This window comes from Paenibacillus sp. RC67 (assembly GCF_030020805.1).
Lineage (GTDB): Bacteria > Bacillota > Bacilli > Paenibacillales > NBRC-103111 > Paenibacillus_S.
This window is the reverse complement of record NZ_CP125098.1, coordinates 1-115,343: the sequence shown is the minus strand read 5'-3', so window position 1 is coordinate 115,343 and position 115,343 is coordinate 1. Positions and strand designations below refer to the sequence as shown.

Sequence of the window (115,343 nt, the reverse complement as noted above, 5' to 3'; positions counted from 1 at the left end):
CTCACCCATGGCATGTTACTGTTATGGATACACCGGGGTGAACGCCAAACCGGTCGATTCTTCCCAGCCCATCATTAAGTTCAAGTTTTGGACGGCCTGACCGGCTGCCCCTTTAACCACATTATCGATTACCGAAATAATCGTTAAACGGCCTGTGCGTTCATCCAGCGAGAAGCCGATATCGCAATAGTTGGAACCCCATACTTCCTTCGTCGCTGGCCATTTGCCCTTCTGACGAATTCTTACGAAGCGCCGTCCCTCATAGTACTGGCGGTACATCTCAATAATCTCGTCCTCGGAATGGTTCCCATCCAGCTTAACATACATGGTGGACAGAATCCCGCGAGTCATAGGCACCAAATGGGTCGTGAAGGTCACAACCACCTCTTCGCCCGCCACACGGCTAAGCACCTGCTCGATTTCAGGCGTATGCTGATGTTTATTCACTTTATACGCCAAGAAGTTTTCATTAATCTCGGAATAATGCGAGGTTAGACTCAAGCCGCGTCCCGCTCCGGATACACCGGATTTAGCATCAACAATAATGGAGGACAAATCAGCCCATCCCTTTTTGACTAGAGGAACCAAACCAAGCAGCGTTGCCGTTGGAAAACATCCCGGATTAGAAATAAACGTTGCATCGCGAACCTCGTCGTCGAACACTTCAGACAAGCCGTATACCGCTTTTTCCACATAGGCCGGATCAGCTGGTTTATGCTTATACCACTTTTCATATACTTCTCCGGACTTCAACCGGAAATCCCCGGAAATATCGATGACCTTCAATCCCGCGTCCACCAGCTTCGGAGCCAGCTCTGCAGCTACGCCATGCGGCGTCGCCAAGAAAACAACATCCGCCTTTTGCTTCATCTGCTCTACATCGATACCATCCAGGTTGCCTATCATAATTTCATTCAAATGCGGATATCCGTCTGCAATCGGCGTTCCCGCACTGGACGAAGAAATGACCGAGGTGATCTCCACGTTCGGATGCGTCAGAAGCAAGCGAATCACTTCTACACCACCGTATCCTGTTGCCCCGATAATTGCCGCTCTTAATTTATTAGACATAACCGTTCCCTCCACATGAAAAACTATGTATTATTATACATTCTTTAGTATAATAATTCAATGGATTTTTTCCCCCGTTTTGCTGCTTCTCCGATGCTTTTTCACTGCATAATAGTATCCTATATGAGTTGAAAATTTCTTGCTGACTTCCCCATTTTACCTAATCTGTCCCCAAATGCATACAGGCTCTTTTTTATGATGGAATGTGGAACTTAAACCCTTCACCAAGCACCTCGTTCGTATCGCTCAAAATGACAAATGCCCCCGGATCAATGGCCTTTACAAGCTGCTTTAACCGAGTGACCTCCGTCTGTCCCACTACCACCATGAGTACCGTTCGAGCCTCCCCGGTATAGCCCCCAGTTGCATTCAATTGGGTGAGCCCGCGGTCCAAATCATGCAGGATCGCCTCACGAATCGCCGCAGTCTCAGACGAAATGATGAAGGCTACCTTCGAAAAGCTAAGTCCCAGCTGCACAATATTGATAGTCTTACTCGTCACGAATAATCCGATAAGCGCATAGAGCGCTTTCTCGGGAGACAGCACGATGCCTGCCGTCAAAATAACCATCCCATCCAACATCGCAACAGCCAGCCCTAAACTCATCCCCGTATACCTATGTATCATTTGCGCGGCCAAATCCAATCCTCCTGTTGAGCCCCTGCCGCGAAAAACAAGTCCTAGCCCGACTCCTATCAAAATACCGCCGTATATGCTGGCCAGTAAAATGTTATTCGTTAGGGGAGGAAGACTTCGCGTAAGCAGTATAAGAAGTGGCAGCAGGACAGAACCAATTGCCGTTTTCACCCCAAATTGACCTCCGAGAACCCAGGTTCCCAGCAAAAACAAAGGAATATTGAAGGCCCACTGTGTAATAGCCGGTTCAAATCCAAACAGCTGATTCACAATAATGCTAATGCCCGACACCCCGCCTGACGCGACCTGATTCGGGCTTAAAAACATGTTGAAACTAATTGCAATCAACAGAGAGCCTAGCAATAAAAGCACATATTCCATGACACGCTGACCGGGGCTAGGCTGCACAATCGCGGGGTTCCGCGGCCGTTTTTTCATGCTTTGCATAAGCTTCCCTCCGTACTGTTCGATTTGAATTATCGCAAACAACGCAAAAAATCCTACACGGAATCACCGTAATCAACCGATAACAAGGCAAGATAACAGGCGGCCTCGAGCCGCCACTCTCCCAACGTTTCTGTAGACTTGGCTTTAAGTGTAGGATTTACTTCAATGTTTATAATTATAAAACCGCTGAATTACTCAGCAGGTTCCGATTTAATTTGCAGACGCAGGTAGGCATCGATGAACATATCAAGATCTCCATCCATAACGGCCCCAACATTTCCCGTTTCAGCGGAGGTACGGTGATCCTTTACCATGCTGTACGGATGGAATACATACGAACGGATTTGGCTTCCCCAGGCTATATCAGATACTTCACCACGGATTTCAGCCAACTGCTTCATTTGCTCTTCGATCTTTTTCTCGTACAGCTTGGAACGAAGCATTTTCATCGCTGTTTCACGGTTCTTAATCTGTGAGCGCTCTGTTTGGCAGCTTACAACAACGCCGCTCGGTAGATGGGTAATCCGAACCGCCGAGTCCGTCGTATTGATATGCTGTCCACCCGCGCCGCTGGCACGATACGTATCTACCTTCAAATCTTCGGTACGAATCTCGACTTCCACATCGTCATCGATCTCCGGCATCACATCACAAGATACGAATGACGTATGACGTCGACCTGACGCGTCGAATGGGGAAATACGCACCAGTCGGTGAACGCCTTTTTCCGCCTTCAAATAACCATACGCGTTATACCCTTTGATTAGTAGCGTTACGCTTTTCACACCAGCCTCATCGCCGGGCAAGTAATCAAGAACATCCACCTTAAAGTCGCGCTTCTCAGCCCAACGGCGATACATACGAAGCAGCATCTCTGCCCAGTCCTGAGACTCGGTGCCGCCTGCACCTGGATGAAGCTCCAGAATAGCATTAAGCTTGTCATACGGCTGGCTCAACAGCAGCTGCAGTTCGAAGGTTTCGAGTTTGGATACTACGGCCTTAATTCCTTGCTCGATATCCGCCGCCATGCTGTCATCCTGATCTTCTTGCATTAGCTCGACCATCAATTCCAAATCCTCAAACTCGGAAGAAAGCGCCTGAAATTGATCGACACCACCCTTGATCGCGTTCATTTCGGCAATGAGCTTTTGTGCTGCTTCATTGTCATCCCAAAAATCAGGAGCCGCCATCTTCTCCTCATAGTTCGCGATCTGCTCCAGCTTAAGATCTAAGTCAAAGAGACCCCCTAAGCTCAGCTAACCGTTTAGCCGTTTCTCGCAAATCTTGTTTCACTTCTGGATCCAACATATCCGTTCACTCCTCAATTTTCTCATCAAGTTCAAACTAATTTTACCTTTAAAAAAAGGGGGCCGGTTATTACGCCGACGACCCTTTTAACAAATCTCCTGTATATGGACCGACATCCTTCTTACTGAACGCCGTGGCACTGCTTATACTTTTTGCCACTTCCGCAAGGACACAAGTCGTTGCGTCCGACTCTATCCTCATCGTTATTAACGACCGGTTTCTTCGGAGCTGGTTCGCCATTAGAGCTGACTGCATCCGCTTCAACCACCGGCTGACGCTCGAGGTTCGTTTCTACGTGGGCTTTCATAATATACGTAGCAACTTCCTCCTGAATGCTTTGAATCATCTCCTGGAACATTTCAAAACCCTCAAATTGGTATTCACGAAGTGGATCTGTACCACCGTAAGCGCGCAAGTGGATACCTTGACGAAGCTGATCCATCGCATCGATATGATCCATCCATTTGGAATCAACCGCACGAAGCACAATAACCTTCTCAAGCTCACGCATAATGACATCACCAATTGTCTGCTCGCGTTCTTCATAAAGGCGCATTACGAGGTCTTTCATGTACTCAGCAATTTCTTCTTTTTCTTTGCCCCATAGCTCTTCAGCTGTAAGCTGGCCTTCATGCAGGAACGTACCGTTAGCATAGTCAACGATGGCTTGAAGATCCCACTCCTCCGGAACGAGGTCTGCTGGGCAGTGTGTTTCTACAAGACGTTCCACAACCGGTATCAGCATCCCGATGGTAATATCGCGAATGTTTTCGGATTCCAACACCTCGCGGCGCTGTTTGTAAATAATTTCACGCTGTTGGTTCATGACATCGTCATATTGAAGGACGACTTTACGTACATCAAAGTTATTGCCCTCAACGCGTTTTTGGGCCGATTCTACGGCACGGGTTATCAGCTTACTTTCGATAGGCTGATCTTCTTCGAAGCCGAGACGGTCCATCATGCCCATGATGTTCTCCGCACCAAAACGGCGCATCAATTCATCTTCCATCGACAAATAGAACTGAGAGGAACCAGGGTCACCTTGACGTCCGGCACGACCGCGCAGCTGATTATCGATCCGACGGCTCTCATGTCGCTCTGTACCTATAATATGCAGACCTCCAACAGCGTGAACCCCTTCACCCAGCATAATATCGGTACCACGTCCCGCCATGTTGGTAGCAATCGTGACAGATCCGGGTTGACCTGCACGTGATACGATTTCTGCTTCTTCCGCATGGTACTTCGCATTAAGAACCTTATGCTGTACACCTTTCCTCTTCAGCATTTCGGACAAACGCTCAGAGTTCTCAATAGATACCGTACCCACAAGCACTGGCTGGTTCGTCTGATGACGTTTAACAATCTCTTCTACTACAGCCCGGAATTTACTGTTAACCGATTTATACACAATATCCGGCAGATCCTGACGGATCATTGGACGGTTCGTAGGCACAATAATAACCTCTAGACCGTAAATCTTTTTAAACTCTTCTTCCTCCGTCTTAGCCGTACCCGTCATCCCTGACAGCTTACGGTACATACGGAAGTAGTTCTGGAACGTAATGGTGGCCAGAGTCATGGACTCATTTTGCACCTGCAGCTGCTCTTTGGCTTCAATCGCCTGATGCAAGCCTTCGCTATAGCGGCGGCCTGTCATTAAGCGGCCTGTGAATTCGTCTACGATGACGACTTCATCTTCTTGAACCACATAGTCTACATCCCGCTTCATAATGACATGCGCTTTTAACGCTTGAGTAATATGGTGATTGAGAGTTACATTCGCATGGTCGAATAAGTTCTCGATGCCGAACGCTTCCTCTGCCTTCGCCACGCCGCCTTCAGTCAAGGACACGGCGCGCATTTTAATATCAACAATATAATCTTCTTCTTCTTTCAGCTTGCTGACAAAACGGTCTGCCATATAGTACATGTCCGTCGATTTAGCAGCTTGTCCGGAAATAATGAGCGGTGTTCTCGCTTCATCTACCAGAATGGAGTCTACCTCATCAATTACTGCAAAATAAAGCGGACGCTGTACCATCTGTTCTTTGTAAACAACCATGTTATCGCGCAGATAATCGAAGCCGAACTCATTGTTCGTCCCATAAGTAATATCACAAGCATAAGCCGCCTGCTTCTCCCCATGGCTTAAGGAGCTTAAGTTTACGCCAACCGTCAAGCCGAGAAATTCATACACTTTTCCCATCTCGCCGCTATCACGATGAGCCAAGTAATCATTGACTGTTACTACATGCACACCTTTGCCAAGTAGTGCGTTCAAATAAACCGGCAGGGTACCAACCAACGTTTTCCCTTCACCAGTTCTCATTTCCGCGATACGACCTTCGTGAAGTACCATACCGCCTATTAATTGTACATCATAGTGACGTTTGCCAAGGACACGCTTCCCTGCTTCACGTACAACAGCAAATGCTTCTGGAAGGAGGTCATCTAAATCCTCGCCGAGTTCCAGACGATGGCGAAATTCTGAAGTTTTCGTTTTGAGATCATCATCAGACATTCCCTCCATGAATGGCTCCAATTGGTTAATGGCATCGACTGTTTTCCACAGCCGCTTTACTTCGCGCTCATTTGAATCGCCGAATATTTTCTTAACGAGTCCTAGCATGGGCCCATCTCCCTTTTTTAAGAACGGTTTGCCTTAAATTGTAGCAGTTTGTGACACAAGTCGCAAGAATTGCGGAGCTATCCTTTTATTATCTTCTTGCATTAAACTTTTCATGAAATGCGAAAGAGCCTGCCCTGTCAGGCAAGCTCCCAAAATTCGCAGCCATTATCTGGCCGGCTCGATTAAGCCGTATTTGCCATCGTTGCGTTTATACACCACATTCACTTGCTCCGTATTGGAATTTGCAAAAACGAAAAAGCTATGACCGACCATATTCATTTGCAGAATGGCTTCATCGATATCCATCGGTTTCAGCATAAACTGCTTGGTCCTAACCAATTCATATTCGTCCTCATCTTCATACTGGGCAGGGGAATCGACTCTCAATATATCCCTTATACCGCCTTCTTGACGGATTTTACGATTCACTTTAGTTTTGTGTTTGCGAATTTGCCGCTCCAGCTTGTCGATCACCTGATCGATGGAAGCGTACATATCATTGCTTTTGTCCTCGGCCCGCAGCATAACGCCCGTCAGCGGGATGGTCACCTCGACTGCTTGCAATCCTTTGACCACACTCAGTGTGACATGTACTTCAGTTATAGGGGGAGTTTCAAAGTACCTTTCCAGCCTGCTAAGCTTTTTCTCAACATACTCTCTTAGTGCTTCTGTAACCTCTATGCGTTCACCGCGAATGTTGAATTTCATTGTACTTCTCCTCCTTTCATGTACCTATTATACTATATTCTATAGACGTCTTCAAAAATCCTTCATATTTATCGACAATTATTCAAAATATTCTTACAATTTAGTGTCCGTGTGACAAACCCCATAGAATCAAGCTTTTTTGAGTTTGAAAGTTGCTTTCAATGGGTATACTTCCTTACTTTGTTGTTCTTACCAAAAGGTTATTAGTGTCCTAAGACAAAAAAACACCCCGGATCGATTCCAGGGTGTTGTCGCTGCTAATAGTAATCGGAATAACCATCTATACAAGGGCGTTGTGAGCCGGATGATTATAGCTTGATAACGTTAGCTGCTTGTGGTCCGCGAGCGCCTTCCACAATATCGAATTCAACCGCTTGACCTTCTTCCAGCGTTTTGAATCCATCGGTTTGGATAGCTGAGAAATGGACAAATACGTCCCCGCCGTCTTCGCGCTCAATGAAACCGTATCCTTTTTCTGCGTTGAACCATTTTACTTTACCTTGCATGTAAAACATTCCCTTCATTATCAAATAACTGTGGGCATGCCCACAAATCGAATATAGCATCCCCTCTCCACGGATGTCAATTATATCCACGTCTTTTAGCAAAATATTTTGAAAATTCAAGTATTAACATGGCGTTAATAAAGTATTCACAAAGAAAAACCGCACCATTATGCGGTTTTTCGACATTTTCTATAAAGTTATACACAAAGTTATGCACATTATCCACAGGGGGTGTTGAGGAACTGTCATTCACCATACATAAAAGCACTTATGTACTCCATACCTAGACAAATGCCAAATGAAGTGCAAACCATGAAATAACAATCCACCTTTAAATTCCGATAATGGATGCTCAGAAGTTATACTCCAAGATTTAGGACCCTTCCTGCGTTTTTTCCTAAAGAGTCTGTCCTAACTGAAGCCCATTCGCTTTTCCACCCCCCGCCCCGTAAATTTCGGGTTGGATTTATTCACACCAATCCCACGAACGGTTTCACATAAGCTACAATGCCTATTATCAGCTACACAGACAGATAATCACTGTAACAATGCATGTTCGATACAGGAGCCTCATTCGGCCATTTAAGGGCCTCTCAAACTGTTCCACTGTCGTTCTCGTTCCTTAACCTAGAATGCACTGATATATACATAAAGTGACTATTTCTAGAACCTTCTGACTCAAATTCTATTGCCTCTATAAAAGATGTTAGTTTAAAACAAAAAAGTGTACGCCTCTTAATAGAAGCGCACACCCTGTACAAATGGTTACCTTGCTCTTTATACTATTCTCGATTTTAGATAATTGTATTAGCCCTCTGCACTATAACTAATTTCTACAGCTTCACTTTCCTTCTTACCCGTTTCAATCACTATTATATAAATACTACCTGCTGCTGCACCTAAGTTATTTATGCTAATAGTGACTTCATCTTTGCCAGATGCTACGGTAGCTGTACCTAGAATTTTTGCACCGGCGCTTGCTTTGTCATAAACCTTTACAATCTCACCAGCTTTAAGACCCTTTACTAAGACCGTATCTGCTTTGCCAACATTGTTGGTTACTACTACATTTTCTTTAATTACCTTATCTGTTGTTTGTTCTGCTTCGAATGTTTTCTCCACTTTTTCGGATTCTAACTTTCCGCTAGAAGTGACACTAATCTCAACTGAACCGGCTTCCGAACCAATTTGTGCAATGTTTATTGACACTTCAGACTTTCCAGTAACAACAGTCGCCGTACCTAGCACAGTAGTCGTACCTTTTTTATATACTTTAACGACGTCGCTCGAAGCCAGTTTCTCAACTTTTACAGTATCTGCAAGACCTGCATTATTCACAATTGTGATATCACCTACTGCAGGAGCTGTTGACTTAGCTTCCGCTGCGTAACTAACTTCAACAAGATCACTCTCTGCTTGGCCAGCTTCCGTTATCGACACAAATACTTTTCCTGCATCCACACTCAATTGCGAAACCGTCACTGTTGCGCTGGTTTGCCCAGTAGCTACTGTTGCAGTGCCAAGTTGTTTCTTGTCAGATGTGTTTTTGTCGTAAACTTTTACCACTGTACCTGCTGTCAGTTCACTAACTTTAATAGTATCAGACTTACCAGCAAGGTTTGTAATCTCTACTTTATCTGCTTTGGCTCCAGTAGACTTACCTTCAGCAGCATATGCTTTTTCGACTTTTTCGGATTCGCGCTTATCCTTGGATGTCACGGTTACTTCAACGGAACCAGCTTCTGCGCCCAATTGAGCTATGCTGACAGTTACTTCTTCTTTCCCTGTTGCTACTGTTGCTGTGCCTGATGTAGCAGTTGCGCCTTTTTTGTATACTTTCACGATATCTCCGGCTGCAAGTTTCCCTACTTTAACTGTGTCTGCAATTCCTGCATTGTTTACGATTTCGATGTCTTCTGCTTTTGGTGCTGCGGATACCGCTTCTGCTGTGAAGCTCACTTCTACCAAGTCACTCTCTGCTTGGCCTGCTACCGTGGTCGACACATACGCTTTACCTGCATCCACACCCAATTGTGTAACGGATACGGTTGCGCTCGTTTGGTTCGCTGCTACCGTGGCTGTTCCCAATTGTTTTTTGCCGTCGCCGTCTTTATCGTACACTTTGACAATGGTTCCCGCTGTCAAGCCTTCTACCAATACGCTATCTGCTTTGCCCACGTTGTTCGTTGCTGTGATTTTATCGGCAGCTGGTTTCGCTGTTTTGCCTTCAGCAGCAAATGCTTTTTCAACTTTCTCGGATTCCAGCTTTTCTTTGCTGGTTACGCTCACTTCAACGGATCCTGCGTCTGCACCCAGTTGCTTGATGCTTACGACAGCTTCTGCTTTACCTGTTGCTACCGTTGCTGTGCCCAATACGGTCGTTTTCCCTTTTTCATACACTTTCACGATGTCGCCAACTGCTAATTTTGATACGGTTACCGTATCCGCAATGACCGCATTGTTTACGATTTCGATGTCTTCTGCTTTTGGTGCTGCGGATACCGCTTCTGCTGTGAAGCTCACTTCTACCAAGTCACTCTCTGCTTGGCCTGCTACCGTGGTCGACACATACGCTTTACCTGCATCCACACCCAATTGTGTAACGGATACGGTTGCGCTCGTTTGGTTCGCTGCTACCGTGGCTGTTCCCAATTGTTTTTTGCCGTCGCCGTCTTTATCGTACACTTTGACAATGGTTCCCGCTGTCAAGCCTTCTACCAATACGCTATCTGCTTTGCCCACGTTGTTCGTTGCTGTGATTTTATCGGCAGCTGGTTTCGCTGTTTTGCCTTCAGCAGCAAATGCTTTTTCAACTTTCTCGGATTCCAGCTTTTCTTTGCTGGTTACGCTCACTTCAACGGATCCTGCGTCTGCACCCAGTTGCTTGATGCTTACGACAGCTTCTGCTTTACCTGTTGCTACCGTTGCTGTGCCCAATACGGTCGTTTTCCCTTTTTCATACACTTTCACGATGTCGCCAACTGCTAATTTTGATACGGTTACCGTATCCGCAATGACCGCATTGTTTACGATTTCGATGTCTTCTGCTTTTGGTGCTGCGGATACCGCTTCTGCTGTGAAGCTCACTTCTACCAAGTCACTCTCTGCTTGGCCTGCTACCGTGGTCGACACATACGCTTTACCTGCATCCACACCCAATTGTGTAACGGATACGGTTGCGCTCGTTTGGTTCGCTGCTACCGTGGCTGTTCCCAATTGTTTTTTGCCGTCGCCGTCTTTATCGTACACTTTGACAATGGTTCCCGCTGTCAAGCCTTCTACCAATACGCTATCTGCTTTGCCCACGTTGTTCGTTGCTGTAATTTTATCGGCAGCTGGTTTCGCTGTTTTGCCTTCAGCAGCAAATGCTTTTTCAACTTTCTCGGATTCCAGCTTTTCTTTGCTGGTTACGCTCACTTCAACGGATCCTGCGTCTGCACCCAGTTGCTTGATGCTTACGACAGCTTCTGCTTTACCTGTTGCTACCGTTGCTGTGCCCAATACGGTCGTTTTCCCTTTTTCATACACTTTCACGATGTCGCCAACTGCTAATTTTGATACGGTTACCGTATCCGCAATGACCGCATTGTTTACGATTTCGATATCTTCTGCTTTTGGTGCTGCGGATACCGCTTCCGCTGTGAAGCTCACTTCTACCAGGTCACTCTCTGCTTGGCCTGCTACCGTGGTCGACACATACGCTTTACCTGCATCCACACCCAATTGTGTCACGGATACGGTTGCGCTCGTTTGGTTCGCTGCTACCGTGGCTGTTCCCAATTGTTTTTTGCCTTCGCCGTCTTTATCGTACACTTTGACAATGGTTCCCGCTGTCAAGCCTTCTACCAATACGCTATCTGCTTTGCCCACGTTGTTCGTTGCTGTAATTTTATCTGCAGCTGGTTTCGCTGTTTTGCCTTCAGCAGCAAATGCTTTTTCAACTTTCTCGGATTCCAGCTTTTCTTTGCTGGTTACGCTCACTTCAACGGATCCTGCGTCTGCACCCAGTTGCTTGATGCTTACGACAGCTTCTGCTTTACCTGTTGCTACCGTTGCTGTGCCCAATACGGTCGTTTTCCCTTTTTCATACACTTTCACGATGTCGCCGACTGCTAATTTCGATACGGTTACCGTATCCGCGATGACCGCATTGTTTACGATTTCGATGTCTTCTGCTTTTGGTGCTGCGGATACCGCTTCTGCTGTGAAGCTCACTTCTACCAAGTCACTCTCTGCTTGGCCTGCTACCGTGGTCGACACATACGCTTTACCTGCATCCACACCCAATTGTGTAACGGATACGGTTGCGCTCGTTTGGTTCGCTGCTACCGTGGCTGTTCCCAATTGTTTTTTGCCGTCGCCGTCTTTGTCATACACTTTGACAATGGTTCCCGCTGTCAAGCCTTCTACCAATACGCTATCTGCTTTGCCCACGTTGTTCGTTGCTGTGATTTTATCTGCAGCTGGTTTCGCTGTTTTGCCTTCAGCAGCAAATGCTTTTTCGACTTTCTCCGATTCCAGCTTTTCTTTGCTGGTTACACTCACTTCAACGGATCCTGCGTCTGCACCCAGTTGCTTGATGCTTACGACAGCTTCTGCTTTACCTGTTGCTACCGTTGCTGTGCCCAATACGGTCGTTTTCCCTTTTTCATACACTTTCACGATGTCGCCGACTGCTAATTTCGATACGGTTACCGTATCCGCGATGACCGCATTGTTTACGATTTCGATGTCTTCTGCTTTTGGTGCTGCGGATACCGCTTCTGCTGTGAAGCTCACTTCTACCAGGTCACTCTCGGCTTGGCCTGCTACCGTGGTCGACACATACGCTTTACCTGCATCCACACCCAATTGTGTCACGGATACGGTTGCGCTCGTTTGGTTCGCTGCTACCGTGGCTGTTCCCAATTGTTTTTTGCCGTCGCCATCTTTGTCATACACTTTTACGATCGTTCCCGCTGTCAAGCCTTCTACCAATACGCTATCTGCTTTGCCCACGTTGTTTGTTGCTGTGATTTTATCGGCAGCTGGTTTCGCTGTTTTGCCTTCAGCAGCAAATGCTTTTTCGACTTTCTCCGATTCCAGCTTTTCTTTGCTGGTTACACTCACTTCAACGGCTCCTGCGTCTGCACCCAGTTGCTTGATGCTTACGACAGCTTCTGCTTTACCTGTTGCTACCGTTGCTGTGCCCAATACGGTCGTTTTCCCTTTTTCATACACTTTCACGATGTCGCCAACTGCTAATTTTGATACGGTTACCGTATCCGCAATGACCGCATTGTTTACGATTTCGATATCTTCTGCTTTTGGTGCTGCGGATACCGCTTCCGCTGTGAAGCTCACTTCTACCAGGTCACTCTCTGCTTGGCCTGCTACCGTGGTCGACACATACGCTTTACCTGCATCCACACCCAATTGTGTAACGGATACGGTTGCGCTCGTTTGGTTCGCTGCTACCATGGCTGTTCCCAATTGTTTTTTGCCGTCGCCATCTTTGTCATACACTTTTACGATCGTTCCCGCTGTCAAGCCTTCTACCAATAAGCTATCTGCTTTGCCCACGTTGTTTGTTGCTGTGATTTTATCGGCAGCTGGTTTCGCTGTTTTGCCTTCAGCAGCAAATGCTTTTTCGACTTTCTCCGATTCCAGCTTTTCTTTGCTGGTTACACTCACTTCAACGGCTCCTGCGTCTGCACCCAGTTGCTTGATGCTTACGACAGCTTCTGCTTTACCTGTTGCTACCGTTGCTGTGCCCAATACGGTCGTTTTCCCTTTTTCATACACTTTCACGATGTCGCCGACTGCTAATTTCGATACGGTTACCGTATCGGCGATGACCGCATTGTTTACGATTTCGATATCTTCTGCTTTTGGTGCTGCGGATACCGCTTCTGCTGTGAAGCTCACTTCTACCAGGTCACTCTCGGCTTGGCCTGCTACCGTGGTCGACACATACGCTTTACCTGCATCCACACCCAATTGTGTAACGGATACGGTTGCGCTCGTTTGGTTTGCTGCTACCGTGGCTGTTCCCAATTGTTTTTTGCCGTCGCCATCTTTGTCATACACTTTGACAATGGTTCCCGCTGTCAAGCCTTCTACCAATACGCTATCTGCTTTGCCCACGTTGTTCGTTGCGGTAATTTTATCTGCAGCTGGTTTCGCTGTTTTGCCTTCAGCAGCAAATGCTTTTTCAACTTTCTCGGATTCCAGCTTTTCTTTGCTGGTTACGCTCACTTCAACGGAACCTGCATCTGCACCCAGTTGCTTGATGCTTACGATCGCTTCTGCTTTACCTGTTGCTACCGTTGCTGTTCCCAATACGGTGGTTTTCCCTTTTTCATACACTTTCACGATGTCGCCAACTGCTAATTTCGATACGGTTACCGTATCGGCGATGACCGCATTGTTTACGATTTCGATATCTTCTGCTTTTGGTGCTGCGGATACCGCTTCTGCTGTGAAGCTCACTTCGACCAGGTCGCTCTCGGCTTGGCCTGCTACCGTGGTCGACACATACGCTTTACCTGCATCCACACCCAATTGTGTAACAGATACGGTTGCGCTCGTTTGGTTCGCTGCTACCGTGGCTGTTCCCAATTGTTTTTTGCCGTCGCCATCTTTGTCATACACTTTGACAATGGTTCCCGCTGTCAAGCCTTCTACCAATACGCTATCTGCTTTGCCCACGTTGTTCGTTGCTGTAATTTTATCTGCAGCTGGTTTTGTTGTTTTTGCCTCTGCATCGAACTCTTTTTCTATTGCAGCAGTTTCAAGAGTAACAGAAACATAAACTTTTCCACCCGTTGCATCAAGACTAGGGATTGTCACAATAGCTTCAGTCTGACCTTTTTGTACAACAGCCGTACCGATCAGTTTCCCTCCAGTGGCTTTATCATAAACTTTTACAATCGCACCTTCTGGTAATCCCGATACCTTTACAGAATCTGGCTTTCCAACATTATTGGTGATAATTACTTTCTCAGGGTCCCAACCCACTGTTACATCCGCCGCTAACGCGGAGCTAAGTGGTGAAAGTGCAATGGTGGAACCTAATAATACTGTAATGAAAAACTTTCTTCTGCTTCCCTTTTTAAGCATAGTCTTATTACTCCTTTAGAATAGTATATGTATAAAAAATATTGATTGCGCAGCTGCGTATGTATTCATCCACCCCTTTGATCGCAAGCCCCTCAAATAATACACAAAAGTAATAATAGCGAGATAAATTTCATTAATGACCAACAAGCTAAAAACATTCACACATACTATATCGGACTAAAGAACTAAGATGTTTAGAGGAAAAATACCTAATTTATTTCTTATTTCAAAATTATTTTCAATTTCTTACAAGAAATGATAAATACTTTTCTTTTTCTACATCTCTTTTTTACGTTTTTCGCAGCTTACTACTTACCAAATGACTGCAACAAAAAACACCATCATTGTTATCTACTAACAATAAATGGCGTGCGTAAATCGATCCAAGTTTATTATTTTTTTCTATCAAAAAACATACTTTCAGGAGAAAAGCTTGCCTCATACCTATTTTTTTGTTGTTTAGCAGCATTCATTTTATTTAATTGAGAGGAAGCTTCATTCTGAAGTCTTCCTATAAGCTCAGTGATTTTAGAATCATAACTTAGTATATTGCGTAATCTCTCTAGATATAATTCCCTTTCAACTGGATCTTCTTCTAAGACTCTATTAATCTGTCCGACCAGTTCTCCCCTGGACTCGACAAAATCAACAACCTGCTCATATTCTACAGTATCCGATTGATTTATTAAATCTTTTGTAAGTTGCTCTAGTTCATTAATATATTTATCCATGATTCAATACGGCACCCGGATTTTGAGCGAGCTTTGAAGCTTGAATCCAGGTTTCTTTCAGTTCTAATAAATGTCCTAGCACTTCATTTGCTGCATCAATATCTTTCTTTACATTAGCTTCAATCATCTTATGTAAAAAGTAATCGTACAATCTGATAAGTTCGTCCGATACCTCATAGGAACGATCTAAGGATACTACAAGTTCATTAATTATTTCTTGCACACGAATAAAACTATTATTGGCCTCTTCATAATTTTTCCGTTTAACTGCATCTATCCCTTTTTTTGTAAAGCGGATGGCGCCATCGTATAACATAATTAAAAGCTGGGCAGGGGTCATCGTTTGAATGGAAGTTTCCATATACTTGTTGGCTCTTGACTGAATCATTGATGTCACCTCTTAATATTATTATCCACCCATTGAACTGAATAACGATGAAGATTGGGACTGAAATTTGTTCATAGCTTTTTCCATTGCCGTAAACTGTTTATAGTATCTAGTTTCCATATCATCAAAATATCTTGTTTTATCCTTAATATCTTGGTTAAGTTTTATTAACTGCCTTCCTAAAGTGCTCTGATCCTTTAGAGTCGCATCCTTGGACGTAGCTACAAAGGAGGTACCTGCTCTTTCTGTAAAAGAATCTAAGGTTGTTTTAAGATCTTTATATATCCGATTAAATATACCAACCTCCGATTTAGGAGCGTCTGTCCCTGTGCCTCTAGAGGTGAATAATCCTATTACTTTATCTGGATCTTTTTCTATTGCTTCTCTCAGCTTAGCTTCATCCTTAAGAACAAGCTTCCCACCTTCAAACCATTGCCCAGTTGTAATACCAATGGAATCAAGGATTGTTGATGAGCCATTAACATTAACCGGTTCCGTTAAATTCATTCTTAGTTTCGCCACAGCATCTTTTAAAATGCTGTCGTTATAAAGCATTCCGCTTTTAGCCTTCTCTTCCCAGTTTTTAATTTCATCTTCCTTCATCGCTGCTCTCTGATCATCAGTTAATGGAAGATAGTCTCTGTAGCGCTTTTCTTTAACCTTCTCATTTAATGAAGAAATTAAATCATTATAATCATTGATAAAACTTTTTAACTTATCTACGATCGAGTTAGTATCCGTGGAAGTTGTAATTATTGATGGCGAAGCAGAGGATCTAGCGTTCAAAGTAATATCGACACCATTAATGCTGAAGTTGTTTGTTGAACGCGTAGTGGAAAGACCATTTATTTCTAATTGGGCATCCGTACCTGCTGTATAGGAATCCAACTTAAATACATTCTGTAACAAGTTACCCGCTATAGCTATTTCTCCATCACCATTAATTTTACCGGTTGTTTTGGAAACGAGAGAAAACTGTCCTGACGTTTCATCATAAAATGCTGTGACTTTTGCGTCAGCATTTTGATTTATTTTATTGATGACACTACCAATTGTATCTTTCTCCAAATCTATATCAATAACTGAATTATTTATTTCAATACTAGATCCTATAGAAGATGAAATATCAGAAAGCTTCGTACTAGAAGGATAAGGCGCAAGTGGTGAAGAACTCTTAATTGAAGCTGCTGTCGCTAGCTCATTTACTTTAATAGTAATTGTACCACTGACAGAATCGCTCACACCTTTTGCAGTTACAGCTGTTGTATCGCCTGAAACTATCGTCTTCTGACCATTAAAGGATTTTGTTAAAGTATTATCGTACACCTTATTACGAAATTCAACTATTTTGAGATTCACATCTCTAAAATTCTCCCGCTGCCACTGTACCGTTTGTTGTTTTTGCTTCAATTTATCAAGTGGCGCACGCTGCGCTTGCATTATTTTCTTTACCATATCATCAATGTCCATCCCGGACGCAAATCCACTAATACGTTGTACCATGACTCCACCTCCGTTTTTTACCTGCGTTCATCCACTAAAAGTCCCGCTACTTGCATCATGTTAGCAACAAGATCCAATATTTTCTCAGGTGGTACTTCACGAATAATTTTACCCGTGTCCTGATCAAGTACTTTTACCATGATCTGTTTCGTTTGTTCATGGACTGAAACTTCAACAGTTGTATTAGGGCCTTGAATAGCCTTAAATGCACGCTCGATAGCCCGAACTATTTGTTCATCTCCAGTAGTAACTCGTGCCCCTTGCAGTTCAGCCATCTGTAGTTCCTTCGAGTTGGTTGCATGGACTACCCCGGTATCTTGCCGCGTGCTTTTCACCGCAATTGCTTCTTTTATTACCGATTGGACAGAGGTACCTGATCCACTAATCGAAATTTCTGATGCCATAAAAAGAACACCTCCGAAATCACATAGTTTTAATTAATATATCGGTCGGTTGTTTCATTTACATTAGAGGCAAATTGACAATTATAACTGACTTATTAAAAAGTTTGGAACGCTAGTACCGTTGGGGATAATGGAAATTTCTTTTTCATTTCCAATGCAATTCGTTTGGCATTACTTACATCATTTAGGCCCAAATAACATCGATAGAGAGACTCAAAAGCGGAATAATCATCTCTAGATTTTACTAGCTGCTGCAAATAATGAACGGCCTCATCATAATTACTTACATTCATGTAAATACTCCCCAACAAATGGTTCAGTTCAGGGTTTTCCGGATCCTCTTTATACTTATCGAGCATCAATTCAGCAGCCGTATCAATAAATCCGTACTCTAACAGCAATCTTGCTAACTCAAGCTTAGCCGTTAGTGAACATTTCAATATATATGACGATACGAATTCGAATGTTTCAAATTCATTTAGGATAAACAACTGCTCCGAAATTTGTAATAAAACAGTTTCTAGCCAACAGCTTTCCAATGATTCTATAGCGGGTATCCGTTGTACAATGTTTACAAGGAGTTGTAGGTCCTTGTGGTTCACGTTATATGTACCCCTGCATTTATCTAATAATTGAGTGTCTTTAAGGATTAAAGAAAGAGTTAAGACATCAATTGTATTGTCTGATTTTATTTGGGGAAGTTCTAGCCAGTTTCTAAGTGATGCTTCATAGTCTTTGTTATACATCTGTACAGTAGCTCTTATATCCCTATCTAGTTCTGTATGTCCCCCTTCCTTAAAATATAAGGCCATTAAAGGGTGACGCACTTCATAAATTGCCATGAGCAGACCTTTAATATCTTCTTTTCCGTTTCCTGCATATAGTTGATTCAAATGTGAGGCCACTTCTTCATTATTTATATTTGCTTTTAGCATTAATTTAAAATATAACCTAAGAGCGGGTAAATAGGTTCTATTATTAGTTAATGATAAAAAGGCATAGTCGAACGCCTCTCCGATCTTACCTTGTTTACCGTATAAACAAGCCAATCGATAATAAGATAAATATCCACTCACGCCTTCTTTAGCAGTTCTCTCGGGCCATTCATCCCCACTTATGCACTTCTTATACAAAGCCTCAGCATCTTGGATATAACCAGCCTGCTCAAAAAGCCTTCCTTGCTCATAGTAGAAATCAATGTACCGTGGTTGCCTCCTTATAAGGATATTTGCAAGTGATATTCCTTCTTCGAATCGACTAAGGTTTCGATAACATGACAACATATATAGAAATAACTGATACACATATGACATATTGTCAGCTTTTTCGTAAGATTTCTTAAAATAATCCAATGCCTTTTCATACTGATTCTGAGTCATAAAGACTTTCCCCATATTGTATAAATTGTATGGAGACGGGTTGTCCTTAAGCTCCTCTTCCATGATAAGTAGATTCCGCTCAAGTTTCCCTTTTTCTTGAACTATGTCTTTCAAATACCCTGTGTGATTAATATAGGACTTAGTCTTTCCCCCTATTAGCCCACTGTTATTAAGAATGTTTAAGTGCTCATGCAATTTACCTTCATAATAAAGTCCTCTATTTCGTTTAAACAAACGAATAGCCTCATGATAGTGGGCTCCGCCATCCGAGTTATAATTTTTAATCCTCATACTATAATAGTCATTTTCATCCTTTAGGTCCTTTTGCAAATCAATATTTTCATCAAAGTATTCATCTGCATCTAGTTGCAAGATATAATCACAAGAGGCTTGTTGGATTGAGTAGTTTCGTGCTGCCGCAAAATCGTGAGTCCACTCGAAATTGAAAATCTTCGCCTTGTAATGAATAGCAATTTCGAGTGTTCTATCTGTTGACCCCGTATCCACTATAATTAATTCGTCAATCACACCTTTAACACTGTTGAGGCATTTTTCCAAATATTTTTCTTCATTCTTCACTATCATGCACAATGAAATCGTATGCCTTTTCATCCTTATTCCCTCTTAACTATAGCAAATTGGAACTACTTTTTTCCTGTCCTAACCTAGAAAAAAAGACTTCAGAACGAGTTCTGAAGTCTTTAAGTAGCTTAAGATTAACGAAGCAAGGACAATACGCCTTGTGGTTGTTGATTTGCTTGAGCAAGCATAGCTTGGGAAGCTTGAAGAAGAATGTTGTTCTTCGTCAAATTCACCATTTCTTTAGCCATATCGGTATCACGGATACGGGATTCAGCTGCAGTCAGGTTCTCAGTTGTAGTACCCAAGTTGTTGGAAGTATGCTCCAAACGGTTTTGAAGAGCACCCAGTTGAGCGCGTACTTTAGCTACATCATCGATAGAACTTGTAGTTGCATCCAAGTCAGCTGGTGCAATTGCTGAAATATCTGTACCCATTTTGATATCTGTTGTGTCGGTAGATGTATGATTGATTTGAATTTTGATGTCCAATTGACCATCCAGCAATGCAATATCATTAAATTTCGTGTTCTTACCGATATTTGCAATTTCAGATGTCAAAGCTGTCAATTCTTCATCAATGTTAGCTTGATCAGTTGAGTTATATGTACCGTTTGCTCTTTGAGTGTGCAACTCTTTCATACGAACGAGCATATCACTAACTTCAGTCAAAGCGCCTTCAGCTGTTTGAACCAATGAGATACCGTCTTGAGCATTACGTTGAGATTGCTCCATGGAACGGATTTGACCGCGCATTTTTTCGGAGATGGACAAACCAGCTGCATCGTCTGCTGCACGGTTAATGCGAAGACCTGAAGACAATTTTTCCATGTTTTTGCCGGCATTTACGTTGTTAAGACCCATTTGACGATGAGTGTTCAATGCGTTCATATTGTGATTGATAATCATTGTTTTCTTCCTCCTTGAAGTGAGAACCTGCTTCCTTGCAGGTTGAAATTTTGTGCGGTTCTTAGCTCGGCCGATCCTAATGAACCGCTTGATATATATATCGTTGAATTCTTCGCTCGATTGTAGACCTTAAAATGTCCATTTTGGACATTAAATAGACAAAAATCGTTATTAAGAACCAATTTACTCAGTATTACATCTGATTTACTCCCGATTACCCCGTTTTTTAATCATATCACTTAATTTAGCTATATTGATCTCATTTTTAGAAGCTTCTGCATTCGATTGCTGTATTAATTCATATACTTCTTTCCGCAAAACCTCGATATTTCTAGGCGCCTTGATTCCTAATTTAATCGTATCGCCTTCGGCAGCCAGAACTATGATCTCTATTTGATCACCTATCATTAACGATTCGCCTTTTTTTCTCGATAAAACCAGCATAGATATTCACCTCTCTATTCATTGTCTTCCTTATCCATTAGTAACAAATAACCTATGTCTGGTTTTGTAAGAAGTATTTTGTAGAATAACTTGTTTCCCCAACCGTTCTTTCATATTTATAACCAATGGGGCCAACAAGTTATGAGTTGCATTTTGGAAGTCATCCCGAACCGAAACGATACTCCATACCACAATGTCCTGTTCAATGTATGCCTTTAGCTCTTCTCTTGCCAAATCCGGTAAAACGAACTCATAGCTTGGTTCAAATATGAATGGGTCTATAACAATAAAGGAAAGCTCTGGATTTTCTACAGATTGTAAGTAGAACAAAGGTAAATCGGTGTCAGGATTAATGATCACATACTTTTTCAATTCCTCGAATCCCGGGATTCCTGTCGGAAACTGAATGATTTCCTTTTCATCAATAGTAATTTTGCCGAGCCTTGAAGAGTCAAGTATCATTAGGAACATTCCTTTCCATTTTGGCCTTATCTTTTATAAATTATCATTGTTCTTATAAAAAAACAAAAACTATAGATTATAACAATCCATAGTTAGCAATTTTTAAAGTTTCGTATCAATAACTGGTGGTGTGATATCCAATTTGGGATACTGATCCATATAAATATTCAACTTTCCTCGCACATAATTGATGTCCGGCTTATTCACTTGACTCTGAATATTCAACTTTCCTTCTATAAATTGAATTTCCGGTTTATGAGGTATGTATTCTATATCTACATTATCATAGGAAGCTTCCCCCATATACTCAATAGAAGGCTGGGGTTGGAAGGCCTTCTCAAAAGCAATATCAGCTAATGGATTACCAGGAACGTTAAGTGCAGCCATGCGGTTTCCATCCTGCACGATCTTAGCTATCGCCTGCAATAGGATACCGTCCATCTGTGAATATATCCGGTTGGAAAATTCAGATAGTTTACCCCCGTTTAAAGCACTCCATGCCCTGTCTTGATCAACATAGAGCTCGCCTAGAGGTGAACTAACCTCGTATTGGGATGGAGTAGTTTGTATGTCTAAAGTTGCCTTAGACTGATGAATTTCATAATGTCCTAAATCCGCATCGATACCAATTCTACCAAATTGCTGGCGTATGTCGATCTGGGGGAATGGAATCAAACCATTACCTCCTTTTAGCGTAAGAAGTCAACTAAAGTTGGGGAAATTATTTTTGCGCCTACAGACAATGAGGCCTGGTAAATATTTTCGTTTACCTTAGAATCTACCATGAGTTTGCTGTAGTCAGCATCTTCGACTTTGGACTGAAGCCCTTCAATATTAAGGCCAATGTCCTTTAAACGGTTTTCAACAAGCTCCAGCCGATTAACTCTGGCGCCTATCTCAGAGCGAGTCGAGACAATACTGTTCATTCTTGTGCTTATTTTATCGAGCGCGGATGACACACCGGTAGTATTACCTTGTCCCAGATCTAGGCTCAATTGTTTCAAAATTAGGAAAGCATTGTCAGGGTCAGTTGGAGATCCAAAAAAATCATTCCCCGTAAGATTAACCGGTAACTTAATACCCGCTCCGACCTCAAACGCAACCTGATAAGGATCGGTTAATTCTTTTTCCGCATCTTTCTCTGTATACGGCGCTCGGTCTGTGGTTTGGCCGTTAAAAACAAACTTGCCATTCAACTTACTGTTTCCTATGGTGACTAATTGTTTGTATAATTCATCCACTTCGCTTTTGATACTGTTCAAAGCTGCTTGTGAATTGGTTCCATTAGCCCCTTGAGTTGCCAAGTCCGTAGCTCTTAGAAATATTTGATCCACCTGATCTAGCATCGTATCGTTAAAATCAAGCCATGAATTTGATGTATCCACATTTTTGATATATTGATCATTCGCATCCAGCTCACTGCGATACCGTAAGGAATAAGTAATGCCCACAGGATCGTCTGAAGGTCTATTAATTCTGTGGCCTGTTGACATTTGCTCTTGCATACTATCCATACGCATAGTATTGGTATTTAAATTTCTTATAAGCTGCATACTCATCATGCTTTGGGTAACTCTAAGCGCCATGATAACCCCTCCTCATTTGACTACTATCTTCCTACTACACCCATACCATTGATAACTTTATCCAACATTTCATCAAAGGTTGTCATTGACCTAGCGGCTGCATTATAAGCGTGCTGAAACTTGATCATGTTGGCCATTTCTTCATCAAGAGAAACACCGCTGACAGACTGTCTGCGCTCATCTACCTGATCAACAATAGATTTGGAGTTATCGACCTGTCTTTTGGCCTCAGTTGTCTGTACCCCTAACTGTCCCACTGTCGCTCTTAGAAAGTCATTGATGGTACCTGACTGTAGAACAGACCCCGCGGAGCCTGTTGAACTAAAATCAAACTTCGTATCTTTAAGTTGGGAAACTAATACAGCCAATGTATTGTTACCCGTTATGACTTCTTCTTTATTGGTCTTAGTGTTCAAAACGGTTCTCATGGATGTGGCGATATTACTCGGATCTGCCGCAATAGTTGGATTAAGCTGAATATTGGATGCCGTGATGGCTCCGTTATCTTTGGAGGTGAAAAAATCGCCTACTTTTTTGGTCGGATCATCATTAAGATAACCCAGCTTATGAAGACCGTTTAGCCCGTTGACCGTAACAGTAAGATCATCCTTGAGAGTCCGATTCTCTACCGAACCTGTATAAACAATATCGTTTAGGATAGTTCCCTCGGGAAGAACTGACCCCTTGGGGATAGGTACAGAAATTTTTCCATTTGCTATCGTACTAGCCATTGTATCCAGCTGCTTTTGATAATCTGCAACATAGCGGTCTCTGGATTGAATCATCCCATACACTTCTCCGCTATTTAAATTACCTGATGTAGCTGCAATCGTTATTTCTGCTACTGATGTAGGATTTGGGGTGTTTCCATCTACTAAAACTGTGTTCCCCATAGTTACATTGTAACCTGTATCTGTTTCCGTAACTTTGATATTAACGATCTTGGACAGATCATCTACCAACAAATCTCGCTGATCTCTAAGATCATTGGCACTATCGCCCATGCCCTCGATTCTCTTGATCTCTGTATTTAAATCTGAAACCGTTGAGAGAATAGAATTAATTTGGGTTACTTTAACGGAAATATTTTCAGTTAAATCGTTATTTAAATCCGACAACTGTCTGCTTGTCAAATTTAGAGAGTCAACCATAGCCATCGCATTTTCCCGGACAATTTTTCTACCTGTTATATTTTCCGGGTCTTTACTCAAATCAGACCATGAAGCCCAAAATTTATCCACGACGGACCGTAAACCCGAATCGGAAGGTTCATTAATAATAGCTTCTAATTTCTCAAGTGTATCCTGCTGTACAGTCCAACTGCCCAGACTTTTATTTTCATTGTGAAATTGATCATCTAGAAATTTCTCGCGTATTCTTGTGACGGAATCAAATTCAACGCCTTGTCCCATTTGTCCAGGCACATTACTCCTCATTAGTCCAGGAGCCTCGATCGGCTTAGCTGCTACCATATTAACGACCTGACGAGAATATCCAGCCGTATTTGCATTAGCAATATTATGTCCCGTTGTAGAAAGAGCCGCCTGTTGCGTAAATAAAGCTCGTTTAGATATCTCAATACCACCAAAAGTAGATCGCATCTTTTCTTATCCCTCCATACCGCTTGTATGACTATGCTTTCGAATCGAATATGCCAGCTCTCTTTGCGCCATAGGAATTCAGCTGTGGGTTCTTGTAGGTGTATTCGTCCTCTGGAGGACCAGCAATTAGATCGAGAGAATATTCAAGGAAAGCCAATGACTGCATAATCAATTGCTGATTCAACTGATTCATTTCCTTAAGCCTATGAATACTGCCCAATAAATGCTTTTGCACTCCAAGAAGCGCTTTCTTATCTTCCACATTAAAAATAATCTTCGTCAAATCACTTACCGTTACCTTAGGATTGGGCTTATAACCCTTCTCGATCATGAATTGCCCGATGGCTTCCACCCGCTGCTGATCCAATTCACCAATCTGTTTCACAAGCTTATTTTCCTTAGAAACGATCTGCATTAACTGCTCCACATCGTTCTGGATGAGCACCTGCTTCTTCCGTTCTGCCAGCTCAAGTAAGTTTTCGTGTACGTCGTTCAGCGCCGTCATGATCTGTATCAAAGCTTCAAATGCCATGCTCATCCACCCGTGTATTCAGAATAATTATCATTTAATAAAAGGAAAAAGCTTTTCTGCCAACGTTCTGGCATCCACTTTGTATGTGCCTGCAGCTACCGATGATTTCAAAGCTTCGACTTTCTCTCTAGCTTTCTCGGCTGCGGCCGGATTCTGCGTCTCCAATAGTTCCTTCGCCTCGCTGGAAATTTCTACTTTGTCTTTCTTTTTACTGGTCTTGGCTTTCTCTGAGGCTGCATACGCCTCCTGGGATTTCATATATTGATTGACTGCTCCGACCCGATTTGTACCATTTATTTTCATAACTCATCACCTCTTTTTATTCATTAAAATAACCCCACCGAATAAGCGTTATTACTTTTATCGGTGGAGTTAGGAAGAAAGTTTATATTAAATTGAGAATATCGTTAGCTATGCCGGTCTTTCAAACGGTCCTTAATATTAAACGACATACGCTTAGACTGGTCCAACAAGGCTTGCTTCCGTTGCTCGTCCTCATGCATATGGCTCGCATCCTTTGCCAAACGTTGTCTGCACGATTCACAAATCGTATGTTCGCGAATTGGGGTACTGCAGACCTCGCAGTGATAAGACATATTAGGATTGTTCTTGATGGATATACGCCCTTCACGAATAAACTTTGTAATCTGCTTCACCGAAACTTCGGTTGCCTCACTTAATTCATGAATAGAACAAGAACGCTGCTCACGCAAATATTTCAAGCATTTTTCGTACTGTAGATCCATATCTTTAAGACATTGACCGCACAGGCCATAGTTATTTTTAACGTATATTTTTCCGCAACGCTCACAGTTATCGACATTCAGACTCATTCCTGAGCTCCCCCCATAGTTAGACAAGTTGGCAAGTTAGTTCGATTTTTCTGAGTATAATTTAGTCCTAGTGTATCTCAAGTAGTGCGAAGTTGTATACTGAATTTTATCAAATTCCGACATGATATGTCATCTTGCCCAACTTAGCCCGTATATTTCGACGCCTTTCAGTTCAGCGTGAATTGTTCTAGCACATTCATTAAGCGTACTTCCCGTCGTGTACACATCATCTACCATGTACAACTTAATGTTGGACTGAGCTACCAGTTCCTGCATTGCTTCTCTTGCCGCAGGCAGCAGTGCAAAAACCCCCTGCAAATCCCCCAGTCGATCTCCCCGCGTTTTAAAGCTTTGCTTGTCGGTATGCCGAACTCTTTCTAGAATTGGAACGACTGGGATTCCCACTCTTTTCCCTAACTCATTAGCCAGCTGCTGGGCCTGATTAAAGCCTCTCTCCAACTGCCTCTCATGGCTTACAGGAACATAGGTGATGAGCTCCAAACCAGAGACAACCTCTTCCCCTTCACTTCTGCAATGCAAATGGTAGGCATGCAGCAGCATGGTGCCTAGGAGCTCCCTAAGCTTCTCATGCCCTCGATACTTATAAACAGCGAGCCATTCTTTCATAAGAGGGCTGTAACTAACCGCGCTTCGGTTTCGAATAAAATACGGCTCATGTCGACGTTGGCAATCCGTACAGCTTTCCGGACGTCCGCAGCAACTGCATTGCACCTGTAAGATCCAGGGAATTGCTGCCCAGCATGCGTCACATAAAGAGAGCTCTTTCTGATTACTGTACTTATTACCACAGGCGGTGCAAGCCAGCGTCTGTGGTGAGAGCAGTCCTTCTGTTGTTTCCAGCAGATGTGTCAACCACTGGCCTATCCGCCTCACAGACCCTTTATTCGCGTTCACTTGCAATCGCCCCTTTATCGCGCAGATATCCTTTTTTCTTGCCATCGTATTCATGCTTTTAATTTGACGAATGGCCTCCACTTGTGCACGGGTTTTCTCCTTAGCGGCAAAATAAACGTTTCCTGCAGGGTCATCCGCCGATCGTCCTGCTCTCCCTGCCATTTGGACCAAAGCAGCCGAGTCGAAAATAGGCTCGTCCGCATCCAGAATCAGCACATCAGATTTCGGAATCGTTACGCCACGTTCAAGAATCGTCGTTGTTACGAGAATCCGAGTTTGCTTGGTACGGAAATCCATCACTTTTTGCGCACGATGCTCATCCTTGGAAGACGTCCCTTGGGTAACCACCTCCGGAAACGTTTGGTTAAGCAGCTCCGTTAGCGGCTCAACCATGTAAATCTTAGGCACAAACACGAAGAGCTGTGCTCCTCTTTCTATAGATGTCGTAATTTTCTGCGTGATTTTGGAGGAGATTGCCGATTTTTGAATTTGCTGACGCAGCGCCGGCATAGCAATAAGTGTTGGTACAGGGAGCGGATGGCGATGATAGCGGGCTGTAACTTTTACATGAGGTAGTTGACGCCTTGCCGCAGCCTTCTGCAGTTGTGCTGGAGGTGTAGCAGACAATAGGATCGTTGCGCCGTCTATCTTGCATACTTTATCTGCTGCATACTGCAGCATAGGGTTATTATGATAAGGGAAAGCGTCCAACTCATCTATGATAACCAGATCGAATGCGCGTTCGAAACGCAGCAGCTGGTGGGTTGTAGCAATCGTGATTGGTGCAACGTCCCATCGCTGCTCGCTTCCCCCGTATAAAGTTACTACTGGTGTTGGGGCGAACGCTTTTTCAAGCCGGGGCTTCAACTCCAGCACGACATCCCTTCTGGGGGTCGCTACTACTACGCGTCCGCCTCTTGATACGGTGTATTGGATCATAGGAAAAATCATTTCCGTCTTACCCGCTCCAGTCACAGCCCATATGAGAAATTTGGCAGAAGAGATAGGTGATTTGTTCAATAATTTCAATTCATTTCCTTTCAAGAAACGCAATGCTTGTCCCGATGCTTCCGCTTGAATCTCACTTAAACCCCAAGGTGTGAGATACTTTTCTAATGCACCACCCTCTTCATCAAGCGTCAGTGCTTGTCTCTCCGAAGCATTTAATGCAGCAGATAGAGCCGATCGGACGGTAACCGAGCAGAACCGGGATCTCCCCATCGTTAGACATTGTTCGCAATAAGGGCACTTTTGTCCGCAAAACATACAATCTGTAACGATCATATGCTGTTCCCCGCCACCACAGCGGTGACACTGATAGTTTTCCTTGGAACGGAGCCAGCTGTGTCCCTTCTGCATCTTAATGCCTTGATCCAACAGCAAGTAGCCGTACAAATATCCGGCTTGGACATAAGCCAACGGTTCTGAGGAAGCCTCGTCAAAACCATAATGCTCCAACAGCTGTTTCACTTCATCCCATAACAAGCCGCGTCCCTGCATACGTTCTATAAACCGACTAAGTTCCTCAGCTTGAATCTTTACAGCACCACCAGGCACCTGCTGATATGCATACCACTGCTCTATGCCACAATCCATTAAAGCCCACTCTGTTGATTCTGCCGCCGATAATTCCGATATGCCAAGAATAGCAGCCTGCTCCGAGATTTTTCTTCTCCACACTTGAGACATGTCTGGTTTGCTTGAAGGCCTCTTTTCCACATTCAGCCTGTCTCTAAGAACAACAGCTTGTCCAAACGAAATGGCCGGCTCCAGTATACGAATTCTTATCGAATCCGCATACTGGCCGAACCAGAACTCCAAGTCGACACGCATATCTAATGACACATGCCATACAGTGCCTTGATTGCTAATGACTGCATATAGTACTGCTTTCATCTCTCACCTACATCAATTCATCCTCACATCATTTTGTAAGCGGTTACTAAACCATCTTGGTTAGCTAGCCGAACAACAATAACCTGCTTATCTTCATGTCGACGGATCCATTCGTCCCATGACTCCAGTCCTTCAAAAGCAAGGATCTCCAGATTATGTTCCTTACGGAATTGTTCGGCAATAGCCAACGTTTCATCCGTCGAGCCTTCATCGGCTATAGTCAAGTGTACTTCTCTACCTTTGAACCGCGAGAAAAAAAGCAGCGAACGAACATACCACTCGACCTGATTTTGATTATTATGTGTAATGAGCAAAAAATGCGTCACATTCCGACCCGTGTCCCGGTGCCGTCGATAACACCAATGCAACAAGACAATACTTGCAGCATAGCTGCCAAAGATCCACAGTAAACCTAACATCATCGCGGCTCCCTCCCTTAAGACCAGTATATGCCGCAATGAGTTGGTTGGTTCCTGTTTACAGCGTGACCCAGCCGTTTTTAATGGAAATAATGACGGCTTGAGTCCGATCATCTACTTCCATCTTCTGCAAAATGCTGCTCACATGATTTTTTACAGTCTTCTCGCTTATATACAAAAATTCGCCAATCGTTTTATTACTTTTGCCTTCTGCCATAAGTCGAAGTACTTCAGCTTCACGGCGTGTCAATGGGCTGTTATCCGTATGTACATACTTAACTCCCGCATCCTTAGCAATAGTACCGTTCCCTGCCGCGCCTACTTCATCCAAGTAAGTCATTCTGCGCAGTTGATTGATCAGCTTTCCTGTTACCTTAGGATGGATGTAGGCATGACCTGCAACAACAGAACGGATAGCATTAATTAACGACTCCGCCTCCATATCTTTCAGCAAATAACCTGACGCACCCTTACGAAGCGTTTCAAATACATAGCTCTCATCATCATGGATAGATAAAATAATGACCTTAATATCTGGAAAAATCCCTTTAAGCTTCTCTGTTGCCACTACACCGTTCTCGATAGGCATATTAATATCCATCAATACAATGTCTGGAGTCAATGTGTTGCACAACTCAATTACTTGTATGCCGTCTCCACACTCACCAACGACCTCAAGGTCATTTTCCATATTAATAATACGTTTGACCCCTTCGCGAAATAATTGGTGGTCATCCGCCAAAACCAGCTTAATGTTGCGTTTTGCATTTCCCGTGATGTCCATTATTTAGTCCTCCTTCGAATCTAATTTGATGGGTATCAACATGGATACTTTAGTGCCCGCGCCTTTAGTCGATAAAATCTCCATCCTGCCTTCCAGCAGTTCTACACGCTCGCGCATCCCCATAATGCCGTAATGACTTCCCTTTTCGATTTTCTTATCGATACTATCGACATGAAACCCGACTCCGTTGTCCGAAACCATAATTTTCACCATCTGCTGTCGGTAAGTCACTTCGAGTGCAACATGAGAGGCTTGGGCATGCTTCACCACATTAGAGAATGCTTCCTGTACAAGACGGTAAATAGCAACTTCCATACCTGAGGGAAGTCTCGTTTCTTTACCAGAAAATTCAAATTGCGTGTTAATCTTTGATTTTTCTTCAAAATCCTGTACAAATTTCCGCAAAGCAGGAATGAGCCCTAGGTCGTCTAAGGCCATTGGCCTAAGATTGAAAATGATTTTGCGAACCTCTTCAATCCCTCCTCTGACTTGACCCTTCAAGTCCATAAGCTCTTCTTTTACCGAAGCATAAGCCTGCTTGGTCAGCATTCTTTCGGCAATTTCGGTTCGAAGCACAACATTTGCCATCGTTTGAGCCAGGCCATCGTGTATTTCCCGGGCAATCCGTTTGCGCTCTTCTTCTTGGGCCAAAATAATTTTCAAACCAAGGAGCTGCCGGTTTTTAGCCGACTCTAACAGCCGGGTCACTTGATTCAAGTCACCGGACAGGTACTCAAGCACTACGTTAACCTGGGAGACTACAGCTTCTGCTCGCTCCAATTGTTTATCGACATTTTTTATTCGTTTGGCAAGATCATCCCTTCTCGCCTTCAGGTGAAGCTCCTTCTCCCTGTACATAGCGAGCTGGGTCTGCATTTGCGTCGCAAATTCGTAGGCCGTACGAATATCTTCTTCCTTGAAGCGTTTAAAATCACGGCTAACCTCCGTCAGCCGAATACGAGCCCTACGATATTCCAACTCAATATGATCGACCATATCAATGGTCTTTCTCGTTTCGTCCATTACTTCCTGCAGTTCGTTGTTTAACGCACTACGCTCTGACCGGACATTTTCACAAATTTCAAATATTTGATATTTGCTGCTCTCCATGACGTCAATTGCATTTTTAATAATGCGGTCCAAAGCGTCCACTTGCATACGTAAGGCCCCTTCTCCAACGATTCCATATACAGAAGCCTGTTCGACCCCGAGTGTCGGACAGGCTCCTAGCATTATAGTACCATATTTATTGAAGTTTGTAAGAGGAGCAGGGAACTAATTATTGCAGAGTGATCTGCTGGGTTTTAGCGTCCCAAGTTACTTTCCAGCCAAGATTTTCGGATAAAATGCGCAGTGGTACCATAGTAACATCCTTCATTATTTTCGGCGCCACTTCCGCAGTAATACGCTTGCCGTTCACAATCAAATCCGGGTTATCGATCCAAAGATCGATCATTTTATCTCCGCGAATTACGGTTACTTTACGTTCCTTATCATCCCAACGAACCGTTCCACCCAATGCATCCGTTACAAAACGAATAGGAAGCAGCGTATTTCCACTTACAATGACAGGAGCTTGCTCCAGTGTCATCCCTTTACCGTTTACGGAAACAGCGGTTTTATTAACCGTGAGGCTAATCGAATTGTTCGGCAATGCTGCTAGTTGGCCTTTAGAAGTGAAAGTAATGTCGTCAATGCCAATTTTGCCAACGGCCGCACGCTCGTCCTGACCTACTTGGTCATTGTAAACATAAACGCTTTTTACTGTAATCGGGAATTTCATGTCATATTCGGACAAATCGGCCGATACTTGCTTCCAGCCCTTCCAGTTGATGTTTTGGGCTAGCTCTATATAGTAGTTTTTCCCGCTGTTATCCTTAATCTCCGTTCTTAAGGAATTCAGACTCTCGTCGCCATTCACTTTCATCTTAATGAACTGCGGTTGGCCATCAATTTGAATTCCTGTATCCATATCTGCGTAAGCCCATTTGTTACCTGTAGCTTTTGTAAAATCATAATTCAATTCCAGATACTTATTTTTCGTTTCTGTTTCACGAATGTAGACCGAAGTAGTAACTTCTTGCGGTAACGGGCGAGATTTCGTCATAACCGCGTTATTATCGAGATCATACCACACGTTATCTTTTCCAATAGGAAGAGTCAGCATCGTGCTATAACCGTCATAACGGGCAATCAGCTGCAACTGAGTTGCACCAGTCAAGCTATTGACTGTCAGGACTCCGTTCTTCACTTCCGCCTTCATCCCAAGAACTTCCCATTGAACCAATTCAGGAGGGACTTCTCTTGTTTTACCAGCCTTAGTCGTTGCTAGAACTGGAAGTTTGTACGATCCTCCCTCAGATAAAGCAATATCGCTGGCGTCAATTTTCAGCATGGCAAGCTGGTCTCTGCCTATAACAGGAATTTCCGCCGATTGAGTTCCGGTACCGGATGAGGCCGTTACTTTGGCTGTGCCTAATTGAGTTGGTGTAAACACATTGTCTTTGAAGGTGCCTGCGTTGTTGCTCGATGACCATGTCGCTTGCACACTATCAGATGCAATTGGATTATAGTATTCATCATAGCCTTTAAAGCTTAAAGTTGCCTGTTCATTCAGGAACAAGAAATTCGGAGCCTGAATCACTAGGTCTTTTACTTGCCCTTTAGGTGCCATTGAGTAAACCCCCACACCGTTAACCACTTTTCGCTGAATACCTGTTTCGGTTTTATTAATTAAGACCGGATTGTTCTCTCCCAGTGGTCTGGCAACCATTTGTGTTGATCCGCCACCATCTAGGTTCATCCCTTTCCAAACCCCGACTTTAATCATAAACTGCTGAAGCTCGGTCATACTTAAGCCTTTGCTGTCTCCACTATAATCTGCTGTAACCAAATAAGCTGTTTTCTGATCTTGCGAGTATCCAATGGCCGTTCTGGAACGGGTGCAGCATAAGCTGTCTACTTCTCTTGAAAACTCCGTAGGCTTACCCTCGTCGACCAAAATTGTGTGTCCGCCAATCATCATCTTGAAGTTTTTCGTATCGTACGTTTTGTTAGAGTCTTGAGGAAGAATTTGATAGTCGGCTTTAAGAGGCTCTCCAACTTTCATATGAGCACGAACAAAATCAGCCGCCTTGCCTGATGCCCGAAGAATATAGCCGTCTTTAGGAGCAATCATATCAATGATCGTGTTGTCGGCAATCTTTTGAATAATTCCGTTCTGTACCAAGACTTCCGTTGGAACCGTAACACCATCGTTGGAACGATCGGATTGTCCCCAAGCATTCGTATACATGAACATGGCATCTATATGGCTATGCTCACCGCCCGGTTCAAACCAGTAATAAGTCTTGTTTATACCGCCAAGCACGAAGTTAGCCCCGTCCTTAGTTGTTACCGATCCCTGAAACGTAAACAAGTCCACTACAGGAACATTATCCTTTGTAAGACCAAACGTATAAAAGCCAGGCAAATAAGGAGGTGTCGCCATCAATTGTCCATTAGCAATTTCAGGTCCCATAGGAACGCCTTCTGCTTGAGTGTTGTAAAAGTCTCCATTTACCCCTGCCACAGCCTTCGTTTCCGTAGCCATACCCAGCACGCTTTGCTTCTTGGTGAACTGATTGTTCGTTCCTGTCATAACATCCAATTTCACATTGGGATTGGTCAAATCGACCTCAACGACATTTCCATTAACGGTAATATCTTTTTTATTACGAACCGATTTCCAAACATATTTTTTCAAAACCGCACCTGAAGTTAAAATCTCTTGACTGACCATCGTCACCGTAGGTTCGGTTGCCGCATATACCTGTGCAGTCGTCATAAGAGGCGATAAACATATCATTGCTGATAAAACGATAGAGGACACTTTAATCCAAGCACTATGCTTACTCACGCAGACTTTCTCCCTTCTATTTCCCACTCTCCTTTACTTAGACTCTATTACTATGGAAAAAGTTACGTTTTGCTAGATTTAAAAACAGATAAATTTGGACAGTATCCGTCATATTTGAACATTTATCGAACATCCTATGAATACGGTCAAAAAAGCCTGATTTTTAGATTCAATTGAATTCAAAAACTCCTCTAGCAAAATGCTTTGACAATAGCTTATTCTCCATTAGGAAAAACAAAAAAAGCCCGGCTCCACAAGGAACCAGGCTTTGGTATCGTTTGTTCTACAATAATAGATATGCTGCGTCTTACGCCAATGCGTCGCGTTTGAGTAGTTCTGCTTTATCCGTACGTTCCCAAGGAAGATCTACATCTGTACGTCCAAAGTGACCATAAGCAGCCGTTTGGTTATAAATCGGTCTACGAAGATCCAATTGCTTAATGATGCCTGCAGGACGCAGGTCAAAATGATTACGGATGACTTCAACCAATTTCTCTTCAGACACTTTACCAGTTCCGAAAGTATCTACAGAGATAGATACAGGTTGTGCTACACCGATAGCATAAGCAAGTTGAACTTCACATTTATCTGCAAGACCTGCAGCAACAACGTTCTTAGCTACATAACGAGCTGCATAAGCGCCAGAACGGTCAACTTTTGTCGGATCCTTACCGGAGAATGCGCCGCCGCCATGACGAGCGTAACCGCCGTAAGTATCAACGATAATTTTACGGCCAGTCAAACCAGCGTCACCTTGTGGTCCGCCGATTACGAAACGACCGGTTGGGTTGATGAAATATTTGGTGTCAGCATCAAGGAATTTCTCAGGCACGATAGGCTTAATAACATGCTCCTTAATATCCGCTTGAATTTGCTCCAATGTAACGTCTTCACTGTGCTGTGTAGAAACAACGATCGTGTCAACGCGTACTGGTGTATCACCATCATACTCAACAGTAACTTGTGTTTTACCGTCTGGACGAAGGTAAGCCAATGTACCGTTTTTACGTACTTCAGCCAGTCTGCGGGACAGTTGGTGAGAAATAGAGATAGGAAGCGGCATCAGTTCAGGAGTTTCATTAACAGCAAAACCAAACATCATACCTTGGTCGCCAGCACCAATAGCTTCGATTTCTTCATCTGTCATTTGACCTTCACGTGCCTCCAGGGCCTTGTCTACCCCTTGAGCAATATCAGGAGACTGCTCGTTCAAAGAAACAAGAACAGCGCAAGTTTTGGAGTCAAAACCGTATTTAGCACGTGTATAACCGATACCTTCAATCGTTTGACGAGCAATCGACTGAATATCGACATATTCGGATTGGCTGGAGATTTCGCCGATAACAAGCACAAGGCCTGTAGCAACAGAAACTTCGCAAGCAACGCGAGCGTTGGGATCGTTTTTAAGAAATGCGTCTAGAACTGCATCGGAAATCTGATCACAGATTTTATCCGGATGCCCTTCTGTAACGGACTCGGATGTAAATAAACGACGACCGCGAGGAATGGACATAGAATCGACCTCCTAAAGAGTATTTATTACATAAAGAGTATACATACAAAAAATCAACCTTTTCCGATTGGAAAAGGTTTTAATTACATGACCTTCTTTAAGTTATGTTACTGGATTTGTCGAGTACTGTCAATAAATTTGCATGAGTTCCTACAAAATTAACATATGGAAAATGCTCCAGGTTTTATCGCGAATTTAACCTATAAATTGAACATCATTTCTTCCGCTTTTCGTATCAATCGACTTGTAATGGCTCCACCTACAGCACCTGCATCTCTAGATGCAATATGCCCCCAATAATCTTCCTTAATAGATTGTAAAGGAATCGACCCAAGCTCTGTTGCAAACTCCACATTGGCATTAGCAACCGCTTTTCCTACAGGCAATCCCAGTTCGGCTGCTATTTCATATTTCAGTGCATCCAATGCTTGTTTACTTTCTGGTACGACTTTCTTTGCTTTTGCCATTAAAGCCACCTCCATAAGTGATGTAAACCTAGTATGGTCACCTCACCAATGGCACAACCGTATAAACTGTTTACATTATGGGTAAAATTTATGGTGTAACCTTAGATCCATCAGCATTCGTAAGCTTATAATCACCGCGAACCATAACATAAATATCTTGCTTCTGCTTGGGATCTGGCTTGATGCCGCGGCCCTCTCTTGGAATAATCAGCAGATGGTTATTCTCAACTGAAGCTCCTGCTGCGATATCTTTACCCGTGGTCACATCGGCTATGCCGTCGTCCGCGCTTACAGCTAAAGTTTTGCCGGTTCGAACAATGATTTCTGAACCTGCTCCACCGTATAAGATTTGGCCTTGTTCTAACTTAAGTACATTTAGCTCAGAATTTCCCGATGAGCCTGAAGTATTTGGAGTAGGATTGGTAGTTGTATTTCCGCTACCTGTTTGTCCTTTTCCTAACTCTGCACTAATGATTTGACGTACCTTTTCTTCGGTTATGGATTGCTTAGTCAGCTCGTCCGACACTTTTTGCTTAATATTTTGCTCAAAATAACTTTTTGTAATAACAGGGTCATCTACTGAACCTGGCTGAACGGATGGAGTAGTGCCATCTGCATTAGCTCCTACAATGGTCGCTGCCCATAGCAGCAATGTGCTGATCGCTATTTTGGTACGTATCTTGTACATGCTTCACCTCTTGTATTTAGCTTGGTATGTATTGTAAGTATAGCTTGTTGAGGTAAAAAAAGAAGACCCCGAAGGGTCCTCTCTTTTAAAGCTTGGTATTAGTTGTTAACAGTAACAGCGAAGGAAGAAGTTACGCCGCTAGTTGCCATAACGTTAATTGTGAAGGCTTGAACACCTGCATCAACTGCAGTTACTTTACCTGTTTTATCGATAGTTACAGTACCAGTACCAACGATATCGGAAACGTAGAAGCTTATGCCGAGAACGTCAATGTGGTTTCTACCAATTGTGCCGTCTTTAACCAAGAATTGGTCAGTAGTACCTTGTTCTTCACCAAGGGATCCTGGTGCTTTCTCGGAAACGATCTCGTCACCGTATTGATCTTTAACAGTGATTTTCTCAGCAAGTGCTCCATCCCATAGGTATTTACCAACAAGACTACCTCTGCTGATGTCTTTACCTGTTTTCTTCAGGGAGATGCTAGCAACTGAAGGAGATTCGTTCTTAGTAGTCAGGTTCAATGTAGCTTGTGCAGATTCGTTTTTAGCGTTAGTGTATACTACGTTCAACGAAGAAGTACCAGCAATCAAACCGAATACAATTTTAGGGTTAGCTGGATCGAAATCAGCTACGGATCTATTTGTAGATCCAATGCTTGTAACTAAGTTAGGAACTTTAACTTCTTCACCGCTGCTGTTTTTCGCTCTAACTTTAACTTCTTTACCCAATTTGTTGTATTGGCTGTTGATATAAGTTGCTTGGGAAACAGCACCATTAGCTCCGTAAATAGTTTTGTCAAGGTTCAGGTAGTCAGCACCAGCAAGAATTGTGTTGTTAACACCTTTATCCAAGTAAACTTCATAAGTCAATTTGTTAGAAGTTTTCGTAGGATCGATAACTTCTACGTTTTGGCTCTTGCTATCTACAGAAACTGCAGTATCAATTGATTTCCTTTTGTCATACTTGAACAGTTCAGCTTTAACTGTGTAGTTAGCTGCAGGAGCGCCAGCTTTAGAGTAGATTTTGAAAGATTTGTCGAAGAAATTAGCCCAGTCTTCTTGACCTTTCAAATCATTGCTGCTGTACAAGTTGTAATCTTTAGAATATACGTTCGCAGATACTGTTTTTGTAGCTGCAGACGGGAACATATCTGTTCTAGTTTTGTCAGCATTCATTTGTTTAGATGCAAGGTAAGTTTGGTCAGAACCAGCAACAGAACCATCCAAAGTGTAAGAAAGTCTTACAAAGTAGTTGTAGTCGCTGCTGTTATTGTATTTCAGCTCAGAACCATTTTGGTCGTAGATTTTGAATTTCAATTCATTATCAACAACAGTTTTGCCATCTCTAGCAGAAACCATTTGTTTCTTAGGTTGTGTGGAGAATTTGATTTCTTGAGCTTCACGAGCATCGCCAACTTGGATACTAGTAGTTGCTCTAACGTTAGGGATATCTTTCAAAGTAACTGTCAATTGAGCAGTACCTTTTCTACCTACGCCTTTAATTTGAATTTGACCTTTGTGAGAACCAGTTTTAGCGATCTCGTTGTTTCTGTCCAAATCAATACCGCTGGAAGAGCGAACGTCGATTTTATCATCGTTAAATGCATCAACGATTTCTTGTGCCGACAATTGATCACCTTTGGAATCTTTAACAATCAAAGGTACGTAGAATTTGCTATCTACTGCTTCGTCATTAGTAATAACGTCGTTCTCAGCCAATGTGTAGTTGTAAGAACCGAATTCAACAGTTGCTGGAACCTTGGAAGCTTTGATAGTGATATCTTTAACTACCGATTGTCCACCGCGAGCAAAGATAGAAACGGAAATTTTCTTCTCTTCATTCTTAACGGAACGAATTTTCAGATCAGCTGCATCGTCACCAATAACATTATCAACGAATGCGTTTTTGTCGTCATCCCCAACTTCAAGATCGCGATCAGTTGGGTTAACAGTAATACCATCATTCAATAAATCTCTGTCTTCTACGCGTAGACCGTATTGGTCATAAGCTTTGAAGCCAATGTATCCAGTTGTGTTTGCTTCCAAAACATCAACTTTGTTACCAGCACTGTTCAACAAGTCGCCAACTTCAACTTTGGAAACAATTGCTTTGTCACCAACAGTGAAGATTTTGCTAACGTTAACTTGGCTGTCTTCATGCAAGATAGTAATGTTGATTCTGTCGTTTCTTTCTTGTTTAACATCTTCAGACAAGTTAATAGCTTGCTCGCCTGCGATTGTTGCGAAAGAACCGTCGCTTACACGGATGTCAAATTGGCTTGCATTGAAGGAAGCTTTTTGACCGTATTGGTTAGTTGCTTTAAAGTCGATACGAACTTTGTGCAACAATTTGCCGTCTTTATCAACTGCAAGAGGAATTGTGTCAGATGCAGTCAAGAAGTCGATTTTCGTTACTTTTTCTTTCGTAGTAGATACGGAAGCTGTTTTTGCAGTGTCATCGATATTGGATGCACCACTGATAGTTACATCGAATTTGTTCTCGATGAATTTAGTGTCAAAAGTCAGAACAGCTTTAGTTTTGTCATCGTTCCACTTAGTAGTGTATCCAGAGGACAATACGTTGCCATCTTTCTTAACTTCAATTTTCAAAGCTTTAGCAGCTTCGTCAGTCAAAGCACCGTTCAATTCAAGAGTCAACTCATTAGCGTTAGTTGCTTTGAAAGAAGCGATGGAGTATTTACCGTTGAAAGGTGATTTGTATTGTTTTTTAGCTTCGTAGGAGCTAAGAACCAACAAATCGCGAGTTGCTGCAGATGTACCAGCAAAAGTACCGTCAGCGCCATTGCTCAACAATTTCAATTGTAGAGCTAGAGCAACATAACCTTTAGCCCAGTCAGTAACAGTTTTGTCGTTAACTCCTGGAGTTGCTTTACCTTCGGAATCTTTACCCAAACCACGGATCAAGAAAGTAGCGAGTTGTTCTTTCGTTACTTCACCAGCTGGGTTGAATTCGCCTGGAGCATAGCCATCAGTAATACCAGCAGCTTTAACTGCTTCGATGTACGGAAGAGCGTAGCCGTTAGCTGGATCATCAGCTTTAACGTCTGTGAAGCTGGAAGTTTTCAAGGAAGTGTCAACTTTTAATTTGAAAACCAAAGCCGCAACTTTAGCAAATTGAGCGCGGTTCATTTTGTCTTTCAAGCCAAAAGTATCTTCTTTAACTCCGTCGAAAATACCTGCGGAAATCATTTCGTCAAACTTAGCTTTAGTAGCTGCATCAAGATCTTTCAAATCGCTAAAGTTAGCGGAAGTCTTGCCAGCTTCTTCACCGAATGCTACGGAAGAAAACATCGAAAATGCCATAGCAAGGGACAGGATTGTAGATAAACTTTTTTTCATAACCTTTTTTTCTCCTCCTCGAATATCTTTCGGTTGTTGAGAGTTTTGTTTAAATAAATTAGAGCTCGATTCCCTCATTAGCCGATTCACCCCCTTCCTAGAGTTGAGCGAATTATTATTATAAAGGTCTGCAATGAATAAGATTGCAGAAACTAGTAAACCATACTCATTGAAAAACTAGATAGTCGCATACCCTTATACATTATACACTGCAAAACTAGTAAGGTAAAGAGGTTATTTTGTGAAAAAAACCCAACAAAATCAGTCTCTTCAAGGTGACTCATTTGTGTTTCAATGAATTAAACGCAGTGTTGCATGAAAAGTTGCGGTCTCTGAAAAACTTTTTTCGTTTTTCTTTTAAACTTTTTGTTCAACTATTCTTGTGAGCTTGTCTATCATTTCGTATATCAGTTTCGTACACTCTCTCACTCACGAAACTTAGTATACAACGATATATCATCTTCGTCATCACGTATTATTTTCCAATGTTTAAATAAAGAAAAAACCCGCCGCGCTAACGCTTTGGCGAGTTTTTAACATCTGTTTATTTAGGTATTTTCTTTTGTTGTTTCAACACGCGAATAGCTACTGCCGCTGCTTCCGCACGCGAGAAATAATCTTTAGGTGCAAAACGGTATGTTTGTTTCTTCTGACCTTCCAGAAGAACGTTCGGCATTCCCTCGATCAAGCCGGCTTTGGTAGCTGCTTCAACCGCAGGTCTGGCGTAATAATCAACGTTGCCGCCATCTGTAAAGGATTTTTGCAGCGAAGCTAATGCTTTCTTATCATCGGAGTTCAACTTCAAATCCGATGCACGAGCAATCATAACCGCTGCATCTTGACGGGTAATGGCATCATGATGCCCAAAATAACCGTCGCTACCGCCTCTTACAATCCCTGCTCTAGCCGCTGCCTCAATGTGTTTGAAGTCATAAAGACCATCGGAACCAGGAATATCTCCTCTTTGCACATCTTTGAAGGTTCCATCTGTCTTCACATTATTATCTATTGGCATGCTAGTATCATCATTATCTAATGGAATGTTAAAGATTTTAACTAGCATAGTAACAAATTCACCACGAGTGATGGATTCATCCGGAGAGAATTTCTCAGGAGTAGAATTTTTATTATTCATCATGCCTTTAGAATATAAAATGTCCAAGTAATCTCGTGCCCATGCATGACCTGTTACATCATCAAAGCTGTTATCCATATACATAACTTGATAATAACCAAACGAGTCAAAAGGAACCGTTATGGTATTTTTGCTGAGATCAACCACTCCGCCAATATTTCTCCACTCAGCCCGCGTCTGATTCGGCTCACCATTATTATCGGAGAATGTACCGAATTCAAATACTGTGACATATTTCCAAGCATCATCACGAATATTGGCATCATATTTCAACGTTAATGTCCCCCTTTTGGTAGGGATAACATTATCCTTTAAATATCGGTTATAGAACACATCGTTAGAAGAACCAAAATCAGAAGGTAAGTTGGGTAATCGTCCGCTACCTTCAAGAGCATCCTTCAGTTTTTCCTCTTGGTTGGAGCCTCTTATCTCTTCAATAGATCCAGCATCAATCCAGAATCGTTTGCTTGCCGGTTTATAACGTCCGGTAGTTTCGATGAGGAAGTTTTTCCCGCCACGATCTTCCATTTCTTTATCTACTCGACCATCGTCATTGCTGGCAATACCAAACAATATTTTACGATCAGCCGAAATATACTGTTTTTCCGCTGCACGGTCATTACGCATTAGCTTAGTATCTTTAGGGAAGCTTAGTTGAATATCCGCATTGAACACACTCATTTTGGAGGTTAGTAACGATTTATATTGGTTGCCTTCAATAGGTGTATCCACGTTGAATAAAATAAAGCTGCCACTTAGCTTACCTGCTGCACGGTTAATAGTAAATTTGATTTCATTTTTACCAGGCTTTAAATTCGTTGCTTCATAATAATAAGTGTCAGTTTCGTTTGGTTTTGTTGATTTAACAGCTTGATCCTTACCGAAAACTACGCTGTCCGCATTTTCAGCTAAGATTTTAATTTTCTGAAAGTTCTTGTTGATGTTAGCTTGGTCTTTGCCTGCTTCATTTTTAATAAGCTGCGGCTCTTCAATTAAATACGGTGTTGGCTCACGTGTAATCGTAAATGACTTGGAAACAGTCGCCCCGCTGTTGTTCTTAACTATTACAGTGAAAGTATATGCACCATATTCTGTAAGTTTAATTGGATCTCCGGTATTTCTAAAAGGCGTAGCTACAGCCCCTGCTGCAGTCGGCGAAATAGCTACATTATTGGGTGTTGTATTACCTGGTTTTAGATAAGTCACTTGTATTTCATTAGCATTTGCCGCTGAACCGCTGATCTTAATTTCATTTGATGTTGTAAAGTAAGTATCCGGCTTAGTATCTTTCGTGTAACGAACATCCTTAGGATCATAATCCGGCGCAAAACTTACGATAGTCGGAAGGAATTGACTGAAAACGAAAATATCGTAGCTTGCTTCTGATACTTTTTGACCACCAATATATATATCGAAATGAATGGTCTTTCTTCCATCATCTTTACCAAAAAATGATTCTGCTTTGGTTAAATCAAGATTAACCGCAAATTTGTTTGGAGTAGTATAGGTAATATCACTGATATCTACTTTTTTATTATTAATAGATACATTTAATTCTCCATTGCCACCCAAGTTGACTACTCTACCCGTAATACATATATTGCTGCCGCCTGCACAGACTATTTCGCTAATATTTTTTACAACCATTCCATTGTAAATATTATCTACAATAATATAGGGGGCAGCGGAAACTTGAAGATCATAAGATTTAGAGCCTGCAGGAACTGCGGTTCCGCCACTTGTATAAGGAATGATTTCAAGAGTGGTAACTCCGTCACGAAGGCCCTGCAAAATGACATTTACGCTGTTGTTATTAATTGTATATAAACCTGAAGCATTGCCGCTTATACCATCGTTGTAAGGAGCTCCATTTATCTTGACCATAACTTGAGAAGCCTTATCCGTTGTTATCATTAGCGTTGCTGGAAATTCTGTAATTTGGTTTTTTCCGGTTTCAATTAACTTAGGGTTATCTGAGGATCCGGAAATAATACGTTCAACCGATTTCACATATGGAGCATTACTATCAACAACGTTAAAGTTAAAGCTGGATTTTGTTGTATCAATCAAATTTTTATGTGTAAAGGTTACATCAATCTGCTGGAATCTGCGGCTCATATTTACCGGTAAATCCACTTGAATGTTATGCACTTCGTAAGCCTTTGAGGTATCTACAGTAACATTAGTGTTTACATCATTAAGTGCCGGAACAAAAACAGGGGTTAACCCATTATTCAATGAACCATTAGGATTAGAAACAATATTGCCATCAATATCAAGAAGCGTTAACTTTTTATCATTAAAATTGTAGTGTACCCTGTACCCACCACCAGTACCAACCATTTCAATATCGGCATAGACGTAGTCAGATACTGTACCTGTTCGTGTTGTCTTTAAAGCAGTAGAGAACGTTACGTTTCCATTAGTACTAGAATCCTGCTGCAAAGTCGGGGTTTGTGCAGCACTTATCTTGGTCGCTGCGGTTCCATTTTTGGTGTCAATCATTGCACCGTAAGCAAATGCCTTACCGTCATCATAAATAAATGATTTCGTTAAGTTGTACGTGTTCGTGGTATTCTTGGAAACAAAATTAATCTCATTATCACCTGGTACAAACTTGATGTCATTCGTACGACCAGTATTCGTAATATACGTGAATGTACCACGTGTAAAGTTAGCAGGGTGGTACGAGGTGTTGCTTCCGTTTAGATAAGCTTCGATACTTGTTGCGTTACCAGCTGAACCAGTAATCGTCGCTCCGGAGTATGGGGCCTTCTTAGGGAACATCTGCCCATCAATAATGTTGTCACCATTAATAGCAAGATCGTTAATAGTAGATACCGGAACATAGTAAGCCCAGCTCGGTGCGGAAGCCGTATTTACCGTCCCATCGTATCTCAGCACAATCTTATTAAGACCTTCAGTTAAAGTTACATTATTAAATGTAATTTCATTATTGCCTGTCTTAACCGGCTTGCTTGTTTTATCTACCATAGATTTACCTGTTTTCACGTTCGTTACTTCAAAGTAAATATTGGTGATTTCGTCATCACTAAGACCATTCACATCAGCTACCACTGGAATAGGGTTACTCGTAAATTGGTCGACAGGAAGGTTTTGCTTAGTGGGATCAGGATCTTTACCAGGCTCATAAGGTGTATTACGATACTGCAAATTCGTTACGCTCAATGTTACTTCAGCAAACGCCGTTAAAGGTGCCACTAAACTTAAAACAAGAGCTAATACAATGGAAAAGCTCGTCCATTTGTAAGTTAATCGTTTCAAAATGGTTCCTCCTTATGTCATATTTCCTTGATATTTGTTACATGCTGTCATTAGCCCTTTCCGTTAAAAAAGCCCCCCTGCTCGTTTTACTGCAAATATAGGCTGCCGCAGCAGTAAAAAAGTTTCGTGTACTTTACTTATCGGCTTTATGATATGAAAAATTTAGCGAATCCTGAAAATAGACAAAAACAAAAAATCCCAAACCTATGAAGGTCTGGGATTCGTTTCTATATTTATTTACTTGATCATCCGTGATCTATCGCCGGACAATCCTCGTATCTTTTGGATGAATTGTAGGACTGGCTTCTTCGTCTGACTAATAATGCCGATAGCTTCTGCTCCCAGTACTAATATTGCGACGAAAATAACAATGAGTAATACCATTCCCCAAATAGCTTGCTGCTCCGACATGTAAGAAAGCAGTACAGCCGCGCCTCCGAAGATGGAAGCAACTCCATAAATAATCAAGACGGTAACCCGATGGCTAAAGCCCAACTGAAGTAAGCAATGATGTAAATGGCTCTTGTCCGGTTTCGAGATAGGCAAATTATTTACCCAACGTCTCAATATAGCGAAGAAGGTATCTGACAAAGGTACTCCAAGAATCATAATAGGTACAAGCAAGGATAGTACAGTCGCTTGTTTAAAGCCCAAGATGGACAACGTCGCCAAGCTGAATCCAAGAAATAGCGAGCCAGAATCGCCCATAAAAATTTTGGCAGGATGAAAGTTATAAAATAAGAAGCCAACAATGCTGCCGAGCAATATCATACTCAACAAAACTACGGTAACGTTTCCCATCATCAAAGCCAATATAAGAATCGTTGTTGTCGCAATACCCGATACACCTGCCGACAGTCCGTCCAGACCGTCAATAAGGTTAATCGCATTCGTAACTCCGACAATCCAGAAGATCGTAAGCGGAACTGCTAACCAGGTTAAGGAAATGGTTGTGTCGCCAAAAGGTACATTTACAAGATCAATAACAACGCCGGAATATACGACAACACACGCTGCAAGAATTTGCCCAAGCAATTTAACTTTTGGAGACAAATCAAATCGATCATCCAAGGCGCCTAACAATACGATAATGGCCCCTCCGATAAGCAGTCCCAATGCAACGTCTCCGTTCAAGGATTCAATGGCGGGTGAGATAACAAAGTAAGCACCTACAAATCCAACAAAAATGGCCAACCCGCCCAGCCTCGGCATGATACGACTATGTACTTTCCGATGATTGGGTGCATCAACAGCGCCTACCCAGAAAGCAAACTTTTTTACCAAAGGTGTCATTAGAAGGGCAATTAAGCATGCGACAGCAAATCCAATTCCGTATAATACAATCATTTTTGTTTTCACAGCCCCTTTTATCTATAAAAACCTCAAACACTTCAGATTATACTCCGTTTGAGACCGTAACACCACATTAATTTTAAGGAAATCAGGCGGTTATCAGTAAGTTTTCATAGTTATATTCAAGGTCTCTGTACGGCATCCTTTTCGCGGATCACTTTCATTGCGAATTTCGGCAGGACCAGCATTCGTTTATAACGCCATGGCTCTTGAAGTAATCGGTAAAACCACTCCAGACGCAGCATTTGGAATAACTTTGGTGCCCGTTTCAATTTACCGGACATCACGTCAAAGCTCCCACCAACCCCCATAATAACCGGAACTTGAAGCTGTTCTTTATACTTGGCAATCCAGGGTTCTTGTGTATCTGCAGACCTTCCTACCAATAGGATGTCCGGATTGTGGGATCTTATATTCTCAATGATCTTTTGATCCTCATCGGATTTGAAATATCCATCCCGGTACCCAACTAACTGCAGATTAGGATACTGTTCCTTTAAACGATTCGCTGCAGCTTCGATAATTTCAGGGGATGCCCCGAGCAAAAATATTTTCCACCCGTTGGACTGGCCCAGCCGCATTAGATTTTGAATCAAATCAAATCCCGTAACCCGCTCAGCTACTGGGTTGCCAACATAATTGGCTGCCCATACAACTCCTGTTCCGTCAGGCACAATCAGATCCGCTTTTTTCATCATCTCGAGATAGGCCGCGTTTTCCAAGGCAGACATGACCATAATCGGATTAGCCGTAATGATTTGATGCGGATGCCTGGACTCAATCATCTGAGCTATATGGTCGACCGTGTCCTTCATATTTAGTTTGGAGAACGGTACGCCGAATATGGACACTTTCGGTATCGTCACTTGGAATCCCTTCCTTTGGTGAAAAATGAAGCCATATACTGTGCAGGCTTTTGTGCTTCGTTCTTAAGTGAGTAAATTAGCCCTTTTTTATCTTCGCGCCATGATGAACGCTCTTTAAGCAATCGTAAACCTTCTTTTGCTACCAAATCGGGCTGCATACTTTTCGTCGTTGCAATAATGGGCATTTGCAGCCGTTTCATAAATTGATCGATCTTCGGATCGTAAGAAATGCCCAGCATCGGCACTTCTTGTGAAGCGGCATAAATGAGGGAATGCAATCGCATGCCTATTAATAAGTGACAGCGACTAACTTCCGCAAGCATATGCTGGGGATGTGTGACATTAACGGCCGAAGTAATTCGAGACTGAAATTTTTCACCTATCTGAGCACGTACTTCATCTGATGCAGCCGCATCTGAAGGAAGATGAAAAGGTAGAAACCGTAGGTCCGCCTCACTTTTCTCCAGCATAAGCCGTAAGGCTTCAGCAAGAGCTTTTAGCTCAGAACGGTCCTGATTCCAATAACGAACGGAAACACCGATGACCGGTTTATCCATTGTCTGATGTTTATCCGCCTCATAGGAGCCAAGCGGCATTCCCATAACTGGATCAGGCACAACCGTGATCTCTTTAGACACCTTCATTTTTTGAAGCAGCTCTTTGGATTCTCGGTCTCGAACGGATATATATTGCGTTTTATTAAAAATAGAACGAATCCATCCGAAAAATAGACTGCGGTTCACTGGCCCTATTCCTTGTGAGTAGATAAAGGTCGGTTTACCCAACCACTGTGCTATTTTCAAAATAGCCAAATAGTAAGGAATCGTCTTGGCACTAGTCGCATCCTGCAAAAGACTGCCGCCGCCGCTGATCAACCCGTCTGCCCCACGAATCGCGCGAATAACTTGACCGAGCCTCATCCGATGTACAGATTCGACCCCGTACGTTCTGCTTGTCTTCTCCGGTTGAACCGAAAGAACGACGGGTACGAATCGTACTCCAGTCGCCTTTCCTTGTTCCTCTAAAGCAAGAAGGATGGATTGCAGCACGGCCTCGTCACCGCTATTGTCGAAGCCATAGTAACCGGACAGGACTATTCTTTTAGTAACAACGGGGTCCAACGACGCCAACTCCTTACAACAATCTCCCAAATGACGATATAGCCAATCCCGATCAGTAATCCAAACGATAAACCATAAACGATTCGAATCGACGAGATCATAAGTGGTGTATGCAAATGTGCAAAGGTATCAACGATAGAGGCTTGACCGACCACGCCCACCAAGATAAGAAGCAAAGCATTGCGATATTTCACGCACAAGTAAGCTCCCAACAGGAATAACGGATGAGCAATCAAAAACTCTTTGGTTCTCGGGCGAATACCCAATGTATTCTCCAAGAAAGAGCGGAACAACCGTTCGAAGGCAGAAGCCTGCCCCTCATTCCCTGTTCTTGATAAGTAGTACATTCCTGCGCCTACAATAGCGGCTGCACCGATAATCCATAGCACGCTGATATACGAAGATAGCAGCTTTTTCCCTTTAGCGATTTTCTCTCGGTGGGAAAGGTCCTCATTAAACAGCAGCCAATATAGAGCAACAAGAACGATTGGAAGCATGTGGAGTACACTTACGCCTCTGAATTGGTCTATCACTAGAGGATAAATAATTTGATTCAATAATCCTACTATGAACAGTACGCCAATAACCGAAATCGCCGATGTCCGCAGCAGCAGCCAAATGGCGAAACCAAGTCGTGAGCCTGTCCCTGCCTGATATTTCGCTTTGGCCGATCGTATTGCATAAATAATCGCTAACGTAGGAGCACATGTTCCGGAAGCCAGAGCCAACGCTTGAGCAAACAAGTTCGGCGATAACACGTACAATCCCGCGGCTCCCACTAACCCTACGATAAAAACAAACAACGCAAGTTCCGGTATAAAAGCAGCTACGGTTATAGCAACTAAAGCGATTGCTCCAACAAACAATACGGCTTTGGCAACCTTCTGCCATTCGGAATGGAATGGGAAGAAGCGCTCTGCTATCCCCATTGTAAATCCTGCTTCTTTAATACGGGGAATAGCACCATCCGGTCCTTTTAGGCTTTCGCGTAGGGAATCCAAAGGATTCAAAATTTTACCTTTATCCAGGTTTTTGACCGCACGTGCATTTAGAAATACCATTCGAATGTTGCGATCTTTAACAGCCAATACAAAGCGGTCAGCAACACCCTGAATACGATCGTCTAATTCTTGTTCAGTCAAGTTCTCCGTCAGTTTCTCTCCATCCTTCTCAGTGAAGGAGTGCAAACGTACGACATTGTAGTCGATTAATTTTGCTAAACGGTTAAACCCTTTTTGCTGAGTCTTTTGCAATTCGATGTTCGCTAAGCCCATATGATGTTTTTTCATCAATTCAGCCATGATTTCAAGATTTTCCGGCTTGGACTCGCTGATATATCCCGGTACATTCTCTCCATCGATGATAAAACGCTTGACTCCCAGCTGCTGCAATTGTCCAAGCAAGGTATCCATACGCGCTTCATCGAAAGGTCTGCGATTGGACATTCTCATCACGATTTGGAAGCCTTGCTCCTTCAGCATTTGAAGCGTCATAGGATCCGGGTCCATCGGCTTGAGGTTAGCTTCGTCCAAGCCCATTTCGATAATCATACCGTTTTGGTTTTTAAAGCTCCACGGACGTGTTTTTACATTTAAGTTAGCAAAGGTTTGGGTGATTAATGGCTGCAGCTTTTCTTGAGCGTCCTTCTCGGCGAACAAAATATAAGTAAAGTTCTCGTTAGGAGAAATCGGGCTCTGTGTTAAGGCAGTCGCTTCATGTGAAGAGAATACCTCTATCCTACGGCTAAGTCTAAGCTCGCTTAACGTTGACTCATAGACAGCCATAGATTGAACGCCTGCGCTCTTCAATTCTTTGAGCTGAGTCATAACAAACTGACGAGGGTCGGTTTGCGTATCGGAAATTTCAAGCAAATCCCGATAATCGAATACAATTTCAACCTTGCGTGCCGTTTGCTGCTCGGTCTCATTTCTTTCATATGCTATAGGCAAAGAAGCCAACAGTCCAAGGATAACCAACCACCATAGCCATTTGATACATTTACGATTCCAGTGCAAGTAACGCCCAGTCAACACGTTCCAACTCCTACCGTTATTTTTGGTCAACCCGGTTCATGACGGCGTTAACCAATCCATGAATCGTGTCGGAGGCTGCTTGCGCTGAATTGCCGCGGACAGCAAAGTATACTTTAATCTTCGGCTCTGTGCCGGAAGGCCGCAAGCAGAACCATGAATTATCCGCCAGCGTATATTTCAATACATTTTCAACAGGCAATCCGTACAAACCAAGGGAGAAGTCCTCCACCCTATCGACCGTTTGCCCGTTTACTTCCGCTGGAGGGTTATCACGCCAGTCACGCATAATGCCCTGAATTTGCTCTACGCCGTCCTTCCCTTTCATAGTCCGGGATTCCAGCGACTCCAGGAAATAGCCATGACGCTCATATAGCTCCTGAAGAACCTCGTACAGTGTCTTTCCTTGGTTCTTATAATAAGCCGCAGCTTCACAAATAAGCATGGAAGCGATGACCGCATCCTTATCTCTAGCATAGTTACCAGCCAAATAACCATAGCTTTCCTCATAGCCGAACAAAAACTCTGCTTCTTTGGAGGCTTCGAACTGCGTCATTTTTTCACCAATATATTTAAATCCGGTCAAAGTATTTAATGTTTCTACACCGTAATACTTTGCAATGACCGCACCCATTTCACTAGTCACGATGGTTTTAATAACAACTCCATTGGCTGGGAGTGTGCCGCGATCTTTAAGATTGCTGAGCAAATAATCGACCATAATGGCCCCCGATTGATTGCCTGTCAGGACGAAGTATTCGCCGTTCGCATCCTTTACTACCGCACCCATTCGGTCACAGTCAGGATCCGTCCCGATAATAATGTCCGCATCAACTTCCTTAGCTTGACGAATAGCTAGAGTGAAGGCTTCCTTTTCCTCCGGGTTCGGAGATTTTACTGTGGAGAACTTGGCATCCGGAAGCTCCTGTTCTGCAACAACATCAACATGGTTGAAGCCCACAGCTTGCAATACCGCTCTTACTGATAAATTCCCAGCCCCGTGCAGCGGAGTATAGACAACTCGGAAGCTATCGCTCATTTTTTTCACAACATCTTGATTCAGACTGATGGCAGAGACGGCCTCAACATACTGCTCATCCAGCTCCTCGCCAACCCACTGCAGCAGCCCGGAAGCTTCCGCCTTGGCGCGCTCTTCACGCTTAACATCACTGAAAGATTGAATCTGCTGAATCTCACCAATAACCTGCTCAGCCTGATCAGGCACTAGCTGTCCACCGTCAGAGCCATACACCTTATACCCGTTATATTCAGGAGGATTGTGGCTAGCCGTAACAACAATGCCCGCAGAGGCTTTCAAGACTCTTACAGCAAAGGACAGCTCCGGTGTAGGACGCAACGATTCAAAAACATAAGCTTTAATCCCATTGCCCGCCAAAACTTTAGCAGCCTCCAGAGCGAATTCCGGTGATTGGTTGCGAGAATCATAAGCGATAACCACCGATGGATTATCGTGCCCATTTTTATTTACAAACTGTGCCAATCCTTGTGTTGCCCTACCTACTGTATATACGTTCATGCGGTTTGTGCCCGCACCAATGACTCCTCTTAGCCCTCCAGTTCCGAATTCGAGATCACGGTAAAAACGATCCTCGACTTCTTTTGGGTTGCCTGCAATGCTGTTCAATTCATTCTTCGTGTCTTCATCGATGGCAGGGTCGTTCAACCATAGTTTGTATTGTTCTTCCACCCGGTTTTGCGTGCTCATAATCCATCTCCTTTTAGACCTATATAATAGTAACAAAATTTAATTATTTTTTAGCGGGATCGGATAGAGCAAACATAAGGGTACCTTCCGCTACAACCTTATCGCCCACTTTGGCAACAGCCTGTCCTTTACCAATCGATCCTTTGAGGCGAGTAATTTCAACTTCTAACGTTAGTGTATCTCCAGGAACGACCTGTCCGCGGAAACGAAATTCATCAATGCCAGCAAAGAAACCAAGTTTCCCGCGATTCGCTTCTACTTGCAGCATCGCAACAGTACCGACTTGAGCCAAAGCTTCAACAATCAGTACTCCAGGCATGACCGGATAACCTGGAAAATGGCCTGCAAAAAAAGGTTCGTTAATCGTTACATTTTTAAGCCCCACCGCTCTGACGCCGGCTTCCACCTCTAATATTCGGTCTACAAGCAAAAACGGGTATCGATGAGGAATAATTTCTTGAATTTGTACGGCATCCAGCACGGTAATGTTGCTCCTTCCAAGGTTGGGTATAAAAACTTTTCTTTCAACTTACACTATAGCTATCCCTTCATGACCTGCAGTAGTGAAGGTTGATATAAGGGAGCTTATGTATAGGTTTGCCAGCGTATGCCGGCCTAGACATAAGCTCTTTTTAAATAAAAGAAGTATCTCGCGATGCTTGTCTAAAATGCACAGACAGACCTATCGAAAGTAGCATCCATCATACATTAGGCTTCTGAGTATCGATATCCATCGGAATCTCATTACCCTTCTTATTAAGTAAATAAAACTGGAAAATATAGATGGTCGACGTTACAAAAGAAACGATAATAACAAACCACAAATAGGCACTGGCATAAGGGAACTTAAAGATAATCAGCAGTATGGCAACATAATATAGAACGGTGGTCAGCTTGCCCATAGCATTAGCTGGAACCGTCTGCTTGCCCCTAAAGTGAAAGATCCCTGACCCTACAATCATCCCCACATCACGCAAAAACATAGCCGCAGCTGCTTCCCATGAAATCATCTTGGAAAAAACCAAGGAGAGAATAACCGTAATCATCATCGTTTTATCCGCTAGAGGATCCAGCATACTGCCTAGCTGTGTTACGAGCTTCTGCTTGCGAGCAATATATCCATCCAGCACATCCGTCATTCCCGCCAATAAAAGAACCAAAAAAGCGGTTCTGACATAGCCTGCTTCGAACACCAACAAATACACGGGGATAAGAAAAAATCGGCATACCGTTAACAAATTAGGTAAGTTCCACACGTAAAAACCTTTCTCCCCTTCCACGTGATTTGGGTATCCGTCCCATCCATATATTATACCGTTCTTGGACAAAAAATAAAACTCCCACCAAGGGAGCTTCTATTAGAGATTATGTTTGGGAAAAGACCAGATCGTACAAATGGCGCCACGTCTCCGCTTCATAGACATCGTCCATAGGACGCTTGCCTAAATAGACATATCCCAAGACGAGCCCTACAGCTAAAGCAACCACACATAAAACAGGAATCGATAACCACTTACCTATTAAAAAGGTAACTCTCATCCACTTTTTCGAGGACTTAGGCCGTTTCTTTGCTTTGTCTTTACTTTCTTTTTTTGATGCTGCTTCTGTCATTACACCAACCTCACTTCAAAAAGAGCTTACGCACGCAAGCTATTCGCAAGACCCATCATCGTATCCGAAGATGTGATCGCTCTCGAGTTTAATTGGAATGACCTTTGCACTTGAAGCAGATCCGTCATTTCATCGGCTAATTTCACGTTCGATTTCTCCAAAAAGCCTTGACGAATGGCCACCCTATTTACTGTATTGTCCGTTGTCGCCACATTTTCCAAAATATCCTGACGATTTGTAACACCGGCTGGTAAACTATATAGGTTATCACCGAGCTGCTGCAGAAGCTGAGGCCGAAGAACGCGGACCATTTTGATCTGACCAACTTCTACAGGCGGAGCTGATTTATCGGCATCATTCATCGCCATAATCGTGCCATCTTCTTCGATCTTCACCTTATGATTGGCAGGTATTCGGATCGGAGTGTCGTCGGTTCCCATCACGTAACGGCCGTCCTTCGTCATCAGAAAGAAGTCGGCATCAGCCGGGTTATCCGAAGGGCTCACCTGAAAAGAGCCATCTCGCGTCCATACGGTTTGAGCCGTTAACGCTCCGTTGGCATCCTTAGTAACACTATTGATCTCGAATAAACCATTACCTTCCACAGCCAAATCCAGATCATTGCCTGTAGGCTCCAAGGATCCTTGTCCCATATTAAGCTGAGCCTGTACAAGCCGCGCTCCCCATCCCTGATTGTAGCCAAGAGGAGATAAGCGTCCCTGCTTTTGAAATCCCTCAGGCTGCTGCTTCACGCTGGTCAGGACATCCTGGAAGGATGCTTCTTTACGTTTATATCCATTCGTATCGATATTAGCGATGTTGTTGGATAGTAGGTCGAGCTTTTGCTGCAGAGCTTGCATTGAAACAGACGCGTTGATCATTGAGTTGTTCATGCGTTTCCTCCCAAGAGCTTTGCTTTAGCAAAGCTAACTTCGTAAGCACTACTGAGTTTTGCGAAGCAAAACTTACTTCGTAAGCACTGCTGAGCTTTGCTTTAGCAAAGCTAACTTCGTAAGCTAGTCAATCAACTTACACTCGGCCGACCTCATTAACGGCTTTTTCCATGCTTTTATCATAAAACTGAACAACCTTCTGGTTCGCCTCATAGGCTCTCAGAGCAGACATCATATCTATCATCGATTGACTTCCATCCACATTGGAGCGCTCAATAAAGCCTTGGCGTACTTCCAATTGCTCCATATCATTAGGATTGTTCGGATCAATAGCTCTTGCCAAGCCTTCAGATCCCCGATTTAAACGGTATAAACCATTTCCTTGACGCACCAATTGGTTCGGATCCTCAATTCGGCTGATCAACAAGTTTACCGGCTGATTGTTCGCATTTAAGATCTCACTGCCATCAGGGTTAAAAAACTGCCCTGCCTTGTTAATGCGAAAATCGGTAATCGGCGTTTGTTGTACAGTATCCATCAACACGATAGGTTGTCCATCTGTTCCGACCACAGGAAGACCGTCCGTAGAAATCAACTGTCCATTCACATCGACTGAGAACTTGCCGTCCAATGTATAACGCTGCTCTCCATTAACATCCTGTACGGTAAATAAAGCTTGGGGTTGGCTAATTCTTTGTCCATTCGCATCCACATACTTACCTGAAGCATCAAAACTAGCGCCTGGCACTTGCATATTGGACACAATGGCGAAATCGAACGGATTGCTCGTTTCCTGGATATCACCTTGCTTATGGACAGAGACATTTTCCTCCGCCATCACGCCTGTGTTTAGTCGGCCAACTGGAACGGCTTGAGGCTCGTCCTTGCCATTCCCGATACGTGAAATGAGCATTTCAGGAAATGAACGGTTGATTGCATTCCCCTGCTTGAAGCCCGGTGTATTAATGTTAGCGATGTTGTTAGTCACGATGTCATGTCTGCGCTGTTGTGAAATCATTCCCGAAGCTGCGGTGTAAAGACCTCTTAGCATGGTTATGTATCCTCCCAGACGTGTCAGTTAAGTAGTGTATGTCAATTAAAACTTCCGTTTAGAAACCTTATCCAGGTTGTCCAACATAATGCCGGTACCTTTTACGACGCAATGCATCGGATCTTCCGCAATAAGGACTGGCACCTTAAGCTCGTCCGCTAGCAATTGATCGATCCCGTGCAATAAAGCTCCGCCGCCTGTCAAAATAACGCCTCTGTCAATAATATCTGCCGATAATTCCGGCGGTGTGCGCTCAAGCACTGACTTGGCTGCTGCCACGATCGAAGAAACTGGATCCCACAACGCTTCCTGAATCTCATTCGAGTTGATGTTAATCGTCAACGGCAGCCCGCTCACCATATCCCTGCCGCGGATATCCATCGTTTCCTTACGTCCGTCCGGATATACCGTTCCAACTCTCACTTTAATATCTTCGGAGGTTCTTTCTCCGATCAGGAGCTTATATTTGCTCTTGATATACTTCATAATACTATTATCGAACTTGTCCCCCGCAATTTTAATAGAAGAGGAGGTGACGATATCGCCCATTGAAAGCACGGCAACATCCGTCGTCCCCCCACCGATATCCACGACCATATTACCGCTAGGCTGGTAAATGTCCATACCTGCGCCGATCGCAGCCGCTTTAGGCTCCTCTTCTAAAAACACCTCACGTGCTCCGCTTCGCTCAGCCGCTTCACGAATCGCTTTTTGTTCCACGGATGTAATGTTGGTTGGAGCGCAGATGAGGATCCTCGGGTGACTGTACCACTGCTTTCCTCCTACCTTATTAATGAAATGCTTGAGCATTAACTCCGTAATTTCGAAGTCAGCAATGACACCGTCCTTAAGAGGGCGAATAGCCACAATATTTCCAGGAGTACGTCCCACCATGCGGAACGCTTCTTCCCCTACGGCCAGCACCCTCTTCGTGTCGCTTTCAATGGCGACAACCGACGGCTCATCCAGTACAACGCCGCGCCCTTTCACGTGAATCAGGACGTTCGCTGTCCCAAGATCTATGCCAATATCCTTGCTTAACATTGAAATGTTCCTCCCTAAACAAACCGTCCATTCCTTAAACAGAAGCGGTACCTCTATTATAATCGTTAATGTATACCATTCGCTATTCGATTTAAAAATCCTCTTTTTCAATCGGTTTTTTCGACAATTATCGCTTTCTGTTGTCGGTTCGGATCGGTTTGGGGGAGTGTAAACGAAATCATAATCATTTACTTTGCGGTTACCAGTTTATCCTGAGCTTTTGGGCTGCGTGTTTTCCGGTATTTGATCTTTGTTGCTTCCCCCCGCGCAAGTGACGAATCGACTTGTGATACTCCAAAATATGCTTCACTTGATTAGCCAGATCCGGGTTAATTTCGGGCAGTCTTTCGGTTAAATCCTTGTGCACCGTACTCTTGGAAACACCGAATTCTTTCGCGATTGTGCGAACCGTATGCTTAGTTTCCACTAGGCAACGTCCGATTTTGATGGTTCGCTCCTTAATGTAATCGTGCACTCCCCTCGCCTCCCTACTCGAGTTAGTTTGGTACATTATATGAGGGGCGTTTACTTATATTCTTTGTTTCCAAGCGTGACAAGCCCATTAAGCCACAATTATTTTCAAGGACAAGCGGCAATGGCAGGCTTTGATGCGAAAAAAAGGGAGCGTCTATGCGCCCCCAGCCAACTTTATTCCTAGTTCGAATTAATGACTTGTCAAAAAGGTTTCCGGATTGACAGCTTGGCCATTCTCGCCTTGACGAACCTCGAAGTGAAGGTGGTTACCTTGTTCCTTCTCCAGTTCGTTACGGCCGGCTTTAGCGATAATATCGCCTTTTTTCACTTCAGCATCTTTGGTTACTTTAATATCCGCTAAGCTTTGATACACGGTAACCAAACCGTTAGAGTGCGTGATTTCAACCAAATTGCCGACTACAGGATTTTTCTCAACTGCTGTTACCTTACCGCTCATTGCTGCCATGACGTCAAACGCTTGATTGTCGGGTCTGGAGAAATCCATTCCCATGTGTGGAGTAAAGGTGTCGCCATACTCAACCATTGCCGTCTGTCTTACTTCGTTAGAAGCTTTACTATCAAAATACGGAAGTACCACATCGAGCTCACTGCGATCCTTGAACGGCCATTGCATCGTTTCGGTGTTTGCGTTGACAGCTACTGCATCCGGCTTCATCACATTGTCGGTTACCGTTGCCGATTTGCTGCTGTCGATTCCCAATTCATTGGTAAGGGTCGACTTTCCGGCATCCTGGTACACCCACATTAACGTTAAGATAATTGCCGCCGCTGCCATGTAAGTTGCAGGAAACACCCACTTTTTCGCAAGTAATCTTTTCCAGGAAAAAGCTGGTTTGGTTTGCGCTCCTTCGATAGTTTTAGGAGCCTCTTCATTGTTTTGCAAATCTCTCTTTTGATCATTCATAGATTTATCACCTCGCTAACCATTGTTGCCACGGATACGAGTTTTATACGCGAGATGATCTATTTTTTTAGAAACTTTTGCCTTTTAATAGGTTTGAGGTTCTATTAATTTCAATTCCTGTATAAAAGTACTTGACGATCTCCTCCGCTTTGCGTCCCTCCAATGCCATCCCATTAGCTCCCCACTGACTCATCCCTACTCCATGACCGTATCCAAACGTAGTCATCTGAAGGTTAGTTCCCTTCCAGCTCCATTGGAATTGAGAGGAGGCTAGGCCCAGCTTCTCACGTACCTCACGGCCGGTAAATGTTTTTCCGCCAATCGTCATTTTCTTAATCCTGTGACCTTCTGTCATCTGTACTATTTTTAATCCGCCGCTAGCATTAGCTGAAACCGGGATACTTCCGCGTAGGCCTAGCTTACTTTGCAGCTCTTTTAGTGAAATGGTAGTCGTCTCTTTGTAACGCGGTGATAGCTTAACATCCCATGGACTCGGAACACTTCGTAAATACGGGATATATTCATTCCAGTAGTCTTCCGAGTTTTCGGTATAACCGTTGCTGGTAGAGAAGAAGGTAGCTTGGATTGGTTTTTGTTGATAGGTTAAAATCATATCCTTCGTTTCATTAACGGCCAGATTTAACTTGTCCAAGTTAGCTTGATAGGCGGTGCCCCAACGGGCCTTCAACTCTTCATCGGAAACATAAGCTTGATGGGCGATTGTATCCGTTACCCAGGCATTCGTCACCGGCATATTGCTGAAATCTTGCTCCACTATCCTCCGAATGATATACGTTCGCGCCGCCATCGCCTGAGCCTTCATCGCTTCCAACTCAAACTCTATCGGCATCTCGGCAGCCAAAACGCCTCTTACGTAAGCTTCTAGAGGAATCGATTCCACTTGCTTGGTCTTAGTTAGATAGACGGGAATTACAAGGGAGGAGGTCCCTTCTTGATTATCGAGCTGAGCAGCTAGGGATTCTGGTTGTCTCTCTACCGACGTGGGTGGGGTTACGGTTTTTACGAGAATGGTGGGTACTATGATTATGACGGCTAAGAAACTAGTTAAAGATACAGCAGCCCATTGGATCATCACTCTCTTGTTCATCGATTCTATTTCCTCCATCTTCTGTCGGCTCTAAGACAGTTTATTGTTACTACCAGTCCAGGTAACTCCATCTTATGAGCCCGAAAAATAGAATAGAACACGGAAATAGGAAACAAAAAAGAGGAGTCCTCATCTTCTGAGAGATTCTCCTCTTGTCGCACATTTCTATCGAATTAAGCCAAGCTTGGACTGACCGCAAAGATGGAAATCGATTCTTCTTCCGGCTCAAGGACTTCGAGTGGCACCCGCTGAATGTCCGCACCTAGTAGACGCAGCTTGTTCGCAATATCCACATAGCCTCGATCAATATGATGGATACCAGTAATTTCCGTCTCACCTTCAGCCGCTAGAGCTGCTAGCACAAGGGCCGCGCCAGCACGAAGATCCGTCGCACACACTTTACCTCCACGCAGCCTGCCGCCTCCGCTTATAACAGCTGCACGGCCATCAACTTTAATGGATGCGTTCATATTGACCAACTGCTCTACATGCATAAACCGATTTTCAAATACGGTTTCCGTCACAATGCTGGTACCGTCGGCAGTGAGCAAAAGCGCCATCATCTGAGACTGCATATCGGTAGGAAACCCTGGATACGGCAGCGTCTTCACATCAACACAGCGAAGGGCTCTTTCGGTAAACACGCGAAGGCCATTCTCGTCTTCCTCGAAGTTTACTCCCATCTCCTGCATCTTAGAAATAACTGGCCTTAAGTGGTCGCCGATCGCGCCTTCAATATACAAATCGCTTCCTGTAATCGCAGCAGCAATCATATATGTACCCGCTTCAATCCGATCCGGTATTACCGTATGTACTGCACCGCTTAGCTTCTCCACGCCGTCAATCCGAATCAGACCGGTTCCGGCACCGCGAATTTTAGCTCCCATCGCATTGAGATAGTTAGCCAGGTCGACAATTTCCGGTTCTTTGGCTGCATTCTCGATGGTAGTGGTTCCCTCTGCCAGTGTAGCCGCCATCATAATATTCTCCGTTGCCCCAACACTTGCCACATCCAAGTACACCTTTGCACCCTTCAGACGGCCCGAGACTCTTGCTTCGATGTAGCCTTGACCCAGTTCGATCTCTGCTCCCATCGCTTCAAAGCCTTTTAAATGCTGGTCAATGGGTCGAGTACCGATGGCACAGCCGCCCGGCAAAGAAATCCTCGCTTGACCCATACGGGCCAATAACGGTCCCATAACAAGAAAAGAAGCTCTCATTTTACGGACCAACTCATAGGAAGCCTCGCACGTTTGAATGTTCCGAGCATTGACGCGTATAGTTTCATCTTTATATTCTATCTGTACTCCGAGACTTTCCAAAACCTTATTAATAACGATGACGTCGTCCAGGGGAGGTGCGTCGTGGATTACGCTGTCTCCTTCTGTACCCAAAATAGAGGCTGCGATAATCGGCAATACGGCGTTCTTTGCACCGTGAATTCTAACTTTGCCTGACAATCTCTGGCCGCCGCGGACGATAATTTTGCTCATCATGGTCCCCCTCCGCGCTGTTTTCATTGCACACTGTACTAGTTTAGCATTGAACCTTCAGCATGTAAATTTTCATTTTGAAAAACCAATCATGATACTGTTCGGAGCAAACAAGGGATTTACAACGGTTGTACTATCCATTGTTGACAATATTCACCTTAGTTATTCGCGAAACGTTAGGCCTAGCTTTTATGTTAACCTTTTTGAACGGAAACACTTCTCAACATGCAGCGAAGCCGCTTATCTCCACATTACCGGCTCATTCATCACTTCACTTGTACAGTGTTCTCAGATGTCTTACTAGGTAATTAATCCTTTGGCAGCAAATTAAAACATCCCCGACAACCAAGTAGACCAATTAAAATAATCAATGAAAAAGCGGGCCACCTGATAGCCTAAACCAACGGATAACAAAATCTGAAGCACTTTACTTTGAACACTTTTTGGTTTTTTAACGATTTTGTCGAAATGCAACTCTTGGAGCGCCCACCAGGAACAAGCGATACAGATCAAAGTAATGAAAATATTGATCATCCCGTTCATTCCCATGGAGGTATTCATTTGCTGTACATAATCCATATTCGACCCCACTTCTCACACTAAGGCATAATTTTAGCAAGCATCGTTACGAATTCAGCCCGAGATGCTTGTTGATCCGGTTTAAAGCTTCCATCCGCATAGCCGGCAATCCAGCCTTCTGCTTTCATTTGCTTCAAAATCCCTACTCCCCAATAATCGTCGTCAACATCCGTAAACGGCACAGCACCGCGCTTTTTACCCGATATATTCATGCTTCTGGCAATCATCGCAGTCATCTCCATTCGGCTTACCGGCTGGTCAGGAGCGAAGGATTGATCGGGATAACCGTCGATAATACCGCTTTGTGCCGCTTTGGCAATATCTGCGTACGCCCAATGATTCGCAGCAACATCCGTATAATTAATGTTCTTTTGCTTATTCAGCTTGAAGGCTCTGCTAATGATCGCGGTTGCCTCCGCCCTAGTAATCGGGAGATCCGGTCGGAACGTATAATCGTCGTAACCATTTACGATCTGCTTGCTTCCCATCTCCAAAATGCTGTTTAACGCCCAATGACCTGCGACATCAGCATAGCCGCCGATTAATGGCTTGGCACTTACAATGATCTGGTACACATCACGATCGAAAGGCGCACTTGCCGTTAACTTCAAATAATAGGTTCCGGCAGGAAGTCGTTCATTCAGTTGAATCGCACTCGTTGAATTGGAGCTAGCTATCGGCTTCATGCTTCTGTCATATAAGAAGGCATACATGTTCACTCCACGAGGAATTCCTGTCAGACCCACCTGAGCATAGCTTTCTTCGTTAAGCTGGAATTGGAACCAATCGATATCATCCACTTTGTCGATCAATCCGATATATTCCGTATCCAAGGATATCGCTGTCGCCTGATAAGAGCGGTTGTTAGGCTCATTAGGATCGATTTGTTTCGCATCATACTCTATTTTTAACGTGTATTCCCCAGTAACGGGGAATGCATACTCTTTGACATTGCTGACGCGAATATAATATTTGCCCGGAAACACCTCCGGCAGTACCAGCACCTCTGTAACCCCATCTCCTCCCTCATCAACGGTAATTCCTTTCTCCCCTTGCTTCTGCACATATAGGACCGGATCGATCCGAGCTGTATCGGTGCTGAGGTGAAAAGTTAGCATCCCGGATTGTTCCACGGGGAACTCAAACCAATCCTGATCATTCATCTGGTGAAATGTTCCCTTGATGGTTTGACTGCGCGATGGAAGTACATAAGCTTTATACTGTCGGTCATTATCCTCAAATGCGTCTCGGTATATGTCAAAAGACGTCGTCAGCTTGTATGGAATTTCGTTTTTCTGGTTTCGGTCGGTCAAATGAAATTGCAAATAACTCCGCCCTTTGCTAACCTTCAGTGCTACGGGCTGTCCGGGTACTGCCGTCACTCCTGTAAAGGTGCCTTTGACATCTGTGTGCTGAACCGCGACCGATTGACCATCCTGTAAATTGAAGGTTAAATTAACAGTCCCATCGTAAGGGGCATCAAGGTAGAACCAATCTTGATCTGAACCACCAGAGAAGGAGGCTGAGATCATTTTACTGATGGAGAGCGCTTTGGCTTGATCCTTGCGGTTATTCGGTTCATATATATCCAGAAGCGGCATTTCCGTTAAGGCCCGGTCGGCGCGAAGCAAGCCGTATCCCGTTTCTTGATCCCACCCGGTGGTCATCACATCGTCCGCCGTTTGACGAAGCAGCTGACGAATTTCGTAGGCCTTCATGTTTGGATACTTACTCCACGCCAAAGCTGCTACCGCAGCAACTTGCGGAGCCGCCATGGAAGTGCCATCCTTGTATTCGTAAGAACCACCCAGCGCAGTTGTAAATACGTCCCATGGCGCAACAAGATCAATCTCCGGTCCTGTATTGGAGCGTTCGTGTACTATACCATCAGCTGTCACCCCGCCAACAGCTAACACGGTAGGGTATGCCGCAGGATACTTGACACTGTTCCCTTCATTTCCTGCTGCCGCAACGAGAAGGACATCCTTCTCTTCCGCATAACGGACAATATCGCTCAAATAGGTTGAATATTTATTTAAACCGAGGGAAAGGACAACGATTTTAGCCCCATGATCAACAGCATATCGTATACCTTCCCCAAGTTTGGCTTCTCCTCCGGAACCATCTGATTCCAATGCTTTAATAGGCATTACTCTGGCATTCCATAAAATACCTGAAATCCCTTTATCATTATTAGTTTCTGCCGCTACGATTCCGGCTACATTCGTCCCATGGCCATTATCGTCTTGAGGCGGCAGCTTTGGATTCACCAGATTGACTCCAGGCACCAAGTTTTTTTTCAAATCAGGATGATTCAAATCAACGCCTGTATCCACTATGGCAATAGTAATATTCGAGTTACCTTTAACCACATCCCACGCTTCATGGATATGGATCTGCTTCAAGTAAGTTTGTTTTTCTGCTAAAGGGTCGTTAGCCTGCGCCGCTATGGCTTGTCCGGCAAATACGAGCAGCATAACGACACCAATGATCCAATGAGCGAGCTGGCGAGTCGCTAATTTATGCAGCATATTCATGGTTCCTTCTTTGCTTATTGGAGTAGCTTTACTATTTCGATAAAGATGTGCGGTTTCCTGCTGTGTTTTCTGAAAACAACCTAGTAAATGATGGAGGTTTTATGAACTTCATTCTGGGAACGGGGTACACTCGTTCCTAGGTGTCAAAACGTATCATCGAATCTGCAACCTACTGGTTATTAACCAAAAAAAAGCCCAGCTGACGCATAAGAATACAGCGTCAACCGAGCTTTTATATACATTGACTTAACTAAAGAAAAACAAATCTTGGGTCAGAGAGAATATCCGATCGATCCAGCCCAGCACCCACTGTGGTACGATGCCCAACAGCAAGCTTACGCCTGCACATAGCCACAGGGTAATGCCCAAAGGTAGTGGAACCGTAACCTCGCGCGATTCAAAATCCGTACGCATGAACATTTGACGGATCAATCCGAAGTAGTAATAGAAGGATACAACACTGGTGATAATCATCACCGCAGCAAGCCAATAGTGCTGTGTTTGCATCGCTCCCATCATAATAAACACTTTCCCGAAAAATCCTCCGGATAATGGCAAGCCTGCAAGCGATAAAACTAACAATACTGTCGCCACAGCCGTACCCGGAGCCCGATAGTACAATCCAGCCAGACCGCTCATTGTCTCATCGCCCGTTGAACGCTCGATAATCATCAATACAGCGAATATACCGATATTCATAAACAAGTAAGCGATCAAGTAAAAAGCGAATTCCGAGAAATTGGAGTAATGAATCATGGAAAAATGCGTCGCTATCGGAATGAGCAAATACCCTGAATTCGCTATACCGGAATATGCCAAGAGACGTTTTAAATTATTTTGCCGCAGTGCTGTGAAATTCCCCAGTATCATGGCCGCGGCCGCCACCACCATAAGGGAGAGAAGTACATCTCCATGGAACGGCAGTTCCATTAATCCGCCTATCGCGTATACCCCATACAATACACGGAACAAGATGGCAAACGCAGCCGCTTTCGATACCACAGCCAGAAAGGCGGTTATCGGTGTTTGAGCACCCTGGTAAACATCCGGAGCCCACATATGGAACGGCGCTGCAGCGATTTTGAAACCAAAGCCCGCCAGCAGCATGAAGAACGATACATATAGGAACGGTAGAAGCGACTCCGCATTTTGCCCTAATGCTGCGTTAATTTCTGGAATGCTCGTTGAGCCTGACATCCCATAGAGGAACGACATGCCGTACAAGATAATGGCCGAGGAGATCGCTCCGAGCACAATATACTTAAAGGCTGCCTCGTTGGAACGAAGGTCTTTTTTACGCATCGCTACCAGAATGTAAGAGGTGATGCTGAGCAGCTCCAGACCAACGAAAAGCGTGATCAGGTCACCCGATGATGCCATGATCATTCCGCCTAAGGTTGCCGGGAGGAGTAGATAATAATACTCTCCGATGTGCGGAACTTCCTCTTCCTTGATAGAACCGATACTCATAAAGGTAACAAGACCAGCGCCGGTCAATAATATAAGTTTGATAATATTGGCAAAGTCGTCAATACGGTAACTATAGTTCAGCAGCTGCTTTGGCTCTGTCGGGTTCAAATAGCTTACTACAAAAAGACCCGAGATTATAATGCTTACAAGCGATAGCCAACCGAGGGCCGTGCGATTCGTTTGCTTCGGCATCAGAAGATCAAGCAGCGATAACACCACTGCCGCAATAACCAGAGTCAGCTCCGGTGCCAAATATCCGAGATCGCTCCATTGGAGACGTAGTTGTTCCACCGGTCTAACCCCCTATCTTCACTACAGTTTGAATGAATTGATCGAAGCTGCTGACGGTTTGATGCAAGGGTCCGCTCAGTACCGCAGGATAAATCCCTAGTACGACGACGAAAGCAACTAACGCTACCATAGGAATAGCTTCCATTAAGCGCGCGTCACGCATTCCGTCCCCTTGCACTCTAGGTGGTCCGTAAGTAATTGCGAGAACCCCCCGCAAAACATAGACGGCGGTAAGAATAACCCCAATAGTCCCTATCACGGTAATGACCTTGGCTGTCTGGAACAATCCTGCGAATGCCAAGAACTCGCTGATAAATCCGGATAAACCAGGCAGTCCAAGTGATGCCATCCCCGCTACCAGCAAAATGCCGGAGATGAACGGCACGTTTTTGGCGAGCCCCCCAAGCTGATCGAGCATCGTGGTCTGGGTTCTCTCGTAGATGGCTCCAACCATCAAGAAGAGAAGTGCTGAGATCAGACCGTGTGATACCAGCTGGAAGATGGCCCCTTCCATTCCGATCGTATTGAAGGCGGCGATCCCGAGCAGTACAATCCCCATATGACTAATACTGGAGTAGGCCAGCACCAGCTTGAAGTCCTTCTGTACGAAAGCCAGTATCGCACCGTACAAAATATTGATAACGCCCAGAATAGCAAGAACAGTTGCCCACTGCGTTGCTTGCTGCGGGAAAAGCAGGATGCCATACCGAATTAAACCGTATGCCCCCATTTTCAGCAAGATCCCCGAGTGAATCATAACGATCGATGGAGGGGCTTCCGTATGCACCCTAAGCATCCATGTATGGAAAGGGAAGATCGGCAGCTTGATACCGAAAGCAACCACCAGCATGATGAACAGGACCCACTTCATCGTATCGCTCAAGTAAAATGGATAATCGCTTTGATTGACGTAAGAAGCTTCGCCATTGAACAGATGGTTCGTAATGACGCTGATATCACCGCTAAAAAAGATCGAATTGCCTGCTTCGTTCGACACCTGTCCGAACCCAGCGGTACAAACGAGAATGATGAACGCAATAAGCATAATTGCAGAGCCAAGTCCGTTATAGATCAAGAATTTATTAGCTGCTCTTTCGCGTTCCATGTAGCCCCAAATCCCAATCAGGAAGAACATCGGAATGAGTGTTACCTCGAAGAATACGAAGAACAAGAACAGGTCCTGCGCCATAAATACTCCGAACATCCCGGTCTCAAGCAGCAGGTAGAAGATGAAATACGATTTCCATCTTTTTTTGATATAGACAGAGGCCAAGGCAGCCATAGTCCCGATTAGAGCTGTTAAGAAGACCAGTGGCAGCGACAATCCATCGACAGCCATAGTGTACTTGAATTGAAAGAAAAAGGATGTCATCTGATTCAAGCCTTGCGCTTCATGATTCAGAGGCACTTGAATCCACCCGAACTCCTCCTTGAACTGCATCCCTTCGAGCTGATGATTGAAGGCGGAATAGAGCCATGCGGATAATACTAGCGGTATCAAGGTGGTCACAATGGCAACTGTCTTGATCCACTGACCTTGGTTTTTGGGCATAAACATCAGAACAAGAACGCCGAGCAGCGGAGAGAAGGCAATCAAAGACAAAATATGCGTATTATCCGACATGGATGAACCTCCTTCCTGCGATAGCAAGGATCAGAATGAGCAGCCCGAGCAGCGTCGCCAGCCCGTAGGTTTGCACTTGACCATTCTGCAGACGAGATCCGATCCGCCCAATGCCAACGACAGAGTAGCTGACTAGTTTTACAATACCATCAACCACATACTCATCGAACAAATGAAGCACAAGCCCGAATCCTTTGAGTGGCCTCACGATACCATTTTCATAAATTTCATCGATATAATATTTGCGGTTCAACAAGCGGTACAGCCATGGAGCGCGGCTCGATACGGCATCGCTTGGAATCGACTTTTTCAGATACACAAGATAGCCCAGCCCAATACCTAACAGTCCTACTAGCGTAGAAAGAATCATCACCACGGCATTGGCGCTCTCTTCTTCCGCATGACCTGTTAGCCACGTACCCAGCCAAGGACTAAACGGCGTAAATACAAACCCGGCAACAACAGCCAGAACCGCCAAGACAACCAAAGGAAGTGTCATCGTGATTGGAGATTCATGTACATGCTCCTGATGTCGCGGTTTGCCCATAAATACCAGGAAGAATAGCCTCGACATGTAGAACGCCGTGAAAAATGCTGCAATCAGCCCCACCCAGAACAGCAGTTGATTATGCGTATAGGCCTCAGACAGTATGGCATCCTTGGACCAGAAGCCGGACAATGGTGGAATCCCTGATAAGGCCAGCGCCCCAATACCGAACGTCCATGCTGTTACCTTCATCTTAGAGCCTAAGCCGCCCATTTCATGGATATCTTGCGTATGTACGGAATGAATGACGCTGCCCGCACCCAAGAAGAGCAAGGCTTTAAAGAACGCGTGGGTAAATAAATGGAAAATACCCGCCGTATAAGCGACCGTGGTCCCTATACCGAGCGCCATCATCATGTACCCCAGCTGGCTTACCGTAGAGTAAGCAAGAATCCGCTTGATATCGTTTTGCGCCGTACCTATAGTTGCCGCGAATATGGCTGTAAATCCCCCGATACAAGCCACCACCGTTAGAGCGGTAGGAGATGCATGAAAAATATCAAACGTACGTGCCACCAAGTACACGCCCGCTGCGACCATCGTAGCCGCATGGATAAGCGCACTGATTGGCGTCGGGCCTTCCATCGCGTCAGGCAGCCATGTATGAAGTGGAAACTGACCTGACTTACCTATAGCGCCTACGAAGATCAAGATCGCAATCAAAGTCACCATGCCGTCGGATATTTTCCCACTGGTCAATGCGTTATGAATCGAAGTGAAATCAAGCGCATGATTTGGCATCGCCCAGAACAAGAGCAGAATAGCAATCAACAAACCTACATCACCGATTCTGGTGACAATGAATGCCTTTTTAGCTGCGGCTCGCGCCTCCGGCTTGAAATACCAGAATCCTACCAGCAAGAAGGAACAAACGCCTACGAGCTCCCAGAAAATATAAAGCTCCAGCAAATTCTCTGAAATAACCAGGCCTAGCATGGAGAAAGTAAAGAGCGCTATGTACGCGTAAAATACATTGATACGTTCGTCGCCTTCCATATATCCTTTGGAATACAGGTTGACCAGTAAGCTGACCAATGTAACGATCACAAGCATCAATGCGTTCAAATTCGTAACTTCAAACCCCATATTCAAAGAAAACGTTCCGAACTTGATCCACTGCAGCTTGTTCCATGTAAAGTCCTCGATTGGGCCGCTCAGCCGCTCAATGAAGATGAGCAGAGAAACAACAAACGAGGCGAAGACGGCAACAATGCTGATATATGCGCCCGCGTCCTTTAATGGACGCCCTACTGCCGTTAAGATAAGGAACGATAGCAGCGGGAACAACGGGATGAGCCAGGCATACTGCGAGTAGGCCGATATCATGAATTTATGTCCTCCTCCTACAAGTTTGCATTCGCAAACTTACTTCGAAAGCGCTGCTAAGCTTATGCTTGCAAGCTATCGTTTCAACGAATCCATCTCGTTGACGTCTGTCGTTCCTTTGTTGCGGTACAGCGCTATTAGGATAGCTATGCCTACCGCAGCTTCTGCTGCGGCTACTGTAATATTAAACAAAGAAAAAATTTGTCCCGTCAGGCTCGGATGAACACCGAACTTCGAGAAAGCGACTAGATTGATATTTACCGCATTCAGCATCAGCTCGATGGACAGCAGCACAATGATGGCATTCTTTTTGGACAGTGCGCCGTACAAGCCGATACAGAACAATATCGCTGCTAAAGTTAAGTAAGGGGTGGCCATTCCTGCCATGGTCTAGTCCTCCTCTCTCTTCGCTACTACAATAGCTCCGATAAACGCTACGGTCAAAAGAACCGACATAATCTCAAAAGGAAGAACATGCTGATTGAACAGCAACTTGCCTATTTCCAAGGTGTTATCTTCCGCCGCTTTAAACTCTCCTGCTGGAAGGGTGACATTTTGGATCGCATAGAACAGGACACCGAACAAAGCAAGGGCTCCGATAATCAACAGCGTATTGTGAACGGGCCGCTTCGGCTCCTCTTCTTCCCCTTGGTGCTTTGTCATCATAATCCCGAAAATCATGAGGATTGAGATCGCACCGGCATAAATGAGGATTTGGACAAAAGCAACGAATTCCGCATCTAGCACGACGTAAAGCCCTGCCAAGCTGATAAAGGTCAGTGCCAGAGCTACCACCATATGGACCACTTTATTGAAGTTGATCATAAAGATCGCACCACCGATGGCCATTAAGGCGAATACGAAAAACGCAATGTTCTCACCGCTGGATAAAAAAGACGCAATATTTCCGAACATATTACTTCGCCCCACCTTTCGGAAGCGCCGAGTTATTTTCCTTCCGTACATTCACGTTATTTTCATTTAACCACTGCAAGTTTTTAAACAAATCATCGCGGCTGTAGGTGCTAAGCTCAAAATTGTTGGTCATGACGATAGCTTCCGTCGGGCATACCTCTGTACACAAATCACACAATATGCAAATTTCAAAATTGATATCGTACGTATCGATGACCTTGCCCTTTTTCTCAGGATCTGGATTCGCCTTACCCGTTAATGTGATGCACTCTGTCGGACATACCCGCGCACACATATTACAGACAATGCATTTATCAGGGTCAAAATGCTGGATCCCTCTGAAACGGTCCGGCATTTCCAAAGGAACATCCGGATACGCGTAGGTCACTTTTTTCTGGGTCATGCTTTTGAGGGTAACACCGAGACCTTTGACTATGCCTTTCATGATTTCTCACCCTTTCCAAAGCATCTTTTATTTATTGAAGTAAACCGACATCAGAAGATGCTCATATAGATGGCCGTCACAAAAATGTTGATCAAAGCGAGCGGCAGCAATACTTTCCAGCCAAGACCCATCAGTTGATCCACACGAATCCTAGGGAGCGTGGCCCGGATCCAGAACAGGAAGAACACGATGAAGGAAAACTTCAGCAGGAACCAGATGATGCCCGGAATAAAGTCAAGGAACGGAAACGGAGCGTGCCATCCTCCCAGAAACAAGGTTGTCGTCAACCCTGCAATGGCAAAGACATATACGTATTCCGCAAGCATGAAGAACGCGAATCGAAAGCCACTGTATTCCACATGATAACCTGCAACAAGCTCCGATTCCGCCTCCGGCAAGTCAAATGGTGTACGATTTAATTCGGACACTCCGGCAATCACAAACACGACAAAGCCTATGATTTGCGGGAGAAAGTTCCAATGCCAGAACCCACCTGACTGATGCTCCGCTATGGTATTCAGGTTCAAGCTGCCTGTAGTCATGATCACTCCAATTACGGAGATGACGAGTGGAATTTCATAACTGATCATTTGTGCAGCTGAACGCATACCGCCAAGAAGGGCGTACTTGTTGTTTGAAGCCCATCCTCCCAGTACGATTCCGATCGTAGATATACCTGACAAGGCAACGTAGAACAACAAACCTACATTCAGATCCGTGCTGATCAGTTTGTCTGTATAGGGAATTACAGCAATGACGACAAACGCAGGGATAAACGTAATAATCGGAGCCAGAATAAAAAGCTCCCGTTCAGCTTTACGCGGTATTGTATCCTCCTTGATGAGCAGCTTGAACACGTCTGCCACACTCTGCAGCAATCCCAGGGGGCCTACCCGGTTCGGCCCGATCCGAAGCTGCATCCAACCGATAACCTTACGCTCAAAATAAATGGCATAGGTTACGAACCCGAGGACCAATAACAGTAATAAAACGCCCCATGCGAAAAAGATCGCAAAATTCATCCAGTTCAGCTGCTCTTGCAACAAACTTCCCATTAACAGTCCACCTCCCCGACGACAATATCAATGCCTCCGAGTATCGTGATGAGATTCGTCATGGTTTCTCCGACCAGTAACTTCGGTAAAATCTGCAAGTTCACAAAGGAAGGTCTGCGGAACTTCAGACGATACGGCTTATCTTTGCCCTTGGAAACGATATAACAGCCGATCTCGCCTCGCGGCGCTTCAATTCGGGCATAGACCTCCCCTTCAGGTGCACGAAGCACACGGGGCACTTTGCCCATAATTTCGCCTTCCGCTGGGAATTGCTCCACGGCTTGTTCAAGAATGCGTAACGACTGCCTTATCTCTTCAAAGCGGATTAAGTATCGATCGTAACAATCTCCTCTTTGCCCTACTGGAACATCAAATTCAAAACGATCATACAAGCTGTAAGGCTGATCCTTGCGGATATCCCAATTTACGCCGGTACATCGCAAATTCGCTCCGCTTAGCCCATAAGCGATGGCAGTTTCGGAATCGTATTTACCGACCCCTTTTATCCGGGCCAAGAAGATTTCGTTACCGCTGACCAAGTTTGTGTATTCATCGAGCTTATCACGCATATAGGGAATGAACTGGCGAACCTTCTCTATCCAACCTTCCGGAGCGTCCCACTTCACACCGCCAACCCGCATGTAGTTGTAAGTAAGCCTTGCTCCGCACAGCTCATTAAATAAATTAATGATGATTTCCCGATCGCGGAAAGCATACAAGAAGGGACTCATCGCCCCGATATCCAATAAGTAGGTTCCCCACCATACCAGATGACTCGCTACCCGTTGCAATTCCATCACTATTAGCCGCAGAAAATCAGCGCGTTCCGGTATTTCCAGCTGCATCAGCTTTTCGACGGCATGTACAAGAACATAATTATTCGTCATGGCCGACACATAGTCCATACGATCCGTATAGGGGATAATTTGCGTGTAGGTTAAGTTTTCCGCAAGCTTCTCAGTCCCTCTGTGTAAATAGCCCATAACCGGGTCGGCATGAGTAATGATTTCTCCGTCAAGCTTAACCACAATCCGAAAAACTCCGTGAGTACTCGGATGCTGAGGCCCTACATTTAACAACAGTTCTTCCGTTCTAATCAAGAGACTCTACACCTCCGGGTCAAGCGGTTCATAGTCTTTGCGCAGTGGATGGCCGACCCAATCGTCAGACATCATGATTCTTCTCATGTCCGGATGTCCCGGAAAATCAATGCCTAACAAGTCGAAAATTTCCCGCTCGTTCCAATTGGCAGTTGGCCAAACCGGCGTAACGGATGGGATCGATGGAGCTTCGCGGTTCGTCTTAATTTTGATGCAAATCTCCTGCTTGGTCTCCAAAGAGAGTATGTGGTAAGCAACCTCCATATGCGTCTCTTGATCAATACCCGAGACATTACGCAAATAATTCATTTTAAAATCGCTGTGATCCCTCAGTTGTTCAGCCGCTTCGGCCCATCTATCATTCTTAATCACAACATACGGGAGGTGAGCATCTCTCTCATTGATAAAAGCTTCTTCGACGAAATCGTCGCCCAGCTGCTCTTTGAGAAGCTTCACCCACAGGTCAAGCCTAGGCTGATTCGGGGAAGGCACCTTGGGTGCAGCTTCTTCCTCACTCTCAGGCTTCTTGGCACGCGCGCTAGCCCTTGCTGCTCTTGCTTCTGCAGCAGCCTTTGCTTTAGCTTCCTTATCTTCGTCCGTGGGTGCTGCTTTGTCAGCCGCGGCACCCTCCGCTGCAGGTTCACTCGCAGAAGCGGCTGCTCTTCTTTCAGGCCGCGCTGGCTTTACCGGAGCTGCTGTATCCTCGCTAGGCTGTTCCGCCTTGTTCTCGTTCGTTTTATTACTGGAAACTGGCTCGCTCACTGCACTTTCCTTTTGAGGTGCAGCGGTATCTGCTGATTTCACTTCTTCTACTGCTGTTTTATTATCTGATCCAGGTTGCGGCTCTACCGTCGATGCATCCGCATTATCGGATGATTTCACAACCTCATCAGGCTGTAAGCCATCCTTCTTTTGCTCGTCGCTCATCGATTGGTCACCTGCTTACCGGTTTTGGCTTCGTACCGTATTTTCTCCTGCAGCTTATTGATGCCATAGATTAAAGCAGCAGGGTTCGGAGGACAGCCCGGAATGTAAACATCGACAGGAACTACCTGATCGACGCCTTTGACGACCGCGTAGGACTTCACATAAGGTCCGCCTGCCGTTGCACAGGAGCCCATAGCGATAACCCATTTCGGTTCTGGCATCTGCTCATACAGACGGCGCAGCAGTGGAGCCATTTTCTTCGTTACCGTACCGGCAACGATCATAACATCAGACTGTCTTGGTGACGTACGGAAAATAACCCCGAATCGGTCTAGGTCATAGTGTGACGCGCCAGTTCCCATCATTTCGATCGCGCAACAAGCGAGACCGAAGGTTAGCGGCCACAGGGAATTGCTTCGAGCCCAAGCTTTCACTTGCTCTAACGTTGTCATAAACACATTCCGTTCAAGCTCTTGTCTTTCTTCAGGGGAAATTGACTCTAAATTGAAGTCCATTGCAGCACCTTCTTCTTCCAAGCGTAGATTAACCCTACCACGAGAAGCCCGACAAAAATGCACATCTCTACAAGCGCAAACAAGCCTAATTGCTTATATGCAACGGCCCATGGGTACAAAAACACAGTTTCTACATCAAAAATAACAAACATCAATGCAAACAAGTAATAGCGGATGTTGAAGCGCACGTGGCTCTCGCCTACGGGCTCATTACCGCTTTCATAAGTGGTATACTTCTCCTCCACTGGCTTGTTTGGGCGAAGCAATCGTCCCACTGTAAGCGCTACAATTGGAAGTAACACTCCAAGCATGAGAAAAATGGCAACGACCACGTAATTGTTCATGTACATCGTGAACGATCCGCCTCCCACTAACGTATTGGAAAGTATGTTCTACAGAAGTAGTGCAGGACAGATTTGGTAGAATGGGATCGTCATTTCTTCTTGTTTCTATGTAAGCGTAAACAAGATGAATTTCCTAGACCGCTATCTAAAAGCCAATCTGATCGAGCGCACCACTACTGTTAATTTATGCCTAAATAATTATAACAAATGCCTGTTGGGGTGTCTAATATTTCCTGAATTTCCTTATATGAAATAACCCCACAAAGTGAAGCCTTGGCTTTGAAGCTGATTCAGGTACTTTGCGGGGAGCCCCGAAACTTATAAATTCTATAATAGTAAAAAAAGCGAGAGAAACTAAGTTCCCTCGCCTTATCAATTCAACTTATTATTTTCTACCATAAACTTCAATCCGATTCAATGCTTTTTGCAAAGCTACTTCTGCGCGTTTGAAGTCATAATTGTCCTTGGACGCTAAACGCTTCTCTGCACGTTCTTTAGCAGCTTGAGCACGATCAAGATCGATTTGTTCCGGCAGCTCAGCGCTTTCCGCCAGAATAACCACTTTATCCTTGCGGACTTCCATAAAGCCGCCGTTTACCGCAATATACAATTGCTTGCCGTTCTGCTTCACGGTAACTGGCGCCACTTTCAATGGAGTAACCAAAGGAATGTGATTTGGCAGAATACCAAGCTCCCCAGCTACGCCCTTCACGATAATCATGTTTGCTTCCTCAGCGAACACTTTACGTTCAGGAGTTACAATTTCCAGTAGGAAAGTACTCACTTGGATTCCTCCTAAGAGTTTGCTTAAGCAAACCACTTCGTAAGCATACAACGAGCTTTCATTTCAAAAGTTCGCTTTTGCCGCGTGCCTGTTCTATATCTCGCTGGACAAACCGTTAAGAATGCCCAGCGATACATGTTAGATTACAAAGTTTTAGCTTTTTCGATAGCCTCTTCGATAGTACCAACGTTATGGAACGCCGGTTCTGGAAGATCGTCGTGCTTGCCATCCAGAATTTCTCTAAAGCTGCGAACTGTTTCTTTAACCGGTACATACAGACCTGGGATACCATTGAACGCCTCGGCCACGTGAAGCGGCTGGGACAAGAACAATTGGATACGTCTTGCACGTTTTACGACCAGTTTATCCTCGTCAGACAACTCGTCCATACCGAGGATCGCGATAATATCAAGCAACTCTTTATAACGTTGCAAGATTTTCTTAACGCCTTGAGCTACATTATAGTGCTCTTCACCAAGAATTTCTGGAGTCAGAATACGGGAAGAGGATGCTAATGGGTCAACCGCAGGGAAGATACCCATTGCTGCAATGTTACGCTCCAAGTTTGTTGTAGCATCCAAGTGAGCAAATGCTGTAGCTGGAGCCGGATCCGTATAGTCATCCGCAGGAACGTAGATCGCTTGGATCGAAGTAACGGAACCTTTTTTGGTGGATGTGATACGCTCTTGCAATTGACCCATTTCTGTAGCCAATGTAGGTTGGTAACCTACCGCAGATGGCATACGTCCAAGAAGGGCGGATACCTCGGAACCTGCTTGCGTAAAACGGAAAATGTTGTCGATCAGCAGAAGAACGTCACGGCCTTCTACGTCACGGAAATATTCAGCCATAGTCAAGCCAGTCAAAGCTACACGAAGACGTGCGCCCGGTGGTTCGTTCATTTGACCGAAAACCATCGCGGTTTTGTCAATAACGCCGGATTCTTTCATCTCGTGGTACAAGTCATTACCTTCACGTGTTCTCTCACCTACGCCGGCGAATACGGAGATACCGCCCAGCTCGGATGCGATATTGTGAATCAATTCTTGCAATGTAACGGTTTTACCTACACCGGCACCACCGAACAGACCGATTTTACCACCTTTAACGTATGGAGCAATCAAGTCGATAACTTTAATCCCTGTTTCCAGAATTTCTACTTGCGTCGACAAGTCGTCAAACGAAGGAGCACTTCTGTGGATTGGGTTAGTTACGGAACGGTCGACTTCATCAACACCGTCGATAGGATCTCCCAATACGTTAAATACACGGCCCAATGTTGCTGCGCCTACAGGAACGCTAATAGCTGCGCCTGTATCGACAGCTTCCATACCACGAACCAAACCGTCAGTGGAAGACATCGCAACGCAGCGAACCAAATTGTCGCCCAAATGAACAGCAGCTTCAACCGTTAATTTAATATCTTGCTCGCCTGCATTTTCTGCTTTTTTCTCAATTTTGATCGCATTTAAGATCTCAGGGAGGTGTCCACGGTCAAACTCGATGTCGACAACCGGCCCCGTAATGTTCACAACGCGCCCTTTGCTCACTGTTTTCCCTCCTAAAAGCTTCATCCTTGGACAAAGCCGCTTCATAGCGTTCACTTTAGCCATGCTAAAAGCAAGGCTTGTTATATGCATGAATCCTAGACTTAACTTTCAAGCCGATCGGTTTTATCCTTGTGCGGCACTTGCACCGGCTACGATCTCAGAAATTTCCTGAGTGATGGCAGCTTGACGTGCACGGTTGTAAGAAAGTGTCAACGTATTGATCATCTTCGTCGCATTTTTCGTTGCACTGTTCATAGCTGTCATTCTCGCGCCGAATTCGCTCGCTTTACCGTCCAATACGGCACTATAAATCAATGTCTCCGCATATTTAGGCAGCAACACTTCCAATACACCTTCCGGAGATGGCTCGTATTCGTAGTTAGCTACTACCGTTCCGCTCATATCTTCCATCGGCAAAAGCTGTTTTACCGTTGGAATTTGGGAGATTGCATTGACAAACCTGTTATACACCAAGAACAGCTGGTCGTATGATCCGTTCTCAAAGTTTTTCACAGCAGCAGCTGCTACTGACTTAATGTCCCCGAAAGTTGGTGAGTCGGATAGTCCAACCACCTCTTCAACAATCGGCATATTGCGTTTGCTGAAGAAATCTCTACCTTTACGTCCGATTACGAAAATCGAATATTCATTTGGAGACTTATGTCTTTCCTGGATTTCGGTCATAACTCTACGCAGCACGTTCGCATTGTAACCACCCGCCAGACCGCGATCTGAAGTGACAACGAGATAGCCCGTCTTCTTCACTTCGCGATTTTGCAGCATCGGATGTTTTACACCCTTGGTGCCTGCTGCAATACTGCCAACCACTTCTTTCAGCTTGTCAGCGTAAGGACGTGCAGCTTCAGCAGCCTCTTGCGCTCTTCTCAGCTTCGAGGCAGCTACCATCTCCATCGCTTTCGTGATTTGCTTCGTGTTTTGTTTGGACTTGATCTGGCGCTTAATTTCGCGCATTCCTTTTGCCATGCCTGCTCACCTCTCTCTCGAAGCTTCTCTTCTTACGGAAAAGCCTTCACTCGAAAAGCCTGTTAAAAGACTTAAAATGGAACACCGAGCTTCTCAGACGAGAAGCTCAGACCGTTCGTATATTATACGGAAGTTGCAAATCCTTTTGTAAACTGTTGGATTGCATCTTTCAATGCGTTCTCATTGTCCGCAGTCAAATCCTTTGTATCGCGGATGCTTTGCAAAATTTCAGGACGGTTGGAATCCAGGTATGCCAGGAATTCAGCTTCAAAGCGGCTTACATCCTGTACTGGAAGCTCGTCAAGATGTCCTCTTACAACCGTGTAGATGGAAGCAACTTGCTTCTCAACCGGCAACGGCTGGTGAACGCCTTGTTTCAAGATTTCCAATGTACGCAGACCACGGTTCAAACGAGTTTGAGTCGCTTTATCCAAATCGGAACCAAACGCTGCGAAAGCAGCCAATTCGCGGTATTGGGCAAGGTCCGTTTTCAACGTACCAGCAACCTTTTTCATCGCTTTAATTTGTGCGGAGCTACCTACCCGGGATACGGAGATACCAACGTTAACCGCTGGACGTTGACCGGAGTAGAACAGGTCGGACTCAAGGAAAATCTGTCCGTCTGTGATAGAGATAACGTTCGTCGGGATGTAGGCGGATACGTCACCCGCTTGAGTCTCGATAAACGGAAGGGCAGTAAGAGAACCTCCACCCAATGCATCGCTAAGCTTAGCTGCACGCTCTAGCAAACGGGAGTGCAAGTAGAAAACGTCACCCGGATAAGCTTCCCGACCCGGTGGACGGCGAAGCAGCAAGGACAACTCACGGTATGCTGCTGCTTGCTTAGTCAAGTCATCATATACGATAAGCACGTGCTCACCTTTGTACATGAAGTACTCACCCATTGCGCAACCCGCAAACGGTGCAAGCCATAGCAAAGGAGCAGGCTCGGAAGCACTTGCTGTTACAACAATGGTGTAATCCATAGCGCCGGCTTTACGCAGCGTTTCAACTACGTTAACAACGGTGGATTGTTTTTGACCGATAGCAACGTAAATACATTTTACATTGTTACCTTTTTGGTTGATGATGGTGTCCATCGCGATCGCGGTTTTACCCGTTTGACGGTCACCGATGATCAACTCACGTTGACCACGACCGATAGGAATCATTGCGTCGATTGCTTTGATACCCGTTTGCATAGGCTCATGTACCGATTTACGGGCCATTACACCTGGTGCAGGGGACTCAATAGGACGGAAAGTAGCTGTGTTAATTGGACCTTTGCCGTCCACTGGTTGACCCAATGGATTAACTACACGACCAATTAGCTCATCGCCTACAGGAACCTCCATGATACGGCCTGTACGTTTAACTTGGTCACCTTCACGAATGTCCTTGTAAGGTCCCAAAATAACGATACCAACGTTGCTTTCCTCAAGGTTAAATACATAACCCAAAACCCCATTAGGAAACTCAAGCAACTCACCCGCCATAGCGCTTTCCAAGCCGTGAGCACGAGCGATACCGTCACCAACCTGAATAACTGTACCTACGTCAACCACTTGCATATCGGATTTATAGTTTTCAATCTGTTGTTTAATCAATGTGCTGATTTCTTCAGGTTTGATACTCAACGAACTTCACCCCTATTCTTACAGTGCTTGTGCTTATTTTAACGAACTTGCAAGACGATTCAGACGTCCCGACAAGCTTCCATCATATAAACGGTCGCCGATCCGCACTTGAATACCGCCAAGCAACTTAGGCTCAACAACGGTTTGCACACGGATGGTTTTATTCGTAAGCTTGCCGAATTGTGCTGCAATTTCAGCCTGTTGAGCTTCAGAAATAGCAAACGGTGCATAAACCGTAGCATTAGCCTGACCCAAAGCTTCATTCGCAATTTTCACATAGTCGGAAACCAACTGGGCTAAAGTGCCCTCTCTACCCTTATCGATCAAAATCTGCAGCGTATTCCACACCGGTTCGGAAACATTGCCTTCAAAAATCTGCTTCAGCAGGTCCTTTTTGACGGAAGCCCCGATATTCGGATGGCCTAGGAACTTCTGCAGATCCGCATTGTCCCTAATCGCATCGACTACAGATTTCAGCTCTTCTTCCACTCCGGAGATAATGCCTTTCTCCTTAGCTACTTCGAATAGAGCTTTGGCATATCGCTTCGCTACAACGATGTCACTCATACGTTGCCTCCTACCTCTTTGAGGTAAGTCTCAACCAATTCGCTCTGAGATTTCTCGTCGATTTGTTTCTCGATAATTTTGGAGGCGATCAAAACGGACATCGCGCTCACTTGGCTGCGCAGAGCTGCAACCGCTTTGTTCTTCTCGTTCTCGATATCTTTAAGCGCTTCGTCTTTCAGACGATCTGCTTCTGCACGTGCTGCAATAACAATCTCATCCGCTTGTTTGGAACTCGTTTGTTTAGCTTGCTCAATAATATCATGTGCTTCTTTACGAGTTTGTTGAAGGGCTTGTTTTTGCTCCTCTAACAATTGCTCAGCTTGCTTGCGACTATTTTCAGCCGTTTGAATTTGATCCTTCACGAGCTGTCTGCGTTTTTCCATCATGCCGAATAAAGGGCCGAACGCAAATTTTTGCAGCAGGAGGTACAAAATCAAGAAGGCTACGATTTGAATAAAAAACGTGGTCCATTCGATATGCAAGTAACGTCACTCCCTTCTGATAACGTGGGCAAAACGAAGGCGTGGAGGCTATGTCGCCATCCCCGCCAAACGGTTTCTTAAGCTTGGCCCATCAAGATGAACGCAAGAACCAAAGCTACGACTGGCATTGCTTCTACTAGACCTACACCGATAAACATTGTTGTTTGAAGAGTACCGCGAAGCTCAGGTTGACGAGAAATACCTTCCAAAGCGCGACCTACGATCAAACCGTTACCAATACCTGCACCAAGTGCTCCCAAACCAAATACGATTGCTGCTGCTACTAATGCTAAAGCTCCCATTGAGAAAATCCTCCCTTAGATTGAAAAGTTTTTTTATAAAATGACTCGAGTATATATCCCGAGGTGAGTCTTGCTCTTAGTGGCCCTCTTCTTCGTGGACCAAAGTTTGCGAAATGTAAACCATCGTCAGCATTGTAAATACGAAAGCTTGAATCGCACCTACGAACACACTGAAGCCCTGCCAAACAAATAGAGGCGCAATACCAAACCAGCCTGCCCCCAAGATGACAGAAATCATTATTTCACCCGCATAAATATTACCGTAGAGACGGAAAGCGAGTGTCAGCGGCTTAGATACCACTTCAATCAAATGCAGTGGAAGCATAGCGCCTTTGTACTCAAAGTAATGCGCAAAATAATGTTTGGTATTACGAGTAATACCTAAGTAGTGGCTAAGTACGATGACAATGACTGTCAATGCAGCCGTTACTGCAATATCCGCCGTTGGTGATTTCCACCAGGAGACGTGATCCTCTGTAACGATCGAGAACGGAAGTCCCAGCATGTTACCTACAAAAATATACATGATGAGCGTTAAACCAAGTGCAATAAACGGTTTACCGTGCTTCGTTCCGATGGTGCTGCCGATAATGCCTTCCACAAACTCTACGACCCATTCCATAAAGTTCTGAATTTTTGAAGGATTCGTAACGGATCCTTTGCTAGCGCCAGAAATGGCGAGAATTAATACGATAATACTAGTCACTACGATCATAAGAAGCGCTGATAAATCGAAGTGAAGACCAAACAGTTCTATACCTGGCACGTGATGTTCCATGTTTTCCATTTTCACCCCTTTCCACGAATGGATTTACTTCTTGGATCTTTTAATAGAAAGAATACCCAATACGAGTGTTGCCAATTGAGCGAAAAAGTATCCGACAATGGTTGTAAGTATTGCGACATGCTCTGGAAAGCGAATAGCTATAAGCCCCGCCAAACCGGCAATAGCCGCTCTTGTCAGAAATCCTATGTTAGCTTTGTTAGGTACTTTTTGCTCAGGTGGAGCTTCGATCACTTTCTCGGATAGCTTGCGGATTTTCCAGGCAAGATACCTAGCGTTGATCATGCTGGCGATAGAGCCTAGCATCAATCCTGCCGAATACGGCCGGAATTCGACGAAAATCGCCCAAACGACCAAACAAAAGGAAAGAAAGAAAAGAAACACGTTTTGAACCGTTTTCAGATGGGCCGAGAAATCATCCATTATAGCCCTCCGTACTGCTTGATCATAAAGTAAATGCTCATAATTGCAGACACAAGCCCCAGCAAAAAGCCTCCTAGCAGCCATAATTGCCCGCCTAACGTATGACTTAACCAATCACCGAACCAATAGCCGGCCATTAAGCATACAACTAGATCGATTCCAATGGCGCTCGTCAATGCAGCGGCTCGCCACGGATTATCGTTGCGGTTTGGCTGTTTCATAAGCACCCTCCTGAGAATCCTCACTTATTGTAACGAAGCGATGCGAGGTTTGTCAATTACCGATCTTTGTTAACAAACAGTGATCGAAATCACACAAACCCAGTCGCAGCAAGGTTTTTTTCACTTCCAAACCAAACAGTGCAACTGTACGCTGTAACGTTTGTCATGAGATTGTCACGGTTGGAACATTTCAGGTCTTGCAGAGGCTTGTCCGAAATGGTAAAGGATGGCTTGAACGATACGTTCCGACGCTTTTCCGTCCCCGTAAGGGTTGGCCGCTTGACTCATTTTTTGGTATAAATCGGCATCGGTCAGCAGCGCTTTGGCCCGTTCATACACCTTCTCTTCGTTCGTTCCAACCAGTTCCAATGTCCCTGCATCGATCCCTTCAGGTCGTTCAGTCGTTTCACGAAGAACAAGAACAGGTACCCCGAACGATGGCGCTTCTTCCTGAAGACCGCCAGAGTCAGTCAAAATCATGTGCGCATGCGGATAAATGTTATGGAATTCGAACACATCCAGCGGTTCAATCAATTTGATTCGCGGATGTCCACCCAGCATTTCATAAGCAGGTTCCTTCACCGCAGGGCTTAGATGCACTGGATATACAATCGCAATATCCTCGAATTCGTCGGCAATGCGTCGAACGGCACGGAAGATTTGACGATGCGGTTCTCCTTGAGCTTCACGTCGATGTGCCGTCATCAGGATCAGACGCTTGCCTTCCGCCCATTCAAGCACAGGATGAGTGAAATCTTTCTGAACCGTGTATTGGAACACATCTGTTACCGTATTGCCCGTAACAAAGATGGATTCTTCGGACTTATTCTCCTTGCGAAGATTACTAGCCGACAAATCCGTAGGAGCAAAGTGAAGGTCTGACAGCACGCCTGTTAATTGGCGGTTCATCTCTTCCGGATACGGGGACATCTTGTTCCATGTCCGCAATCCCGCTTCCACGTGCCCTACTTTTACCTGCTGCATGAAAGCGGCATAGCTTGCCAGGAAGGTGGTTAATGTATCTCCGTGAACGAGAACCAAATCCGGCTTCTCCTCGCGGAAAACGGGGTCCAATCCCTGAAGCACGCGGATAGTAACTTCATTGAGCGTTTGACGCTCCTTCATAACATCCAGATCATAGTTCGGCTTAATTTTGAACGTATCCAGCACTTGATCGAGCATCTGACGATGCTGTGCGGTCACGCAAACCAACGATTCGATTTGCTCCGGATACTTCTGAAGCTCTAACACGAGCGGTGCCATCTTAATGGCTTCCGGCCTTGTACCGAAAATCGTAATTACTTTAATTTTGCTCATGTTCGTTCTCCCTCCACTATGCCGTTAATCCTTAGTACTCGTATTGCCTTATTTCGTTCCGAATAAACGGTCCCCTGCATCGCCAAGACCCGGGATAATATAACCGTGATCATCTAAATAATCGTCAATGGCGGCCACATAAATATCGACATCCGGATGCGCTTGTTGTACGGCTTGTACACCTTCAGGCGCAGCAATCAGACACATCAGCTTGATTTGCGAACAGTTTCTATTCTTCAATGCAGTAATGGCAGCATTAGCCGAGCCTCCAGTTGCAAGCATCGGATCAATAACGATCAGCTCCCGCTCCTGTACATCGGTAGGCAGTTTGGCGTAGTATTCTACCGGCTCAAGCGTTTGCGGGTCGCGGTACAGCCCAATATGGCCGACCTTGGCTGCAGGAACAAGCTTCAAAATTCCATCTACCATGCCTAGACCGGCACGCAAAATGGGGATCAATCCAAGCATCCGGCCGGATATAACACGGCATTCGGCGGTAGCTACAGGTGTCTGCACCTCTACCTTTTGCAAAGGAATGTCCCTTGTAATCTCGTAAGCCATCAGCGTGGCCACCTCATCGACAAGCTCTCGAAAATCTTTCGTAGTTGTCGCCTTGTCTCTTATGTAAGTGAGCTTGTGCTGTATCAACGGATGATCGCACACAAATACTTTTCCCATACTATGTCCCCTTTACGCCAAATCTTGTCTATTATACCACAATTGCTGAACGTTATCCTAACAAGATTGACAATTTCGTTTCTAACCCCTTACGCCATGAGAAAAACGTTATCGACGCCCTTTTGTAGAAGTACGACCGCATTTAGCGGAATTTTTTATAGCCAATAGGAAAGCCCTTCACTACGACAATGCTATAGTGAACTTAAACTTAAACTTTCCTATGTGGTAAAAAGATAGGGTCTAAACGACAGAAAGAGCTCCTTTCTGCAGGATGAATTCAGCTTCATCATCTAGCGGAAAAGAGCTCTTCATGTCGAACTTATTTATTCTGCAGCATATGGAACACCTGTTCCACATCTTTGTCGCCACGTCCTGACAGATTGACGATCAAGATGTCGTCCTTAGACAGTGTTGGAGCCAGCTTCAGAGCATAGGCAACGGCATGTGCGCTTTCGAGTGCCGGAATAATGCCCTCGGTTTTGGACAGCACTTGGAACGCATCAAGTACTTCCTCGTTAGTCACAGTATAGTATTCCGCGCGTCCGCTTTCTTTTAAAAAGCTGTGCTCCGGTCCGATACCCGGGTAGTCAAGACCTGCTGCGATGGAATACGTCTTGCGAGGCTCACCGTTTTCATCCAGCAATACCAGGCATTTAAAGCCGTGTATTACGCTTGGAACCCCCTCGGTAAGGGTTGGGGCCTGGTCCGGCTCAACACCGATCAATCGAACCGATGGTTCATCGAGATAATGAGCGAACGAACCAATAGCGTTACTTCCACCTCCGGTACAAGCCAGTACAGCTGTCGGCAGACGTCCTTCTTTCTCCAGTATTTGACGCTTGGATTCCTCGCTAATAATGGATTGGAAGTGTTTAACCATAGTCGGGAACGGATGCGGCCCAACAGCTGAACCGAGCAAATAGAAGGTGTTGCGGTAGTTTTGCACCAGATCCCCCAATGCTTCATCAACCGCATCCTTCAATCTTCCTTGGCCTTTTTCTACCGGCACCACTTTGGCGCCTAGCAGCTCCATACGGAATACATTCAAAGCCTGACGGCGCGTATCCTCTGCCCCCATATAAATGGTGCAGTCCATATCAAACATGGCGCATACTGTTGCCGTAGCTACCCCGTGCTGTCCAGCTCCAGTTTCAGCGATAATGCGCTTAGCGCCCATTCGTTTAGCCAGTAAAATTTGACCAAGGACGTTATTAATTTTATGAGACCCGGTATGATTGAGATCCTCACGCTTCAAATAAATTTTTGCGCCATCCAGCTTATCTGTTAAATGCTTGGCGTAGGTGAGTGGATTCTCACGCCCTACATACTCTTTCAAGTAATATTGAAACTCTTCTACGAACTCAGGGTCATTCTTATAGGTCTCGAACTGCTGTGCCAAGTAATCCATAACTTCCTGAAGCTCCGGAGGAATAAAGCTGCCCCCGAATGAACCAAAGTAACCTGCAGTTTGTTCCGCACTCATAAATATAATCCTCCTCCATTATTCGAAAAGCACTGTATTAATTGTACTAAACCCCCTAGATTATACAAGTAGTCCGCCTGTTATTTTATTTTATATGCTGACCTGCCCTTAGGAGGGTCGCCTTTACATTAAAAGTGAGCTAGCCCCATCTGACCTTTCCTTTTCATTCCACGTAAAAAAAGCCGGCAGCTGCTAGGCAGCGCCGACTTGAAGTTCAAGCTATTAGTATGCCAATCCTGGATAAAGAGGGAATTGAGCCGTCAAATCTTTTACCATGCCGCGCGCTTTATCAAGAACTGCTGCATCGGTTGGGTTTTTCAATGTCAAAGCAATGATTTTGGCAATAGTCTTCATAGCTTCTTCGTTCATACCGCGGGATGTTGCCGCAGGCGTACCAATACGAATACCGCTAGTAACCATTGGTTTGGCCGGGTCGAAAGGAATAGCGTTTTTATTAACAGTCACGCCTACTTCATCCAACAGATGCTCTGCATCTTTACCGGAAATGTTCAAGCTGCGCAGGTCGATCAGCATCAAGTGGTTATCTGTGCCGCCGGATACGAGGTCAACGCCCTCTGCGACCAAAGCTTCGGACAATGCCTTGGCATTGTTAACTACGTTTTGCGCATAAGTTTTGAATTCTGGTTGCAAAGCTTCGCCGAAGGATACGGCTTTAGCGGCGATTGTATGCATCAATGGGCCGCCTTGTGTGCCTGGGAATACGGCTTTATCGATAGCTGCTGCCCATGGTTTACGGCACAAAATCATACCGCCACGAGGACCGCGAAGCGTTTTATGTGTTGTTGTTGTTACGAAATGCGCATAAGGAACTGGGTTCGGGTGCAGACCAGCTGCAACCAAGCCAGCGATATGAGCCATGTCCACCATGAACAATGCGCCAACATCATTAGCGATTTGACTCAAAGCTTCGAAGTCGATGATGCGCGGATAAGCGCTGGCACCAGCAACGATCAAACGAGGCTTATGCTTGAAAGCTACTTTACGTACTTCATCATAGTCGATACGGGAATCGGATTCTCTTACACCATAAGCAACGAAGTTGTACAAAAGACCCGATGCGTTAACAGGGCTGCCGTGAGTCAAGTGTCCGCCGTGAGCCAGGTTCATACCCAATACGGTATCGCCTGGTTGCAGAGCTGCCAAGTAAACCGCCATATTCGCTTGTGCGCCGGAGTGAGGCTGAACGTTAGCGTGCTCGGCACCGAACAATTCTTTGGCACGATCACGAGCAATGTCTTCCACAATATCAACGTATTCGCAACCGCCGTAGTAACGACGACCAGGGTAACCTTCGGCATATTTGTTCGTAAGTACCGTACCCATAGCTTGCATGACCGCTTCGCTAACGAAGTTTTCGGATGCGATCAATTCGATTTTGTCGCGTTGGCGACCGATTTCAAGGTTCATAGCCTCAACGATTTTAGGGTCTTGCTTGCGTAATTGTTCCACAGTTAGTTCCTCCTTAGGATGGGCTTATATTTTTATAAAGAGAAAAATTCCTCTGCTTAAACTAACTTCATTATTTAACATTTGTTATGTGCAAGAGCTTGCATCATTCTGTACAGAACTGTCCATATCATAAACCGCTCGTACGCCTCCGATAAGCTTGGGGCGAGTATAAGCAGCCAGTATAGACGCCTGTCCGATCATTCGGATTGATGGCTTAAATGGTACTGCCACCCTTTTCAGATGCATCCCGATCAGCGTACCTCCGATATCGATACCTGCATGGGCTTCAATAGTCTCAACGACACAGGCTTTCGGAAGCTTTTTGAATGCATAGGAAGCCATTGAACCTCCTGCCCTAGGGACCGGAACAACCGAAACGGGGTCCAGCCGATACTCCTTCATAACCTCACGCTCTACTACAATGGCACGGTTCAAATGCTCGCAGCATTGATATGCCGGATAAAAGTGGACTTCCTTCCGTACAGCTTCCATTGCCGCAAACAGCTGCTCCGCTACCTCTTCCGTACCCGAAGTGCCGATATGCTTGCCTAATACTTCGCTGGTGCTTGTTCCAAAGACTACAATCTGCCCCGGCTCTATGTGACCAGCCTGAATGAGCTCCCGAAGCGCCTGCTCCAAGTGGAGACGAATTGCACTCAAATCCAGTGACGTTTCTTCCGCAACAGCTTGCTGGGATTGTTCTGCTTTGTCCATAATGAATCGCCTCTTTCGCCAGGCTATCCGCTTACGGATGAAGCGCGTATTTATCTTCCAGCGCTTTTACTTTATTGATCCGATTTTGATGGCGTTCCCCACGGGAAAATTCAGTCTCCAACCAGATCTTCACGATTTCTTGAGCTACCCCCGGACCAATAACGCGTTCGCCCATGGCAAGCACATTCGTATCGTTATGCTCCCGCGTAGCTTTGGCGGAGAACAAATCATGCACCAGTGCGCAACGGATGCCAGGCACTTTGTTCGCGGCAATGGTCATGCCAATTCCCGTACCACAGATCAGAATCCCTTTGTCCGCTTGCCCCGCAACCACTTGATCACATACGGCGATCGCATAGTCTGGATAATCGACGGAATCCGTACAGTTACAGCCTAAATCGGCCACCTGGTGTCCCAGTGATTCAATAAATCCTACCAATTCATCTTTCAAACGAACTCCAGCGTGGTCTGCTCCAATTGCAATTTTCATTTGTCTTTCGCCTCCTAACCATAGTTAGCTCCATTATAACCGATAGATAGCCGAAACACGAAAAAAGAGCATGCAGTGTGCTGTTTCCAGCACAACGATGCTCTTTGCCCAGGCGACCGGCCGTATACCTCGATGCTCCACTGTGGTTAGGCCCACTCGTCGCCAGTTACATCAAGGTCCATTAATTGTATCTTTATCATAGCGGAAATGACGTCACGTGTAAAGCCTAAAAAGTGATTCCTCTGGAGTCCATTTGGAATTAGTTACGGTTCCGGCTCCACCTTTTACAGAGAGGCTTTCAGCTTGGCGATCAGCTTAAGCAGCGAAGCTTCAATTTCTGCCGCACATGCCCTGTATTGCGCTAAGGAGCCTCCGAAGGGATCCGCTATATCATAGTCAGGCAGCTTGCGTTCGAGCGTTAAAATTCTTGCTCGTTCCTCATCTGTCACTTGTTGGGACAGTGCCCGCTTCACCTGCAGGTCGGCAATCAACCGCTCCATCTCGGCTATCCGGTCAGCCGCTTCAGGATCATCCTCCACATATTCTTTCAATGTATATATTTTATCGACGAACTCCGGATAGCGTCCTATCGCATGCTGCTTATGTCCGGACGTCATGGTCAACACGACATCCGCCCATTCGATTAAAGAGCTGGATAACGCGCTGGAGGACATGTCACAATCGCTGCCTTTCTCCTTTAATACTGCCGCCGCATGATGAGATACGGGAGTGCCGTCAAAAGCCGCAACCCCAGCCGAACGGACTTCAAGATGCGGTAAATTGTGTTCCGCCAGCAGCCGCCGGAGTAATCCTTCGGCCATCGGGCTGCGGCAGGTATTGCCGGTACAAACGAATAAGATTCGATTCATCAGGGATCCCTGCCTTTACTTTTCATTAAGGGCTCTAAATGCAGCCTTCACTATTATTGTACCTCAAAATGTTTAAAATAGGGACCTATAAACGATTCATTTTCATAAGATGGACCGATGTTTACAGTAAAAAATGCACGCCAAAGGCCAGCAAAATAATCCCGCCCATCGCTTCTCCGTATTCACCGATCCAGCGCCCCATTTTGCTCCCAAGCAGCAGGCCGATAATCGACATGATCCCACCGACGGTCCCAAACATAATAACCGTCAAAGCCATATCTCCGGCAAACATTCCAAGCGAGACGCCAACTGAAAAGGAATCGATACTGACACTAAGCGCGAACAAGATTAAGCCACCTAGTGTGCGGTGGTCGATGGAACGTGATTCTTCGCCTTTTATGGAGCTGTATACCATATGAATGCCAAGCAGCAGGAGCAAGGCACCACCAACCTTGGTGGCGATTCCGCCCATCAGTGAGCTTACATAGCTGCCCATAAACATTCCCATCAAAGGCATGATCATATGAAATAAGGCTATAACGAAGCTAAGCTTGATAATGTCCAGCTTGCGGATGCCTCTCATCCCTATACCAATGCCGAGCGATAGTGCATCCAGTCCCAAGGCGATAGCCATGATCAGTATAGCGATAAATTGCCCCACCATCAGCGGAGATGTCCAATCCATTATTTACTCACCCCTTGTCCCCGTCCCTAATCAACATATGCGGACGAGTTAAGAATCATGACTTAGGGCTTGAAAACGGTCCGTTCTTATCACAGATAAATGGGCAAAAGGCTGTTTTTTATTGCCATTTTTCGCAATAACGTTTGGATTTATTCATTACGCTTACGGAGAGCATGAAGGCAGAAAAGCTTGAGCCTCATGCAAAGGCTAAACTATTACCGATGAAGCTAAAAAAACACACCGGCTCTTCCGAGACTTCCGGAATGTCGGTGTGTATAGATCAGACATGAATAATACGGTCGCCGGCCGCTTTGCGCAGCCGGTTCATGATCGCCGCCCCGATACCTTCTTCGGGGCAGGTTTCACCCATGATGAAGTGGACTCCCACTTCATCGAACTCGCGCAGCGCGGCGTAGAGCCCGTGCGCCAGCGATTCCAAGTCGCCGATGCTTCCGCAGGCGACGATATGATCTGCGCGCAGCAGCGCGGCGTGCTCACGGTAAGTGAGTACGCCCGTGCGTTCCCCGCGCGCGTGAGCCTCGTCGAGCTCGCGTTGGATGCGAGCGAGCACCCGTTCAGGAGCATCGCCCTGAACGAGAGTCATTACGCCGCGCGGGGCGTAATGCGTGTACTTCATCCCCGGCGCGCGGGGAGCGGCGGAGGGCTCGTGGTGCGCTGAAGCTTCGCGCACCGTAATGCCGGGCAGCACTTCGCGAAGCTGTGCTGTGGTAATGCCGCCAGGCCGCAGGATGTGGAGCACACCGCCGCCGGCTTCGCCAGCTGCTGGGGTGTACTCCACCACCGTCGACTCTACGCCGACCCCAGTCGGCCCTCCGTCGACGACGCCGTCAATGCGGCCAGCAAGATCCTCCAACACATGCTGCGCTTGTGTTGGGCTTGGCCTTCCCGAGCGGTTAGCGCTTGGAGCAGCCACAGGGCAGCCTGCAGCAGCAATCAGCTGCAGCGCCACGGGATGGTCGGGCATCCGCAGCCCGACCGAGTCCAGCCCCGCGGTGACCAGCGGGGACAGAACGCCTGGCCGTACCGGCAGCACCACAGTGAGCGGCCCCGGCCAGAAGGCGTCCAGCAAACGCGAAACGGTCTCATCCGGAGGAGCGACAAGCTCCTCTACTTGAGACCGTTGTGCAATATGAACGATCAATGGGTTGTCCGACGGCCTGCCTTTGGCCTTAAAAATCATTTCTACCGCTTCCGTCTGTCTGGCATCTGCCCCCAAGCCGTACACGGTTTCCGTAGGAAAAGCGACTAGCCCGCCTTGCCGCAACGTATTTGCCGCTTCTGCCAGTGATTCCGGCTGCGGCTGATCCGATGAGACCTTCCAGTATGCTGTCATCCTTAATCCATCCTATCCCGATATCCTTTGCGTCCACATCTATATCCAATCCTCATCCAGTGAGGAGCTTGCTTGAAACCTTTTGAACAACTTGTTTACGCAAACATCGAACCTAATTTTTTAAGTAAATCCCAGAGGAAGAACCTTACCTCCGGTTGTTCAGACTTAGTTTCCGCCTTAGCCACAACCTGCTTGCTACTTTCAAATCCCCCTGCTTTTGCATCCTTGACCAAACCACTTGTCGACTTCGCTGGTTTCAAATCTTTACCGGATGTAGTCTCTTGTAAGTCTTTTGTCTTGCTTGATGCCACCTTCTCTGCTGTCTCCGATGCCGCTTGAGCATTAACCTCGTTCGGCTTCTTGGCAATCACTTCCGAGTCAACGAAGCAAAGTGGAGGAAACAGGACACACCACCAATTTTGTCCCTCAGCTTCACCGATGGATACCCGAAGCGCCTCGTAATTTCCGGCAGGGTATACTTCGTTCCCATACATCTTCGTAGGAAAAGGAACAACGCCCAGCTCCACTTGATAGGTGTAATTAAAACCGTTTTTACGCAAAGTGAGTCCGACCAAATCATTCAGCTCCGGCAAATGGTTCCGGACCGTTTGTCTTGCTTCCTCAATCGTTTGAGGCCCGGTAACCCACTGACTCATTTGCTTAACAATAGCATCGCGCACTTCTCTTTTGACCCATTGATCAGAAGGAGAGTCCGAATTGGCCAAAATACGCAATCGAATCGACTCTTGTGGAATGCCTCCCTCTGAGCCATTCGAGGCAGCCTCCACCTTGGAGGCAAATACTACGGCATTCTCGCGTTGTGCTTCCCAGCAGAAGATTAATAGAATAAGTGCAAAAGCTATAAAATAATACCGTACTCGGGAAGTCCGTTTCACCATGGCTTGTTTCCCCTCTCGTTATCGCTTCATAGTTTTAGTATGAACCGATAAGAGAGGTTCTAAACCTAGCAATCTAGCATTTTTTAATAGAGATTCTGTTTTATAAGAAACCAAATTGCTTTATCCATTTATTTACCATTACCAGACTTCCATGCCATAACATGTCGCCCAATACCCGCCAAATCCGGTACAATACGTATCTCGTCCCACTCCGCCGCTTCAGCAAGCATTCGTGACACAGCTTCAGCCTGGCCCATTCCAACCTCAAGCCCGACAAGTGAAGGCATCTTGACAAGCTCGCCCAGCTGCGCGATGAGTCGCCGGTACAGCACCAGTCCATCCTGTCCGCCGTACAAGGCAGATGCAGGCTCATACAGCCTTACCTCCGGCTGCAGCCCCGCTTCATCCTCCTCCGGTATATACGGAGGATTGGATACTACAGCATCGATTCGCAGCTGCTGCTCGATGTAAGGCTCCAACAGGTCACCCTCTAAGAAGGTGACTCTTTCTCCTACACCGAGGCGCTCTGCATTCTCTCGTGCAACCATTAAAGCTGTCGGCGAGATGTCCGAGCTCATCAGGCGCCAGTGCGGGCACTGAGCGGCAAGAGTCACGGCAATGGCTCCGCTCCCGGCCCCTATATCGGCAACGAGCGGAGCAGCGTCTTTCCCAGGCCAGAGCCTGCTTCCAAGCAGAACCATCTGTTCGACCAGCAGCTCGGTTTCTGGACGTGGTATAAGCACCGCAGGCGTTACCTTGAAGGTAAGTCCATAGAAATCCTGTTCACCAATAATATATTGGACCGGCTCTCCAGCCGCTTTACGCTCCAGCAGCTCATGCCATTGCTTTTCAAGTTCCACGGGGAACATTTCATGCCAGCGAAACAGCATTTCGCTGCGGTTCCAACCAAGCAAATGCTGTATCAACAGTTCAGCGCAGTTGGACGCTTCGCTCACATCATACCCCTGTAAAAAAGAAGAAGCCTCAACATAGGCTTCACGAATCGTCAACTTCCGTTCGACGGTCATTGGTTTACTCTTGTTCCCCTTTATCCATAAGGTCCGATTGCGCAGCAATCGTCAAGGTGGAGATGATTTCGTCCATATCGCCGTTCAATACAGCATCCAAACGATGCAGTGTCAAACCGATACGATGGTCGGTAACACGGCTTTGTGGGAAGTTATAGGTTCTAATGCGTTCGCTTCGATCTCCTGTACCCACTTTGCTTTTCCGCTCGCCAGCATACTTGGACATTTCTTCCTGCTGCAGCTTATCGAAAATCCGGGCACGAAGCACTTGAAGTGCTTTTTCCTTATTGGAGTTCTGCGACTTTCCATCCTGACATGTCGCAACAATGCCCGTCGGTACGTGGGTTACCCGAACCGCCGACTTCGTCGTATTAACGGACTGTCCGCCCGCACCGCTCGAACAAAATGTATCGACGCGAATATCGTTATCGTTAATTTCGATGTCAATGTCTTCCATTTCAGGAAGTACAGCTACAGTGGAAGTGGATGTATGAATCCGTCCGCCCGATTCCGTAGTTGGGATCCGTTGGACACGGTGAGCACCGCTTTCGTACTTCAGCTTACTGTAAGCTCCCTTACCGTTCACCATAAAGATGATTTCTTTAAATCCGCCCAGATCGTTCATGCTGACGTCCATAACGTCCGTTCTCCAGCCTTGAGTATCGGCATATTTGGAATACATCCGGTACAAGTCCGAAGCGAACAAAGCCGCTTCATCTCCACCCGCAGCGCCGCGGATTTCGACGATAACGTTTTTGTCATCGTTAGGGTCCTTAGGAAGCATCAAAATTTTGATACGCTCCTCCAGTTCCTCCTTACGTTCTGAAAGCTCATCCAGCTCCATCTTGACTAGCTCACGCATTTCATCGTCCAGCTTCTCGTTTTGCATAGCTCTGGCAGCGTCGTATTGCTCTACGACCGTTTTGTATTCGGTATAAGCCTCGTAGGATTCCTGAAGATCGGATTGCTCCTTGGAATACTCCCGCAGCTTTTTCGTATCGCTCGTTACATCCGGATCACACAGAAGCTCGCTTAATTTCTCATATCGGTCCGCAAGTGATTGCAGTCTGTCTAGCATCATCATTCACCCCTTATGTCACATCAGATAGTATATAGTTTAGACGTTAAAACGGAAGTGCATAACATCGCCGTCCTGCACCACGTACTCTTTTCCTTCCAAACGCAGCTGTCCTTTTTCTTTTGCCGCGTTCATCGAGCCCGCATTAACCAAATCATCGTAGCCGACAACCTCTGCACGGATAAATCCACGTTCGAAATCAGTATGAATGACCCCAGCTGCTTGCGGAGCTTTCATACCTTTGCGGATCGTCCAAGCACGAACTTCTTGTACCCCAGCGGTGAAGTAAGTGTACAAACCAAGCAGCTTGTAAGCAGCCTTGATCAAACGATTGAGACCGGATTCCTGCAAGCCAAGCTCTTCTAGGAACATTTCTTTGTCTTCGCCTTCAAGCTCAGCGATTTCGGACTCTACCTTCGCGCTGATCGGAACTACTTCGGCACCTTCAAGAGCCGCGAATTCACGAACTTTTTGTACGAAAGGATTGTCCTCTGCATTCGCTACTTCCTCTTCACTCACATTAGCTGCGTACAGCATCGGCTTCATTGTCAGCAAATGAAGGTCACGAATCAACAGCTTCTCATCATCAGTTAATTCCACACTGCGAGCCGGCTTGTCGTTATACAACGCCTCTTTAACCCGCTCCAGGCACTCAACTTCAGCAGCGTATTTTTTGTCGCCGCCTTTCATATTTTTACGGGAACGCTCAATCCGCTTCTCAACTGATTCAACGTCAGCCAAGATCAACTCCAGGTTGATAGTCTCAATGTCGCTGATAGGATTGACCGTACCGGATACGTGTGTAATATTCTCATCTTGAAAACAGCGAACAACGTGGACAATGGCGTCCACTTCACGGATGTGGGCAAGGAACTTGTTACCCAGTCCTTCGCCTCGGCTTGCGCCCTTAACAAGTCCAGCAATATCTACAAATTCAAATGCCGTTGGAACGACACTTTTAGGAACGACCATCTCCGTTAACTTCACCAGCCGCTCATCGGGAACCTCTACTACACCTACGTTCGGATCAATCGTACAGAAAGGGTAGTTTGCTGACTCAGCGCCCGCTTGCGTAATCGCATTAAATAAAGTGGATTTGCCAACGTTCGGCAGGCCCACGATCCCAGCTTTCAAAGCCATGTATAGGACAACTCCTTAATTATCGTTATTCAATATCCCTAAATAGTTATTATATCGCAAAAACAGGGTTTCTGTCACCTTACTGCTTCTTTTTCCAATAAAAATCATTGAATGCCCATGACTTACCCCATAAATGAGCTATTTCTTGAGCTTTCCTTAATACAACTTTGTCTAAAGCATTAACGAGGCGAGCATATAACAGTATAATGAATATATATTTCTCCATGAAAAAAGGTGATCGCAATGAAAGCCCGCTTCGTTGATTCCAATCTTCAGTCCGATACATTCGAACACCCGATTATGCTGTTTGACGGAGAATGCCGTTTTTGCAGCGGCTCGGTCCAATTTATTATTCGCCACGACAAAAAGGACATATTTCGCTTTGCACAGCTGCAATCGGATACGGCACAATCGCTATTGCCTCCAGAAATTCTGGATGATCCCACTATCGATTCTGTTATTCTCATCGATGAAGGCATTGTATATACTCACTCTGCTGCTGTACTGCAAATTTGCAAACGACTCGGCCGCGGCTGGACTCTGCTTTATATATTTACATGCGTGCCAGCACGTTGGAGAGACAGCCTATACCGCTGGGTCGCCAAACGGCGTCACAAGCTGCTCGGCAAACAGGATAGCTGTATGATTCCGACGGCCGACATACGGCGCAAATTTATATGAATATACGGATCCTATGCGTAGATCTCCTTATCCCCATTTGGGGATAGAAATTGGAACAAACCAAGGGAACTTGCGGAAATATCCCCAATTACCTACAATGAAATGTGCATAATAACTGGGTTATCCACAAAGTTATCCACAGCATGTTAACAAATCGAATACTTGTTCGTCAGCATCCACCTGTGAATAAGTTGATATTAGAAATGAGGTGCCTGTGTGCAACAACAACATATCCCTTTTATGAACGCCGCTATGGAAGAAGCCCGCAAAGCTGAGGCACTGTTAGAAGTACCTATTGGTGCCGTTGTCGTATGGAATGACACCATTATCGGCCGCGGCCACAACCTACGTGAGACGACTCGAGACCCGCTTGCTCATGCGGAACTCATCGCCATAAAGCAAGCCAGTGAACATTTGAATGCTTGGAGATTGCTTGATTGCAGACTTTATGTGACACTGGAGCCTTGCCCGATGTGCGCCGGCGCGATCGTTCAGTCCAGAATTCCACAGGTTATTTACGGAACAACCGACCCTAAGGCGGGCTGCGCAGGTACTCTGATGAATCTTTTACAGGAAGAGCGCTTTAATCATCGTGTGGAAGTCACTTCAGGCGTGCTTCAAGAAGAATGCAGCAGCATGCTTACCCAATTTTTCCGTCGGTTAAGAGGAAAAGCATAAGAAAACCGTTCTTTAGTGAAATTAGCATTCCCTATGTGGAAAAAAGCAGGAGGCTCGGGTTATCCCGGCTCCTGCTTTTTTCTTATGATATGACTTGATTATCAGATCCTCTAAGCTCAACCTGCACACCCTCTGGAAGCACTACCGTTACCGTCATCCAAGGATAATACGATTGAAGCCCTTGTTCCGACGGCAGTCGTTTGATCTGCACATACATGACATCTCCGGCTGTATGTACGGAAACGATCTGGTCCTTGTCCAACGGACGGGATTGCTCGCCACCTTTAATCCGTTCACGAAACGTACCGAATACCTGAACGGAACGATCCGTTGATTTATCAATTTTTATACTTTGGTCTCCCGATTGTACGACAATCTTTTTTACACCATCTCCCAAGGCTTCCTTCACGGTAGGTAAATCCCGAGTTTGCTCCGTCGCCCCTATCATGGAACGAACCTCACCCAAAATACCAACCGATGTGAGCATTGTAAAGCCAAGACAGCCGATACAAAGTACTCCAACGAAAAACAAGCTCATAAAATCATAATGAAGGATGCTGTTTTCTTTTCGGGAGAACAACAAATAGAGAATAATTTCCAATCCCAGCATGACGAAGATAATCGGCCACCAAGCAATGAACACATCAAAGGCCTGGGCACCCCGCCACTGAGACATAAACAAAATGACGCCTAATAAAATTAAGGTTAACCCCATCGATAACGTGCCTACACGCCACTTTTTCATCGTCTATCCGTCCTTTCGATTTTTGCTTCCGACCAGCAATCGAAGACCGCCGCCTATCAAGATTACGGATACAACAAAGGTTTGAAAATATTGATGAAACAGCATAGAAATCCGTTCCTTAGGGAACATCCGATCCAACGCGCTCAAGATGACCTCATCAGCTAAATAATAGCCTCCTAAAGCGAGCAGCACGATGCCGACCCATTTTTGGTGGTTAACTAGCCAGTCAACGAAAGGCAAATCTTTTAGCTCTTCCCGTCCTTGCTTGGAGATTTGTTGAAGCGCGTCAAAGAAGCTATAAAACCATAGAATCGGTATCAAAAACAAGAAAATCGATAGACGAAGCACATCCATAATGTAGATGAGCAGCAGGAAAGCCGCCATCAGCTGAAGTCCTCTTTTTTGCAGGCCCAGATACATATGTCCCGCTCCAGGTACGATAGATAGGAACGTAGCAATCATTTTGCTCTTTCTGCCGTCCTCGCGGCTTTCCTGGAAATCCTCGAAGAACGTCTGATCGATAAGCTCTTCTCCTCGCTGCTTACGGTTCAGCTGCTGTACACTGTCGAACATAGAGTAAAGCCAAATAATAGGCAGTATGCAAAGAAAGGCTAGAAACCCATCCCTATGAGTCAACACAGCTACGAAAATGACCATAGCCAAAGATCCGAAGAACGCGATTAGAAAGGCCAAGCCCCTCTGCATCAAGCCAAGCTGGAAATGGCCAAGCCCCGGAATAAACGAAAGCACAATCGTAAGAAACCGGTCATTCCCATTGTTCTGAGGTGCCATTATCATTCCATCATCTGTGTAAGTAGGCAAAACTGCCAAAGCAGGCACGTTCCCTCTCACAAGAGCTATAACCATATCAATCATGTTGATCACGGCAAAAAATAGGGCAACGACCATCAGAAAGACTAGAAAATCGCCTCTGTGCCTGTATCCTCCTGCAAAAACCAGTAAGCACATCAATGCAACGGGTCCGAAAAATCCAATGCCGTAAATGAACGCCCTTACCACGCGGTTCAAATATAAGTGTCCCATTCCAGGGATAAAAGATAACAGCAGCGCTGTCATCGCACTTTTAGGTCTCATTATCGTGTTCCCCCTCTTTCGTGTTTGGGCTGAAGCGAGTCCAACATCACGATCGTTTTTTCCATAATTTTTTGAGATACGGATGAACGGATTTCTTCCTGTACCCACGGCCCTGCCTCTATATTTGTCTCCGCGGAACCTATTCGGTCCATCAATGAATGGAAGGTGCTCGTTCCCATCAGCAGCAGTGTAATGACAGCAGCCACAGCATAGTGGAACACAGGATGCCGCAGGAATGATGAGGCTGTGCGATCTTGGCGTTTTGAAAGAGGCTGAGAAGGAATCTCTACGGCCTGAAATGATCGGGTAGATTCGTATTCGATCCGCTGCATAACCGACTCCACGATAGCATCTTCTGCCGCCTCTGCAAGCCTTGGGAAGGTATCCGTTGTGAGTTCCAATCCTTGCATATACTTATCAAGACATTCATCACATGAACTAAGATGTATTTCGTACTCTAGCTGCTCCTCTGAAGTAAGCTCCTGTCTAGCATATTTGGACCATTCTTCTACCGTGTAATGCTTCATCCCCACTCTTCCTCCTTCCAATGCTTGCGGATCCACTGCTTGGCTCGATACAACTTTGATTCCACTGTTTTCAGAGTAACTCCCTGCTCCGATGCAATTTGCTGATAGCTTTTGTCCTCTATATAAAAGGCCACGACCACATCACGGTAGTTATCAGGCAAGTCATCCAGACATTCCCGGATCCTCTGCTGCCTATGCCTATGGAGTACTTCCTCCTCCACCGTATGTACCGGATTCACCGGAAGGAGTTGCTCAGGCTCGTCCGTTAGCTGCTCTCTTTTTCGTTCGCGCGAACGTTTATAATCTATCGCTTTGTTCACAGTTATTCGAGTAATCCATGTTTTAAAGCCTTGATGCTGGTAGGAAGGGAGAGAAGCATATATTTTCCACAGTGCTTCCTGTGTCACATCCTCTGCGTCTTTGCTGGAATGCAGCACAGAGAACGCAACTTGATATAAATACGTATTATATTTGTCCATCAATAAGCGAAATGATTGCACGTCGCCGGCTACAATGCGCTCGATCCACTCTGTTTCTTCTGAAATGGTTCTCCCCCTCCTCTCCGAAAGAATAGACGATCTCTCCAAGACAAACCACTGCACAGGCTCGATTATTTTTTTCGGAAAAACTTCCTTATTGTACAACAACAAAAAAAGAGCCGCTTTATGCAGCTCCCTCATCATATCGTTTTACCTAGTATACCTCTTATATAACGGTGTAATCGACATTTGTTTTCCCAGGTTGGTAATATGGGTAATCCATAGACTTCTGTATAGCGGAAGCTGTGTCCTCGCAGGAAAAAAGTTCCACGAGGAACAAACCAACATCGAGAGAAGCCGCGACACCTCCACCCGTGATAACATTTCCATCTCTAACAATACGTGACGGTACAACTTCCCCGCAGTAAGGAGCCAGCAGTTCATAAGCGGAAGGATTGCTTGTTGCTCTTAATTCTTTCAGCCAACCCGCTGCTCCAAACAGCAAAGATCCCGTGCACACCGAGACCTTCATCGCCGAGTCTTTTGCCGTTTGCAGCCAGCCAATGAAATCCTCGTCATACCTCAGTTTCCTTGTTGCATAACCGCCAGGTACAAAGATAAGATCATACTCCGCCAGATCAGGACGTATCTTTTTTACTTTTATCGTCAGTCCGCGGTCATCCGTTACCTCTTCTTGTATACCGCACAGATCCCATGCAACTTCTTCCTTCAGACGATCTTTATACAATGAAAGCCTTGTAACCGGATCAAAAAATCCAAAAAAATCTAAAGTCGTCATTCCGTCGAATAATATAAATGCCATCCTCATCTACAACACACCTTCCTTAGCTTTTGTTTTCATTAGCTGAAATGCTGGATGCTGGAATGCCTAGCGCTGGCGGCCCCACACACTTTTCTTACCATGTATTACCAACATACCAGCAAATTTCAGTATAGCTCTGTCTCAAGCCATTCACTCCAGCCAATTGGAACATTACCGGCCCAGCCAATCTGCATATGGAGTATACTAAGATAAGGGAGGATAGGAATGGTTTGGAAACTCGATACCTTAAGCGAAGTTCCTATATTTCGGCAAATTTATATGCATTATGAACAGCAGATTTTACACGGGTCTCTATTGCCCGGTGCCCAACTACCGACAGAACGTGACTTGGCAATAAACCTTGGAGTGAATCGAAGCACCGTTTCAGCAGCTTATGATGAGCTAAGAGCCATGGGGCTCGTAAATTCCATTCAAGGAAGTGGTACCCGAGTATGTGAGTTCATGTGGGAGGAAACACCTGCGAGTACGCCCAACTGGGAGCGTTATTCCGCTCGCCGCACTTTCGACCCCACCTCAGCCATTGTGAAACGAACGATAGCGGCCTTTCCTCAGCCTGGGATCATTAACCTCACCAAAGGTGAGCTCTCTCCTGACTTGATGCCACTGGAGCTGCTCAAACAACTGACATCCGAAATCGACTTTAGCCTCCCGTTTAGCTACTATGCTAACTTCAAAGGGGATTTTGGCTTGCGAGAAACTCTATCCCATTTTCTAAAAACCAATCTGAGCATAACCGCTGAGCCGAATCATATTTTGATTACAGCTGGGGTCAAGCATGCGCTGCATCTTATCGCCAACACGCTGCTTCAGCCCGGTGATGCCATAGCCGTAGAGGGGCCCTCTTATCTGTATGGAATGCAGGTATTCTCTCCAGCCGGGCTTCGTATGGTCAAGCTCCCGGTAGACAAATACGGTCTTATTCCGGAGAAGCTTCCTGAGCTTTATCATAAGCATCGAGTTCGTATGGTATTTGTAAATCCTACTTATCAAAACCCTACAGGCACTACATTACCATTAGCACGCAGGAAAAAGCTCCTCGATATATGTGAACAGCTGCGACTGCCTATCGTTGAGGACGATCCGTATGGCTTATTGCGGCTTGACCCTTCCGCAGCTCCCATTCCGCCCTTAAAAGCATTAAGCAGAGGCGAGCGATTCGTCATTTATCTCGGCACGTTATCCAAAGTCGTTACACCCGGTATGCGCCTTGGCTGGATCGTTGCACCCTCTCCTGTCATTTCTCAGTTAGCCGATGCCAAGAACCGTATGGGCTACAGCACCAGTCACGCTGGAGAACGCCTCGCTCAACAGTACTTGAGTGCTCCCGCTTCTTTCGATCGGCTTAACTATATATGTGACACCTTACGAGTGAGAAGGAACCTACTGCTCCAAGCTTTAAAAGATGATGTTGGCGACGTAGCGGAGCTTTTTGCGCCCCAAACACCAGCAGGAGGCTATTACATCAGTCTCCAGCTTAAACAATCGTCAGTGACAGACAAAGAGCTTCTGGAGGCTGGAATCCAAGAAGGGGTCCTTATATCCCCAGGAAGCATTTATGGCGCGGAAAAAGGCTTTATAAGGCTTACTTATGCGTCTGTCAGTGAGGATCAAATCGTAGAGGGGATACAACGTCTGGGGCTAGCTCTTAGGCGATTATCATCGTTGAATTAAACAAAAAAAGACGACTGCCGATAAAGAAACTAATTCCTTCCTTCGGTCTGCCGTCTTTTTTAATTCTGATATAAGGATTCAGCTATTTTAATCCTGCTTGAGCCTTTGCTAATAGTTTACCGCCCTGAAAAGTAAAGTTCGCATTGGCTCCAATGGTCCCTTCGCCCTTATACATATAGACGGTGGTGTGAGTTTTCTCGCCTTTATTACCGATCTCGGACAATAACTCACCAGGACCTCCGATAATCTTCGTCACTTCCTCATAACTCATCCCATTTTCTATTTTTTCAAATTTTGCTTTCGTGATGGTATATGTACCTTCCTCTTTCCCTGACGCTTCGGTCTTGCTGGCCTGTCCGGATGTCTGCTTAGCTGGGCCGCTACCGCATCCGGATAAACTTAAAGCTACAATGAGTGATATCGCAATCCATTTAAAATTCATTCCCTGCTCCTTTATACCCATAATATACCTTAATTGTACAGTGTATCCTTTTGCAAAAACAGGTACTAAGCTCACACTTTCTTGTATCGTCTCTCCGCATTGGACTCATCTATAAACACAAAAAATCCCCTATTTGGAATAGGAGATTCGATTACGAAAGGTTAAATGGCGCGCCCGATACGATTCGAACGTACGACCTGCAGTTTAGGAAACTGTCGCTCTATCCTGCTGAGCTACGGGCGCGCGATACCTAGTAGTTTACCATAAAAGAAGTCCAAGAAAAAGTCCTTACGCTATCCTGCATGCCGATCATTTTCATATAGGACAGAATATCGTTAGCCAGGGTGAATTATGGCTGGGTCAATACAATAGGCCCATCCTTAGTAATTGCAATCGTATGTTCAAACTGAGCCGACAATGAGCCATCCCACGTCCGCGCAGTCCACCCGTCTGAATCAATATACATTTCAGGACCGCCTTGATTGATCATAGGTTCAATCGTAAATACCATTCCTTCCTTCAGCTTGAATCCCTTGCCCGGACGTCCAGTATGATCAAAGGAAGGCTTTTCATGAAGCGACTGCCCAATCCCATGTCCTAACAAATCTCGGACAACAGAGTACCCCGCTGCCTCGGCATGATTCTGAACAACATACATCACATCACCGATAGAATTGCCTATTACAGCCTTCGGGATCGCATGATCGAGACATTCCCTTGTTACTTTAATTAAGCGCTCAGCGGCAGAGGAAATCGCTCCTACAGCATACGTATAGCAAGAGTCCGCCATCCACCCATCATAGCTGCAAACAATGTCCATTTTAACGATATCTCCGTTTTTTAAGGGGTTATCATCTGGGAACCCATGCGCAATAACATCATTAACAGAAGCACAGGTTGCAAAAGGAAACCCTCTATACCCTTTCGTCACTTGTTTTGCGCCATTCTCATTCAAGAAGCGTTCAACAAAATCGTTAATATATAATGTGCTCACTCCAGGTTGAACTAGTTTTGCAATCTCTTGATGACACCGAGCTAACACTTGGCCTGCCTTGCGCATTTTCGCAATTTGTTGCGGTGTTTTTAAAATGATCATCATCCCATCGCCTCGATATCCTTTTACATCCATAGTACGTAGCTGGGTGACAAAAGGACCGCCCACGTTTGTATTCACCATTAAATTGCAATAATTAATCACAACTCAGTAAGTGATAAAATCCATTCTCTTTTATAATTCTTCATGTTAAAATGAGGGCAATCTATGAGTGAGGTGTTGGACAGCGTGCTGCAGGACAATCGATTTTACATTGTATATGATGAATTAACGATTACTATTTGTTCTTTTCTTGATGATGTTTGTGAGGAACTAGCGGCAGGAAGCACCCTATACGGCTACGCTGACAACGAAGAAATCGCCCAAATGATGCTGGTCGAGTGTTTTCAATACTTATCTGCCAACAATGCGTAATATAAAGACGACAGTTCCTTCTTGGATGAAGGAACTGTCGTTATTTCTGACTGGTGACTTTTAGTGATTAGCCTTCACCATTATTATGTCTGGAATGATTGGCTTGCTTGACCTTTTTGGAACCGGATAAAGGCTCTGTAGGCTGATGATCCTTTTCACGGTTCTTTTGCCCACTTGGGGGATTCACAGGTTGTGGAATATCTTTTGGCATAGATAGCCCTCCTCATTCTTAAAAATTAGTCTTTATCTGATAAGCTCGTCGTTTGAGTTTGAGTAGGCTCGTCATGGTTTAGTGCATCTTGATGACGCCGATCATTCGTTTGCTGCTGTATTTGCTGGGCTTGATGACTGTTCACTGCGGTATGTTCAAGATCCTTGGCCACATTTTGCAAATTTTTATCTACACTGCTCTTATTTTTTGTCACAGCTCATCCCTCCGACCATCAGGCTATTTAGTTACCGCGTGCAGTTGCTGCGCACATTCATGAATGTGCCTGACATAATCGTCCACCAAGGTTTGAATGATTGTCGTACGCTCATCCACATTAATACCCTCGCATTCCACATCCACGAGCTCCACTTTTATTTCTCTGGAATCTACATAAGTGCATTTGAAGTCAAAGCTGTAGTCGGAATGTCCCGCAGTAGCAATATGCACGCGTAAGACATTGGATTCCGCCTCATCAGCCTTGACTTCCGCTCGATCCGACGCATTCAATACAGTAGGCAAAGTTTTTGCCCATGCTGCTGCCAGCTCCTGTTGGTCGATTGTCAAAGTATCTGTCTTCGCCATCTTTTCAACACCTCCACAATCTTTAAGGTGCGATTCCTAAAACCTCTTTATTCGTTTGGCATGAAGTAAAAAAAGGAATTTGCGGGTAGCACAAAAAAAGCTGCATTATCCTTTAAGGGATAACACAGCTTCCGCTTATATATGGAATACCATTTTATCTTAAATGGCGGAGAGGGTGGGATTCGAACCCACGGAGACCTCACGACCTCGGCGGTTTTCAAGACCGCTGCCTTAAACCACTCGACCACCTCTCCGGGTGACAAAATGGATTGTATCACATCTAACTATTGTTTATCAAGTTCTATTTTTTAGAGATCTTGGATACGTTGTTCATGTAAGGACGAAGTACCTCAGGAATAACGACACTTCCGTCTTCCTGTTGGTAATTTTCGAGAATCGCAGCAACGGTACGTCCAAGTGCTAGACCCGATCCATTCAACGTATGAACGAACTCAGGCTTGGCTTTTGCATCACGGCGGAAACGAATGTTTGCACGACGAGCCTGGAAATCCTCGAAGTTACTGCAAGACGAAATTTCCCGGTACGTATTGCTGTTAGGCAACCAAACTTCCAGGTCGTATGTCTTTGCAGATGAAAAACCCAAGTCTCCAGTACATAGAGCCAGTACACGGTAAGGGAGCTTTAACAGCTGCAGAACTTTTTCCGCATCGGCTGTTAGCTTCTCCAGTTCATCATAAGAGCTTTCTGGTGTTGTGAGCTTCACAAGCTCGATCTTGTTGAATTGGTGCTGACGAATCAAGCCGCGGGTATCTCGCCCTGCAGAACCAGCCTCAGAACGGAAGCAGGCGCTGAAAGCGGAAAAATATTTAGGCAGATCCTCTACCGTTAATATATCATCACGATAGTAGTTCGTTACAGGAACCTCAGCCGTCGGGATCAAGAAATAATCGTTTCCTTCTCCAGACAGTTTGAACACATCTTCCTCGAATTTAGGAAGCTGTCCTGTACCTGTAAGGCTATCGCGATTGACGATCTGAGGAGGAATCATTTCCTCGTACCCGTGCTGGTCGCTATGAAGATCCATCATGAAATTAAGCAATGCGCGCTCAAGACGTGCTCCCAGTCCTTTATAGAACACAAATCGGGAGCCCGTTACTTTCGCAGCAGCCTCAAAATCTAGAATCCCTAAATCCTGACCCAATTCCCAATGAGCTTTTGGCTCAAATGAAAATACAGCTGGCTCGCCTACACGGCGAATCTCGACGTTGTCGTCTTCTGACTTGCCTATAGGTACATTATCATTAGGAATGTTTGGAATTGACATTACAATGCCGTTTAAATCGGCTTCAAGCACTCTAATCTCATCATCAAGCACTTTAATACGATCGCCTACGCCCTTCATTTCTTCAATCAGAGCGTCTGCGTCCTGTTTTGCTTTTTTCAAAGCGGCTACTTCTTGCGATACGACATTACGGCGGTTTTTCAACTGCTCAACTTCTTGCAGCAGCTCTCTGCGCTTCGTATCCAGACTTGTAAACCGGCTGATATCTTCAAGCGTCTTGCCGCGATTGTTCATCGCTTGCTCTACGCGCTGCAAATCATTGCGCATTAATTTTACATCTAACAAGGTGACCCCTCCTACCTCGCTTCACGTACCATGTCTAGAAAATATGCGTGCATCCGTTCATCATCGGTTAATTCTGGATGAAACGAGGCTGCCAACAAATGTCCCTGGCGTGCAGCAACAATTTGGTCCTTATACGTCGATAGGACCTCGACACCTTCGCCTACACCTTCGATTAATGGAGCACGAATGAATACCGCGCGAACATCGTCTGCGATGCCTTTTACGGGCAAATCCGTCTCAAAGCTTTCCCGCTGCCGTCCGAACGCATTGCGGGCAACCTTGATATCCATTAATCCAAGATGTGCTTCCGGCTGACCGGCAATTTCCTTGGCGATCACAATAAGTCCCGCACAAGTACCGAATATCGGCTTACCTTGCTTAGAGAATAACTGCAATGCGTCAATAAAATTATAGGTGCGCATCAGCTTGCCGATGGTCGTACTCTCTCCACCTGGGATAATAATCCCATCGATCTCGCTTAGCTGCTCCGTTTTCTTGACGATGACGCCTTCAGCGCCTGCTTTCTCAATCAGCTTAATATGCTCGGCTACTGCTCCTTGGAGTGCCAATACTCCTATTTTCATGGCTAATCCATCCTTTACCGAACAATTACCAGCCGCGATCTTGCATGCGTTGAGTAGCATCCAGCTTGGAAATTTCGATACCTTTCATTGGCGTTCCTAAGTTTTTGGAAATTTCAGCAATCAGTGCATAGTCCGTGAAGTGCGTTGTTGCTTCCACGATAGCTTTTGCAAACTTCTCTGGGCTATCCGATTTGAAAATACCCGATCCAACGAATACGCCGTCAGAACCCAAATGCATCATAAGAGCAGCATCCGCTGGAGTCGCTACGCCACCTGCAGCGAAGTTAACAACTGGCAATTTGCCTGTTTCATGTACTTGCAGCAGCAGCTCATATGGAGCACCCAAATTTTTAGCTTCAGCCATCAGCTCGTCTTTGGACATAGCTTGTACTTTTTTAATTTGACCGACCATCATACGCATGTGACGAACCGCTTCAACAATGTTTCCTGTTCCTGGCTCACCTTTAGTACGAATCATGGACGCGCCTTCGCCGATTCTGCGCAGCGCTTCTCCAAGGTCTCTAGCTCCGCAAACGAACGGAACGGTGAATTCTCTTTTATTGATATGGAAAACTTCATCGGCAGGAGTAAGTACTTCACTCTCATCGATATAGTCTACACCCATGGACTCCAAAATTTTCGCTTCAACAAAATGACCTATACGAGCTTTAGCCATAACCGGAATGGATACGGCTTTCATAACTTCTTCCATAATAGTAGGGTCAGCCATACGGGCTACGCCGCCTGCTGCACGAATATCCGAAGGTACACGCTCCAATGCCATGACAGCGGAAGCTCCAGAAGCCTCAGCGATTCTTGCTTGTTCTGCATTCATGACGTCCATAATGACGCCACCTTTTTGCATTTCAGCCATACCTTTTTTAACTCGCGATGTACCAGTTTCCATTTCCCGACTCCTCCTAAAGACCCTTATAATCGATTCACGATACGCAAAATGCGACAAACTAACTAAGCAATTATTTTACATGAACAACCTTAAATATACAACCCGTTTACCCGGATTTTACGCCTTCTTAGCACCGCTAATCATATCTACAAAAAAGTTCTTGATCGCCCGGAAAAATAAGCGGAACCAACCACCTTTTTCTTCATCATTTGCTGCCACTAATTTTATAGTATACGGTTTATTTTCAAAAGTAACCGTCATGGTACCAACTTCTTGTCCCTTAGCAATAGGTGCAATCAAATCGGTCTTACCTTCTGCGGTTTTTGCAAATGCGGAATCCTGTGTCCCCTTCTTAACCAGCAAGGATAACCCTTCTCCTGTAACTACTCCTACTTCTGTATTCGTACCTTTCTTAATAGGCACCGTCGCCAATGACTCTACAGGACTGCCTGCTTTGACGACTTCTTTCTTTTCGAAGTTCGTATAGCCGTAGTCTAGCAGCTTCTTAGTATCAAAAAAGCTGTTGTCCCTGCTGCTTGAATTCATAACCACGGAGATAAGTCTTGTATCGTTGCGGATGGCCGTACCTGTGAAGCAGTAGCCTGCTTTGTCCGTATGCCCCGTCTTCAAACCATCCAAGCCCTGATACACATACTTTTTAAAGTTAACGTTATCCTTGTTACCTTCTAGCATCCAGTTATAGTTAATCATCGGATTGGTGTCCGTAGCTCTAAATTTTTTGGATGTAATGCTGGAAAATTTCAGAATATCCGGATAATCCTTAACCAAATGATAAGCGATAAGTGCAGCATCTTTAGCTGTAAAGATCGTTTCCCCTGGAAGTGAAGCCGGTGCGAATTTGCCCAAATCTACACGATCCAAGCCAGAAGTATTAATGAAATAAGCATCCTTGGACAAGCCTAGCTTGGCTGCCGTTTCATTCATCAGCTGCGCAAACTTCTCTTCAGAGCCTGATATTTTCTCTGCTAACGCGACTGCTGCTCCATTATCTGAATAAATGGTAACGGCATTAAACAAATCTTGAACGCTATATTGATCACCTTGAGCTTTTGGAATACCTGACAATGCTTTATTATTCGATAAAAAAGCTGAGTAATCGCTAATGGTGAGCGTATCGGTCCAATCGATCTTTTTATTAGCAATGCTATCAAGAACTAAATATTCAGTCATCATTTTGGCCATACTGGCAGGCTGCATAGGAGTATTTTCATTTTGGGCGTACAGGACTTGTCCTGTTGAAGCCTCCATCAATATCGCCGATTTCGAGCTTAATCCTAAATTCGGGGCATCTGCCTCCGCAGCTTGGGCCGTATTAGCAACTAGTGGGGAAATTGCGATTTGTGCTACGATCGAAGCCGCTAATATCAGCTTTCCCCATTTCCAAAACCTGTTCACTTCTTCACTCTCCCATTCATTTTGTGCTTTTATTGTAGCATACCAACGTAACCAAAAAAAAGAAGACAAAGACCTGAGCCCTTGTCTCCAATATATGGTTCGAAATTACAACGAATAGTTAGGTGCTTCTTTGGTGATTTGCACATCATGTGGATGACTTTCGCGCAAGCCTGCACCAGTAATACGAATGAACGACGTATCGTTAATAAGCTCCGGAATATTGTGAGCACCACAGTAGCCCATACCGGAACGCAAACCACCGACTAGCTGATACACGGTATCGGCCAAAGGACCTTTGTAAGCGATACGTCCTTCAATACCTTCAGGAACGAGCTTGCTTTCGTTCTCTTGGAAGTAACGGTCTTTACTGCCTTCCTTCATGGCTCCAAGTGAGCCCATACCACGGTATACTTTGAACTTTCTGCCTTGGTAAATTTCAGATTCACCTGGGCTCTCGTCCGTACCTGCAAACAAACTACCAATCATAACAGCACTGGCGCCGGCTGCAATCGCTTTGGTAACATCTCCTGAATACTTGATGCCTCCATCAGCAATGATTGGCACATTGTACTCTCGTGCTACTGAAGCACAATCATAAATGGCAGTAATCTGAGGTACACCGATACCCGCAATAACGCGTGTAGTACAGATAGAGCCAGGACCGATACCTACTTTAACCATGGAAGCCCCGGCTTGGATAAGGTCTCTTGTACCGTCTCCAGTGGCTACATTACCTGCACAGATTGGAAGGTCAGGGTATTGTGTACGGATCATCTTAACCGTGTTAAGGATATTGATATGGTGACCGTGAGCCGAGTCTACCACAAGCATGTCCGCTCCAGCTTCGACCAAAGCGGCTGTACGCTCCATAACGTCTTTGGATACTCCTACTGCAGCACCTACCAGAAGGCGGCCGTGAGCATCTTTTGCTGAGGTAGGGAACTGGATAGCCTTCTCGATATCTTTGATCGTAATGAGGCCCTTCAGCGTGTTATGCTCATCAACCAACGGCAGCTTCTCGATTTTGTGCTGCTGCAAAATAACTTCAGCCTCAGCCAGCGTAGTTCCTACTGGAGCCGTTACGAGATTCTCGCGAGTCATAACTTCTTTAATCTTGATGGAGTAGTCATGAACAAAACGAAGATCCCGGTTTGTTAAAATACCGACCAGTTTTTTGTTTTCGTCACAAATTGGTACACCAGAGATTCTATACTTCGCCATTAGCTCTTCAGCATCGTATACGTGGTGTTCCGGGGTCAAGGAGAATGGGTTCGTGATAACTCCGCTTTCCGAACGCTTAACACGGTCTACTTCCTCAGCTTGCTGTGCGATAGACATGTTTTTATGAATAATCCCAATACCGCCTTCTCGTGCGATAGCTATCGCTAGTGCCGCTTCCGTTACCGTATCCATCGCTGAACTTAAGAAAGGGATATTTAACTTGATTTTATCTGTAAGCTGCGTTGAGATGTTGATTTCTTTCCCGAAAACCTCTGACTTTCTTGGCACCAACAATACATCATCAAACGTCAAGCCTTCTTTAGCAAACTTTGTTTCCCACACGAAATTATCCTCCTTCAAATTCATACTTGCCCGTAGATATTATTGCAATATTATCAAAAGCCTATTTTTAATGTCAAGCTTATCTTGGTAACCGTTTAAGGAACGTCATAAATATGTACAAACTATGGAAATGGAAGGATTGTATGCCCTTTCTTAAGGTTAGAATGCCCATTATATAAGGAAAATTATGAATATTCTTTTAATTAAAGAGTGGTTCCTTCCTTCACCTCATAAAACACTAACTAACTTATCTATGGTAGAAAAAACAAAAAAGTCTTCTTGGATCATGTCCAAAAAGACTTTTTACATTTTGCTTGGCGACGTTCTACTCTCCCAGGACCCTGCGGTCCAAGTACCATCGACGCTGGAAGGCTTAACGTTCGTGTTCGGTATGGGTACGCGTGGTTCCCTTCCGCCATCATCACCAAACTAAGAGCTTTCGTCAGAAAGCTTGCTTCGTAAGCATACGCTTTTTTCGAAGCGTTACTTCTTCGAAATCGCTGCGAGAAAATATCCTTCCTTAAAAAGGACATGCAGCTCAAGGCTTATTCCTTGAAAACTAGATACGAAATAAATACGCGTTGGTTGAGCTATACTTCTGCATGTTGTACACATCACAGAATCTTGGATAAGCCCTCGACCGATTAGTATTCGTCAGCTCCACACGTTGCCGTGCTTCCACCCCGAACCTATCAACCTCGTCGTCTTCAAGGGGTCTTACATACTGGGAAATCTCATCTTGAGGGGGGCTTCACGCTTAGATGCTTTCAGCGCTTATCCCGTCCGTACGTAGCTATCCAGCCGTGCTCCTGGCGGAACAACTGGTACACCAGCGGTACGTCCATCCCGGTCCTCTCGTACTAAGGACAGCTCCTCTCAAATTTCCTACGCCCACGACAGATAGGGACCGAACTGTCTCACGACGTTCTGAACCCAGCTCGCGTACCGCTTTAATGGGCGAACAGCCCAACCCTTGGGACCTACTTCAGCCCCAGGATGCGATGAGCCGACATCGAGGTGCCAAACCTCCCCGTCGATGTGGACTCTTGGGGGAGATAAGCCTGTTATCCCCAGGGTAGCTTTTATCCGTTGAGCGATGGCCCTTCCATTCGGTACCACCGGATCACTAAGCCCGACTTTCGTCCCTGCTCGACCTGTATGTCTCGCAGTCAAGCTCCCTTATGCCTTTGCACTCTTCGAATGATTTCCAACCATTCTGAGGGAACCTTGGGGCGCCTCCGTTACTTTTTAGGAGGCGACCGCCCCAGTCAAACTGCCCACCTGACACTGTTCCCCGACCGGTTCACGGCCGCGGGTTAGAACTCCGATACGATCAGGGTGGTATCCCAACGTCGCCTCCACACAAGCTGGCGCTCATGCTTCTCAGGCTCCCACCTATCCTGTACAGATCGTACCAAAGTCCAATATCAAGCTGCAGTAAAGCTCCATGGGGTCTTTCCGTCTTGTCGCGGGTAACCTGCATCTTCACAGGTATTAAAATTTCACCGGATCTCTCGTTGAGACAGCGCCCAAGTCGTTACGCCATTCGTGCGGGTCAGAATTTACCTGACAAGGAATTTCGCTACCTTAGGACCGTTATAGTTACGGCCGCCGTTTACTGGGGCTTCGGTTCATAGCTTCGGGTTACCCCTAACCACTCCCCTTAACCTTCCAGCACCGGGCAGGCGTCAGCCCGTATACTTCGCCTTGCGGCTTCGCACAGACCTGTGTTTTTGCTAAACAGTCGCTTGGGCCTTTTCACTGCGGCCCCCTCGGGCTATTCACCCTACCGAGGCACCCCTTCTCCCGAAGTTACGGGGTCATTTTGCCGAGTTCCTTAACGAGAGTTCTTCCGCGCGCCTTAGCATGCTCTGCTCGCCTACCTGTGTCGGTTTGCGGTACGGGCACCTTCTCCCTGGCTAGAGGCTTTTCTTGGCAGCCTGAACTCATGACCTTCGCTACTGCAATTTTCGCTCCCCATCACAGACCAGCCTTACGATGTGCGGATTTGCCTACACATCAGCCTCTCTGCTTGGACGGGCATCCATCAGCCCGCGTCACTATCCTTCTGCGTCACCCCATTGCTCATAACGGTTCACGGTGGTACAGGAATTTCAACCTGTTGTCCTTCGACTACGCCTTTCGGCCTCGCCTTAGGTCCCGACTTACCCTGAGTGGACGAGCCTTCCTCAGGAACCCTTAGGCTTTCGGCGGACAAGATTCTCACTTGTCTTTTCGTTACTCATACCGGCATTCTCACTTGTATGCTGTCCAGCGCTCCTTACGGTACACCTTCAACCTACATACAACGCTCCCCTACCCAAGAACATTACTGTCCTAGCCATAGCTTCGGTGGCGTGTTTAGCCCCGTTACATTTTCGGCGCAGAGTCACTCGACCAGTGAGCTATTACGCACTCTTTCAATGGTGGCTGCTTCTAAGCCAACATCCTGGTTGTCTGTGCAACTCCACATCCTTTCCCACTTAACACACACTGGGGGACCTTAGCTGATGGTCTGGGCTGTTTCCCTCTTGACAATGGATCTTAGCACTCACTGTCTGACTCCCGGGATGAAAGTATGTGGCATTCAGAGTTTGACTGGACTTGGTAACCCTTGGCGGGCCCCGCACCCAATCAGTGCTTTACCTCCACTACTCATCTCCCGAGGCTAGCCCTAAAGCTATTTCGGGGAGAACCAGCTATCTCCAAGTTCGATTGGAATTTCTCCGCTACCCCCACCTCATCCCCGAATTTTTCAACATTCGTGGGTTCGGGCCTCCAGTGCGTGTTACCGCACCTTCACCCTGGACAGGGGTAGATCACATGGTTTCGGGTCTACGCCCACGTACTAAGTCGCCCTATTCAGACTCGCTTTCGCTGCGGCTTCGGCTCTTCACCTTAACCTTGCACGGGAACGTAACTCGCCGGTTCATTCTACAAAAGGCACGCCATCACCCATGAACGGGCTCTGACTTCTTGTAAGCACACGGTTTCAGGTTCTATTTCACTCCGCTCCCGCGGTTCTTTTCACCTTTCCCTCACGGTACTGCTTCACTATCGGTCGCTAGGGAGTATTTAGCCTTGGCAGATGGTCCTGCCTGCTTCCCACGAGGTTTCACGTGTCTCGCGGTACTCGGGATCCGTCTAGCGATACGTTCGTTTTTGGCTACAGGACTTTTACCCTCTCTGGTCGGCCTTTCCAGACCGCTTCACCTAACCAACTTTTCGCACATTGACGTCCCACAACCCCAGGGAGCAAGCCCCCTGGTTTGGGCTATTCCGCTTTCGCTCGCCGCTACTGACGGAATCACTTTTGTTTTCTTCTCCTGAGGGTACTTAGATGTTTCAGTTCTCCTCGTATGCCTCTACACATCCTATGTATTCAGATGCGAGTAACTGAGTATTACCTCAGCTGGGTTCCCCCATTCGGACATCCCCGGATCAAAGCCTGCTTACGGCTCCCCGAGGCCATTTCGTCGTTCGCCACGTCCTTCTTCGGCTCCTAGCGCCTAGGCATCCTCCGTGTGCTCTTATTAGCTTAACCAGCTAATGATTCGATTCGTAAAGAATCGTCACTACGTGTATTGCTCTACGCATTTATTTCGATATCTAGTTTTCAAGGAACAATCTGTCTGCAACTGTTACATTGGCAAAGCCATGTCAGTTGTCAGGCTTTTTGAGAAGTGTTATCCTCTCAAAACTGACCAACGAGTGAATGTTGTTTGCAGTATAATATACTGCTCATGTCCGATGACCTACAGTCATCATGGACTCCATAGAAAGGAGGTGATCCAGCCGCACCTTCCGATACGGCTACCTTGTTACGACTTCACCCCAATCATCTACCCCACCTTCGGCGGCTGGCTCCCTTGCGGGTTACCCCACCGACTTCGGGTGTTGTAAACTCTCGTGGTGTGACGGGCGGTGTGTACAAGACCCGGGAACGTATTCACCGCGGCATGCTGATCCGCGATTACTAGCAATTCCGACTTCATGCAGGCGAGTTGCAGCCTGCAATCCGAACTGAGACCGGCTTCTAAAGATTCGCTCCACCTCGCGGCTTCGCTTCCCGTTGTACCGGCCATTGTAGTACGTGTGTAGCCCAGGTCATAAGGGGCATGATGATTTGACGTCATCCCCGCCTTCCTCCGGTTTGTCACCGGCAGTCACTCTAGAGTGCCCAACTCAATGCTGGCAACTAAAGTCAAGGGTTGCGCTCGTTGCGGGACTTAACCCAACATCTCACGACACGAGCTGACGACAACCATGCACCACCTGTCTCCAATGCTCCGAAGAGGGCACCTATCTCTAGGTGTTTCATCGGGATGTCAAGACCTGGTAAGGTTCTTCGCGTTGCTTCGAATTAAACCACATACTCCACTGCTTGTGCGGGTCCCCGTCAATTCCTTTGAGTTTCACTCTTGCGAGCGTACTCCCCAGGCGGAGTGCTTACTGTGTTTACTTCGGCACCAAGGGTATCGAAACCCCTAACACCTAGCACTCATCGTTTACGGCGTGGACTACCAGGGTATCTAATCCTGTTTGCTCCCCACGCTTTCGCGCCTCAGCGTCAGTTACGGTCCAGAAAGTCGCCTTCGCCACTGGTGTTCCTCCACATCTCTACGCATTTCACCGCTACACGTGGAATTCCACTTTCCTCTCCCGCACTCAAGTCACCCAGTTTTCAGTGCGATCCGGGGTTGAGCCCCGGGCTTAAACACCAAACTTAAATGACCGCCTGCGCGCGCTTTACGCCCAATAATTCCGGACAACGCTTGCCCCCTACGTATTACCGCGGCTGCTGGCACGTAGTTAGCCGGGGCTTTCTTCTCAGGTACCGTCACCCTAAGAGCAGTTACTCTCCTAGGCGTTCTTCCCTGGCAACAGAGCTTTACGATCCGAAAACCTTCATCACTCACGCGGCGTTGCTCCGTCAGACTTGCGTCCATTGCGGAAGATTCCCTACTGCTGCCTCCCGTAGGAGTCTGGGCCGTGTCTCAGTCCCAGTGTGGCCGATCACCCTCTCAGGTCGGCTACGCATCGTCGCCTTGGTAGGCCGTTACCCTACCAACTAGCTAATGCGCCGCAGGCCATCTGTAAGCCACAGGTTACCCCGTGTTTCATGATTCCCTCATGCGAGAGAACCAGTTATCTGGTCTTAGCTATCGTTTCCGATAGTTATCCCAATCTTACAGGCAGGTTGCCTACGTGTTACTCACCCGTCCGCCGCTATCCCCGAAGGGACCGCTCGACTTGCATGTATTAGGCACGCCGCCAGCGTTCGTCCTGAGCCAGGATCAAACTCTCCATTAAAGTGATCACCGAAGCGATCGTATAACAGAGCTTGTCTTAAGCTCAAAATTCAATGCTAGCGAGAATTTTCATTCTCTTTAAAACATTCACTCGTTGTTCAGTTTTCAAAGGACAATCT

At 45.4% G+C, this 115,343-nt stretch carries 100 protein-coding genes, 2 tRNA genes, 3 rRNA genes, 1 pseudogene and 1 riboswitch; of the genes and pseudogenes, 4 read left to right on the top strand and 102 right to left on the bottom strand.

The window, feature by feature from the left end:
* Window positions 1–21 precede the first annotated feature (21 nt).
* The 82 genes and pseudogenes from argC to ychF form a co-directional block, all read right to left on the bottom strand.
* A complete protein-coding gene (gene argC / locus QMA13_RS00530) occupies window positions 22–1,071 on the bottom strand; it encodes an N-acetyl-gamma-glutamyl-phosphate reductase (RefSeq protein ID WP_282938809.1) in 1,050 nt (349 codons plus the stop codon).
* A 193-nt stretch (window positions 1,072–1,264) separates the two neighbouring features.
* On the bottom strand, window positions 1,265–2,146 hold the full coding sequence (locus QMA13_RS00525; RefSeq protein WP_282943189.1) for a YitT family protein: 882 nt from the start codon (window positions 2,144–2,146) through the stop codon (window positions 1,265–1,267).
* A gap of 200 nt (window positions 2,147–2,346) precedes the next feature.
* Window positions 2,347–3,463 (bottom strand): peptide chain release factor 2 gene (prfB, locus tag QMA13_RS00520; RefSeq protein WP_282938808.1). Its coding sequence is split into 2 segments (ribosomal slippage): window positions 2,347–3,390 and window positions 3,392–3,463, totalling 1,116 coding nucleotides; the frame shifts between segments, so codons are not numbered across the junction.
* A gap of 121 nt (window positions 3,464–3,584) precedes the next feature.
* Window positions 3,585–6,098 (bottom strand): preprotein translocase subunit SecA, encoded by a 2,514-nt coding sequence (gene secA, locus QMA13_RS00515; protein ID WP_282938807.1) that lies wholly within the window; start codon window positions 6,096–6,098, stop codon window positions 3,585–3,587.
* A 165-nt stretch (window positions 6,099–6,263) separates the two neighbouring features.
* Entirely contained in the window at window positions 6,264–6,806 is a 543-nt protein-coding gene (gene hpf, locus QMA13_RS00510; protein ID WP_282938806.1) for a ribosome hibernation-promoting factor, HPF/YfiA family, read from the bottom strand.
* A gap of 308 nt (window positions 6,807–7,114) precedes the next feature.
* On the bottom strand, window positions 7,115–7,312 hold the full coding sequence (locus QMA13_RS00505) for a cold shock domain-containing protein (protein ID WP_028551014.1): 198 nt from the start codon (window positions 7,310–7,312) through the stop codon (window positions 7,115–7,117).
* An 807-nt stretch (window positions 7,313–8,119) separates the two neighbouring features.
* Window positions 8,120–14,413 (bottom strand): hypothetical protein, encoded by a 6,294-nt coding sequence (locus QMA13_RS00500; protein ID WP_282938805.1) that lies wholly within the window; start codon window positions 14,411–14,413, stop codon window positions 8,120–8,122.
* A 392-nt stretch (window positions 14,414–14,805) separates the two neighbouring features.
* A complete protein-coding gene (fliT, locus tag QMA13_RS00495) occupies window positions 14,806–15,144 on the bottom strand; it encodes a flagellar protein FliT (protein WP_282938804.1) in 339 nt (112 codons plus the stop codon).
* Window positions 15,137–15,532, bottom strand: a complete 396-nt coding sequence (gene fliS, locus QMA13_RS00490) for a flagellar export chaperone FliS (protein WP_282938803.1) — start codon at window positions 15,530–15,532, stop codon at window positions 15,137–15,139. The genes fliT and fliS overlap by 8 nt, the downstream gene beginning before the upstream one ends.
* Before the next feature lie 21 nt (window positions 15,533–15,553).
* Window positions 15,554–17,035: a flagellar filament capping protein FliD gene (gene fliD, locus QMA13_RS00485; RefSeq protein WP_282938802.1), complete on the bottom strand. Its 1,482-nt coding sequence runs from the start codon at window positions 17,033–17,035 to the stop codon at window positions 15,554–15,556.
* 17 nt (window positions 17,036–17,052) lie between these two features.
* Window positions 17,053–17,439, bottom strand: coding sequence for a flagellar protein FlaG (locus QMA13_RS00480; RefSeq protein WP_282938801.1), 387 nt, complete (start codon window positions 17,437–17,439; stop codon window positions 17,053–17,055).
* Window positions 17,440–17,534: 95 nt separating this feature from the next.
* A complete protein-coding gene (locus QMA13_RS00475; protein WP_282938800.1) occupies window positions 17,535–19,403 on the bottom strand; it encodes a glycosyltransferase in 1,869 nt (622 codons plus the stop codon).
* 131 nt (window positions 19,404–19,534) lie between these two features.
* Window positions 19,535–20,305 carry a flagellin N-terminal helical domain-containing protein gene (locus QMA13_RS00470; RefSeq protein ID WP_282938799.1) on the bottom strand — a complete coding sequence of 257 codons (771 nt, stop codon included), beginning with the start codon at window positions 20,303–20,305 and terminating at the stop codon, window positions 19,535–19,537.
* A gap of 204 nt (window positions 20,306–20,509) precedes the next feature.
* The gene (gene csrA, locus QMA13_RS00465; protein WP_282938798.1) at window positions 20,510–20,749 is read right to left on the bottom strand and encodes a carbon storage regulator CsrA; all 240 of its coding nucleotides are present in this window, start codon (window positions 20,747–20,749) and stop codon (window positions 20,510–20,512) included.
* 30 nt (window positions 20,750–20,779) lie between these two features.
* Entirely contained in the window at window positions 20,780–21,211 is a 432-nt protein-coding gene (gene fliW / locus QMA13_RS00460) for a flagellar assembly protein FliW (RefSeq protein WP_282938797.1), read from the bottom strand.
* Between the two features lie 102 nt (window positions 21,212–21,313).
* Entirely contained in the window at window positions 21,314–21,886 is a 573-nt protein-coding gene (locus tag QMA13_RS00455) for a DUF6470 family protein (protein WP_282938796.1), read from the bottom strand.
* 14 nt (window positions 21,887–21,900) lie between these two features.
* Window positions 21,901–22,797, bottom strand: coding sequence for a flagellar hook-associated protein FlgL (flgL, locus tag QMA13_RS00450; RefSeq protein ID WP_282938795.1), 897 nt, complete (start codon window positions 22,795–22,797; stop codon window positions 21,901–21,903).
* 23 nt (window positions 22,798–22,820) lie between these two features.
* Window positions 22,821–24,398, bottom strand: a complete 1,578-nt coding sequence (gene flgK / locus QMA13_RS00445; protein ID WP_282938794.1) for a flagellar hook-associated protein FlgK — start codon at window positions 24,396–24,398, stop codon at window positions 22,821–22,823.
* Between the two features lie 31 nt (window positions 24,399–24,429).
* Window positions 24,430–24,930: a flagellar protein FlgN gene (locus tag QMA13_RS00440; RefSeq protein WP_282938793.1), complete on the bottom strand. Its 501-nt coding sequence runs from the start codon at window positions 24,928–24,930 to the stop codon at window positions 24,430–24,432.
* A gap of 30 nt (window positions 24,931–24,960) precedes the next feature.
* On the bottom strand, window positions 24,961–25,233 hold the full coding sequence (gene flgM, locus QMA13_RS00435; RefSeq protein WP_282938792.1) for a flagellar biosynthesis anti-sigma factor FlgM: 273 nt from the start codon (window positions 25,231–25,233) through the stop codon (window positions 24,961–24,963).
* A gap of 104 nt (window positions 25,234–25,337) precedes the next feature.
* Window positions 25,338–25,763 carry a flagellar protein gene (locus QMA13_RS00430; RefSeq protein ID WP_282938791.1) on the bottom strand — a complete coding sequence of 142 codons (426 nt, stop codon included), beginning with the start codon at window positions 25,761–25,763 and terminating at the stop codon, window positions 25,338–25,340.
* Between the two features lie 129 nt (window positions 25,764–25,892).
* Complete coding sequence (locus tag QMA13_RS00425; protein WP_282938790.1) at window positions 25,893–28,574, bottom strand: helicase-related protein; 2,682 nt, start codon at window positions 28,572–28,574, stop codon at window positions 25,893–25,895.
* A gap of 23 nt (window positions 28,575–28,597) precedes the next feature.
* Window positions 28,598–28,996 (bottom strand): glycosyltransferase family 2 protein, encoded by a 399-nt coding sequence (locus tag QMA13_RS00420; RefSeq protein WP_282938789.1) that lies wholly within the window; start codon window positions 28,994–28,996, stop codon window positions 28,598–28,600.
* Window positions 28,997–29,051: 55 nt separating this feature from the next.
* Complete coding sequence (locus tag QMA13_RS00415) at window positions 29,052–29,777, bottom strand: response regulator (protein WP_282938788.1); 726 nt, start codon at window positions 29,775–29,777, stop codon at window positions 29,052–29,054.
* 3 nt (window positions 29,778–29,780) lie between these two features.
* Window positions 29,781–30,935 (bottom strand): sensor histidine kinase, encoded by a 1,155-nt coding sequence (locus QMA13_RS00410; RefSeq protein WP_282938787.1) that lies wholly within the window; start codon window positions 30,933–30,935, stop codon window positions 29,781–29,783.
* 121 nt (window positions 30,936–31,056) lie between these two features.
* Complete coding sequence (locus QMA13_RS00405) at window positions 31,057–33,675, bottom strand: stalk domain-containing protein (protein ID WP_282938786.1); 2,619 nt, start codon at window positions 33,673–33,675, stop codon at window positions 31,057–31,059.
* 307 nt (window positions 33,676–33,982) lie between these two features.
* Window positions 33,983–35,188, bottom strand: coding sequence for a methionine adenosyltransferase (gene metK / locus QMA13_RS00400; RefSeq protein ID WP_282938785.1), 1,206 nt, complete (start codon window positions 35,186–35,188; stop codon window positions 33,983–33,985).
* Window positions 35,189–35,388: 200 nt separating this feature from the next.
* Window positions 35,389–35,655: an alpha/beta-type small acid-soluble spore protein gene (locus QMA13_RS00395; RefSeq protein WP_282938784.1), complete on the bottom strand. Its 267-nt coding sequence runs from the start codon at window positions 35,653–35,655 to the stop codon at window positions 35,389–35,391.
* 88 nt (window positions 35,656–35,743) lie between these two features.
* Entirely contained in the window at window positions 35,744–36,343 is a 600-nt protein-coding gene (locus QMA13_RS00390; protein ID WP_282938783.1) for a hypothetical protein, read from the bottom strand.
* A gap of 98 nt (window positions 36,344–36,441) precedes the next feature.
* On the bottom strand, window positions 36,442–39,780 hold the full coding sequence (locus QMA13_RS00385; protein ID WP_282938782.1) for an S-layer homology domain-containing protein: 3,339 nt from the start codon (window positions 39,778–39,780) through the stop codon (window positions 36,442–36,444).
* Between the two features lie 466 nt (window positions 39,781–40,246).
* Window positions 40,247–44,122 (bottom strand): S-layer homology domain-containing protein, encoded by a 3,876-nt coding sequence (locus tag QMA13_RS00380; protein WP_282938781.1) that lies wholly within the window; start codon window positions 44,120–44,122, stop codon window positions 40,247–40,249.
* Window positions 44,123–44,359: 237 nt separating this feature from the next.
* Complete coding sequence (locus QMA13_RS00375; RefSeq protein ID WP_282943187.1) at window positions 44,360–45,469, bottom strand: MraY family glycosyltransferase; 1,110 nt, start codon at window positions 45,467–45,469, stop codon at window positions 44,360–44,362.
* A gap of 128 nt (window positions 45,470–45,597) precedes the next feature.
* Complete coding sequence (locus tag QMA13_RS00370; RefSeq protein ID WP_282943186.1) at window positions 45,598–46,290, bottom strand: WecB/TagA/CpsF family glycosyltransferase; 693 nt, start codon at window positions 46,288–46,290, stop codon at window positions 45,598–45,600.
* A gap of 47 nt (window positions 46,291–46,337) precedes the next feature.
* The gene (gene csaB, locus QMA13_RS00365) at window positions 46,338–47,462 is read right to left on the bottom strand and encodes a polysaccharide pyruvyl transferase CsaB (protein ID WP_282938780.1); all 1,125 of its coding nucleotides are present in this window, start codon (window positions 47,460–47,462) and stop codon (window positions 46,338–46,340) included.
* Window positions 47,435–49,495 (bottom strand): DUF5693 family protein, encoded by a 2,061-nt coding sequence (locus tag QMA13_RS00360; RefSeq protein WP_481858116.1) that lies wholly within the window; start codon window positions 49,493–49,495, stop codon window positions 47,435–47,437. The genes csaB and QMA13_RS00360 overlap by 28 nt, the downstream gene beginning before the upstream one ends.
* Before the next feature lie 16 nt (window positions 49,496–49,511).
* A complete protein-coding gene (locus tag QMA13_RS00355; RefSeq protein WP_282938778.1) occupies window positions 49,512–51,218 on the bottom strand; it encodes a phospho-sugar mutase in 1,707 nt (568 codons plus the stop codon).
* Window positions 51,219–51,261: 43 nt separating this feature from the next.
* Complete coding sequence (gene fabZ / locus QMA13_RS00350; RefSeq protein WP_282938777.1) at window positions 51,262–51,699, bottom strand: 3-hydroxyacyl-ACP dehydratase FabZ; 438 nt, start codon at window positions 51,697–51,699, stop codon at window positions 51,262–51,264.
* 220 nt (window positions 51,700–51,919) lie between these two features.
* A complete protein-coding gene (locus QMA13_RS00345) occupies window positions 51,920–52,474 on the bottom strand; it encodes a CDP-alcohol phosphatidyltransferase family protein (RefSeq protein WP_282938776.1) in 555 nt (184 codons plus the stop codon).
* Window positions 52,475–52,583: 109 nt separating this feature from the next.
* Window positions 52,584–52,829, bottom strand: a complete 246-nt coding sequence (locus tag QMA13_RS00340) for a DNA-directed RNA polymerase subunit beta (RefSeq protein WP_282938775.1) — start codon at window positions 52,827–52,829, stop codon at window positions 52,584–52,586.
* Between the two features lie 26 nt (window positions 52,830–52,855).
* On the bottom strand, window positions 52,856–53,722 hold the full coding sequence (locus tag QMA13_RS00335) for a flagellar hook-basal body protein (RefSeq protein ID WP_282938774.1): 867 nt from the start codon (window positions 53,720–53,722) through the stop codon (window positions 52,856–52,858).
* Between the two features lie 136 nt (window positions 53,723–53,858).
* Window positions 53,859–54,773, bottom strand: coding sequence for a flagellar hook-basal body protein (locus QMA13_RS00330; RefSeq protein WP_282938773.1), 915 nt, complete (start codon window positions 54,771–54,773; stop codon window positions 53,859–53,861).
* A gap of 45 nt (window positions 54,774–54,818) precedes the next feature.
* Window positions 54,819–55,817: a rod shape-determining protein gene (gene mreB, locus QMA13_RS00325; protein ID WP_282938772.1), complete on the bottom strand. Its 999-nt coding sequence runs from the start codon at window positions 55,815–55,817 to the stop codon at window positions 54,819–54,821.
* 188 nt (window positions 55,818–56,005) lie between these two features.
* Window positions 56,006–56,292, bottom strand: a pseudogene (gene spoIIID / locus QMA13_RS00320) (sporulation transcriptional regulator SpoIIID).
* Between the two features lie 189 nt (window positions 56,293–56,481).
* Window positions 56,482–57,216: a M23 family metallopeptidase gene (locus QMA13_RS00315; protein WP_282938771.1), complete on the bottom strand. Its 735-nt coding sequence runs from the start codon at window positions 57,214–57,216 to the stop codon at window positions 56,482–56,484.
* A gap of 67 nt (window positions 57,217–57,283) precedes the next feature.
* A complete protein-coding gene (gene spoIID, locus QMA13_RS00310; protein ID WP_282938770.1) occupies window positions 57,284–58,324 on the bottom strand; it encodes a stage II sporulation protein D in 1,041 nt (346 codons plus the stop codon).
* Between the two features lie 173 nt (window positions 58,325–58,497).
* A complete protein-coding gene (gene murA, locus QMA13_RS00305; protein WP_282943184.1) occupies window positions 58,498–59,817 on the bottom strand; it encodes a UDP-N-acetylglucosamine 1-carboxyvinyltransferase in 1,320 nt (439 codons plus the stop codon).
* A gap of 327 nt (window positions 59,818–60,144) precedes the next feature.
* Window positions 60,145–60,396 (bottom strand): DUF1146 family protein, encoded by a 252-nt coding sequence (locus QMA13_RS00300; protein ID WP_282938769.1) that lies wholly within the window; start codon window positions 60,394–60,396, stop codon window positions 60,145–60,147.
* A gap of 20 nt (window positions 60,397–60,416) precedes the next feature.
* Complete coding sequence (locus tag QMA13_RS00295; RefSeq protein WP_282938768.1) at window positions 60,417–62,927, bottom strand: S8 family serine peptidase; 2,511 nt, start codon at window positions 62,925–62,927, stop codon at window positions 60,417–60,419.
* A gap of 252 nt (window positions 62,928–63,179) precedes the next feature.
* Window positions 63,180–64,694, bottom strand: coding sequence for an NADH-quinone oxidoreductase subunit N (locus QMA13_RS00290; RefSeq protein ID WP_282938767.1), 1,515 nt, complete (start codon window positions 64,692–64,694; stop codon window positions 63,180–63,182).
* Window positions 64,695–64,698: 4 nt separating this feature from the next.
* Window positions 64,699–66,318: a complex I subunit 4 family protein gene (locus tag QMA13_RS00285; RefSeq protein ID WP_282938766.1), complete on the bottom strand. Its 1,620-nt coding sequence runs from the start codon at window positions 66,316–66,318 to the stop codon at window positions 64,699–64,701.
* Window positions 66,308–68,191: an NADH-quinone oxidoreductase subunit L gene (gene nuoL / locus QMA13_RS00280; RefSeq protein ID WP_282938765.1), complete on the bottom strand. Its 1,884-nt coding sequence runs from the start codon at window positions 68,189–68,191 to the stop codon at window positions 66,308–66,310. The genes QMA13_RS00285 and nuoL overlap by 11 nt, the downstream gene beginning before the upstream one ends.
* Before the next feature lie 75 nt (window positions 68,192–68,266).
* Window positions 68,267–68,578, bottom strand: a complete 312-nt coding sequence (gene nuoK, locus QMA13_RS00275) for an NADH-quinone oxidoreductase subunit NuoK (RefSeq protein WP_282938764.1) — start codon at window positions 68,576–68,578, stop codon at window positions 68,267–68,269.
* 3 nt (window positions 68,579–68,581) lie between these two features.
* Complete coding sequence (locus QMA13_RS00270) at window positions 68,582–69,106, bottom strand: NADH-quinone oxidoreductase subunit J (protein WP_282938763.1); 525 nt, start codon at window positions 69,104–69,106, stop codon at window positions 68,582–68,584.
* 1 nt (window position 69,107) lies between these two features.
* Window positions 69,108–69,551 (bottom strand): NADH-quinone oxidoreductase subunit NuoI, encoded by a 444-nt coding sequence (gene nuoI, locus QMA13_RS00265; protein WP_028550966.1) that lies wholly within the window; start codon window positions 69,549–69,551, stop codon window positions 69,108–69,110.
* A gap of 50 nt (window positions 69,552–69,601) precedes the next feature.
* The gene (nuoH, locus tag QMA13_RS00260; protein WP_282938762.1) at window positions 69,602–70,606 is read right to left on the bottom strand and encodes an NADH-quinone oxidoreductase subunit NuoH; all 1,005 of its coding nucleotides are present in this window, start codon (window positions 70,604–70,606) and stop codon (window positions 69,602–69,604) included.
* A complete protein-coding gene (locus QMA13_RS00255) occupies window positions 70,606–71,706 on the bottom strand; it encodes an NADH-quinone oxidoreductase subunit D (protein WP_282938761.1) in 1,101 nt (366 codons plus the stop codon). The genes nuoH and QMA13_RS00255 overlap by 1 nt, the downstream gene beginning before the upstream one ends.
* A gap of 6 nt (window positions 71,707–71,712) precedes the next feature.
* Window positions 71,713–72,633 carry an NADH-quinone oxidoreductase subunit C gene (locus QMA13_RS00250; protein WP_282938760.1) on the bottom strand — a complete coding sequence of 307 codons (921 nt, stop codon included), beginning with the start codon at window positions 72,631–72,633 and terminating at the stop codon, window positions 71,713–71,715.
* Complete coding sequence (locus QMA13_RS00245) at window positions 72,630–73,148, bottom strand: NuoB/complex I 20 kDa subunit family protein (RefSeq protein ID WP_028550962.1); 519 nt, start codon at window positions 73,146–73,148, stop codon at window positions 72,630–72,632. The genes QMA13_RS00250 and QMA13_RS00245 overlap by 4 nt, the downstream gene beginning before the upstream one ends.
* Window positions 73,133–73,498: an NADH-quinone oxidoreductase subunit A gene (locus QMA13_RS00240; RefSeq protein ID WP_028550961.1), complete on the bottom strand. Its 366-nt coding sequence runs from the start codon at window positions 73,496–73,498 to the stop codon at window positions 73,133–73,135. Before QMA13_RS00240 ends, QMA13_RS00245 begins: the two co-directional genes overlap by 16 nt.
* Before the next feature lie 379 nt (window positions 73,499–73,877).
* On the bottom strand, window positions 73,878–74,276 hold the full coding sequence (locus QMA13_RS00235; protein ID WP_282938757.1) for a F0F1 ATP synthase subunit epsilon: 399 nt from the start codon (window positions 74,274–74,276) through the stop codon (window positions 73,878–73,880).
* A 143-nt stretch (window positions 74,277–74,419) separates the two neighbouring features.
* Complete coding sequence (gene atpD, locus QMA13_RS00230) at window positions 74,420–75,826, bottom strand: F0F1 ATP synthase subunit beta (protein ID WP_282938756.1); 1,407 nt, start codon at window positions 75,824–75,826, stop codon at window positions 74,420–74,422.
* A gap of 123 nt (window positions 75,827–75,949) precedes the next feature.
* Window positions 75,950–76,810 (bottom strand): ATP synthase F1 subunit gamma, encoded by an 861-nt coding sequence (atpG, locus tag QMA13_RS00225; protein ID WP_028550958.1) that lies wholly within the window; start codon window positions 76,808–76,810, stop codon window positions 75,950–75,952.
* A 122-nt stretch (window positions 76,811–76,932) separates the two neighbouring features.
* Entirely contained in the window at window positions 76,933–78,447 is a 1,515-nt protein-coding gene (atpA, locus tag QMA13_RS00220) for a F0F1 ATP synthase subunit alpha (protein ID WP_282938754.1), read from the bottom strand.
* 33 nt (window positions 78,448–78,480) lie between these two features.
* Window positions 78,481–79,014, bottom strand: a complete 534-nt coding sequence (locus QMA13_RS00215) for a F0F1 ATP synthase subunit delta (protein ID WP_282938753.1) — start codon at window positions 79,012–79,014, stop codon at window positions 78,481–78,483.
* A complete protein-coding gene (gene atpF, locus QMA13_RS00210) occupies window positions 79,011–79,496 on the bottom strand; it encodes a F0F1 ATP synthase subunit B (RefSeq protein WP_282938752.1) in 486 nt (161 codons plus the stop codon). Before atpF ends, QMA13_RS00215 begins: the two co-directional genes overlap by 4 nt.
* A gap of 77 nt (window positions 79,497–79,573) precedes the next feature.
* Entirely contained in the window at window positions 79,574–79,798 is a 225-nt protein-coding gene (atpE, locus tag QMA13_RS00205; RefSeq protein WP_028550954.1) for a F0F1 ATP synthase subunit C, read from the bottom strand.
* A 76-nt stretch (window positions 79,799–79,874) separates the two neighbouring features.
* Window positions 79,875–80,576 (bottom strand): F0F1 ATP synthase subunit A, encoded by a 702-nt coding sequence (gene atpB / locus QMA13_RS00200; RefSeq protein ID WP_282943183.1) that lies wholly within the window; start codon window positions 80,574–80,576, stop codon window positions 79,875–79,877.
* Window positions 80,577–80,609: 33 nt separating this feature from the next.
* On the bottom strand, window positions 80,610–81,005 hold the full coding sequence (locus QMA13_RS00195) for an ATP synthase subunit I (protein ID WP_282938749.1): 396 nt from the start codon (window positions 81,003–81,005) through the stop codon (window positions 80,610–80,612).
* Window positions 81,005–81,226, bottom strand: coding sequence for an AtpZ/AtpI family protein (locus QMA13_RS00190; protein ID WP_282938747.1), 222 nt, complete (start codon window positions 81,224–81,226; stop codon window positions 81,005–81,007). Before QMA13_RS00190 ends, QMA13_RS00195 begins: the two co-directional genes overlap by 1 nt.
* Before the next feature lie 174 nt (window positions 81,227–81,400).
* A complete protein-coding gene (gene wecB / locus QMA13_RS00185; protein WP_282938745.1) occupies window positions 81,401–82,543 on the bottom strand; it encodes a non-hydrolyzing UDP-N-acetylglucosamine 2-epimerase in 1,143 nt (380 codons plus the stop codon).
* Window positions 82,544–82,591: 48 nt separating this feature from the next.
* Window positions 82,592–83,221: a uracil phosphoribosyltransferase gene (upp, locus tag QMA13_RS00180; RefSeq protein WP_282938744.1), complete on the bottom strand. Its 630-nt coding sequence runs from the start codon at window positions 83,219–83,221 to the stop codon at window positions 82,592–82,594.
* A 319-nt stretch (window positions 83,222–83,540) separates the two neighbouring features.
* Window positions 83,541–84,704 (bottom strand): tryptophan synthase subunit beta, encoded by a 1,164-nt coding sequence (trpB, locus tag QMA13_RS00175; protein ID WP_282938743.1) that lies wholly within the window; start codon window positions 84,702–84,704, stop codon window positions 83,541–83,543.
* 222 nt (window positions 84,705–84,926) lie between these two features.
* Window positions 84,927–86,174 carry a serine hydroxymethyltransferase gene (gene glyA / locus QMA13_RS00170; RefSeq protein ID WP_282938741.1) on the bottom strand — a complete coding sequence of 416 codons (1,248 nt, stop codon included), beginning with the start codon at window positions 86,172–86,174 and terminating at the stop codon, window positions 84,927–84,929.
* Between the two features lie 84 nt (window positions 86,175–86,258).
* Window positions 86,259–86,888: a TIGR01440 family protein gene (locus QMA13_RS00165; protein ID WP_282938739.1), complete on the bottom strand. Its 630-nt coding sequence runs from the start codon at window positions 86,886–86,888 to the stop codon at window positions 86,259–86,261.
* A gap of 31 nt (window positions 86,889–86,919) precedes the next feature.
* Window positions 86,920–87,378, bottom strand: a complete 459-nt coding sequence (gene rpiB / locus QMA13_RS00160) for a ribose 5-phosphate isomerase B (RefSeq protein ID WP_282938738.1) — start codon at window positions 87,376–87,378, stop codon at window positions 86,920–86,922.
* A gap of 99 nt (window positions 87,379–87,477) precedes the next feature.
* Window positions 87,478–87,558: riboswitch (ZMP/ZTP riboswitch) on the bottom strand.
* Between the two features lie 104 nt (window positions 87,559–87,662).
* The gene (locus tag QMA13_RS00155) at window positions 87,663–88,247 is read right to left on the bottom strand and encodes a low molecular weight protein arginine phosphatase (protein ID WP_282938736.1); all 585 of its coding nucleotides are present in this window, start codon (window positions 88,245–88,247) and stop codon (window positions 87,663–87,665) included.
* A 121-nt stretch (window positions 88,248–88,368) separates the two neighbouring features.
* Window positions 88,369–88,932: a manganese efflux pump MntP gene (locus QMA13_RS00150; RefSeq protein ID WP_282938734.1), complete on the bottom strand. Its 564-nt coding sequence runs from the start codon at window positions 88,930–88,932 to the stop codon at window positions 88,369–88,371.
* A 280-nt stretch (window positions 88,933–89,212) separates the two neighbouring features.
* Window positions 89,213–90,286: an L-threonylcarbamoyladenylate synthase gene (locus QMA13_RS00145; RefSeq protein ID WP_282938732.1), complete on the bottom strand. Its 1,074-nt coding sequence runs from the start codon at window positions 90,284–90,286 to the stop codon at window positions 89,213–89,215.
* Between the two features lie 95 nt (window positions 90,287–90,381).
* The gene (gene spoIIR / locus QMA13_RS00140) at window positions 90,382–91,185 is read right to left on the bottom strand and encodes a stage II sporulation protein R (protein ID WP_282938731.1); all 804 of its coding nucleotides are present in this window, start codon (window positions 91,183–91,185) and stop codon (window positions 90,382–90,384) included.
* 128 nt (window positions 91,186–91,313) lie between these two features.
* Complete coding sequence (gene prmC, locus QMA13_RS00135) at window positions 91,314–92,213, bottom strand: peptide chain release factor N(5)-glutamine methyltransferase (RefSeq protein ID WP_282938730.1); 900 nt, start codon at window positions 92,211–92,213, stop codon at window positions 91,314–91,316.
* A 4-nt stretch (window positions 92,214–92,217) separates the two neighbouring features.
* Window positions 92,218–93,291 carry a peptide chain release factor 1 gene (prfA, locus tag QMA13_RS00130; protein WP_282943182.1) on the bottom strand — a complete coding sequence of 358 codons (1,074 nt, stop codon included), beginning with the start codon at window positions 93,289–93,291 and terminating at the stop codon, window positions 92,218–92,220.
* Between the two features lie 39 nt (window positions 93,292–93,330).
* Entirely contained in the window at window positions 93,331–94,431 is a 1,101-nt protein-coding gene (gene ychF / locus QMA13_RS00125) for a redox-regulated ATPase YchF (RefSeq protein ID WP_282938729.1), read from the bottom strand.
* A 243-nt stretch (window positions 94,432–94,674) separates the two neighbouring features.
* On the opposite strand from ychF, the gene QMA13_RS00120 reads away from it, so the two are divergent.
* Both QMA13_RS00120 and tadA read left to right on the top strand, forming a co-directional pair.
* Window positions 94,675–95,112 carry a thiol-disulfide oxidoreductase DCC family protein gene (locus QMA13_RS00120; RefSeq protein WP_282943181.1) on the top strand — a complete coding sequence of 146 codons (438 nt, stop codon included), beginning with the start codon at window positions 94,675–94,677 and terminating at the stop codon, window positions 95,110–95,112.
* A gap of 216 nt (window positions 95,113–95,328) precedes the next feature.
* Window positions 95,329–95,790, top strand: a complete 462-nt coding sequence (tadA, locus tag QMA13_RS00115; RefSeq protein WP_282938728.1) for a tRNA adenosine(34) deaminase TadA — start codon at window positions 95,329–95,331, stop codon at window positions 95,788–95,790.
* An 82-nt stretch (window positions 95,791–95,872) separates the two neighbouring features.
* Here the strand turns inward: tadA and QMA13_RS00110 are convergent, their stop codons facing one another.
* Genes QMA13_RS00110 through QMA13_RS00090 form a run of 5 tightly spaced genes read right to left on the bottom strand, consistent with a single transcriptional unit; the run spans window position 95,873 to window position 99,465 of the window.
* A complete protein-coding gene (locus tag QMA13_RS00110; protein WP_282938726.1) occupies window positions 95,873–96,535 on the bottom strand; it encodes a LiaF transmembrane domain-containing protein in 663 nt (220 codons plus the stop codon).
* 3 nt (window positions 96,536–96,538) lie between these two features.
* Entirely contained in the window at window positions 96,539–97,630 is a 1,092-nt protein-coding gene (locus QMA13_RS00105; RefSeq protein WP_282938725.1) for a hypothetical protein, read from the bottom strand.
* A complete protein-coding gene (locus tag QMA13_RS00100; RefSeq protein WP_282938724.1) occupies window positions 97,630–98,157 on the bottom strand; it encodes an anti-sigma factor family protein in 528 nt (175 codons plus the stop codon). Before QMA13_RS00100 ends, QMA13_RS00105 begins: the two co-directional genes overlap by 1 nt.
* Window positions 98,154–98,840, bottom strand: coding sequence for an RNA polymerase sigma factor (locus QMA13_RS00095; RefSeq protein WP_282938723.1), 687 nt, complete (start codon window positions 98,838–98,840; stop codon window positions 98,154–98,156). The genes QMA13_RS00100 and QMA13_RS00095 overlap by 4 nt, the downstream gene beginning before the upstream one ends.
* A 22-nt stretch (window positions 98,841–98,862) precedes the next feature.
* Window positions 98,863–99,465: a DJ-1/PfpI family protein gene (locus QMA13_RS00090; protein ID WP_282938722.1), complete on the bottom strand. Its 603-nt coding sequence runs from the start codon at window positions 99,463–99,465 to the stop codon at window positions 98,863–98,865.
* Window positions 99,466–99,684: 219 nt separating this feature from the next.
* On the opposite strand from QMA13_RS00090, the gene QMA13_RS00085 reads away from it, so the two are divergent.
* Entirely contained in the window at window positions 99,685–101,151 is a 1,467-nt protein-coding gene (locus QMA13_RS00085; RefSeq protein ID WP_282938720.1) for an aminotransferase-like domain-containing protein, read from the top strand.
* Window positions 101,152–101,233: 82 nt separating this feature from the next.
* Here the strand turns inward: QMA13_RS00085 and QMA13_RS00080 are convergent, their stop codons facing one another.
* From QMA13_RS00080 to map, 3 genes are all read right to left on the bottom strand, one after another.
* Window positions 101,234–101,593, bottom strand: coding sequence for a DUF3862 domain-containing protein (locus QMA13_RS00080; protein ID WP_282938718.1), 360 nt, complete (start codon window positions 101,591–101,593; stop codon window positions 101,234–101,236).
* A gap of 166 nt (window positions 101,594–101,759) precedes the next feature.
* Window positions 101,760–101,836 (bottom strand) — tRNA-Arg (locus QMA13_RS00075).
* Window positions 101,837–101,942: 106 nt separating this feature from the next.
* On the bottom strand, window positions 101,943–102,689 hold the full coding sequence (map, locus tag QMA13_RS00070; RefSeq protein WP_282943179.1) for a type I methionyl aminopeptidase: 747 nt from the start codon (window positions 102,687–102,689) through the stop codon (window positions 101,943–101,945).
* 165 nt (window positions 102,690–102,854) lie between these two features.
* On the opposite strand from map, the gene QMA13_RS00065 reads away from it, so the two are divergent.
* Window positions 102,855–103,061, top strand: coding sequence for a hypothetical protein (locus QMA13_RS00065; protein WP_282938716.1), 207 nt, complete (start codon window positions 102,855–102,857; stop codon window positions 103,059–103,061).
* Between the two features lie 67 nt (window positions 103,062–103,128).
* On the opposite strand, the gene QMA13_RS00060 is transcribed toward QMA13_RS00065, so the two are convergent.
* The 12 genes from QMA13_RS00060 to QMA13_RS00005 all read right to left on the bottom strand — a co-directional run bounded on the left by QMA13_RS00060 (window position 103,129) and on the right by QMA13_RS00005 (window position 115,225).
* Window positions 103,129–103,272 carry a small acid-soluble spore protein P gene (locus QMA13_RS00060; RefSeq protein ID WP_282938714.1) on the bottom strand — a complete coding sequence of 48 codons (144 nt, stop codon included), beginning with the start codon at window positions 103,270–103,272 and terminating at the stop codon, window positions 103,129–103,131.
* Window positions 103,273–103,297: 25 nt separating this feature from the next.
* The gene (locus tag QMA13_RS00055) at window positions 103,298–103,486 is read right to left on the bottom strand and encodes a hypothetical protein (protein WP_282938713.1); all 189 of its coding nucleotides are present in this window, start codon (window positions 103,484–103,486) and stop codon (window positions 103,298–103,300) included.
* A 23-nt stretch (window positions 103,487–103,509) separates the two neighbouring features.
* On the bottom strand, window positions 103,510–103,854 hold the full coding sequence (locus QMA13_RS00050) for a hypothetical protein (RefSeq protein ID WP_282938712.1): 345 nt from the start codon (window positions 103,852–103,854) through the stop codon (window positions 103,510–103,512).
* Between the two features lie 164 nt (window positions 103,855–104,018).
* A tRNA-Ser gene (locus QMA13_RS00045) sits at window positions 104,019–104,108 on the bottom strand.
* Window positions 104,109–104,155: 47 nt separating this feature from the next.
* A complete protein-coding gene (serS, locus tag QMA13_RS00040; protein ID WP_282938711.1) occupies window positions 104,156–105,442 on the bottom strand; it encodes a serine--tRNA ligase in 1,287 nt (428 codons plus the stop codon).
* A gap of 11 nt (window positions 105,443–105,453) precedes the next feature.
* On the bottom strand, window positions 105,454–106,026 hold the full coding sequence (gene pdxT / locus QMA13_RS00035) for a pyridoxal 5'-phosphate synthase glutaminase subunit PdxT (RefSeq protein WP_282938710.1): 573 nt from the start codon (window positions 106,024–106,026) through the stop codon (window positions 105,454–105,456).
* Between the two features lie 25 nt (window positions 106,027–106,051).
* A complete protein-coding gene (gene pdxS / locus QMA13_RS00030; protein ID WP_282938709.1) occupies window positions 106,052–106,933 on the bottom strand; it encodes a pyridoxal 5'-phosphate synthase lyase subunit PdxS in 882 nt (293 codons plus the stop codon).
* Window positions 106,934–107,050: 117 nt separating this feature from the next.
* Window positions 107,051–108,349: a D-alanyl-D-alanine carboxypeptidase family protein gene (locus tag QMA13_RS00025; protein ID WP_282938707.1), complete on the bottom strand. Its 1,299-nt coding sequence runs from the start codon at window positions 108,347–108,349 to the stop codon at window positions 107,051–107,053.
* A gap of 105 nt (window positions 108,350–108,454) precedes the next feature.
* Window positions 108,455–109,912, bottom strand: a complete 1,458-nt coding sequence (gene guaB / locus QMA13_RS00020) for an IMP dehydrogenase (protein ID WP_282938705.1) — start codon at window positions 109,910–109,912, stop codon at window positions 108,455–108,457.
* 312 nt (window positions 109,913–110,224) lie between these two features.
* Window positions 110,225–110,341: ribosomal RNA gene (gene rrf, locus QMA13_RS00015) — 5S ribosomal RNA — on the bottom strand.
* Between the two features lie 195 nt (window positions 110,342–110,536).
* Window positions 110,537–113,456, bottom strand: a 23S ribosomal RNA gene (locus QMA13_RS00010).
* A 235-nt stretch (window positions 113,457–113,691) separates the two neighbouring features.
* A 16S ribosomal RNA gene (locus QMA13_RS00005) occupies window positions 113,692–115,225 on the bottom strand.
* Together the 16S, 23S and 5S rRNA genes form the textbook arrangement of a ribosomal RNA operon.
* Window positions 115,226–115,343: the final 118 nt, after the last annotated feature.

Bases quoted from the DNA above. Each gene is read 5' to 3' on its own strand.
- argC (WP_282938809.1), bottom strand. From the start codon at position 1,071: ATGTCTAATAAATTAAGAGCGGCAATTATCGGGGCAACAGGATACGGT.
- QMA13_RS00525 (WP_282943189.1), bottom strand. From the start codon at position 2,146: ATGAAAAAACGGCCGCGGAACCCCGCGATTGTGCAGCCTAGCCCCGGT.
- secA (WP_282938807.1), bottom strand. From the start codon at position 6,098: ATGCTAGGACTCGTTAAGAAAATATTCGGCGATTCAAATGAGCGCGAA.
- hpf (WP_282938806.1), bottom strand. From the start codon at position 6,806: ATGAAATTCAACATTCGCGGTGAACGCATAGAGGTTACAGAAGCACTA.
- QMA13_RS00505 (WP_028551014.1), bottom strand. From the start codon at position 7,312: ATGCAAGGTAAAGTAAAATGGTTCAACGCAGAAAAAGGATACGGTTTC.
- QMA13_RS00500 (WP_282938805.1), bottom strand. From the start codon at position 14,413: ATGCTTAAAAAGGGAAGCAGAAGAAAGTTTTTCATTACAGTATTATTA.
- fliT (WP_282938804.1), bottom strand. From the start codon at position 15,144: ATGGATAAATATATTAATGAACTAGAGCAACTTACAAAAGATTTAATA.
- fliS (WP_282938803.1), bottom strand. From the start codon at position 15,532: ATGATTCAGTCAAGAGCCAACAAGTATATGGAAACTTCCATTCAAACG.
- fliD (WP_282938802.1), bottom strand. From the start codon at position 17,035: ATGGTACAACGTATTAGTGGATTTGCGTCCGGGATGGACATTGATGAT.
- QMA13_RS00480 (WP_282938801.1), bottom strand. From the start codon at position 17,439: ATGGCATCAGAAATTTCGATTAGTGGATCAGGTACCTCTGTCCAATCG.
- QMA13_RS00475 (WP_282938800.1), bottom strand. From the start codon at position 19,403: ATGATAGTGAAGAATGAAGAAAAATATTTGGAAAAATGCCTCAACAGT.
- QMA13_RS00470 (WP_282938799.1), bottom strand. From the start codon at position 20,305: ATGATTATCAATCACAATATGAACGCATTGAACACTCATCGTCAAATG.
- csrA (WP_282938798.1), bottom strand. From the start codon at position 20,749: ATGCTGGTTTTATCGAGAAAAAAAGGCGAATCGTTAATGATAGGTGAT.
- fliW (WP_282938797.1), bottom strand. From the start codon at position 21,211: ATGATACTTGACTCTTCAAGGCTCGGCAAAATTACTATTGATGAAAAG.
- flgL (WP_282938795.1), bottom strand. From the start codon at position 22,797: ATGGCGCTTAGAGTTACCCAAAGCATGATGAGTATGCAGCTTATAAGA.
- flgK (WP_282938794.1), bottom strand. From the start codon at position 24,398: ATGCGATCTACTTTTGGTGGTATTGAGATATCTAAACGAGCTTTATTT.
- QMA13_RS00440 (WP_282938793.1), bottom strand. From the start codon at position 24,930: ATGGCATTTGAAGCTTTGATACAGATCATGACGGCGCTGAACGACGTA.
- flgM (WP_282938792.1), bottom strand. From the start codon at position 25,233: ATGAAAATAAATGGTACAAATCGGGTCGGAGCAGTCAATCAATATATG.
- QMA13_RS00430 (WP_282938791.1), bottom strand. From the start codon at position 25,763: ATGAGTCTGAATGTCGATAACTGTGAGCGTTGCGGAAAAATATACGTT.
- QMA13_RS00425 (WP_282938790.1), bottom strand. From the start codon at position 28,574: ATGAAAGCAGTACTATATGCAGTCATTAGCAATCAAGGCACTGTATGG.
- QMA13_RS00420 (WP_282938789.1), bottom strand. From the start codon at position 28,996: ATGATGTTAGGTTTACTGTGGATCTTTGGCAGCTATGCTGCAAGTATT.
- QMA13_RS00415 (WP_282938788.1), bottom strand. From the start codon at position 29,777: ATGGACATCACGGGAAATGCAAAACGCAACATTAAGCTGGTTTTGGCG.
- QMA13_RS00410 (WP_282938787.1), bottom strand. From the start codon at position 30,935: ATGCAAGTGGACGCTTTGGACCGCATTATTAAAAATGCAATTGACGTC.
- metK (WP_282938785.1), bottom strand. From the start codon at position 35,188: ATGTCCATTCCTCGCGGTCGTCGTTTATTTACATCCGAGTCCGTTACA.
- QMA13_RS00395 (WP_282938784.1), bottom strand. From the start codon at position 35,655: ATGGCAAAAGCAAAGAAAGTCGTACCAGAAAGTAAACAAGCATTGGAT.
- QMA13_RS00390 (WP_282938783.1), bottom strand. From the start codon at position 36,343: ATGTACAAGATACGTACCAAAATAGCGATCAGCACATTGCTGCTATGG.
- QMA13_RS00385 (WP_282938782.1), bottom strand. From the start codon at position 39,780: ATGAGGGAATCGAGCTCTAATTTATTTAAACAAAACTCTCAACAACCG.
- QMA13_RS00375 (WP_282943187.1), bottom strand. From the start codon at position 45,469: ATGATTGTATTATACGGAATTGGATTTGCTGTCGCATGCTTAATTGCC.
- QMA13_RS00370 (WP_282943186.1), bottom strand. From the start codon at position 46,290: ATGAAGGACACGGTCGACCATATAGCTCAGATGATTGAGTCCAGGCAT.
- QMA13_RS00355 (WP_282938778.1), bottom strand. From the start codon at position 51,218: ATGAGCACGCAAAACCGGGTGGAAGAACAATACAAACTATGGTTGAAC.
- QMA13_RS00340 (WP_282938775.1), bottom strand. From the start codon at position 52,829: ATGACAGAAGCAGCATCAAAAAAAGAAAGTAAAGACAAAGCAAAGAAA.
- QMA13_RS00335 (WP_282938774.1), bottom strand. From the start codon at position 53,722: ATGAACAACTCAATGATCAACGCGTCTGTTTCAATGCAAGCTCTGCAG.
- QMA13_RS00330 (WP_282938773.1), bottom strand. From the start codon at position 54,773: ATGCTAAGAGGTCTTTACACCGCAGCTTCGGGAATGATTTCACAACAG.
- mreB (WP_282938772.1), bottom strand. From the start codon at position 55,817: ATGTTAAGCAAGGATATTGGCATAGATCTTGGGACAGCGAACGTCCTG.
- QMA13_RS00315 (WP_282938771.1), bottom strand. From the start codon at position 57,216: ATGAATGATCAAAAGAGAGATTTGCAAAACAATGAAGAGGCTCCTAAA.
- spoIID (WP_282938770.1), bottom strand. From the start codon at position 58,324: ATGAACAAGAGAGTGATGATCCAATGGGCTGCTGTATCTTTAACTAGT.
- murA (WP_282943184.1), bottom strand. From the start codon at position 59,817: ATGAGCAAAATTATCGTCCGCGGCGGCCAGAGATTGTCAGGCAAAGTT.
- QMA13_RS00300 (WP_282938769.1), bottom strand. From the start codon at position 60,396: ATGGATTATGTACAGCAAATGAATACCTCCATGGGAATGAACGGGATG.
- QMA13_RS00295 (WP_282938768.1), bottom strand. From the start codon at position 62,927: ATGCTGCATAAATTAGCGACTCGCCAGCTCGCTCATTGGATCATTGGT.
- QMA13_RS00285 (WP_282938766.1), bottom strand. From the start codon at position 66,318: ATGTCGGATAATACGCATATTTTGTCTTTGATTGCCTTCTCTCCGCTG.
- nuoL (WP_282938765.1), bottom strand. From the start codon at position 68,191: ATGATATCGGCCTACTCGCAGTATGCCTGGCTCATCCCGTTGTTCCCG.
- nuoK (WP_282938764.1), bottom strand. From the start codon at position 68,578: ATGGCAGGAATGGCCACCCCTTACTTAACTTTAGCAGCGATATTGTTC.
- QMA13_RS00270 (WP_282938763.1), bottom strand. From the start codon at position 69,106: ATGTTCGGAAATATTGCGTCTTTTTTATCCAGCGGTGAGAACATTGCG.
- nuoI (WP_028550966.1), bottom strand. From the start codon at position 69,551: ATGAAAGGCATAGTCAAAGGTCTCGGTGTTACCCTCAAAAGCATGACC.
- nuoH (WP_282938762.1), bottom strand. From the start codon at position 70,606: ATGGGAAGTTTGTTGCAAGAGCAGCTGAACTGGATGAATTTTGCGATC.
- QMA13_RS00250 (WP_282938760.1), bottom strand. From the start codon at position 72,633: ATGAGCGACGAGCAAAAGAAGGATGGCTTACAGCCTGATGAGGTTGTG.
- QMA13_RS00245 (WP_028550962.1), bottom strand. From the start codon at position 73,148: ATGGACTTCAATTTAGAGTCAATTTCCCCTGAAGAAAGACAAGAGCTT.
- QMA13_RS00240 (WP_028550961.1), bottom strand. From the start codon at position 73,498: ATGTACATGAACAATTACGTGGTCGTTGCCATTTTTCTCATGCTTGGA.
- atpG (WP_028550958.1), bottom strand. From the start codon at position 76,810: ATGGCAAAAGGAATGCGCGAAATTAAGCGCCAGATCAAGTCCAAACAA.
- QMA13_RS00215 (WP_282938753.1), bottom strand. From the start codon at position 79,014: ATGAGTGACATCGTTGTAGCGAAGCGATATGCCAAAGCTCTATTCGAA.
- atpE (WP_028550954.1), bottom strand. From the start codon at position 79,798: ATGGGAGCTTTAGCATTAGTAGCAGCAGCAATCGTATTTGGTTTGGGA.
- atpB (WP_282943183.1), bottom strand. From the start codon at position 80,576: ATGGAACATCACGTGCCAGGTATAGAACTGTTTGGTCTTCACTTCGAT.
- QMA13_RS00195 (WP_282938749.1), bottom strand. From the start codon at position 81,005: ATGGATGATTTCTCGGCCCATCTGAAAACGGTTCAAAACGTGTTTCTT.
- QMA13_RS00190 (WP_282938747.1), bottom strand. From the start codon at position 81,226: ATGAAACAGCCAAACCGCAACGATAATCCGTGGCGAGCCGCTGCATTG.
- wecB (WP_282938745.1), bottom strand. From the start codon at position 82,543: ATGAGCAAAATTAAAGTAATTACGATTTTCGGTACAAGGCCGGAAGCC.
- upp (WP_282938744.1), bottom strand. From the start codon at position 83,221: ATGGGAAAAGTATTTGTGTGCGATCATCCGTTGATACAGCACAAGCTC.
- trpB (WP_282938743.1), bottom strand. From the start codon at position 84,704: ATGAGTGCGGAACAAACTGCAGGTTACTTTGGTTCATTCGGGGGCAGC.
- QMA13_RS00165 (WP_282938739.1), bottom strand. From the start codon at position 86,888: ATGGACAAAGCAGAACAATCCCAGCAAGCTGTTGCGGAAGAAACGTCA.
- rpiB (WP_282938738.1), bottom strand. From the start codon at position 87,378: ATGAAAATTGCAATTGGAGCAGACCACGCTGGAGTTCGTTTGAAAGAT.
- QMA13_RS00155 (WP_282938736.1), bottom strand. From the start codon at position 88,247: ATGAATCGAATCTTATTCGTTTGTACCGGCAATACCTGCCGCAGCCCG.
- QMA13_RS00150 (WP_282938734.1), bottom strand. From the start codon at position 88,932: ATGGATTGGACATCTCCGCTGATGGTGGGGCAATTTATCGCTATACTG.
- QMA13_RS00145 (WP_282938732.1), bottom strand. From the start codon at position 90,286: ATGACAGCATACTGGAAGGTCTCATCGGATCAGCCGCAGCCGGAATCA.
- spoIIR (WP_282938731.1), bottom strand. From the start codon at position 91,185: ATGGTGAAACGGACTTCCCGAGTACGGTATTATTTTATAGCTTTTGCA.
- prmC (WP_282938730.1), bottom strand. From the start codon at position 92,213: ATGACCGTCGAACGGAAGTTGACGATTCGTGAAGCCTATGTTGAGGCT.
- prfA (WP_282943182.1), bottom strand. From the start codon at position 93,291: ATGCTAGACAGACTGCAATCACTTGCGGACCGATATGAGAAATTAAGC.
- ychF (WP_282938729.1), bottom strand. From the start codon at position 94,431: ATGGCTTTGAAAGCTGGGATCGTGGGCCTGCCGAACGTTGGCAAATCC.
- QMA13_RS00120 (WP_282943181.1), top strand. From the start codon at position 94,675: ATGAAAGCCCGCTTCGTTGATTCCAATCTTCAGTCCGATACATTCGAA.
- QMA13_RS00110 (WP_282938726.1), bottom strand. From the start codon at position 96,535: ATGAAAAAGTGGCGTGTAGGCACGTTATCGATGGGGTTAACCTTAATT.
- QMA13_RS00105 (WP_282938725.1), bottom strand. From the start codon at position 97,630: ATGAGACCTAAAAGTGCGATGACAGCGCTGCTGTTATCTTTTATCCCT.
- QMA13_RS00100 (WP_282938724.1), bottom strand. From the start codon at position 98,157: ATGAAGCATTACACGGTAGAAGAATGGTCCAAATATGCTAGACAGGAG.
- QMA13_RS00095 (WP_282938723.1), bottom strand. From the start codon at position 98,840: ATGATGAGGGAGCTGCATAAAGCGGCTCTTTTTTTGTTGTTGTACAAT.
- QMA13_RS00090 (WP_282938722.1), bottom strand. From the start codon at position 99,465: ATGAGGATGGCATTTATATTATTCGACGGAATGACGACTTTAGATTTT.
- QMA13_RS00085 (WP_282938720.1), top strand. From the start codon at position 99,685: ATGGTTTGGAAACTCGATACCTTAAGCGAAGTTCCTATATTTCGGCAA.
- QMA13_RS00080 (WP_282938718.1), bottom strand. From the start codon at position 101,593: ATGAATTTTAAATGGATTGCGATATCACTCATTGTAGCTTTAAGTTTA.
- map (WP_282943179.1), bottom strand. From the start codon at position 102,689: ATGATCATTTTAAAAACACCGCAACAAATTGCGAAAATGCGCAAGGCA.
- QMA13_RS00065 (WP_282938716.1), top strand. From the start codon at position 102,855: ATGAGTGAGGTGTTGGACAGCGTGCTGCAGGACAATCGATTTTACATT.
- QMA13_RS00060 (WP_282938714.1), bottom strand. From the start codon at position 103,272: ATGCCAAAAGATATTCCACAACCTGTGAATCCCCCAAGTGGGCAAAAG.
- QMA13_RS00050 (WP_282938712.1), bottom strand. From the start codon at position 103,854: ATGGCGAAGACAGATACTTTGACAATCGACCAACAGGAGCTGGCAGCA.
- pdxT (WP_282938710.1), bottom strand. From the start codon at position 106,026: ATGAAAATAGGAGTATTGGCACTCCAAGGAGCAGTAGCCGAGCATATT.
- pdxS (WP_282938709.1), bottom strand. From the start codon at position 106,933: ATGGAAACTGGTACATCGCGAGTTAAAAAAGGTATGGCTGAAATGCAA.